The organism is Gardnerella leopoldii (assembly GCF_003293675.1).
GTDB lineage: Bacteria > Actinomycetota > Actinomycetes > Actinomycetales > Bifidobacteriaceae > Bifidobacterium > Bifidobacterium leopoldii.
The window spans coordinates 1,153,429-1,268,771 of sequence record NZ_CP029984.1; the positions used below are offsets into that span (position 1 = coordinate 1,153,429).

Annotated in this window: 83 protein-coding genes, 1 tRNA gene, 3 rRNA genes, 1 other RNA gene and 1 riboswitch (1 of these 89 running past the window's edge); of the genes, 16 read left to right on the top strand and 72 right to left on the bottom strand. The window is 44.0% G+C overall.

Going from position 1 to position 115,343, the window contains the following annotated elements:
• Positions 1–75 precede the first annotated feature (75 nt).
• The 9 genes from nusG to DOD25_RS04660 form a co-directional block, all read right to left on the bottom strand.
• Complete coding sequence (nusG, locus tag DOD25_RS04620; protein WP_112928809.1) at positions 76–963, bottom strand: transcription termination/antitermination protein NusG; 888 nt, start codon at positions 961–963, stop codon at positions 76–78.
• A 41-nt stretch (positions 964–1,004) separates the two neighbouring features.
• Complete coding sequence (gene secE / locus DOD25_RS04625) at positions 1,005–1,232, bottom strand: preprotein translocase subunit SecE (protein ID WP_004106254.1); 228 nt, start codon at positions 1,230–1,232, stop codon at positions 1,005–1,007.
• 36 nt (positions 1,233–1,268) lie between these two features.
• A tRNA-Trp gene (locus tag DOD25_RS04630) sits at positions 1,269–1,344 on the bottom strand.
• A gap of 157 nt (positions 1,345–1,501) precedes the next feature.
• The gene (locus DOD25_RS04635) at positions 1,502–2,740 is read right to left on the bottom strand and encodes a pyridoxal phosphate-dependent aminotransferase (RefSeq protein ID WP_112928810.1); all 1,239 of its coding nucleotides are present in this window, start codon (positions 2,738–2,740) and stop codon (positions 1,502–1,504) included.
• A gap of 319 nt (positions 2,741–3,059) precedes the next feature.
• The gene (proB, locus tag DOD25_RS04640; RefSeq protein WP_004106251.1) at positions 3,060–4,205 is read right to left on the bottom strand and encodes a glutamate 5-kinase; all 1,146 of its coding nucleotides are present in this window, start codon (positions 4,203–4,205) and stop codon (positions 3,060–3,062) included.
• 25 nt (positions 4,206–4,230) lie between these two features.
• Positions 4,231–5,913: a GTPase ObgE gene (gene obgE, locus DOD25_RS04645; protein ID WP_112928811.1), complete on the bottom strand. Its 1,683-nt coding sequence runs from the start codon at positions 5,911–5,913 to the stop codon at positions 4,231–4,233.
• 147 nt (positions 5,914–6,060) lie between these two features.
• The gene (gene rpmA, locus DOD25_RS04650) at positions 6,061–6,312 is read right to left on the bottom strand and encodes a 50S ribosomal protein L27 (protein ID WP_004106248.1); all 252 of its coding nucleotides are present in this window, start codon (positions 6,310–6,312) and stop codon (positions 6,061–6,063) included.
• Positions 6,313–6,345: 33 nt separating this feature from the next.
• Complete coding sequence (rplU, locus tag DOD25_RS04655) at positions 6,346–6,654, bottom strand: 50S ribosomal protein L21 (RefSeq protein ID WP_004111933.1); 309 nt, start codon at positions 6,652–6,654, stop codon at positions 6,346–6,348.
• A gap of 174 nt (positions 6,655–6,828) precedes the next feature.
• Positions 6,829–10,113 (bottom strand): Rne/Rng family ribonuclease, encoded by a 3,285-nt coding sequence (locus tag DOD25_RS04660; RefSeq protein ID WP_112928812.1) that lies wholly within the window; start codon positions 10,111–10,113, stop codon positions 6,829–6,831.
• A 394-nt stretch (positions 10,114–10,507) separates the two neighbouring features.
• On the opposite strand from DOD25_RS04660, the gene DOD25_RS04665 reads away from it, so the two are divergent.
• Positions 10,508–11,449, top strand: a complete 942-nt coding sequence (locus DOD25_RS04665) for an AEC family transporter (RefSeq protein WP_004106240.1) — start codon at positions 10,508–10,510, stop codon at positions 11,447–11,449.
• Positions 11,450–11,670: 221 nt separating this feature from the next.
• On the opposite strand, the gene DOD25_RS04670 is transcribed toward DOD25_RS04665, so the two are convergent.
• From DOD25_RS04670 to DOD25_RS04735, 14 genes are all read right to left on the bottom strand, one after another.
• The gene (locus tag DOD25_RS04670; protein WP_112928813.1) at positions 11,671–13,110 is read right to left on the bottom strand and encodes a Maf family nucleotide pyrophosphatase; all 1,440 of its coding nucleotides are present in this window, start codon (positions 13,108–13,110) and stop codon (positions 11,671–11,673) included.
• A gap of 33 nt (positions 13,111–13,143) precedes the next feature.
• Positions 13,144–14,220, bottom strand: coding sequence for a homoserine kinase (thrB, locus tag DOD25_RS04675; RefSeq protein WP_032842465.1), 1,077 nt, complete (start codon positions 14,218–14,220; stop codon positions 13,144–13,146).
• Between the two features lie 18 nt (positions 14,221–14,238).
• The gene (locus DOD25_RS04680; protein WP_004106232.1) at positions 14,239–15,612 is read right to left on the bottom strand and encodes a homoserine dehydrogenase; all 1,374 of its coding nucleotides are present in this window, start codon (positions 15,610–15,612) and stop codon (positions 14,239–14,241) included.
• 61 nt (positions 15,613–15,673) lie between these two features.
• Entirely contained in the window at positions 15,674–16,666 is a 993-nt protein-coding gene (locus tag DOD25_RS04685) for a CPBP family intramembrane glutamic endopeptidase (RefSeq protein ID WP_004118563.1), read from the bottom strand.
• A 101-nt stretch (positions 16,667–16,767) separates the two neighbouring features.
• A complete protein-coding gene (locus DOD25_RS04690) occupies positions 16,768–17,910 on the bottom strand; it encodes a D-alanine--D-alanine ligase family protein (RefSeq protein WP_004106228.1) in 1,143 nt (380 codons plus the stop codon).
• 72 nt (positions 17,911–17,982) lie between these two features.
• A complete protein-coding gene (locus tag DOD25_RS04695) occupies positions 17,983–18,978 on the bottom strand; it encodes an NAD(P)H-dependent glycerol-3-phosphate dehydrogenase (RefSeq protein ID WP_004106227.1) in 996 nt (331 codons plus the stop codon).
• A 141-nt stretch (positions 18,979–19,119) separates the two neighbouring features.
• Positions 19,120–20,004, bottom strand: a complete 885-nt coding sequence (locus DOD25_RS04700) for a lysophospholipid acyltransferase family protein (RefSeq protein ID WP_004106219.1) — start codon at positions 20,002–20,004, stop codon at positions 19,120–19,122.
• A gap of 20 nt (positions 20,005–20,024) precedes the next feature.
• Entirely contained in the window at positions 20,025–20,888 is an 864-nt protein-coding gene (locus DOD25_RS04705) for an anchored repeat-type ABC transporter permease subunit (protein ID WP_064340515.1), read from the bottom strand.
• On the bottom strand, positions 20,888–21,676 hold the full coding sequence (locus tag DOD25_RS04710) for an anchored repeat-type ABC transporter ATP-binding subunit (RefSeq protein ID WP_162720539.1): 789 nt from the start codon (positions 21,674–21,676) through the stop codon (positions 20,888–20,890). The genes DOD25_RS04705 and DOD25_RS04710 overlap by 1 nt, the downstream gene beginning before the upstream one ends.
• A gap of 20 nt (positions 21,677–21,696) precedes the next feature.
• On the bottom strand, positions 21,697–23,442 hold the full coding sequence (locus DOD25_RS04715; RefSeq protein ID WP_217428718.1) for an anchored repeat ABC transporter, substrate-binding protein: 1,746 nt from the start codon (positions 23,440–23,442) through the stop codon (positions 21,697–21,699).
• Positions 23,443–23,493: 51 nt separating this feature from the next.
• Positions 23,494–25,689, bottom strand: a complete 2,196-nt coding sequence (locus DOD25_RS04720; protein ID WP_112928816.1) for a choice-of-anchor M domain-containing protein — start codon at positions 25,687–25,689, stop codon at positions 23,494–23,496.
• A gap of 13 nt (positions 25,690–25,702) precedes the next feature.
• The gene (locus DOD25_RS04725; protein ID WP_112928886.1) at positions 25,703–26,905 is read right to left on the bottom strand and encodes a choice-of-anchor M domain-containing protein; all 1,203 of its coding nucleotides are present in this window, start codon (positions 26,903–26,905) and stop codon (positions 25,703–25,705) included.
• Positions 26,906–26,939: 34 nt separating this feature from the next.
• On the bottom strand, positions 26,940–29,258 hold the full coding sequence (locus tag DOD25_RS04730) for a choice-of-anchor M domain-containing protein (RefSeq protein WP_112928817.1): 2,319 nt from the start codon (positions 29,256–29,258) through the stop codon (positions 26,940–26,942).
• Between the two features lie 228 nt (positions 29,259–29,486).
• The gene (locus DOD25_RS04735; protein ID WP_004106205.1) at positions 29,487–30,041 is read right to left on the bottom strand and encodes a cysteine hydrolase family protein; all 555 of its coding nucleotides are present in this window, start codon (positions 30,039–30,041) and stop codon (positions 29,487–29,489) included.
• A 347-nt stretch (positions 30,042–30,388) separates the two neighbouring features.
• On the opposite strand from DOD25_RS04735, the gene DOD25_RS04740 reads away from it, so the two are divergent.
• A complete protein-coding gene (locus DOD25_RS04740; protein ID WP_112928818.1) occupies positions 30,389–30,949 on the top strand; it encodes a hypothetical protein in 561 nt (186 codons plus the stop codon).
• A 113-nt stretch (positions 30,950–31,062) separates the two neighbouring features.
• Here DOD25_RS04740 and DOD25_RS04745 read toward each other — a convergent pair whose 3' ends face one another.
• The 14 genes from DOD25_RS04745 to DOD25_RS04810 all read right to left on the bottom strand — a co-directional run bounded on the left by DOD25_RS04745 (position 31,063) and on the right by DOD25_RS04810 (position 52,887).
• Positions 31,063–32,313: a DUF6591 domain-containing protein gene (locus tag DOD25_RS04745; protein WP_112928819.1), complete on the bottom strand. Its 1,251-nt coding sequence runs from the start codon at positions 32,311–32,313 to the stop codon at positions 31,063–31,065.
• 434 nt (positions 32,314–32,747) lie between these two features.
• Positions 32,748–32,864: ribosomal RNA gene (gene rrf, locus DOD25_RS04750) — 5S ribosomal RNA — on the bottom strand.
• 179 nt (positions 32,865–33,043) lie between these two features.
• Positions 33,044–36,104 (bottom strand): 23S ribosomal RNA (locus DOD25_RS04755).
• 374 nt (positions 36,105–36,478) lie between these two features.
• Positions 36,479–38,006, bottom strand: a 16S ribosomal RNA gene (locus DOD25_RS04760).
• Together the 16S, 23S and 5S rRNA genes form the textbook arrangement of a ribosomal RNA operon.
• A 192-nt stretch (positions 38,007–38,198) precedes the next feature.
• On the bottom strand, positions 38,199–38,345 hold the full coding sequence (locus DOD25_RS06390) for a hypothetical protein (RefSeq protein WP_162720529.1): 147 nt from the start codon (positions 38,343–38,345) through the stop codon (positions 38,199–38,201).
• A 144-nt stretch (positions 38,346–38,489) separates the two neighbouring features.
• Positions 38,490–39,305 carry an HD domain-containing protein gene (locus DOD25_RS04770; RefSeq protein ID WP_004104700.1) on the bottom strand — a complete coding sequence of 272 codons (816 nt, stop codon included), beginning with the start codon at positions 39,303–39,305 and terminating at the stop codon, positions 38,490–38,492.
• Positions 39,306–39,328: 23 nt separating this feature from the next.
• Positions 39,329–41,962 (bottom strand): KUP/HAK/KT family potassium transporter, encoded by a 2,634-nt coding sequence (locus DOD25_RS04775; RefSeq protein WP_012914496.1) that lies wholly within the window; start codon positions 41,960–41,962, stop codon positions 39,329–39,331.
• A gap of 164 nt (positions 41,963–42,126) precedes the next feature.
• Complete coding sequence (locus DOD25_RS04780) at positions 42,127–43,107, bottom strand: TatD family hydrolase (RefSeq protein WP_004104703.1); 981 nt, start codon at positions 43,105–43,107, stop codon at positions 42,127–42,129.
• A 54-nt stretch (positions 43,108–43,161) separates the two neighbouring features.
• Positions 43,162–44,958: an ABC transporter ATP-binding protein gene (locus DOD25_RS04785; RefSeq protein WP_101892200.1), complete on the bottom strand. Its 1,797-nt coding sequence runs from the start codon at positions 44,956–44,958 to the stop codon at positions 43,162–43,164.
• A 2-nt stretch (positions 44,959–44,960) separates the two neighbouring features.
• Positions 44,961–46,775, bottom strand: coding sequence for an ABC transporter ATP-binding protein (locus DOD25_RS04790; RefSeq protein WP_064340402.1), 1,815 nt, complete (start codon positions 46,773–46,775; stop codon positions 44,961–44,963).
• A 179-nt stretch (positions 46,776–46,954) separates the two neighbouring features.
• Positions 46,955–48,697, bottom strand: coding sequence for an ABC transporter family substrate-binding protein (locus tag DOD25_RS04795; RefSeq protein WP_162720540.1), 1,743 nt, complete (start codon positions 48,695–48,697; stop codon positions 46,955–46,957).
• A gap of 323 nt (positions 48,698–49,020) precedes the next feature.
• Positions 49,021–50,910, bottom strand: coding sequence for an ABC transporter ATP-binding protein (locus tag DOD25_RS04800; RefSeq protein WP_004104711.1), 1,890 nt, complete (start codon positions 50,908–50,910; stop codon positions 49,021–49,023).
• 21 nt (positions 50,911–50,931) lie between these two features.
• Positions 50,932–51,879 (bottom strand): ABC transporter permease, encoded by a 948-nt coding sequence (locus tag DOD25_RS04805; protein WP_004104713.1) that lies wholly within the window; start codon positions 51,877–51,879, stop codon positions 50,932–50,934.
• 24 nt (positions 51,880–51,903) lie between these two features.
• Entirely contained in the window at positions 51,904–52,887 is a 984-nt protein-coding gene (locus tag DOD25_RS04810) for an ABC transporter permease (protein ID WP_012914500.1), read from the bottom strand.
• Between the two features lie 562 nt (positions 52,888–53,449).
• On the opposite strand from DOD25_RS04810, the gene DOD25_RS04815 reads away from it, so the two are divergent.
• Positions 53,450–54,889 carry a C1 family peptidase gene (locus tag DOD25_RS04815; RefSeq protein ID WP_064340619.1) on the top strand — a complete coding sequence of 480 codons (1,440 nt, stop codon included), beginning with the start codon at positions 53,450–53,452 and terminating at the stop codon, positions 54,887–54,889.
• Between the two features lie 341 nt (positions 54,890–55,230).
• Here DOD25_RS04815 and metG read toward each other — a convergent pair whose 3' ends face one another.
• Positions 55,231–57,102, bottom strand: a complete 1,872-nt coding sequence (metG, locus tag DOD25_RS04820; RefSeq protein WP_004118486.1) for a methionine--tRNA ligase — start codon at positions 57,100–57,102, stop codon at positions 55,231–55,233.
• 304 nt (positions 57,103–57,406) lie between these two features.
• On the opposite strand from metG, the gene DOD25_RS04825 reads away from it, so the two are divergent.
• On the top strand, positions 57,407–58,033 hold the full coding sequence (locus tag DOD25_RS04825; RefSeq protein WP_064340685.1) for a hypothetical protein: 627 nt from the start codon (positions 57,407–57,409) through the stop codon (positions 58,031–58,033).
• A complete protein-coding gene (locus tag DOD25_RS04830) occupies positions 58,024–58,287 on the top strand; it encodes a variant leucine-rich repeat-containing protein (RefSeq protein WP_004118480.1) in 264 nt (87 codons plus the stop codon). Before DOD25_RS04825 ends, DOD25_RS04830 begins: the two co-directional genes overlap by 10 nt.
• Positions 58,288–58,322: 35 nt before the next feature.
• On the opposite strand, the gene rsmI is transcribed toward DOD25_RS04830, so the two are convergent.
• Entirely contained in the window at positions 58,323–59,225 is a 903-nt protein-coding gene (gene rsmI, locus DOD25_RS04835; RefSeq protein WP_064340684.1) for a 16S rRNA (cytidine(1402)-2'-O)-methyltransferase, read from the bottom strand.
• A 129-nt stretch (positions 59,226–59,354) separates the two neighbouring features.
• Here rsmI and DOD25_RS04840 point away from each other — a divergent pair, with 129 nt between their 5' ends.
• The gene (locus DOD25_RS04840; protein WP_064340683.1) at positions 59,355–60,197 is read left to right on the top strand and encodes an alpha/beta hydrolase; all 843 of its coding nucleotides are present in this window, start codon (positions 59,355–59,357) and stop codon (positions 60,195–60,197) included.
• 215 nt (positions 60,198–60,412) lie between these two features.
• Here DOD25_RS04840 and DOD25_RS04845 read toward each other — a convergent pair whose 3' ends face one another.
• The 7 genes from DOD25_RS04845 to ptsP form a co-directional block, all read right to left on the bottom strand.
• Entirely contained in the window at positions 60,413–61,930 is a 1,518-nt protein-coding gene (locus DOD25_RS04845; RefSeq protein WP_162720549.1) for a formate--tetrahydrofolate ligase, read from the bottom strand.
• 228 nt (positions 61,931–62,158) lie between these two features.
• Positions 62,159–63,766, bottom strand: a complete 1,608-nt coding sequence (locus tag DOD25_RS04850) for a C69 family dipeptidase (protein ID WP_064340312.1) — start codon at positions 63,764–63,766, stop codon at positions 62,159–62,161.
• 111 nt (positions 63,767–63,877) lie between these two features.
• Positions 63,878–64,429: a YbhB/YbcL family Raf kinase inhibitor-like protein gene (locus tag DOD25_RS04855; RefSeq protein WP_004104740.1), complete on the bottom strand. Its 552-nt coding sequence runs from the start codon at positions 64,427–64,429 to the stop codon at positions 63,878–63,880.
• A gap of 223 nt (positions 64,430–64,652) precedes the next feature.
• Positions 64,653–66,185 (bottom strand): PTS ascorbate transporter subunit IIC, encoded by a 1,533-nt coding sequence (locus tag DOD25_RS04860; RefSeq protein ID WP_004104741.1) that lies wholly within the window; start codon positions 66,183–66,185, stop codon positions 64,653–64,655.
• A 116-nt stretch (positions 66,186–66,301) separates the two neighbouring features.
• Positions 66,302–66,571, bottom strand: a complete 270-nt coding sequence (locus DOD25_RS04865) for a PTS sugar transporter subunit IIB (RefSeq protein WP_004104746.1) — start codon at positions 66,569–66,571, stop codon at positions 66,302–66,304.
• A gap of 63 nt (positions 66,572–66,634) precedes the next feature.
• Positions 66,635–67,084 carry a PTS sugar transporter subunit IIA gene (locus DOD25_RS04870; RefSeq protein ID WP_004104748.1) on the bottom strand — a complete coding sequence of 150 codons (450 nt, stop codon included), beginning with the start codon at positions 67,082–67,084 and terminating at the stop codon, positions 66,635–66,637.
• A 104-nt stretch (positions 67,085–67,188) separates the two neighbouring features.
• Positions 67,189–68,847, bottom strand: coding sequence for a phosphoenolpyruvate--protein phosphotransferase (ptsP, locus tag DOD25_RS04875; protein ID WP_064340721.1), 1,659 nt, complete (start codon positions 68,845–68,847; stop codon positions 67,189–67,191).
• A gap of 276 nt (positions 68,848–69,123) precedes the next feature.
• Here ptsP and DOD25_RS04880 point away from each other — a divergent pair, with 276 nt between their 5' ends.
• Positions 69,124–69,390: an HPr family phosphocarrier protein gene (locus DOD25_RS04880; protein WP_004104751.1), complete on the top strand. Its 267-nt coding sequence runs from the start codon at positions 69,124–69,126 to the stop codon at positions 69,388–69,390.
• 99 nt (positions 69,391–69,489) lie between these two features.
• Complete coding sequence (locus DOD25_RS04885) at positions 69,490–70,569, top strand: LacI family DNA-binding transcriptional regulator (RefSeq protein ID WP_004104752.1); 1,080 nt, start codon at positions 69,490–69,492, stop codon at positions 70,567–70,569.
• Positions 70,570–70,581: 12 nt separating this feature from the next.
• Here DOD25_RS04885 and DOD25_RS04890 read toward each other — a convergent pair whose 3' ends face one another.
• From DOD25_RS04890 to DOD25_RS04915, 6 genes are all read right to left on the bottom strand, one after another.
• Entirely contained in the window at positions 70,582–71,760 is a 1,179-nt protein-coding gene (locus DOD25_RS04890) for a DNA polymerase III subunit delta' (protein WP_064340641.1), read from the bottom strand.
• A 54-nt stretch (positions 71,761–71,814) separates the two neighbouring features.
• Positions 71,815–72,519: a dTMP kinase gene (gene tmk / locus DOD25_RS04895; RefSeq protein ID WP_064340640.1), complete on the bottom strand. Its 705-nt coding sequence runs from the start codon at positions 72,517–72,519 to the stop codon at positions 71,815–71,817.
• Positions 72,520–72,567: 48 nt separating this feature from the next.
• On the bottom strand, positions 72,568–75,423 hold the full coding sequence (gene topA, locus DOD25_RS04900) for a type I DNA topoisomerase (RefSeq protein ID WP_064340639.1): 2,856 nt from the start codon (positions 75,421–75,423) through the stop codon (positions 72,568–72,570).
• A gap of 131 nt (positions 75,424–75,554) precedes the next feature.
• Positions 75,555–76,871, bottom strand: coding sequence for a phosphatase PAP2 family protein (locus DOD25_RS04905; RefSeq protein ID WP_064340638.1), 1,317 nt, complete (start codon positions 76,869–76,871; stop codon positions 75,555–75,557).
• Positions 76,872–76,916: 45 nt separating this feature from the next.
• An RNA gene (gene ffs / locus DOD25_RS04910) (signal recognition particle sRNA small type) lies at positions 76,917–77,013 on the bottom strand.
• A gap of 41 nt (positions 77,014–77,054) precedes the next feature.
• Positions 77,055–78,197, bottom strand: coding sequence for an inositol-3-phosphate synthase (locus tag DOD25_RS04915; protein ID WP_004118456.1), 1,143 nt, complete (start codon positions 78,195–78,197; stop codon positions 77,055–77,057).
• 172 nt (positions 78,198–78,369) lie between these two features.
• On the opposite strand from DOD25_RS04915, the gene DOD25_RS04920 reads away from it, so the two are divergent.
• On the top strand, positions 78,370–80,694 hold the full coding sequence (locus tag DOD25_RS04920; RefSeq protein WP_064340637.1) for a transglycosylase domain-containing protein: 2,325 nt from the start codon (positions 78,370–78,372) through the stop codon (positions 80,692–80,694).
• A gap of 116 nt (positions 80,695–80,810) precedes the next feature.
• Here the strand turns inward: DOD25_RS04920 and DOD25_RS04925 are convergent, their stop codons facing one another.
• The 13 genes from DOD25_RS04925 to DOD25_RS04990 form a co-directional block, all read right to left on the bottom strand.
• The gene (locus tag DOD25_RS04925; RefSeq protein WP_064340636.1) at positions 80,811–81,554 is read right to left on the bottom strand and encodes an HAD family hydrolase; all 744 of its coding nucleotides are present in this window, start codon (positions 81,552–81,554) and stop codon (positions 80,811–80,813) included.
• A gap of 150 nt (positions 81,555–81,704) precedes the next feature.
• On the bottom strand, positions 81,705–82,301 hold the full coding sequence (locus DOD25_RS04930; RefSeq protein ID WP_004104765.1) for a heat shock protein transcriptional repressor HspR: 597 nt from the start codon (positions 82,299–82,301) through the stop codon (positions 81,705–81,707).
• An 87-nt stretch (positions 82,302–82,388) separates the two neighbouring features.
• Entirely contained in the window at positions 82,389–83,441 is a 1,053-nt protein-coding gene (locus DOD25_RS04935) for a DnaJ C-terminal domain-containing protein (protein ID WP_004118453.1), read from the bottom strand.
• A gap of 126 nt (positions 83,442–83,567) precedes the next feature.
• On the bottom strand, positions 83,568–84,251 hold the full coding sequence (gene grpE / locus DOD25_RS04940) for a nucleotide exchange factor GrpE (RefSeq protein ID WP_004118452.1): 684 nt from the start codon (positions 84,249–84,251) through the stop codon (positions 83,568–83,570).
• Positions 84,251–86,134, bottom strand: a complete 1,884-nt coding sequence (gene dnaK / locus DOD25_RS04945) for a molecular chaperone DnaK (protein ID WP_004104772.1) — start codon at positions 86,132–86,134, stop codon at positions 84,251–84,253. Before dnaK ends, grpE begins: the two co-directional genes overlap by 1 nt.
• A gap of 267 nt (positions 86,135–86,401) precedes the next feature.
• Positions 86,402–87,133, bottom strand: coding sequence for a HesA/MoeB/ThiF family protein (locus DOD25_RS04950; RefSeq protein ID WP_004118451.1), 732 nt, complete (start codon positions 87,131–87,133; stop codon positions 86,402–86,404).
• 36 nt (positions 87,134–87,169) lie between these two features.
• The gene (locus tag DOD25_RS04955) at positions 87,170–87,982 is read right to left on the bottom strand and encodes a thiazole synthase (RefSeq protein ID WP_004104776.1); all 813 of its coding nucleotides are present in this window, start codon (positions 87,980–87,982) and stop codon (positions 87,170–87,172) included.
• 89 nt (positions 87,983–88,071) lie between these two features.
• Positions 88,072–88,278 (bottom strand): sulfur carrier protein ThiS, encoded by a 207-nt coding sequence (gene thiS, locus DOD25_RS04960; protein ID WP_004104778.1) that lies wholly within the window; start codon positions 88,276–88,278, stop codon positions 88,072–88,074.
• Positions 88,279–88,401: 123 nt separating this feature from the next.
• The gene (gene thiO / locus DOD25_RS04965; RefSeq protein ID WP_004104781.1) at positions 88,402–89,472 is read right to left on the bottom strand and encodes a glycine oxidase ThiO; all 1,071 of its coding nucleotides are present in this window, start codon (positions 89,470–89,472) and stop codon (positions 88,402–88,404) included.
• Positions 89,465–89,568: riboswitch (TPP riboswitch) on the bottom strand. (Overlaps the previous gene by 8 nt.)
• 378 nt (positions 89,569–89,946) lie before the next feature.
• On the bottom strand, positions 89,947–92,694 hold the full coding sequence (locus DOD25_RS04975) for a glycoside hydrolase family 31 protein (protein ID WP_231880159.1): 2,748 nt from the start codon (positions 92,692–92,694) through the stop codon (positions 89,947–89,949).
• A 126-nt stretch (positions 92,695–92,820) separates the two neighbouring features.
• Positions 92,821–93,627, bottom strand: coding sequence for a carbohydrate ABC transporter permease (locus DOD25_RS04980; RefSeq protein WP_032835185.1), 807 nt, complete (start codon positions 93,625–93,627; stop codon positions 92,821–92,823).
• Between the two features lie 101 nt (positions 93,628–93,728).
• On the bottom strand, positions 93,729–94,664 hold the full coding sequence (locus tag DOD25_RS04985) for a carbohydrate ABC transporter permease (protein ID WP_004118448.1): 936 nt from the start codon (positions 94,662–94,664) through the stop codon (positions 93,729–93,731).
• A 47-nt stretch (positions 94,665–94,711) separates the two neighbouring features.
• Positions 94,712–96,097 carry an extracellular solute-binding protein gene (locus DOD25_RS04990; RefSeq protein ID WP_004118447.1) on the bottom strand — a complete coding sequence of 462 codons (1,386 nt, stop codon included), beginning with the start codon at positions 96,095–96,097 and terminating at the stop codon, positions 94,712–94,714.
• 273 nt (positions 96,098–96,370) lie between these two features.
• Here DOD25_RS04990 and DOD25_RS04995 point away from each other — a divergent pair, with 273 nt between their 5' ends.
• Positions 96,371–97,396, top strand: coding sequence for a LacI family DNA-binding transcriptional regulator (locus DOD25_RS04995; protein WP_004118431.1), 1,026 nt, complete (start codon positions 96,371–96,373; stop codon positions 97,394–97,396).
• 148 nt (positions 97,397–97,544) lie between these two features.
• Here the strand turns inward: DOD25_RS04995 and DOD25_RS05000 are convergent, their stop codons facing one another.
• Positions 97,545–98,381 carry a TraX family protein gene (locus DOD25_RS05000; protein ID WP_004119097.1) on the bottom strand — a complete coding sequence of 279 codons (837 nt, stop codon included), beginning with the start codon at positions 98,379–98,381 and terminating at the stop codon, positions 97,545–97,547.
• A 77-nt stretch (positions 98,382–98,458) separates the two neighbouring features.
• On the bottom strand, positions 98,459–100,159 hold the full coding sequence (locus DOD25_RS05005) for an alpha-amylase family glycosyl hydrolase (protein ID WP_064340170.1): 1,701 nt from the start codon (positions 100,157–100,159) through the stop codon (positions 98,459–98,461).
• A 258-nt stretch (positions 100,160–100,417) separates the two neighbouring features.
• On the opposite strand from DOD25_RS05005, the gene DOD25_RS05010 reads away from it, so the two are divergent.
• The 5 genes from DOD25_RS05010 (at position 100,418) to malQ (ending at position 108,981) form a co-directional block, all read left to right on the top strand.
• A complete protein-coding gene (locus tag DOD25_RS05010) occupies positions 100,418–101,647 on the top strand; it encodes an extracellular solute-binding protein (RefSeq protein ID WP_064340169.1) in 1,230 nt (409 codons plus the stop codon).
• A 159-nt stretch (positions 101,648–101,806) separates the two neighbouring features.
• Positions 101,807–103,213, top strand: coding sequence for a carbohydrate ABC transporter permease (locus tag DOD25_RS05015; protein WP_004104794.1), 1,407 nt, complete (start codon positions 101,807–101,809; stop codon positions 103,211–103,213).
• Positions 103,210–104,133 (top strand): sugar ABC transporter permease, encoded by a 924-nt coding sequence (locus DOD25_RS05020; RefSeq protein ID WP_004104797.1) that lies wholly within the window; start codon positions 103,210–103,212, stop codon positions 104,131–104,133. Before DOD25_RS05015 ends, DOD25_RS05020 begins: the two co-directional genes overlap by 4 nt.
• Positions 104,134–104,444: 311 nt before the next feature.
• Complete coding sequence (pulA, locus tag DOD25_RS05025) at positions 104,445–106,454, top strand: type I pullulanase (RefSeq protein ID WP_064340167.1); 2,010 nt, start codon at positions 104,445–104,447, stop codon at positions 106,452–106,454.
• A 277-nt stretch (positions 106,455–106,731) separates the two neighbouring features.
• Positions 106,732–108,981 carry a 4-alpha-glucanotransferase gene (gene malQ, locus DOD25_RS05030; protein WP_064340166.1) on the top strand — a complete coding sequence of 750 codons (2,250 nt, stop codon included), beginning with the start codon at positions 106,732–106,734 and terminating at the stop codon, positions 108,979–108,981.
• A gap of 183 nt (positions 108,982–109,164) precedes the next feature.
• On the opposite strand, the gene DOD25_RS05035 is transcribed toward malQ, so the two are convergent.
• From DOD25_RS05035 to DOD25_RS05045, 3 genes are all read right to left on the bottom strand, one after another.
• Positions 109,165–109,776 (bottom strand): DUF624 domain-containing protein, encoded by a 612-nt coding sequence (locus DOD25_RS05035; protein WP_004104802.1) that lies wholly within the window; start codon positions 109,774–109,776, stop codon positions 109,165–109,167.
• A 191-nt stretch (positions 109,777–109,967) separates the two neighbouring features.
• Positions 109,968–110,801, bottom strand: a complete 834-nt coding sequence (locus DOD25_RS05040) for a carbohydrate ABC transporter permease (RefSeq protein WP_004104804.1) — start codon at positions 110,799–110,801, stop codon at positions 109,968–109,970.
• Positions 110,798–111,649: a carbohydrate ABC transporter permease gene (locus tag DOD25_RS05045; protein WP_004118392.1), complete on the bottom strand. Its 852-nt coding sequence runs from the start codon at positions 111,647–111,649 to the stop codon at positions 110,798–110,800. The genes DOD25_RS05040 and DOD25_RS05045 overlap by 4 nt, the downstream gene beginning before the upstream one ends.
• A 301-nt stretch (positions 111,650–111,950) precedes the next feature.
• Here DOD25_RS05045 and DOD25_RS05050 point away from each other — a divergent pair, with 301 nt between their 5' ends.
• The gene (locus DOD25_RS05050; RefSeq protein WP_004118390.1) at positions 111,951–112,964 is read left to right on the top strand and encodes a LacI family DNA-binding transcriptional regulator; all 1,014 of its coding nucleotides are present in this window, start codon (positions 111,951–111,953) and stop codon (positions 112,962–112,964) included.
• Positions 112,965–113,126: 162 nt separating this feature from the next.
• On the opposite strand, the gene DOD25_RS05055 is transcribed toward DOD25_RS05050, so the two are convergent.
• Together DOD25_RS05055 and DOD25_RS05060 are read right to left on the bottom strand one after the other, a co-directional pair.
• Positions 113,127–114,470 (bottom strand): ABC transporter substrate-binding protein, encoded by a 1,344-nt coding sequence (locus DOD25_RS05055; RefSeq protein ID WP_064340165.1) that lies wholly within the window; start codon positions 114,468–114,470, stop codon positions 113,127–113,129.
• A gap of 358 nt (positions 114,471–114,828) precedes the next feature.
• Positions 114,829–115,343 carry the 3' portion of a histidine phosphatase family protein gene (locus DOD25_RS05060; RefSeq protein ID WP_064340164.1) on the bottom strand. It continues 196 nt past the right edge of the window, so only the last 515 of its 711 coding nucleotides appear in the window; its start codon lies beyond the right edge, outside the window — the gene reads right to left on this strand; the stop codon is at positions 114,829–114,831.

Here is a 115,343-nt window from a genome sequence, read left to right on the forward strand (position 1 = left end):
CGCGAATTAACACACCCCGGTTTGTAAAAGTTATAAAATTTATAAAATCTAGCTACAAAAGCTTAGGCTTTCATCTCAAACAATCGGCTCCACTTGGTTGAATCCAAGCTCCACAGGAGTTTCACGTCCAAAGATGGAAACCAACACTGTAAGCTTCTGAGTTGTAGGCTCCACGTCCGAAACCACAGCTGCCATCGTTGAGAATGGACCGTCAGTCACAGTCACCTGATCGCCAACCTTGTAAGCAACCTCAACCTTACGCTTGCGCGCTGCAGCCGGCTTATCGCCAGCATTCTTCAAAGCTTCGGAAGCAATCATCGGAGCCATCATTGACACAACTTCCTTGCGGCTCAATGGTGCAGGCTCTCTAGAAGGACCAACAAAACCAGTCACGCCCTCAGTCTCGCGCACAATGCGACGAGCGTTCTCATCCGGCCACATGCGAATCAACACATATCCTGGCACACGCACACGGGTAATAACCTTCTTACCCTTTTCTGTATGCTTCTCGACTTCTTCCATAGGAACTTCAATCTGGAAAATCTTATCTTCCAAACCAAAGTTCTGCACGCGGGATTCAACGTTAGTTTTCACGCGCTTTTCGTAACCAGAATACGTGTGAAGAACGTACCACTTGCCTTCCAAAGTGCGAAGTTTCTTAGAAAATTCTGCTACAGCGATTGCGCCGGCATCAGTTGGGTCGGCTTCGTTCACATCATCAGCATCAGTAGTTTCGCCAGCATCGCCAGTTTCGTTAGAAGCATCAGCAACACTGTCAGCAGCAGCGCCATCAGCTACATCAGCTTCAACATCAGCAGATTCCTCATCCACATCAGCTTCAACAGACTCGCTAGAAGCAACAGCTTCATTATTCACAGCTGATTCGTTTGCTTCGTCAGCATCATGAGAAGCAAAAGCCTCATCAGCTTCACTTGCTTCTTCGAGATTGAATTCATCAGTCATCTTGCATACACCTTCAAAATTTCAACTCAGCCAATTTCAACTCAGCCGAACAGCCACATTACGGACTTACCCAAACCGAAGTCCATGCAGGTGACGAAAGCCATCAAAAATACAACAAATATGAAAACTGCAGACGACCAAGCAAACAACTCTTTGCCATGAGGTGCAATAACCTTGCGTGTCTCGTCAATAGTTTGCTTAACGAACATGCCAATACGCACGAACAAGTTATGCTTTACTGCTTTCTTAGTACTGCGTGCCTGCGCCATGCTTGAATCCTTCGTGTAAAAACTTGAACAAAAAACTGGCAGGGACGGCGGGACTCGAACCCACAACCTACGGTTTTGGAGACCGTTGCGCTACCAATTGCGCCACATCCCTAAGGTGAACTTGCTCATCATACCCCAAAAGGGACGAAATAGCAAACCGCCAGATAGACATACTATCTCATGGGCATGATTTCGTTATATCATCGCACAAAAGCGAGTGTCGCATTTTGCAATGGTAAGCAAGTTCTTATTTTGCAATAAATACTTGCTTAAGCTTCAACCCACTTCTTCATGCGACGCATGCCCTCAGCAAGCTGGTCGTCAGCAAGAGCGCAAGAGAATCGCAAATAGCCAGGAGCACCAAAAGCCTCTCCTGGAACCGCAGCAACATGCGCTTCGTCAAGCAACATTTCAGCAAATCGAGAAGAAGTATGCGGCACTTCGCAATGCTCGCCAAGCGGACGCTCAAGCAGCGCCTCAACGTTAGCAAACGCGTAAAAAGCGCCATGAGGAAGAGGGCAAGTAACGCCGTCAATATTGTTCAACGCTTCCACAATCGCTTTGCGTCGAGCGTCAAAAGCCTCACGCATAGTGGCAACCACGTCCAGCGAACCGCCGACTGCAGCAATTGCTGCACGCTGTGAAATATTAGAAACATTAGAAGTCATATGGCTTTGAAGCTTAATTGCAGCTTTAGCAACATCTTCCGGAGCCACCATCCATCCAACACGCCAACCAGGCATAGCATAAGTTTTAGCAACACCATTCAAAATCAGCAGCTGCTCGCGAATTTCCGGCACCTCGACGCCAATATACGAAGTCGAAATGCCGTCGTAATGCAAGTGCTCGTAAATCTCATCAGAAATAACCCAAATATGGTGTTTTACAGCCCACTCGCCGATTGCGCGAATAGTTTGCGCGCTCCAAATAGCGCCTGTAGGATTCGAAGGCGAAGTTACGATAATTGCGCGCGTGCGTGAAGTGCGAGCGGACTCAATTGCCTCAATATCTGGCTCAAAACCGCAATCTGCACCTGCCAAAACTGGCACAGGCACGCCGCCTGCAAGCTTCACAGCCTCCGGATAACTCGTCCAATATGGAGCTGGAATAATAACTTCGTCGCCATCATTTAAGAGAATTTGGCAAGCCTCATACACAGCTTGCTTTCCGCCGTTTGTAACTACGACTTGTTTTGGGGAAACTTCGTAGCCGGAATCTCGCTGCACTTTGCTCGCAATCGCCTCCCTAAGCTCCGGTAAACCTGCCGTAGCAGTATAACGATAGTTGCGCGGGTCTTTACACGCTTGTGTTGCAGCATCAACAATATAAGAGGGAGTAGGAAAATCTGGCTCGCCTGCGCCAAAGCTTACAACGTCAATGCCGTCAGCTTTCATAGCTTTTGCCTTGCCGTCTACTGCCAAAGTTGCACTCGGAGCGACCCGGTTAATACGCTCGCTTAATACGCGCCAATTTTCTGAGGATGAAGTTTCTGCAATATTCTCTGCCATGATTTACAGTGTAACCTTAAGCCGCGAAACGGCAAATCTGCCGGAAATTTATAAACGAAGCGCGACTACAAACGCTCTAGTTCCAAAATCGTATTTATCTGCGCTTCTTAAGATACTAGCGACATTTTCTACACACGGATGTAAAGTTTCTGCCGGTTTTTGGTGAGATTCCGACATTTTCTACACACGCTTGTAAAATTTCTGCCGGTTTTTGGTGAAATTCCGACATTTTCTACACACGCTTGTAAAGTTTTTGTCGCTTTCGTAGTTTTTGGAAACATTTGTCGTGTGATTTTCCGGCAAATATAGCCGCATCTAACTACACAAGCACGAGATTGTCGCGGTGCACAACCGGATGCGCATACTGACGGCCGAGTGATTCTTCAAGCTCATCGCTCGTACGCCCCATAATCTCCGGAATTTCCTCCGCGTCAAAAGCAACCAAACCCTTAGCCAAATGGTTACCCTGCTCATCGTCAATCCACACAGGATCCGTCGCCGAAAACTCGCCACGCACGCCAACAATACCAGCCGCAAGCAAGCTCGCGCGACCTCCGCGAACCGCCTTCGCAGCACCATTATCAACCACCAAAACTCCGTGCGGATGCGAAGCAAAACCAATCCAAAGTCGCCTTGAAGAATCGCGCGTATGCACCGGCGCAAACACAGTACCAACAGCATCTCCAGCCAGTGCCGGACCGGCATTTCCAGCGCAAGTTAGCACAGTTGGAATTCCCGAAACTGCAGCAACATGCGCAGCTTCCATCTTCGTCACCATACCACCGGTACCTACGCCCGAAACACTTGCGCCAACTTTCACTTCTTCAATCGCGCGCGTCACATCTGGCACAAAACTCACACGCTTAGCACCCGGTTCACTAGGCGGCGCAGTATAGAGAGAATCCACATCCGTAAGCAACACAAGAGCTTCCGCTCGCACAATATTTGCTACAAGAGCTGCAAGACGGTCGTTGTCACCAAATCGAATTTCGTTGCTAGAAAGTGCATCATTTTCGTTTACTATTGGGATTACGCCAAGCTCAAGCAAACGTAGCATTGTGCGTTGCGCATTTCGGTAGCGCGACGGCGAAATAGTAACGTCCGCCGTAAGAAGCATTTGCCCGACTCTGAAACCAAATTGCGAAAATGCTGCTTCGTATTGAGCCATAAGCAATCCTTGACCAACTGAAGCCGTTGCCTGCTGAGTTGGCACATCTTTAGGACGCTCATTAAAGCCGAGCAAACCAAATCCAGCTGCAATTGCGCCAGAAGACACAAGCACAATGCGAGCGCCTTGCATTTGCGCGTGACTTATTGCAGTCACAAGAGCGCGCAACTTTTGCACATCCAGCTGACCGGACGCGCTCGTAAGTGAGCTTGAGCCAACTTTTACGACGATTGTGCGCGCCTCACGAATTGAACACCGAACCCCATCTTCGGTAAGCTCAATTTCTGGATTATTCATAAGATTCCCCTTGACCTTGATTTTTCTAGTTTTTCTGCTCTTCTCCACGACCAAACAAGCTATTTTCATCATGGCGATCGTCATCCACAGAAGGATCTGCCCAGTGACCCGACTTTCGCTCAGCCATCATCGCGTCTCGAACTGCGCTCTTTGCATCCATCATGCTGTGATAATCTCGTCTACGCTCAGCATTCGTACGCCTTGCTCCGCGAGGATCGTTCGCTTCGATTCGCAAATCCTTACCACGCGCACCCAAGTTAGCGCCGTCCAATCCTTCTGCACCGGCAGCAATATTTGGATCCCAATCGAAACAAACCATATGATTCCCAGTGCCAATACGAATTTCGTCTCCTGGACGCGCGCCCTTCTTGCGCAATTCATCCTCAACACCAAGCTTTGCTAAGCGATCCGCCAAATAACCAACGGCTTCGTCGTTGTCAAAATTCGTTTGTACAACCCAGCGCTCAGGTTTTGCGCCAGTAACAGTGAACCAAAAATCACCATTCCTATCTTCTTCGCGCTTAATTTCAAAGTCTGCGCTATTTCCACGTCCATCATCGCGGCGACGACGCAAAGCTGAAGTCTGCTGCTCAAGCGGCTGGATGACAACACGCTCTTCTTCTCGTGCTGCTTCCTCGGCAGCGAGCTTCTCGCGCATCTTTTCAACCAATCGTCCAAGCGCAAAACCAAGCTCTTTCAAGCCCTCGTGAGACGCGGTAGAAATCTCAAATACAGTCAATCCCATTTTCTCAAATTCACCGCGTACAAAATCAGCCAATTCTTTAGCTTCAGGCACATCGACTTTATTTAGCACAATAATGCGCGGACGCTCTGGAATTGGAATCGCACCCAACGGAAGCTCAAGTTTATCAGCGTATTGCGCAAGCTCATGCTCAAGAGCGTGGTAATCGCTAATTGGATCGCGATTTGGCTCCAGCGTTGCGCAATCAATTACATGCGCAATAATCTCTGTGCGCTCAATATGACGCAAAAACTCAAGACCTAAGCCTTTTCCTTCGGAAGCTCCTGGAATTAAGCCTGGAACGTCTGCAATTGTGTAGCGATAGTTGCCGAAGCTTACAACGCCTAGGTTTGGCACCAAAGTAGTAAACGGGTAATCAGCAATTTTCGGCTTAGCTGCACTAATTGAGGCAACTAAGCTTGATTTTCCTGCAGAAGGGAATCCAACTAAAGCTACGTCTGCGATAGACTTGAGTTCCAAAATTACGTCGCGTTCTTCGCCAGGCTCGCCTAAAAGCGCGAATCCTGGGGCACGACGAGTTTTGTTTGCGAGTGCTGCGTTGCCAAGACCGCCGGCACCCCCCTGCGCCACAACGAATTTGTCTCCAACATGTTGCAAATCCGCCAAAACTTCGCCAGGTCGCTTTTGAGAGCCTGCGGCACCGCGTGCTGTAAAAACAACAGTTCCAACAGGCACTGGAAGCACTAAGTCTGCACCTTTTGAACCGTCTTTAGTGTCACCTAAGCCCATCGTACCGTTTTCTGCAGTGCGGTGAGGCATGAAGCGGTAGTCAAGTAAGCTGTTTGCGTTGCGATCAGCTACAAAAATAACGGAACCGCCGTCACCGCCATTACCGCCATTTGGGCCTGCTAATGGTTTGTACTTTTCGCGACGAACTCCGGCAGATCCGTTTCCACCATCTCCGCCTTTTACATGCACTGTTACGCGGTCTACAAAATCACTCATACTGCTACCTTACTCGAAGCTAAACACCTAAATTCTCGGGAACATGCGAGAACAAAAAAGCCGCACCGAACTGGGTGCGGCTTAAACGTTTTATCGCCGAGTTATTATCGTCGACTTATTGTTGAAGCACTTTGGCTTAGCTAAAATTCAGGCGGTAACAACGTCAACAACCTTGCGGTCGCGACGGATACCGAACTTCACATTGCCGTCCACCAAAGCGTACAGCGTGTGATCCTTGCCCAAAGCAACATTCTGACCTGCGTGGAACTTAGTGCCGCGCTGACGAACGATAATGTTGCCAGCCACTACAGCTTCACCGCCAAACTTCTTAACACCAAGATATTGCGCTTGTGAGTCGCGACCGTTGCGCGAGCTAGACGCACCCTTCTTATGTGCCATCTCACTGTCCTTTCAGGTTTATACCACCGTCAATCAGGCGATGGCCGTGATCTTGACGAGAGTCAACTTCTGACGATGACCCTTGCGACGAGCCACACCAGTCTTGTTCTTATACTTCATAATGCTAATCTTTGGACCTTTGGCTTCGTCATTCAAGACTTCTGCCTTCACCGTGATCTTAGCAAGATCCTTGGCGCTTAAGGTCACCTTAGCACCGTCAACAACGAGCGCGACCGGGAATTCCACGGTATCGCCCTTCTTTGCATCGAGACGGTTCACGAGAATGGCGTCGCCAACCTCGACCTTCTCTTGATGGCCACCGGCCTTCACAATCGCGTACATAATTCGTTCCTTAGCTCAATTGAAAGCTTACTTTTGCCTTGCGCACAGCAAAACGCGCGCGGCAAGACACCGACTATCAAAAATACACCTACCCATGTACTAACGTCAAGTCGCTAGATTCATGAGTCAATGCAGACAATATTCAATATTGTACTCAAGGCATATACTTAGTCACTATTCAGAGGCGCAATCATCATTTTCTGTAGTTTCTTGCGTAGTTTCCTGCGTAGCATCTTGCATAGGTTCTTGCGTAGTATCTTGCGCAGGTTGCTCCGAAGTATACCCAGCAATCTCTTGCGTAGTATCCTCTAAATTATTTTCAATTAATTCTTCAGAAGTTTTATTCGCTTCACTAGTTTCCGCAACTTCACTAGTTTCAGCAGTTTCGCCAGCATCCGCAGTTTCGCCAGTTTCATCCGCCTTAGAAGATACAGACTCTTTGTCAGAATTCAAAAAATTGCTATACTGCGTTTCTTCTTCAGATTTATGAGCTGCGTCAGTAATTACAGATGCGGCAGCTATACGCGCTAACTTAGCTCTCACTTCCGCACTAGAACCCTGCTGCTTAACAGGCGCAGGCTGTTCCGTTGCGCTTCCGTGACCATACTTGTTTGTTTTAACAAAAGGATCTCCGCCCTTAAGCGCATAAGGATCTGCATATTCCGAAGAAACAGTAGGCTCATCGTGCAAAATAAATCCACGTCCCTTGCACGTTGGACACTCTTCAGAGAACGCTTCAACTAAGCCTTGGCCAACGCGTTTACGCGTCATTTGCACAAGACCAAGAGACGTAACTTCAGCAACCTGATGCTTCGTGCGATCCCTAGCCAAGCATTCCAAAAGCCTACGCAAAACCAAATCGCGGTTCGCTGGCATAACCATATCGACATAATCGATCATGACCATGCCACCAATATCGCGCAAACGAAGCTGGCGTGCAATCTCTTCAGAAGCCTCCAAATTACAACGAGTAACCGTTTCTTCCAAAGACTTACCACGCCCAATAAATCGTCCAGTATTCACATCGATCGTAGTCATTGCTTCCGTACGATCAATCACGATAGAGCCGCCAGCTGGCAAATAAACCTGACGCTCCATGCCCTTACGAAGCTGACTATCAATCTGCCACTTATCGAAAACGTCTTTGCCTTCATGCTCAGCAGGATCCCAATATTCAACCTTGCTGCGCAAATCTGGAGCCATCATCTCAAGATATTCATCAATTCGCTGACGCACTCCCTCGCCTTCCACAATAAGCTTTTGGAAGTCATCGTTGAAAATATCGCGCACAACACGAATTGCCACATCAGGCTCACCCTGTAACAACTTAGGACGCTTTCCATGCAAGTATTCTTCGCGCTTAGCTTCAATGCGCTCCCACTGCTTAACGAGCGAATCTAAATCTTTTTCAATCGACTCCTCGCTTGCACCGTCAGCAGCAGTACGAATAATAACACCCATATCTTTTGGCGCAATCTTCGACACAATAGCGCGCAAACGCGAGCGCTCTCGATCTGAAAGCTTGCGGCTTACACCTGTCATACCGCCAGATGGCACAAGCACTAAGAAACGCCCTGCAAGAGTTACTTGCGAAGTCAATCGAGCACCCTTATGTCCAATTGGATCCTTAGTAACCTGCACAAGCACAGGATCGCCAGACTTAAACGCAAGCTCAATCCTACGAGGCTGACCTTCAAGACGAGCCATATCCCAATTAACTTCGCCTGCATAAAGCACGCCATTTCGAGCCTGACCAATATCCACAAACGCAGCTTCCATGCTTGGAAGCACGTTTTGAATGCGCCCAAGATAAATATTTCCAACAGTAGCAACTTCTTGAATATCAGAAACATAATGTTCTACAAGAATATTGTCTTCAATAACGGAAATTTGCGTATGACGATCGCGCTCACGAACAACCATTAATCGTTCAACATTTTCACGACGAGCAAGGAAATCTTGCTCCATAAGAAGGTTTTGACGGCTACGCTCACGCCTATTATCTCTACGGCGTTGGCGCTTTGCTTCAAGTCGCGTAGAGCCTTCAATATCCGTAATTTCGTCTATATACTGCTGCTTGCGCGAGCGGCGAGAAGTCAAGTCGTCTTCGTTTGCATTAGTGTAGTCGGATGACTCTTCCTGAGAAGGTGCGGAATTCGTGTCATCGGAGGATTTAGAACGGCGGCGGCGACGGCGGCGCGTATAAAGAGTTTCTTCCTCATCTTGCTCACGAAGTTCTTCTGGATCTGGAATTAAATCGCGATCTTCTTGAGAGACTTCATCTAGACTTGTGCGTTTTGTGCGAGAATTCACGTCATCGTCAAGATCATTTGAAATATCAATGTCTAAATCGCGACTTCCGTTGCGGCTTTCATTTCGATCAGTGCGAGAGCTACGACGGCGACGACGGCGACGCGTAATCATTATTTCATCGTCATCGTTGCCATTATTCGCATTATAATCGTCGTTTGTACCTCTGTTATCGCCTTCGTCACTGCTATTGCGGCTATCTCTGCTATTGCTACCGCCTCTGCTGTCTACTGCACCGTTTTCATTTCGAGCGTCATCATCATTAGAGATGTTATTCGACATATTGCGACGATTAGAACGCCTATTCGAAGTATTTTCTGCAGATAAAATATCGCTAACATCAAGAGTTTCATCGATGCGCGTATCAATGGGAGCATAAACAATATTGTCGTATGCAAGATCCTCTTCAATTTGCTCAACTTCAGCTGCAGCACGTCGCTCAACAGCATTCAATCTGCGAGAACGGCGAGAACGCTGGCTTTTGCGAGTTTTTTCGTCGCGATCATCTTGCGAATCCTGAAAATTCTTAGCGTACTCAGAATCTTGAGAATACATAGAATGACTTGTTTCACGCGATGTTTCACGACTATTCCCTCTGCCACTATCACGCTTTATTTCGCTTGAATTCTCGCGTCTTTCAGAACGAGACTTGCGTTCGCTACTATCACGACTATCACGAGAATCACGGCTATTGCGTCCACCGCGCCTTCCGCGAGAAATATCACGTAAATCATCGCGCAAATCATCATTCAAGCCATCACGCGAGTTGTCACGCAAGTCATTACGCGAACTGCTGCTTTCCTCGCTACGATCGTTCACTACCTTAGGAAGAACTGGCTCCTGGAATAGGAGCGAAGTTATTGGGCGCGATTTAACAACATGCGGCTCAGAATTCTTCGCACTAGAATCCTCAACTTTTAGTTCCATTGCTTCTCCAGCCGCACCGGCACCACGAGTAACTCGTCGACCGCGACGGCGACGCGTAACGCCAGAGCTTTGCTGCAAAGTATCACCGGCAGCCATATTACTTTCCGCAAAATCTGTAGATTGCATTATTCCGGACATTTCCGCAGAAGTAGCGGTTTTAGACACAGTTCTACTATTTTCAGCTTCAGATTCATTGAAGCGTTCTCTTATTATTCTGGGCACTATGCTCCTCACGAGACGCTGCATCGCCTCGCATCCCTGGCTTTAAGTTAAGCACGCACGTGCGCGAGCCACCCCAAAGCTCTCTACAAAGTCTAGCTGCGCGACAGCGGACGCCAGCCTCGGAAAACGCTCACGAGGGGATCGACGCCATCGATTGCCTGGCGGCTTGCAGTGCCACCGCTCTCTAGTATGCCATATTGCCGAGTCAAATATATGACTCGTTGAATATTAAAATTTGCATCGCTGTTTTTAAGCCAATTAGCAGTTACTAAAAATTCCAATAATTTCAAACTTATCCATAGCGCACATAAAAGTTGCGTATCTCTCCTATAGTTACAGCATAGGTTCGCACGCATGCAATTTGCGTGCGATTAACGAATTTTGGAGGCAAGAAATGGGCTTAATCAGCGCAATGCAAGGCTTTTGCGTAATTGGCATTGTTATTGCTGCAGGCTACGTTACTGCTCGCATGCGCGTTGGCGGTTCACAGGCTCAAATGGTCCTAAATCGCGTAAGTTTTTTCGTTTCCAGCCCTTGCTTAATGTTTGCAATACTTTCTAAAGAGCCTATTTTTGAGATTTTTCACTCTTCGATTTTTGTTGCATTCTTTTCTGCGATGATTGTTGGAGTTGCGTTCGTTCTGCTTAATCGCTTTTGCTTCCATCTTCCTGCAGCTGACTGCACTATAGGTGCTCTCAATTCTCTTTATTTAAATTCCAACAATATTGGCTTGCCGGTTGCGACTTATATTTTGGGAAATCCTGCGCTTGTTGCTCCGATTTTAGTTATGCAACAGGCTGTATTTACTCCTGTTGGTTTGACTGTTCTCGACATTACAACTACTGGAAAATGTTCTCTCAAGCGCATTGCACAGCAGCCTTTAAAACAACCACTTTTAATTGGTTCGCTTGGGGGAATTATTATTTCTGCAATTTCCGCAAAAGTTGGCTACTTCCCTGTTCCTAATTTTCTTTACGATCCAATTAAGATGATTGGCGATTCTGCAGTTCCAATGATTTTAATGGCTTTTGGAATGTCGCTTTACGGCAGCAAGCCTTTGCAAAAAGATTCTAATCGAGCTGCTATTGCCACGGTTGCTGTGTTAAAAAATCTTATTATGCCTGCAATTGCGTTTTTGCTAGCTTATTTTGTGATGGGTTTCCGCGGGGCGACTTTGTATGCGTGCGTTGTGTTAGCTGCTCTTCCAACTGGTCAAAACGTTTACAATTATGCTGCGCGCTACAACGTCGGCTTAAGTTTTGCGCGCGACGGCATACTGTTTTCTACTGTCACTAGCCCAATTTGCATAGCCGTAATTGCCGCAATTTTGGGATGATTTCGTGCGCAGTTTATGCCGCCTACGCGCGCAATGCTGCGCTCAGGCAGGTCGGAGCGCACACAAAACACAACCCAGTTTCTAAAACCCAACCACACAAACCTGCCCTGCCTTCGTCAATCGAGACGAAGGCAGACCTCGCTTGCGTTGAAAGCACACCGCGCTTTCAACCCTAAGCAAGCTCGGCGCTCCGAGTTGCTTTCGCGCGCGCTGTGCTGCGCTCAAGCATGTCGGAGCGCTAACTCATCAAGGCGCGCACGGAAAGACGGCCAATCCGTGCGCATTGCCGTAAGCAACTTCAGCTTAGGCACGTCGTCAATTGGCACCCACTTAATTTCCATACTCTCGTCGTCGTGCGCGCAAGGATCCACACTATGCCCCGGCTTTTCAAACGCAAAAACCGTTGTATAACACCAGTTTCCGTGATCCTCGCGGTAAGCTCCAACAACTTCAATATCTCCCGAAGTAATATTTGCTTCCTCGAAAGACTCACGCAATGCGCCCTCAATCGCGCTTTCTCCATCGGAAATTGCGCCACCAGGGATGCCCCAAGTGCCACCTTCAGCGCTCCAAAGCGCGCGATGTTGCATCACAACGTGCGTCACGCGACCAGTTTCGGCATCTCGCCTAGCAAGCAGAACTCCAGCAGCACCGTTATGACCCCAATGCCTGCGACCACAATCGCAATGCACCCAGCCATCTCCCGGCTGATGCACATTTTCTTTAGGCACTTCCGTGGAAGTCGGATCATTCTTTTCGCCAGTTTCTTCCAAGCTTTCCTTATTCCACAAATCCGGCCAAGCATATCCAAGCTCTGAAACCATTTGTCTCAGCAGCGGCAAGCTGATTCCAAGAACACCGTGAGGATCTCCATTAATGCTTTCAATAAAAGCTCCGCCAAAACCTTCTAGTGTAAAGGATCCTGCAACTTCTAGAGGTTCACCAGTTGCTACATACGCGCGAATTTCCGCGTCACTCATTTGCGCAAAAGTTACGCTTGCATGACTTGTTTTGCAAATAGTTTTGCCGGTTTTTGCGTCGATTAAGCAGTGGCCAGTCCACAATTGTCCTGTTTTTCCGCTCATCTGCTTGATTCTCTCAAATGCCACTTCAGGAGTATGCGGCTTTCCGTAGCACTCACCATCGAGTAAGAACATGGAATCGCAGCCAACAATCAGCACACCGCTACAATCATGAGAAGATTTATTTGTATATGCAAAATCGTGAATATCGAAAGTTTTTGTAGGAACAGTAACGCCTGAAAAATCGCGAGTTTGCGCCGTATCTACGTTATGCGTTACGTCTGATTGCGAATCGCTTGCTAAAGCATTACCAGCAGATTTCGCAGTTTCTGCAAGTTCAGAAGATTCAGTTTCAGCTTCCAGCGGATACCCCACAACTAAATCGCCACTAGCCGAAGCAGCCGTATCCGCCACACGTTTCCACGCATGGTACACAGCTTGAGCTTTTGCGCGAGCCAAAATAGAAACTCGCTGCTCAGCACTCAACTGCTCAACGCTTGCACCTCGCTCACTAGCGGCATCACGCAAAGCCGCCGGCTCATCCACTTCGCTTACGTGAATTACCGGAATCACGCCAGCCGCCGCCAAAACCGCTCTACGCGAAGGAGACTGCGAGGCTAAAATCAACGAAACTGTCATACCTTACCCTTCCCTTTTACAACTTCACACAACTTATTCGCGAGTTATTGCAACGCCAGTAGAATCAACAGGCACGTGCAAAACGCGCCAGCCCGTACGCGAAAGCCACGGCTCGGCAATTGCGTCGATTTTTTGAGCTGCACTCTTGTTATACTCGGCATCTCCTGCATAAAATACAGCAACGCACGATCCTGCTCCCGAAATCGCTGCCGCAAAACCATGCTCGCGCAACGTCTCCACCAGCTTCCACGAATCTTTCATAAGATTTGCACGATACGTTTGATGAAGAGCATCTTGAGTTGCTGCAAAAAGTAGCGCATTTCGCGAAATATCAGATTTTACTGTGCCTAATTTATTTTCAGAATCGCTATTTAACTCACCAAAAGCAACCGGAAGCATTGCAGCTCGCGACACATTAAATATTGCGTCACCATACGGCACTTTTGCTGGAAGCGCGCGTCTAGCAAGCTCTGTAGAAAGCTCGAAATCAGGAACGAATACCGACACAGAAATATCTTGCGAAACTTTGTATCGCACAGTATGAAAACCGGTAGAAAGCGGAGCTTCGCAATCTCCAGCCACGCGCACAGAACCTTTGCCTTCCCCAGCATCAAGCTTCCAACTCATCGTCAAACCGCCAAAAACTGCAGGAGCAACATTGTCTGGATGACCTTCAATTGCGGCCGCAATTTCGAAAATTGCTTCGCGATTAAGATCACCTTCGTGAGCAAAAGCCCAAGCAGCAGCAACTGCAGCAACAATCGCTTCTGCAGAAGAGCCCATACCGCGCGCTTGCGGAATCCGATTATGCGCTTCTAACGTAAATCGCAAGTTTGGCAGACCAAATATTTTGCAAGCTTTGCGAAAAGTCGCTACAACTAGATGCGTTTCATCTTTTGGAAGCGTATCCTCGCCTTCGCCGTGAATAATTACGCGCACGTTTCCAGCATAATCGAGCGAATCAAGCGAATTTTTAGAACGATTATCATCCAGAGTAAAAACTAAAGAATCCGCATAATCAAGCGCAATACCGGCTGCATCAAACCCAGAACCAAGATTTGCGCTAGTTGCTGGCACGCGCACGGAAACACTGTTACATACTGGCTTCATACGATCACCTGCAGCTTTTCACTTTATAACGCGCAAAACTAGCGGCTTTCCGCACACAACGTCCAACTTCTGCAAATCCTCGCAAATAGCTTGAACCGCAGCTTCCGAACATTCGCTCACAAGCACGCGCACACTGCCAGGTCCACCAAGACCGCACTGTGGGCAATCCGAATCACCTTCAGTTTGAGAATACTTAGCTTGACACGCCGAAGCCAAACGCTCATACACAACGCCATGATCTGCAAAAACATCCATAACTTCGCTGCACAAAGCCAAAGAAGTATCTTCCATATTGCAACGAATCACAAAATCTGCTCTGGTCTGCTCGCTAGAGGCCGGCACATACTTGTTGTACATTGGCACGCCAAAACCTGCGCATCCACGCACAAGATTTCGAGCAGCACTAACAACATCTCCAACAACAGCACTTGCAGTTGGAGCGCCGCCGGCACCGCGTCCGTAGAACATCAAATCATCTGCAGCCTGCGCCTTCACAAATACAGCATTAAAACTGCCATGAACCGACGCCAAAGGGTGCTCCGCGCCAACAAGCGCCGGATACACACTAACGCTTACTCCGCCATCTGAGTTTGATTCGCCGTCGCAATGCCTTTCAACTGCTGCAAGTAGCTTAATTACACGCTTTTCCGCGCTCGCTGCAGCAATATCTTCAGAGTCAATCGCGCTAATTCCTTCAACAGAAACATCGTCAATACTTACCGGCATTTGGAATGCGAGAGTTGCAAGAATCGCAGCTTTATTTGCAGCATCGAAACCTTCAACATCTCCGGTCGGATCCGCCTCAGCATAACCCTTTTCTTGAGCTGCGCGTAAAGCCGAGTCAAAATCAAGTCCGCGCACAGTCATTTCGTCAAGAATATAGTTGGTAGTTCCGTTTACAATCCCGAAAATTTGCGTAATTTCGTCGCCAATAAGTGACTCTCGAAGCGGTCGAACAATAGGAATCGCTCCTGCTACAGCCGCCTCAAAGTACAAGTCAACTCCGTGACTTTCTGCACACTCGTATAATTCCGGACCAAACTTTGCAAGCAACGCTTTATTTGCAGTAACAACAGATTTTCCATGGCATAGCGCACTTTTTACAAAAGTATGAGCCGGCTCAAGTCCGCCAATAAGCTCGATTACAATATCAACGTCTTCGCGGGTGCACAAAGAGGCAGTGTCTGTAGTTAGCAAATCACGCTTAATCCAAGGAGCGTCAACTTCTTCCGGATGCAAGCACGCAACTCCTGCAAGCTCAATATTTGCACCAATTCTAGCCGCAAGTTCATCACTCTGCTCAACTATAAGTCGCGCTGTTTGCGAACCGACTGTTCCGGCACCAAGCAATCCAACGCGAATAGTTTTATTGGCTAATTTTTTGCTTAACATATAACTCGCCTCCTTAAGTCATGAATTTTGAATTTTTGTTTTTCGTTACGAAAAATAGCAGTTACGAAAAAAGCATCATCACATTAAGAATCACAGAAATAATCAAAAATGCAATTACACCTACGGTTCCATAAAGTGATTTCAAATTATTTTCCTTAGGCAATTCCAAAGGCGCATCAAAGAAAACTAAATATCGGCGACTACGAGCAAGTAACACTATTCCAACTACAAGCACTGCAAACACAAATATGCTATATAATCCAGCTAGCACAAATCCAGAAGGCAAATCCATTAACTCTTTATTCGATAATTTGTCAATTTCTATAACATTCCCGTTTGCATCTGTCATCTGTTTTAGTAACCATAAAGCAACAACGCTTCCTTGGAAGTTCACAATCATGTGAAGAAATATGCTGTAACGCAATTTAGAAGTGCGTACGTACATGTACCCGAGAATAAGCCCAAGCCCGAAAGCGTAGAAAAATTGGAATATATTCATGTGGAATAATGCAAAAGCTAAAGCAGAGAACACAATTGCTTTCTTTTCGCCATACACACGCAATCGAGAAAGTATTTGCTTTCTAAAAAACCATTCTTCCATAATAGGAGCAAGAATCACTACGAACACAAACGTTTCCCACATATTTCCAGACACAATAGTCTCTGAAATGCGATTTTCTGCTTTACCGTCTGTAATAATTGAAGCTAATGTTGTACCAATTAAGTTTCCTCCATACATAACTGGCACACTAACTGCGTAGAATCCCAAAAATTGACGCAAAGACATAGAAAATTCACGCGACGCAAGAGTTGGTACTGCTCGCATAATCAGCATTGCAATAGGAAGCGCTATTAAATATTGCGCAATGTCAGACACTAATATTGTTGCAATAGATTTTTCTAAAAATTCTTTAGGCAAAAAATACGGAAAACACATACCTAATGCATATGCAGCAGCAATCCACACAACCATGAACATGCATAATGACATTCCAATAGTTCCCTGCCGCTTTCGCGCCAACAAATATGTGTCGTCATGTTGTATCTCTTGCATACTCATTCCTTTTGTTATTCTTTACGCTTTATCGTGATTTTTCGCTTTTTATTTGACGTGTGCTACGTTTGCGCTGCTTGCGCTACTCGCACTATTCACACTTACTTAAGCACACCCTCAATAAGCTTCGTAATTAAATCGCCATAGCTTATTCCGGTTGCTTCCCAAGCTTTTGGATACATGGAGATTGGCGTAAACCCAGGCATTGTATTGATTTCGTTGATCATCACATGACCTTCAGGAGTCACGAACGAATCAACACGGCTTAATCCTCTACCGTCTGCTGCTTTGAATGCTGCGAGCGCTGTTTTACGCACGAGCTCCAAAGTTTCCGCAGGAAGATCTGCTGGAACTTCCACGTGCGAAGCCGCGGAATCCATGTATTTGCTATCAAAATCGTAGAACTGATCTTCGCCAGCCTGACGCTTGTCTAACACAATTTCACCTGGCAAACTTACTTTCGGCTCCTCGCCATCGCGAGCTGCAAGAACCGCACACTCGATCTCGCGCGCGTTAATTCCTTGCTCTACTAGCACTCGCCAATCGTGCTTCGAAGCTTCAAAAACGGCTTGTGCTAAAGCCTTAGCATCATGCGATTCCACTTTTGTTACGCCAAAACTAGATCCTGCACGGCTTGGTTTTACAAAAAGCGGATACTCGAGTTTTGCTGCCTCAACTTGCGCAAGCATTTCGTTTGCGTACGCAGCAAAGCGATTCGTCGAGTCACTTGCAAATTTTCTAGCATCCAACGCAATTCCTGGAGCGACATCAATTCCGGCAGCCTTAAACAGTTGCTTTGCGTAGTATTTATCCATGCATGCAGCCGAAGCCAACACTCCGCAACCGACGTACGGCACTTGCATCATTTCTAGCAAACCTTGCAAAGTGCCATCTTCACCGTTTGGACCATGAAGAACTGGGAAAACAGCGTCGATATGACCTAAACTTTCAAGCGTGTCGTCCGCTTTTCGCACCAAGAATCCGTCTGCACCCTTTGCAGGGTCAAGCACAACATCGCGCGTTCCAGCGGTTTTTGTGATTACTGGCAACTCGCCTTCTTCCATGCGGAAGTTACGAGGATCTTCACCACCAACAATCCATTCGCCTTGTTTTGTGATTGCGATCCGCACAATGTCAAAACGATTTTCGTCTACAGCACTGAGCACTCCAGCAGCAGATATGCAAGAAATCGAATGTTCGTCTGCCTTACCGCCATACAAGAACACTACACGCTTTTTCGTCATTTTTTTCCTTTATATATTTTTGAATTATTCTAATTATTTTGGATTAGTTTTGATTATTTTCGCAAACGCTACTTACTCTTCGCAAACGTCGTCGTCGAAAAGCATTGCGAGCATTTCTTGGCAGGAAATTCCTTCTTCAAGCACGCGAGCCATTGCACTTGCAAGCGGAGTTGCAACACCCAAACGCTTGCCCATTGCAACTACTGCACTTGTGGTTGGCACGCCTTCTGCAACACCATTGCTCACGGCAGTTGCTTCTTCAACGCTCATGCCTTTTCCAAGATTTGCACCGAAAGTATAGTTGCGGCTTAGAGGAGATCCACAAGTTGCAACTAAATCACCAAAGCCAGCAAGACCTGCAAAAGTGCGCGAATCTGCGCCTTCTGCTACGCCCAATGCCGTCAATTCTGCCAAACCGCGCGTTTCAATCATAGCCGCCGTGTTTTCGCCATATCCTGCGCCTCGGGCCATACCAACTGCGAGCGCAACCACGTTTTTAAGCGAGCCACACATTTCTACGCCGATTACGTCTGTTGACACAAATGCTTTAAAGTAGCTGTTTGAGCATGCTTTTGCAACTACTTCTGCCTGAGATTTTTCTGCGCAAGCAACTACTGCTGCAGCCGGGTGGCGAGATGCAACTTCCTTGCTCAAGTTTGGTCCGGAAAGTGCAGCAAAACGGTTACGCGGTAAGTTCAAAGCTTCGCACACAACTTCATCCATACGTTTGCCGGTTGTGCGCTCAATGCCTTTCATAAGCGAAACAACGATCGCATTTTGTGGAATCAAACCCACAAAACCTTCCAACGCAACGCGAGCAAACTGTGCCGCAATCGCCACGACTACAATATCCGCATTCGCAACAGCCTCTGCTCGATCCCCAGTTGCAGTCATGTTTTCTGGAAGTTTTTCTACGCTAGGCAGGCGCACGCCATTATGATGATGATCGCGAATTCCTTCAACAATTTCCGGCTCTATTGCCCACATTGTCACTTGATTTCCTGCATCCGCAAGTACTTGTCCAAACGCAGTTCCCCAAGCACCAGCACCCAACACCGTAACGTTCATGTTTTACGTCCTGCCTTTCGGTTGTGAGTTTTATAAGCTACTGTATAGCTATTTATTTGTAATCACACTATTACATAATTCTACACATGCCGCTTTACGGGATTTTTAAAAGATACTTTATTTTATTCTTCTGTATATTTTTTATTCTTCCGTAACGCGTTTCATCTGCCTGTAATCGAAGTATCCTGCAGGAGATTTTTCTCCACGAATTTCTTCCATAATCTGCGTCATACGCACACGCACGCGACGAGCCAACTCTTCAGCAGATTCAAGAGGAGGTAGCTCTCCCCAATTTTCACTCCCCTTTAGCAAGTCAGCATAATCGAGTTGGGTATCGTAGCACATTACAACATTTTTCTTTGGCCACGGCCACCAATGGTTAATGCTTGCCGCACCCCATGTAACCGCGCAAAATAGCGGAATCTGATGTCCGAGTCTGCGCGATGCTTCGAGAGCAATTATACCAATTCCGGGCTTCATGCTCATAGGCCATTTTTTAGGATCGCGCGTAACTGTTCCTTCAGGCCATACACTTAAAGGTCTGCCATTGGTGAGGATTTTAATAGATTCTTCTTCTATTTCTCGCGCTCTTCCGCTTCTGCGCGGGACCGGCTGCATGCCTACAAGCTGGAACCATTTGCCTAAGATTGGCCAGTGAGCGAGTTCCGCTTTTGCCATGTAGCGCGGACGACGACCTTGGTGAAATAGTGCAGTCATAGGTATGAAAACGTCAAACATCGTCACGTGTGTGCAAGCTGTAATAAACACGCCTTCTTCTGGCACGTTTTCCAATCCCCACGCCTTTACTTTGCAGCGCGAACGCAATACGCGCGACGTTCCTTCGAGCAGTCTTTCGGCGGCTTTAGGATTTTGCGCGTCAATTTCTACCTGATTTGGCTTGCGTTTTCCTGTCGGATAGTAATATGTTGGGTCAACTAAATTGTGTTTACTTGCTAAAAGCTTTACTTGCTCATCACTGAGTGGTCTTACTGCGCTTCTTGGCGAAGGTTTTCCTTTTGATACCATGCTTTCTATTGTGCAGCATGCTATAAACCTACGCTGCGACCTACTTTTGCAATCAACCCATGTTTAGGAGAGCACGCCCAAGCGAGCACAAAGAGAGCGGTTGCTACGAGCACAATTGTTCCGCCCGTTGCTGTATCAAAGCTCCACGAAATATACATTCCAACAATCGAAGAAACGCAACCAATAACAGGAGCTAAAACCATCATCCTAGATAGCCGATCAGTAAGCAGTCGCGCAGTTGCAGCAGGAGTCACAAGCAGAGCAAGCACAAGCACGTTTCCAATAATTTGCACGGAAACAACTACAGCGATAGCCACTAACACGTACAACATTCCATCTAGCCATGCAACCGGCAATCCCATTGCGCGCGAAGTTTCTCGATCCATCGATACGCAAACAAGCTCTTTGTGGAACATGCATAATATAGCCAAAATAATCAAACCAGTAATAGCAACAACAGCAATATCTGAATCAGGAATACCTGTAATCGAGCCAAACAAGAAGGATTCTAAGGATCCAGCGTAGCCAGATGCTTTAGAAATAATCACAATTCCAAGAGCAAAAGCAGATACGAAAAATACGCCAATAAATGAGTCTTCGCGAAGCCTACGGTTTTGGCTAAAAATAGATACGATTAGCGCGGTTGCAACTCCTGCGAGTGCTCCTCCAAATAGCAGATTTCCTTGCAATACGAAGGCTATAGCAAGTCCTGGGAATACTGAGTGAGCTACAGCATCTCCAATAAACGCCATTCCTCTAAGCACTACATAGCATCCAACTACACCGCAAATTACGCTAGAAAGGCACGCTACAATAAGCGCTTTTAGCAAAAACCAAAGGTCAGGATTTGTTAAATCTTGTATAAATTCTATTGGAGATAACATTACTCTTTTACCACACTTTCCTTACCAATTACGCGCTCAACTGCTTTAATAAGCGGATTTTGCGGAGCTACGTGGAAGGTTCGTACCCACTGTTCTGTTTGCAAATGTTGCGGATCGTCGTCACCCACAATAGTGCCATCAAATAGCATTATTCTCGAGCATGAGTTAATTGAGCCAATAATATCGTGCGAACTCATGAGAATTGCTTCACCAGAAGCAGACAATTTTAAGAACAAATCGGTAAGCAGCTCCTGAGTAGGCATATCGAGTCCAGTAAACGGTTCGTCTAGCAAAAGCAAACGCGGCTCTCCAGCCAATGCTCTCGCAACAAGCACGCGTTGCCGCTGGCCTCCAGAAAGTTCTCCAATCGTGCGATCTTGGAAATCAGCCATTCCTGTGCGCTCAAGCGAGTTTAATGCAATCTCGTAATCTTCTTTTTTAGCGCGGCGAACGTAACCAATATGACGAATCCTACCCATCATCACTACATCTAAAACAGAAAGTGGGAAATCCCACGCAATATCGTGACGTTGTGGCACATACCCAACGTAAGATACGCGAGAATTAAGTTTTGCACCTTCCATATGAGGAGCACGCACTTCGAGTTTTCCAGTATGTGGAATCAAACCCATAATTGCACGAAATAGCGTTGTTTTACCGGCACCGTTTGCGCCAAGTAATCCCACAAATTCGCCACTATTAATGGTAAAAGAAACGTCTTTTACAACAGTGCGATTCCCGTACGAAATATTCAAGTTTTTTGCGCAAATTACTGCATTTTCTTCCATATTTACTACCTTTAACACTTTCACTTCAAACATTTCGCTAAAGAATCCGCGTTAGCTCGCATCATATCCGCGTAAGTTCGCACATTTGCGTCGAAAGCGTCACCATAAATTGGGCAAACTTTCACATGCGCTTCAGACGCAAGCTCTTTAAGCACAGACGAGCGAGAAATTAAATTCGGCTCTAAAAACACTGCAGGGATTTCCAAGTCGCGCAAAATTTGCGAAAGTCTGCGCCTATCTTGCACGCTTGGCTCGCTTGAAGGGTTGATTGTTACAAATCCCGCAATATTTACGCCATAAGCTTTACCTAAGTATGCAAAAGCGTCATGCGTTGTAACCAAGTTGCGACGCTCTTTTGGAATTGACGCCACTTTTTGCCTCATATACGCGTCTACATCTAATAGCTTGTTAATGTATCGGTCCGCATTTGCGCGATATTTGCGAGCATTTTTAGGATCGACTTCACACAAGCGGTCAGCTATTGTGCGCACATAAGCAATTCCGTTTTTCACTGACTGCCATAAATGCGGATCAATATCTCCGTGAACATGTTTTCCAAGAACAGCTTGTGGAAGTTGATAGATTTTCTGCCGTGCAAATCCAAGGAATCTATAGCCTTGTTCAGCTGGAATTTCTTTTAAAGCATTAGTCGGCACTTCTACTACTACATCTCGCGGCTCATAATACACGCGCTTTGGCGCAACCGACCGCTTTTCTTGCAAAGTGTCAACTCTGTACAAAAATCCGCGTTTAGCTAAATCGTAAGCCAAATCTGCATGGCCTTGATTCAAAACTACACTAGCTCCACGCTTTTTCGCTAATTTCTGCGCGTTAATGCCAACAGCAAAACGCATAGTTGCGTTTCCTAAACTTGCAACCCTCTCGTTTTGAGCATTGAGCATATCTGCGTGAAAACCGAGAGTGTATTCTCCTGGCTTACTAAAAGCCCAACTTAAATGCGTGTGCGCGTCCGCAGGCAAATCCACATGATCTTCATCGTTAATTCCGTTTGCTGAATTAACGTAAGTTTCTACACTTCCAAAAGTGCCAGTAAGGTAAGCGAAAAGCGAACCAGGACCAGTTACTTTAGTTGCAGTTAAGCGGATCCTGTCCGAACGCTTCATGTTGTATGCTTTTGGCTTTATTACAGTAGCGCGTCCTTCTTTCGTTACAGTTGAAGGCGCGTTTGATTGCGAAGACTGAGAAACTTGAGAAGACTGCGAAGATTGCGAAGACTGCAACTTATCAGATTTCTTTTGAGATTTCTCTTCAGATTTTTGCTGCTCTTTAGCATCTTTAGCTTCTTCAACCAGCTGCGAAGTTTGGCGTTCTGTAGCAAGACCAAGCCAAATAGTGTCCAACGACACATCTTCGACCATTGGAATAATATCCGCCGCATGTTTCACGCTTTCTTCAGCAAGTTGCACATTCGGCACGCCTTTTCGCAAATTCGCATCTAAAGCAGTAATAACACCATGCTCCTCAAGCATCATGTAATTACTAAAAGCCACGTCCGCATACACAACATCTCTGATTGAACGCAATCGCGGCTCGTAAGAGTGCGGATCTGCATTATCAGGTACGATTGAACTCACATTTGCAGCATCCCCTGCTACATTCGCCACCATATCACGCAAAACGCCTGTAGTTGTAACTACATTAATGCGACCATCGCGATGTCCTGCACGATTCCCATTAGCACTACCACAAGCAGAAAGCGGCAAAATAAGCGCGACGACTGCAATTGCACCAATCGAAGAAAACAAAGTTTGCTTTACTCTTCTGGGCCTATGAATCACCCTTACACACTCCTACTACTAATAGCGCAACAGCCAGTTGAAGTTAATAAGTCCGCGATTGTAGAGATACCAAATCCCTGCACCCAAAACGCCAAGCACAGCAATAATTCCACCAGCAAGAAGCGAATAAGCAAGTAAAGGATTTCGCTTAAATAATCCTGTTACACCTTTTGCTTCAGACTTCACAACATCGTCATTATCGTTCAACTTCTGTCGGTACAAACTTTTAGCAAGCCTCTTGTTACTAATTTTTGAAACAAGACCTTTATGCTTTTTAGCTTTTCTTGGCAATTGTTTTCCAGAGTGTGAATTATTTGATCCAAAACCACGACCACCAACAAAAGAATTTCCGCCACCGACAAAACCGATTCCACGGCTGCCATGATTGCCGCCAGAATGAGGCAAATTAGCAGGTTTTGCTGGATTATGAGGTGCAGAAGGTCCACCTTTTTTGCTTTTGGTGTCCTTTTCTTCATTGTTTTCAACACCGCCAGCAGAGCCCATTGGCGTTTCTTGTGGATCTACACCAACAGCAACGTGAATATTGCGAGTTACTGTAGAATTTCCGTCAGAAGCTTGGAATTGCAATGTGTAATATCCAGGTTTGTCGAAATCCCAATTCGCATGAGCATGCGTATTTGCAGGTATTGTATAATCTGTTGCTCCTTGAGTGGAGAAAATCTCTTGATCTCCGCCGCCCAAACCTCCAAACATCCAAACGCGTACGTTTCCAGGACCTTCAACTCCTGTTAGGCTCAATTGAGTTGGCTTATGAGGATTCATAGACTGATTATTCCAACCCATCCATGGCACACCATCAATTTGTGTTTGCGGTATACGATACACGCCGTTAGTTTTACCAGCATCACCAACTGCGAATACAACTGTATCCGGGTCTCTAAAGACGTGGCTTCCTGTCACATCTTCTTGCACAGCCATATCAACTTTATTTGAATCGCCAGTATATACAGCAATATCAACATGACCGTGGTCTATAACGAGTTTGTCACCCTTGATGTCTTTGAACTTTGTCGAAGTAGATTGCTGACTTTGAGAATCTTGCTTTCCGCTTTTCGCGTTATGTTCCCCATGAATAAGACCACCGTTATTACTTCCAAAAAGTCCTCTATTACTTCCAAGAAGTCCTTGTTGTTGCATTTTTGCTCCAGGCCATGGAGTCACATACACAGTGTTGTTGTTACCGTTAATGAAGAAAGATCCGTTACTTTGTTGCACATTAATACTGTGATCCTCACTTTGAGAATCGTCATTATCATCTGAATCTTCTTCGTCATCTTCACCATCTTCATCACCATCAAAAGATGCGCCATCATAATCAGCAAAATCCCCAGCTGTTACATCATGATTAGTGACGTGGAATGTATAGACTTGCTCAGAACTTTGCTCCTCGTCACCAACGGTAGTAGTAGCCTTCATTTTTAACTTGTACACACCAGGACGGTTAAAAGACCAATACATGTGAGAATGCTTGCCACCAGTCTCAGTGATGTCAACATCTTTCGGCCATCCGTCAACAGAACCAAGCATTTTCTCATAATCGTCACCGCTGCGAGTATACATAAAAACTTCGCCGTTGTGGGGTGCTTCGATACCAGTTAATGACAGTTTGACTGTTGGGTTAACTTTTGTAGAACCAGCTCCCTCATATAACGGTCTAGTATCTAAACCAGGCCATAATGCACCAGTATTTCCAGCTCCAGATTGATCAAAGAACCAGACTACACCTTCGCGAGTTGTTGCGTAGATTTCTTTTATTATCGGATCATTCTCATCTTTGGAAAGCTGCATGATATTTTTAGAACCAACTTCAAAAATAAGTCGATTCGTATCGTAACGAGTGCCATCATGATCTTCACTTTCAAACGCATCTCCCAAGGTGCCTAATACTATGCGCTTGCTTGCACTATCAAAGAAAGTTGCAAAAACATCAGCATGACCTTTATACGCGTGACACATTACAGCTTTACTATCAGCCGCAGGTTGTGAAGCAGTTTTATCTAAGCGAGCAGCCGTACACGCTTTAAAATTAGCTTGCTTTATTGCGTCAAAATCTTTAGAAGATTTCTTTCCGCTTACAACAGTTGCGTCACTGCCATTGTCAGCAAAAGCTGCGGGAGTTCCCATCATCATGCCACACAAGCACACGCCCACCAACAAAGCGCGAGATAGTTTCTTTATACTATTACGAACCATTTTCGTCACACCATTATTTCCACTGGGTACCATCAGATTGCATATTGTCTGATTGAGAATATTGAGAATTATTAATTGGTGACATCACTGTCGTTTCTTGATCACGCACTAGATTTGACAAAGTACTGTCGCCATTTGCATTATTCACAAAATTTGCATTATTTGCATACTGTTGATTAGCTTGTGCAGAAACTTGCTTAGCAAGCGCAAGATTTCGTGCTTTCTTGCTTTTAGCTACAACTATTAGCACAAAAATCACAATAATTACGGCAATAATAGCCACAAAAATACCTACAATTTGAAGAACTAAAGCTGTATCATCACTTTTTTCAGATACTTTGTGAGAATGCTTATGCTGGTTGCGAAGGAGTTTGTGATGATTGTTAGTTTCATCTTTTGTGGATTCATCGTTGTCTTCTTCATCTTGATCCTCTTCGTCGCCTTCGCTGCCACTTGCTCCAGCAGCAGCGCCCGCACCTAAAGCAGCATTAGGATCGGTATTATCTCCAACTGCAAAATTAAGAACACGCGTATCGCTTACAGCGCGTCCGTTTTTAAGCTTTCCTGAAAAAGTAAGCTTCACATGATAAATTCCAGGCTTAGAAAACACCCAATTCACGTGAGTATGAGCGTTAGTTTCAATCCAGCTGTTTTGCGGATAACCTTTAGTACTATCCCAAAGCTGCTGTGGATTGTTATTGCCATTTTCTAAGTAAACATGCAATTTGCCTGGACCACTTACTCCTTCAAGCGAAAGGTTTGCACCACGATCGAGCTCGTTAAGCACGCCACCTTCCTGCGTATTCCAACCAAGCCACGGCACATCAGGATTCTGAGTTTGTGGAATAACATACAGCTTCGTTCCAGGCTTTTCGCCAATAAAACTGTAGGCAGCGTCATCAGGCATAGGAATTATTGAATTGCCACCTAATTTAAATACCACATTTTCTGGGTCTCGCCACACTGGTTCATCACCAGTATCATCGCGAATCTTCAATTTCCATTTGCCGTCGATTAGCGTTGGTCCAAAATCAGCATGACCTGCTTGAATCATAACTGGCTGATTGCCTTCAGTGGCATAAGCAGTTTCTTGCATTGGATTTGGTGCACATAAAGATGCAACCAAAGTTACTAAAGAAAATATGAGCGCAAGCAACGCAGTAGAATATGCATGCTTTCGTTTTACTTGCAATGTTTCATTTTGTTTGTAATTCATCATTTAAACTTTCTAGTAATAATACGAATACTATTTACAACAATTTCAATCTAGGACGTACCAAAGCACCGCATGCACCAGTTATTGTGCATAAGCCGACGCTCGCACCTGAAGCTGCAACCGCAACCCACTTAGTCGAGGAACTATCACCTTTTGTATCATCTGAATCATCTTCATACGCTTCATCAGATTCTTCGTTGTATTGCCTTGCACCTTGCAAAGCATGGTGTTCAGTATTCTTAACAAAATCAGAGTTATTGACAGAACTATTTTTGGACTTATTACCAGAATTATTATCTGTTCTTACGAAATTACGAATAGTCTGTCCACTTTTCTTAGAACTCTTGTTCTTAGTATGAGTTCCGCCAGAAGTTCGTCGCGATGAATTATGTAACGATGTTCCGCTTGAATTTTCTGTTCTTGTAAAAGAACTAGAACCAGAACTAGCACCACTTTGCGTATTATTTTTAGAATTATTCTTACGATTAGTGCGGTTAGTCTTATTGCGATTCTTCTTTGTGCGCTTGAATTTTCTGTTGGATTTCTTAAAGAAATTAGATTCGAATTGGAATCCACCATTAGAGCTAGATCCGAATAGTCCAGAATTTGCAGCACCGCCGAATACGCCTTTCAAAAAGTTCTTTCCACCAGCGAAATGCTTAGTCTTATTTTTGCGCTTATTATGACGCTTCTCATGGTGCTTTTTCCCGTGAGGGTTCTCATCATCTTCAGAATCAGAACCACTTTGATCATCATCGCCATCATGGTTATGAGAGTGAGGAACACCTTTCATCTCAATAACATAATCGCAAAACTCATCAAACATTTTATTACGGTAAAGTTCACCGTTCTTTAAAACTAAGGAAGGACGAATCGTTGCACCTTGCATTGACGCATCAAGTTTTAGCTCCAACTTGCTGCTTGCAGCACCCGGAATGCGCTTAAATTCGCTTTCTCCTTCCTTTTTCATCAACCAAACATAATCTTTGACAATGGAAGTTACTGGACTTGTCGGATCGTCAATTGGCGCACCGGTAACACCGTCGGTTGCAACATGAGGGTTAAGCAATACTGTTTTCGCGTGTAAAGTATCCCCTGGTTTGAAACGCTTATAAGGAGCAATTGCTTTTACTACAGGATGTCCGTCGGCACCGTGATCTTCAACGGCGATGGTTGCAGACGCAGTATCTTTGCCAACTTGCGTTTCACCTTCAGTTGCGTGAGCATACACTTTCATCTTGTTCATTGCAGGCTCAGCCGGAAGCTGCAATCTCTCAGCAAAAAGAGTGGTTCCATACGCGTCAGGACCTTCGTCAGCACGCACATATCTCCACTCAATACGAGCACCCTTTGGTTTGTTAACTACTTTTAAGTCTAAACCACCATAACCTTCGTATGAATGATAATGCGGATGAGGCCCGGAATCACGAATATTGCCGATGCGCATATCGCCGCCATCGTCTTTATCTGTGTCTTTATGATCTTTGGAAGCTTCGTGCGCTTCTTCATCATCGTCAGGATTAATAAAATCACCGCGACGGTGCAAATCAAGCGTTTCCGTAATGCCAGAAGCAGGTACTTCGCCTGAATATGTATCTTCTACTTCAAAAGTGTATTCTGCAGGTTCGGTTGTGATCTGCTTCTTAGTGTTCTTATTTGTAATAGTTGCTGCTACTTTTAGCTTGTAAACGCCAGGCTGCGTAAATCCCCAGTTTGCATGCACGTGGCCAGCAGTATGTTGGTGAATTACGCCAGGTAGCATAAATCGACTGCCATCAGTATCAGGTTCGTCGTCTAAATCATTCTCTTCAAATGATAATTTCTTCGAATTTTTTCCAATGCCATCGGTAGTCCAAAGCAGAATGCGCCCGTTCATTGGTCCAGTAACTTGCTGAATTGCAATATCTGCTGTTGCATCATCTGCGTGAGATGCGCCAACTAAAGATGCAGCATAACCTGTGTCCCAACCCGGGAAAAGAGGGTTCCCTTTTTGATTTCCGGAACTATCGAGATAGTAGTATTCAGTAGCGAGAGCAGGAAGTTGCGATTTTGTAGTGTACGTGCTTTTAGCTACGCGCAAAGTAGTGTTTTCAGGCTTTAAGAAAGTAGCAGCGTCTTTTTCGACGGCCATAATGAATTTACCATTGTATTGAATTGGGTAAAACACGTCTGTATGGCCGTGATTTAGCACTTCCTTTTTTGTAGGATCGTATTTTTCAGCAGGATTACCATTTTCTAATGCAACTGCCGGTAAAGCTGCACTAAATCCTGATGCGAGCACGGCAATGGCAAGTATTGCAACACTTGCCATTGCAAAAGCACGTTTCACAATATTCCTAATGACCTGAGTCATAATTACTATTTCGCTCTCTACACTTCATCTTCTTATCGTTATATGCGCTCTTCTTTTCGCAAATAATTATGGAAGATTTTTAACAACGTCTATTAATAATAATAATGATTCTCATTAATAGCAAGTCGACACTCCGAATAAACAAAAACGCTGGCAGCTTAAAGCAACCAGCGCCTATTATTCTCAATAACTATTGAATAATTATTTAAATATTTTTAGCTAAAATTCTCAGCCTTCTACAATATCCGCATTAAGGCAAGTCTTAAAGTGGCGCAAAGCCCATTCGTGACCTGCAGGATCAAAGCTTGCAACGGCATCCTTGTGAACCACAATCTTGAATCCAAGATTATACGCATCGACAGCAGTGTGAAGCACGCAAATATCCGTGCAAACTCCCACCAAATGCAGCTCTTCAATGTGACGTTCGCGAAGCTTAATCAGCAAATCCGTGCCATTAAACGACGAGTAACGAGTCTTATGAATATAATAAACATTGCTTTTATCTTTATTTGCTTCGTAAAAATCACCAAGCGCGCCATATAACTTCTGGCCGTGAGTTCCTGCGATATTGTGAGGTGGGAAAAGCTTAGTTTCAGGATGATACGGATCGTTCAAATGGTGCGTATCAATCGCAAAAACCACGAACTCACCGGCGTCAAGAAATTCCTGCGAAATCTCAGTAATACGCTTCTCGAGCTTTTGCGCAGGCTCGCCCACAGTAAGAGAGCCATCGCTTGCCACAAAATCATTCGTATAATCAATGTTAATAAGGGCTTTATTCATACCTACTCCTTGTATGAAATTTACAGAATAATCGCAAATAGCATTACTGCTAACAGCATTATTGCAAATAGCTCTACTGCAATAGCATAATCGCTTTAGTTACAATATTCCGCATTCTTAATTGCTTGATTTTATTTCAATTGATAGCCCAATTATCAACTCAATTGCTGGCCCAATTGCGATCGGCGCAATACCTCAATATTCAAAGAATACTCAAAGCTCACTTGCTTCTGCACCGACTATCATCATTTAATCACTACCTTGCGGCAAATTTTAAATCTTACTGATAAAATATTGAAACAAAAAAACAAATTAACAACTCTAAATAGTCTTATAGGTAGGAAAATATGAAAAAAATAAAAATTCACCAGATTGTTAATCTTATTTTTAGCGGCATTGCTTTAATTGGATTGCTTCTGCCATATTCTTCATCGTACGGAGAATACAGGAATTTTTTGACATCAAATCCAGACATCTTGTTTGCAAAAGAAATAGGTTTTAAAAATATTGACGCTGTCGATTTATCGATGTTAGAAAATCTTAGGTTATATTTCTGCCTTGCTAATAATTCTCATGGAAATGACTGGCTCAAGAATGAAGCAATAATAAATGTTGTTCTCATAATTGCACTAATCGCATCTATACTTCTTATACTATTGTTTACGCTTTTAAATAAGCCTGTTGCAAATATTGTATTTGCACTCATCTTGGCAGCTGCATCACTTCTTATGAATTATGACGCAGTAAGCCGTCATGCACTTCCTTCAGATAATTATACTTTTGGCTTTACATATTACCTTTATACGCCGTTAGCAGTGGTTATAATAGTTTGCTCAATAGTTGGAATTGTCATAAAAAAGAAAGAAAAGAAAGCTGCAAGACTTTCAAATTTTGCACATGCAAAATAAAAGTAAACAAAATTATGAATTATAAGCAGTTTACAAAATAATAGTAGGGGTCAGTATTTTAGAATATTGACCCCTACTATTATCGCTACATTTGCAAGCAAATATAGTTAATACTATTTAGACACAGCTATAAGTTTCTTAGAAACTCTCGCTTGAACATCAACATAATAATTAAGCTCATCAGAGTTCAAATCTTTGCTATGCCAATTGTTGAACTTTTTTACTGCATCATTATATTTATCTAAATACGCAGAGTACTCATTAAGAATAGTCTTATCAGTTGGATTTTTCTTATACTTTTTCATGAACGCAACATATTCGTCCATAACTGTTTCATAGCTATCCATTGCCGCTTTGAAATCACTACGCAATCCATTAACAAGCTTCGTGTTAGTTTTAGGTTTTTCTTCAGCTTTTGGAGCAGATTGTTTTGGAGTGCTCTTTGCAGCATCTTTCTTCGCATCAGACTTATTGGAATCACCACTATCTTTAGGATTGTTGGCTGGAGCACTGATGCCAATGCTCATAATATTATTGCCTTCGTATTTTAATGACAAATGCCAGCCTGAATTATTGTACGCATAGTACCAATCATCTCCCTTACTATAATTAACTGTAAAACCTTTATCAGAGCAAGCTTTCACATATTTCTCATAATCTTCCATACTGGTGTTGCCAATATAAACTACGAAGCTATCCTCATTTTCGTAGGAGAACTTTCCGAATATAGATTTTGGTACAGGCAATTGATTAGCTGCTTCACTCGATGGCCAAGTAATTGGAGACATTTCCATCGGCGCATTCAGCGCGATATTTAGCTTATTATTGCTTTCATAACGAAGCAATTTTAATTTATAGCCTTCACTGTTATAAGAAGAATATTCTGTAGAATCAGTTTTTGAATCTACAGTAAATCCTTTATCCTTGCAAGCTTTAATATAATCATTAAACTGTTTGGCAGAAATATTGTTTATATCAACATTCATTTCTTCAGAAGAGTTTTCAATGATTTTACCCATGTTAGATGGAGGATTTGGCAATTCTGAGCCTAAAACCATCTCATTCCAATTAATAACAACGCCGTTATCTAATTTTTTAATATTCAAGAATCCGCATATTGTAACAACAATTATTATTATGCTGACTAAATAAAACCAAAATCTTTTATAAATTGGCTTTTTCTTTTTGGCATGCATGCTGCCATAACCTGTAGCTGCTGGAACAGTGAGATTCTGTTGCGGCGGCGGAACAGGAATATTTTGCTCAAAAGTCGAAGCTGCTGTTGATTGTTCGACCTTTAATTTTGATCCGCAGTATGGGCAGAAGTCATTCCAAGACTCCATTCCGCAACTTGTACATTTCATACATCATCTCCTAACAATATTGATACGAACATATCATGAAAATGCATCTCATGCTTTGCTATAAATAATATCAAATAAATTGTTGGACTTTTAAGTATTAATGTTGTATGAGTTTTTGAGGGTTTAACGTCAACATCTGCTCCAATTATGATGTGAGTCTCTCACGTTTGGAGGGTTAACCCTCGCTCTACGCTCCATTTGCGAGACGACACTCGCACTATACGTGCTCGCTACGAAACTCGCGTTGGAAGTCCACTGGACTTCCAACTTAAGCGAGTTTCCGCTCCGAATTGCCTTCGCGCGCTAAATCGCAGCGCTCAGACAGGTCGTCGCGCCCACGTTTGAAGAATTACAGATAACAGTATACGAAAACGAAAGAACAGTATGCGAATATGAAAAAAGCGGGGAGTAAAAAACTCCCCGCTAGAAAAATAATGCGGCAGCGTGCTAGTCTCCCACACCCTATCGAGTGCAGTACCCTCGCCGTGTCAGGCCTTAGCTTCCGGGTTCGGAATGGGACCGGGCGTCTCACCTGAGCCATGACCACCGCAAAACTAGATTATACACTCAAAACCATTGAGTGGCAACACGTGGCGGTTAGGGAACCGGACATGAACGCGCGTAAAAACTCTTTTACCAACTGATCGTTAAGCAAAACATTCAGTACTCATTAACGCTAGAAGAATAATACTCATAAGGAACTCACCCTCCCCACTAGTAAAAGTGAGGAAGAATGTCACCATCGCCCGTTAGTACTAGTCAGCTCCACCCCTTACAGGGCTTCCACATCTAGCCTATCAACCACGTGTTCTACATGGGGGCTCACACACTAAAGTGCAAGGAATGCTTATCTTGGAGCAGGCTTCCCGCTTAGATGCTTTCAGCGGTTATCCCTTCCGAACGTAGCTAACCGGCAGCGCCACTGGCGTGACGACCGGCATACCAGAGGTTCGTCCACCCAGGTCCTCTCGTACTATGGGCAGGTCTCCTCAACATTCCAACGAGCGCAGAGGATAGAGACCAAACTGTCTCACGACGTTCTGAACCCAGCTCGCGTGCCGCTTTAATCGGCGAACAGCCGAACCCTTGGGACCTGCTCCAGCCCCAGGATGCGACGAGCCGACATCGAGGTGCCAAACCATCCCGTCGATATGGACTCTTGGGAATGATCAGCCTGTTATCCCCGGGGTACCTTTTATCCGTTGAGCGATGCCACGTCCGTACGCCGGCACCGGATCACTATCTCCGACTTTCGTCCCTGCTCGACCCGTCAGTCTCACAGTCAAGCCCGCTTGTGCGATTACACTCAACACCCGATTGCCAACCGGGCTGAGCGGACCATTGAGCGCCTCCGTTACTCTTTAGGAGGCAACCGCCCCAGTTAAACTACCCGCCAGGCACTGTCCCTGACACGGATAACGCGTCGAGGTTAGACGCCAGATATGGAAAGAGCGGTATTTCACCTGTCGACTCCACGCAAGCTAGCGCCCACGCTTCACAGCCTCCCGCCTATGCTACACGATCCACACCTAACGACAATACCAAGGTATAGTAAAGGTCCCGGGGTCTTTTCGTCCTTCTGCGCTTAACGAGCATCTTTACTCGTACTGCAATTTCGCCGGGCTCCTGGCCGAGACAGTGGGGAAGTCGTTACGCCATTCGTGCAGGTCGGAACTTACCCGACAAGGAATTTCGCTACCTTAGGATGGTTATAGTTACCACCGCCGTTTACCGGGGCTTAAATTCACCGCTTCACCGAAGCTAACGGATCCTCTTAACCTTCCGGCACCGGGCAGGCGTCAGAGCGTATACAGCGGCTTACGCCTTCGCACGCTCCTGTGTTTTTGGTAAACAGTCGCTACCCCCTAGCTTGTGCCACCCCCAACAGCTCAACAATGTAAAACCATATCACCATCAGGGGTCTCCCTTATGCCGAAGGCACGGGAGTAATTTGCCGAGTTCCTTGGCCAGGATTCGCCCGATCGCTTCGGTATACTCTACCAGACCACCAGTGTCGGTTTAGGGTACGAGCGGAATCACACCTCACGTTGAAGCTTTTCTTGGCAAGCAGGATCACCGGAATCAGCCTTACAGCCTACCCATCACGCCTCAGCTTAACATCCCCCGGATTTACCTAGGAGACAGCCCACACGCTTAGCCACGGAAAACCACCTCCGCAGCCGGCTACCTACCCGCGTCACTCCCACGCTAACCTACTACCGATACAGTCCCAACACAAACCCATCAACAACCCCGAAAGGCAATCAACAAGAAAATGAAGGTTAGTACTCTCAGATTCAGTTCGAACGGTGTAACACCGGTACGGGAATATCAACCCGTTCATCCATTCGACTACGCCTGTCGGCCTCGCCTTAGGACTCGACTCACCCGGGGACGACGAACGTGGCCCCGGAACCCTTAGTCATTCAGCGGACGGGATTCACACCCGTCTCTCGCTACTCATGTCTGCATTCTCACTCCTGTAAAGTCCACGACAAGTTCACACTGCCGCTTCACCCCATACAGGACGCTCTCCTACCCCGCATGAAACAAATCATGCAGCCGCGTCTTCGGTGGCGTGCTTAAGCCCCGCTACATTGTCGGCGCGGAACCACTAGACCAGTGAGCTGTTACGCACTCTTTCAAGGATGGCTGCTTCTGAGCCAACCTCCTGGCTGTCTATGCGACTCCACATCCTTTCCCACTTAGCACGCGCTTCGGGACCTTAGACGACGATCAGGGCTGTTTCCCTTTTGACGACGGAGCTTATCCCCCGCCGACTCACTGCCGTGATAAACCTAACAGGTATTCGGAGTTTGGCTGCTATTGGTACCCGGTATGGGCCCGCAAGCATCCAGTAGCTCTACCCCCTGTAAGCAATAACACGACGCTGCACCTAAATGCATTTCGGAGAGAACCAGCTATCACGGAATTTGATTGGCCTTTCACCCCTAACCCCAAGTCATCCCCCCAGTTTTCAACCTAGGTGGGTTCGGTCCTCCACACGGTCTTACCCGCGCTTCAACCTGCTCAGGGCTAGATCATCCCGCTTCGGGTCCAGGACATGCGACTCAAACGCCTTTTAAAACTCGCTTTCGCTACGGCTCCCCCACCCGGGTTAGCCTCGCCACATACCACTGACTCGCAGACTCATTTTTCGATAGGCACGCCGTCACCCCACAAAGAAGGCTCCGACGGATTGTAAGCGCACGGTTTCAGGAACTATTTCACTCCCCTCCCGGGGTGCTTTTCACCTTTCCCTCACGGTACTAGTACACTATCGGTCAGACAGGAATACTTAGGCTTACCCAACGGTCTGGGCAGATTCACGCGGGATTCCACGAGTCCCGCGCTACTTGGGAATAAACATAAAGAGACATCGCACGACAAGCTACGGGGCCATCACCCTCTACGGCTGGGAATTCAATCCCATTCACCTAGCACGACATTTTATCACTCTCCTCAACCCCGTCAGAGGCTGAACAGTCCATCCCACGACCCCGAATGCGCAACACCTGACGGCTATCACACGCACCCGGTTTAGCCTGATCCGCTTTCGCTCGCCACTACTCACGGAGTATCCTTTCCTGCAGGTACTGAGATGTTTCACTTCCCTGCGTACCCCCCACAAAAACTGTGGTGACCACTCATAACAGTGGCCGGGTCTCCCCATTCGGAAATCCTCGGATCAAAGCCCACTCGGCAGCTCCCCGAGGCATATCGCAGCCCGTCACGTCCTTCATCGGTCCTGTCTACCAAGGCATCCACCATACGCCCTTACCAGTGACAAACACTAAAGTAAGAACCCATCAGCAAAATTCTCTAGACAAAAAATCATCACACTAAACGATCACAAAACGATCAAGCGACTCCAACAAAAGGAGCCGGTTGAAATTGATAAAAGCAAAAAAATCGAAACCAAAAAAGTCTCGCATTTTACTCGCGTCCACTATCCAGTTCTCAAACCACCACAACACCACAAAACCAGCATCAACACTCAAAAAGCATCAACCTGAAATCCTGTGAGTCAAGGACCGCAACCCCAAAACAAGGGGGGTGGCAATCCGGGAACCCAAAAGCATGCCCAACAAACTCATATAAACGTTAACCACTGTTTTCCACACCAGTAACCACACTCAACCGAGCGTGCACAAAAACTCCGTAGAAAGGAGGTGATCCAGCCGCACCTTCCGGTACGGCTACCTTGTTACGACTTAGTCCCAATCACGAGCCTCACCTTAGACGGCTCCATCCCAAAAGGGTTAGGCCACCGGCTTCGGGTGCTGCCCACTTTCATGACTTGACGGGCGGTGTGTACAAGGCCCGGGAACGCATTCACCGCGACGTTGCTGATTCGCGATTACTAGCGACTCCGCCTTCACGTAGTCGAGTTGCAGACTACGATCCGAACTGAGACCGGTTTTAAGGGATCCGCTCCATGTCACCATGTCGCATCCCGTTGTACCGGCCATTGTAGCATGCGTGAAGCCCTGGACGTAAGGGGCATGATGATCTGACGTCATCCCCACCTTCCTCCGAGTTAACCCCGGCGGTCCCCCGTGAGTTCCCGGCATAACCCGCTGGCAACACAGGGCGAGGGTTGCGCTCGTTGCGGGACTTAACCCAACATCTCACGACACGAGCTGACGACGACCATGCACCACCTGTGAACCTGCCCCGAAGGGAAACCACATCTCTGCAGTCGACAGGCACATGTCAAGCCCAGGTAAGGTTCTTCGCGTTGCATCGAATTAATCCGCATGCTCCGCCGCTTGTGCGGGCCCCCGTCAATTTCTTTGAGTTTTAGCCTTGCGGCCGTACTCCCCAGGCGGGACGCTTAACGCGTTAGCTCCGACACGGAACCCGTGGAATGGGCCCCACATCCAGCGTCCACCGTTTACGGCGTGGACTACCAGGGTATCTAATCCTGTTCGCTCCCCACGCTTTCGCTTCTCAGCGTCAGTAACAGCCCAGAGACCTGCCTTCGCCATTGGTGTTCTTCCCGATATCTACACATTCCACCGTTACACCGGGAATTCCAGTCTCCCCTACTGCACTCTAGCCCGCCCGTACCCGGCGCAGACCCACCGTTAAGCGATGGGCTTTCACACCAGACGCGACGAACCGCCTACAAGCTCTTTACGCCCAATAATTCCGGATAACGCTTGCGCCCTACGTATTACCGCGGCTGCTGGCACGTAGTTAGCCGGCGCTTATTCGAAAGGTACACTCACCCAAAAGGCTTGCTCCCAATCAAAAGCGGTTTACAACCCGAAGGCCTTCATCCCGCACGCGGCGTCGCTGCGTCAGGGTTTCCCCCATTGCGCAATATTCCCCACTGCTGCCTCCCGTAGGAGTCTGGGCCGTATCTCAGTCCCAATGTGGCCGTCCGCCCTCTCAGGCCGGCTACCCGTCGAAGCCTAGGTGGGCCATTACCCCGCCTACAAGCTGATAGGACGCGACCCCATCCCATGCCACTAAACACTTTCCCAACAAGACATGCGTCAAGTTGGAGCATCCAGCATTACCACCCGTTTCCAAGAGCTATTCTGGAGCATGGGGCAGGTTGGTCACGCATTACTCACCCGTTCGCCACTCTCACCAGTCAGCAAGCTGACTAGATCCCGTTCGACTTGCATGTGTTAAGCACGCCGCCAGCGTTCATCCTGAGCCAGAATCGAACCCTCCACGAAAAACTTCAATGAAGAGCCAACAAAAGGCTCCAATATTAAAAAGAAAAAGACGAGACATTCTTTAAGGAAAGAACATCCCAACAAAAAACCTCACCACCATTTAACCATCTCTCAGGCACCCTGCAATCTGCAAGGCAGGCAATGAACTGGCAATAATTAACTAATAAGTAGTACAGACACGCTCTTGAGTTCTCAAACCACCACCACACCAGCCGGCCCATCAACCTCAACCGAGGAGAACCAGCCGCGCTGAGCAGCAAGAGATAAACTTACACCAACCCACGCTAAAACGCAAACCCACCAAAAACAAACACCCCAAAACCATTGAAAACAAGCCAAAACACCGGCGTGTCGAAAACCACGCAAAAAACACCAAAAAACATGCTATCTGATATTGAATCTATAAAAAACTTTTTAAAAAATAATAGATTTCTTAAAAAATACACAAAAATAGGATAAAAATACGCAAAAAATCAATAGCGCTCACGCATCAACACGCATATTAAAGATTTCTGCCAGGCCTGCAATATCTGGCTCACCATATTTCGTAACTAATTGCATCCACCGATTAGCATTGTCTTCACCAAATCGCGCAGCCTTGCGACGATAAGAATCAACTGTCAAAAAACGAGGAGGTATCGATTTGCTGTTATATTTATCCGCAACCATAACAATTTCTTGCTCAACTGTTTGCGGAATATAGTCTTCAGCAGGAAGAGGCAAATTTTGCGCAACAACTTGCTCTCGAGTTAAGCCAACTCCAGTATGGTTGCGCGCAAATTGCGCAGCATCCTCACTAAAACCATTATCAATTAAATATTTATATCCGCGCAAACCATGCAAAATATAATTCGGTCCATCAAAGCGTAATATGCCACCAGCGTTGCTACTGCCATCACTTTCAAGCACAAAATACGTGCCAATATCGTGCAACAATCCACCTATTAAAGCTGCGTATTCATCAATATACTGTTTTGGAGCTAAGCCATCACTAACCGCAGGTAATATTGCATAACTATCTCCGACAAGCTCCTGAAGGCAATTTTTTGCTATTTCAGCACGCTTACGTAAAGTTCCACTCATTTGAGCAGCACGATTTTCAGCGGACAAAAGCATATTGCAATGATGAGCAATTTGCCAAGCAATTGTTGAGATTACAACACAATGACCGTGAATAAGCTCATAAGCAGCAGAAGATGGTGCAGTTGCACTATGCAATTTCTCTACTTCACCAAAATCAGGTAGATTAGCGAGTTTTATCGAGTTGCAATTAAGTATGCTTTCTGCACCATTTTCCATTTTAAGGCTCTTCCTTAAGATTCTTACTTAAGATTATTTTTTGCACTCTTTTCAGTTGCTGCACTCTTTTCAGATTTCACACTATTCGCATCATTGGCACGAGCAGCATCCTCCACAGCCTGCACAACAGCATGCGTTACATTCGCTGCATCGATATTTGCCCCATCTTTATTAGGCTTCTCCACGCTAACTTTTTTTGTCTCTTTAATTGGAACTGGGCTAATTTTCCCAGTATTGGCAAGTTTTTCGTTAGCAAACATCACATTAGCAGCAGCAATATCTCGTGCGTTCATAACAGCAGTCTGCTCAGCATCAGTAGGTCTGATATCTTTCACAACGTGAATATTAGTTTCAAGCGCTGAGGCACCTTGCAAAGATTGAACTGCTCGCTGAGAACAGTCTTCACGCTTCAAACGCGGAGGTCTGCGAGTAGAAACAAACAACGGCTGCACTTCAACAACCGGATTGTAAGGAGCCAAACCAAACCATTTAACAGGCGTACCAGCAACATGTCTAATTGCATATTTCATCTTTAAAGATAACGCTCCACGCACAGAAATATTAGATTCCGGCATCAACGCTTTGTGCAACAGAACATAGCGAATTGGTCCAATATCTGGATCTGCATCAACCTTTGGATACACGGATTTTTGCTGAGGAAGTTCGCCCGTGTGCGATAAGTCATGCATAATTTGGTGAAGATACGCTGGTATAGAAGGCGACACTTTAAATCCGAGTTTAATTTTTACGCGGAATAAGTAGTCCGTACCGAAATTCTCTACACAATACTCACGAGTAAACGGAGCGTCATCTGTTTCTACAGAAACAGCCCACCAAGCTCTAGCACGCTTTGGATGGTCGGCAAAAATAGAGAAGAAGATTCCAGTATCGAGACGCTTCATTTCACGATCGGAAGTCAAATACACAATATTGTCAGCGAAATACGGAATACGGAAATCTCCGTGCAACTTATCTAGCACAGGTAGGAAATCTTTCGGTTTCATGTGCAAACGTTGCGAACGCTCAATTTTAGTTCCATCTTTCCAAGTGACCATAATGATCAAAATTGAAACACCGAGCAGCATAGTAAACCAGCCACCGTGCATGAATTTCGCCATGGAAGCCACAAAGAACATCATCTCAATCATGAGGAATACGATTGCAAATATGAAGGCACCAAATCGCTTCTTTTGATACCACATGTGCACTGTGAGCAAAATAGTCGTAGCAAGCATAGTTAGAGTTAAAGCTAAACCGTATGCGCCAGAGATATGTTCAGAATCGCGGAATACTGCAAGAACCGTAATAGTGGCAACACACAGCACAACATTCACAACTGGAATATACAGCTGTCCACGAGTTCTAGCAGGATATCGCACTTGCAAATGTGGCATCCAATTTAGGCTTGTTGCCTCAGAAACCATTGTGTATGCGCCTGTAATCAACGCTTGAGAAGCAATAATGCCAGCAGTAACCGAAAGAATAACGGCAACATATCGCACATTCGGTTCAAGCATTTGGAAGAATGGGTTCAAACCTTCTATCGACCATAATGCTTTATCGTTTTGATTTTTCAACATCCAAGCGCCTTGCCCAAAGTAATTCAGCAGCAAAGCAACTTTAATAAACGGCCAGGTTGCGTACACATTGCCTCTACCAACATGACCCATATCAGAATATAACGCTTCAGCACCGGTAGTAGAAAGGAAGATCACACCCATAACCGCTAATCCCTGCACATTATGCGTGCTAAACAGGAATTTTATGCCATGAATCGGGTTAAGTGCTTCAAAAATAGTCCAATCTTGGCCAATGTTCATGACACCAACCAGCGCAAGGAAAGCAAACCAAAGCATCACAACAATGCCAAATACTTTGCCAATTCGCTCAGTTCCGCGTTGCTGTACAGAGAAAAGTATGACGATTATAATAACCGTAATCATCATCGACAAATTCTCATTTTCTAAGAATATTGGCTTAAACACTGCAATAGTGCGCAAACCTTCAACTGCTGAAGAGATGGAAACTGCAGGAGTCAGCACAGAATCTGCCAAAAACGCGGCTCCACCAATCATTGCCGGTATCGCAAGCCATGCGCCTTTTTTACGTAGAAGCGAATATAAAGCAAAAATGCCGCCTTCGCCTTTGTTGTCTGTTCTCATTGCAACAAATACGTATTTTACGGTTGTAATTAATGTGATTGACCAGAACAGTAGCGAAAGCATTCCGTAGATAGTCGCGCGATTTATGTTTTGTAAGCCGCCTTGACCTGCTAAAAATGTTTGCGCAGTATAAAGCGGAGAAGTACCAATATCGCCATAAACAACGCCAAGAGCAACAATTGCCATTCCCAATGTAAAACGATCGGAACTGGTTTGCAATTTTGCCCACCATCTACCTAATGGACCTCGTACGGCACTAGCAACAAGCTTTTCCGCTTCTTTTACCTCTTGCGCTTGCTGCTGAGCTATTACTTTGCGCTCTTCGCGTGTTGTCGTTTTTTTTGACACCTGAGGAGCCTTAGTAAACGAGGCAGCTCGCAATATAGCATCCTTAGTACCTTTTAAGGATTTAGTGCTTTTCTCGGAATCTTTCGCGCCGTTGCGAGGATCCTTTGTACTATCGTTTGACGGTACAGCAGTGCGTGACTTAGTCATGCTTAATTGTTCCTCCATATATGAGGCTTCTTCTTGATGCCAACAAGAAGTCGCATAAACCTCACACCTCACAGTTTTATTTCCGTACTTGGATATTGTATACAACAATAGTGCATCGCGCAAAAAATATTAAAAAATCCTTGAAAATTAAGGATTTTATATTCCTAAAATTCGTAAATTTTTCGCGTATTTTCGCGTGTAACTTTCGCTGCTTGCAATAACGATATATTTAGAACTTCAGAAAGTGTTTCTAGCGTATAAGGAACCATATAAGGCGCGTTTGGCCGTCCACGATACGGCATTGGCGTTAAATAAGGCGCATCCGTTTCAACAGTTATATGGTCTTTGCCAATAATTCGCGCAGATTCGCGTAATTCATCATTGCCTTTGTAACTTATAGTTCCAGAAAAACTTGCGTACCAACCGTGCTCTTTCAATATTTCGGCTAAATCCACAGCACCAGCATAACTGTGAAATACTGTTCGCTCAGGAGCGCCATCTTTTAGTAAGACTTTCACTACGTCTTCATGCGCATCACGATCGTGAATTTGTAAAGGTAAATTCAGCTCTTTTGCGAGCGCAATATGGTCGCGGAAAGCCTCTATTTGTGCTTCTCGCGCAGGCTCTCCCGTACGAAAGTAGTCTAAACCGGTTTCACCTATTGCCACTACTTCTTTTGGATGAGCAATTACTAGCGAGCGCAAATGTTGCATAGCTTCGTCAAATGGAATATCGTGATACGGCTTGTAAACTATCGGTAGTCCGTCAGGTCCTTGAGCGCCTTTGTGACCATGTAATACTGCTTCGTTTGGATGTATTGCTATTGCTGCACGAACTGAATTTTCATGCGTTTGAGCAAACTTAATCGTCGGCTCCCAATCTGGATATTCACATCCGACTTCTAGCATGTGTGAAACGCCTGATGATTTTGCTTGAGCAACTAAATCGTCTGCAGTAGGTTCCGCTATTAAATCGCGACCTTTTTCTGCTAATTCTTGATTCAAATTATGTGCAAAATCCACAACGCTAAGCATGTGCGTGTGATCGTCTGCAATTGTTATGCCTTCTTGTAGCAGATTTTCCCATACTGCAGATTGCGCTGCTAAAGCCGGCGCCCAATTATGTTCGCGATGATGTTTACTCATATTTTTAAGTCTACTCGCAAACTCAACTGTCAATTTTTATTGAATGATAAGTATTTATAAAACTGCTTTGCGAATTGCATCATATTGCGATTTTACAAGACGATAATACGCTCCTCTTGCCTCCATAAGCTCGTTATGAGTGCCTTTTTCAACAATTTCTCCATGATCGATTACACAAATCAAATCCGCATTCTCAATCGTCGAAAGCCTATGCGCTATTACAAAAGATGTGCGATTTTTAAGTAATTGAGCTAATCCTGCCTGTAATGCTTCTTCTGTACGAGTATCAATATTACTTGTTGCCTCATCTAGAATAAGAATTCGCGGATTCGCAAGCAATACTCGCGCAAACGATATAAGCTGACGCTGACCTGCAGAAAGAGTGGCTCCGCGCTCTTCAATTTCAGTATCGTATCCGTTCGGTAATCCTTCAATAAATTCGTGAGCATGAACTGCGCGCGCTGCATTCTCAATTTCTTCATCAGTGGCATCGAGCTTCCCATAACGGATGTTCTCGCGTACGGTTCCACTGAAAATAAAGCTATCTTGTAGCATTACTCCCATTTGTTTTCTAAGAGATGCGAGCGTTACTGAACGTACATCGTACCCGTCTATAGTAATCGAGCCTTCTGAAACGTCGTAGAATCTAGAAAGAAGACTTACAAGAGTTGTTTTTCCTGCGCCAGTAGGCCCCACAAGAGCTACAGTAGTACCAGGATTAACATGCAAATCAACCAAGTTCAATATTGGCCTTCCGTCTTCTTCGTAACGGAACACAACATCGTTTACATCAATTTTGCCGCTAATTTGCGGCAATTCTTGAGCCTCCGGCTTGTCTACAATATTTGGCTTAATTCTTAGAGTTTCAAAAATTCGCTCCAAATATACTGAGCATGTTACGAGCTGCGTGTAAAAATTACCAATATTTACTACTGGATCCCAGAAAGTAGTCGAGTACCAAACGAATGCTATAAGCGTTCCCGTGCTCACGTTCATTGCACCTAAGTTTGCTATGCCAGCGTAATACAAAAGCGCTATTGCTGCAGTCTCAATAATTGAAGCACCAGGCCAAAGTAACATTTGCACTCTAACGTTTCGCATCCAAGCACTTCTTACTTCTGCTTGTTGCTCTTGAAAAGTAGTGTATGCCATAGCTTCTCGCGCAAAAGTTTGCGTTGTTTTTACTCCTGCGATTGATTCGTGCAAATACGCATTTAAATTACTTTGTTTATTTGATAACTTTTTAGACGCTTTTCTTTGCAAAATTTGTAAAGTTCGCGTCCAAATTATAAATATTGGGAATAGCGCCAAGCTCCACAAAGCCATTCGCCAATCTATAACAAACATTGTTATTAATGTAATAATAAGCACAAAAACGTCAGAAAATACGTTAATTAAACCGGATGAAAGCGTGTCAGAAAGCGTATTGATGTAGTTTACAATGCGAATCAGAATTTTCCCATGCGGACGCGAATCAAAATAATCAAAAGACAGTGATTGCACATGCGTAAAAATATCGCGACGCATGTCTTTGATTATCATCTGGCCGATGCGTGTAATCGCTAAAGTTCTGTATGCTAAACCGAGTTCATACAATATAATGAGCACTGCAAATACTGCAATAATTGTATATAAATAATTGACGTTTTTCTGAGGCAATACAACGTCGATTAGCGTTTTTGTAATCATTGGCATCGCTGTCATAATTATGCTGCCGCTAATAACTACCATAATTACGAATAGAAGTTTAGTAGCATACGGCTTCATATATTTTCTAACGCGCATAAGCTCGTGCACATTTATGTGTTCTTCTTGAGCTTCGTCTTCACGATAAGTATTACGTTGTGCCATTTCTACTCCCCCTTCGTTTCGAATCCTGCAGACCTGCCAGTTTTAAAGCCAAGTTGCTTTCTATAGATCTCCCAATACCTCCCGTGCGCCGCAACAAGCTGAGCATGCGTGCCACGTTCAACAATTTTCCCGTGATCTAGCACAACAATCATGTCTGCATCTTTAACGGATGAAATTCTGTGCGCAATAGTGATTATTGTGCGCGTGCCATCAAGCTTTTTCAGCTCCTGCTGAATATGCTCTTCCGTTTCCATATCTACAGCAGAAGTTGTATCGTCCATAATCAAGATTGCAGGATTATTTGCCAACGCTCTAGCTAAGCTCAAACGCTGCTTTTGCCCACCAGAAAGACCTACCCCGCGCTCGCCTACTACTGTTTCATAACCTTCTGGCATATCCATAATAAAATCGTCTGCTGCAGCAATTGTTGCCATCGTGCGAATGGTATTATCTAATTCCTTACAATTTTCTTTAGTTTGAGGTAATCCAAAACTAATATTTCCTGCAATAGTGTCCGAAAATAGGAATGTTTCCTGCGCAACTATGCTAACTTGGTTACGAACAGTTTCTAACGGCCATTCGCGCACGTCTTTTCCGTCAATTAAAACACGACCACGCGTAGGATCATAGAATCTTGCTATAAGACTTACGAGAGTTGATTTGCCGGAACCAGTTTCACCAAGAATACCCAGTTTGCTTCCAGCAGGAATGTCTAAATCAATATCTTTTAAGATTGGAGAGTCTTGATCGTCTGGGAATGAAAAATCAACATGCTCAAAAGTAATTTTACCTCTAATTTTAACGGTTTCGTCCGATTCTTTTGGATGTCTAATATGCGATTCTTGCGTAAGAAGTTTGCGAATATTCACGCATCCTGCGTTAAAACGCTGCCAATCATTAATAAGCCAGCCCACCATTCGTACAGGCATGTGTAGCATCCAAAGGAAGCTGTTAAAAGTGACGAATGTACCTAAAGTCATGTTGCCATTCAAAACAAGCCATCCGCCGAAACCAACTGTTATAAGCTCAAGCACAAAACCCATGCCATCAAGCCAAGGCATGTATTTTTGAGTATTTTTTGCAAGCGTAATATTGCGATTAAAGTAGTCTTCGTTGCACTTATCGAATTTCTTAGTTTCGTAATCCTCACGCACAAAAGCTTTTACTACGCGATTCCCTTCGATATTTTCTTCCACCATTGAATTCATGCGCGCAAAGGATTCACGAATTGCAAGGAATTTCGGTCTAGCTTTTTTGCCCATAATTTTTGCGAGCAGAAACAAAAATGGCGTAATTGACATAAGCGCTAAAGCGAGCTTCCACTGAATTGAAAACATTATAACCAGCGCTAACACGAACATTACTACACAATCTAACGCCATATACGAAACCCAACTTAAAATATGGCGAATCGCGTCAGTATCCGATGTCATACGACTCATAATGTCGCCTGTGCGAGTGTGATTAAAGTACGTAAAATCGAGAGAATGAAGTTTTTCGTACTCGTCGCTCACCAGGCGATACACGGCATTTTGACCAAACTTTTCCATTAAAAGCTGGTAAATATACCTTGAGCCAACGCGAACAATCATCATTGCTACCATCAAAACGCATACGCTTATAAGCAAATTATGCTGTTTGCCAATAATGATTTTGTCTACAATAAAGCCCGAAAGCAACGGCATTGCCATTGCCATCGTGTCATTGATAATAAATAGAAAAATAGCAAGCCAAACTTTCCACATATCCGGCTTACAGTATTGCAATACCCAGCGCACGTTACTCGCATCTTTGCATTTATTTGGATTCACATACATGCGCCAGCTTCTCCTTTGTTTCCGATTTTGCTTTTTGAGACTTAATTTTAAATTAATACTATTTTCTCACATTAGCATACACAAAAAGATGTGGCGTGTAGCCAAAAGACTACACGCCACATGCTATAAGTTAAGCAATCAGCTTAGTAAACTTGCGCGAATTATCGCTACAAATTTACTTACTTCTGCCAGCCCATATCCTCTGGGTAGGTGGTTGCGTAACCAGCAGGGCCGTTGTTAGCAAAGCCCTTCTTGAACACCTGGTAAATAGGAGGAGCAGAAACTGGAAGAGTTCCGTAGAGTGCGAGAGCTGCAGACTCTGCCTTGTTTGCATAATCAGTCTGTTCTTTGTAATCGTAGGTCTTGCCAATCTTGTTGAGCATAGCATCAATCTTCTTATTGCCAACGAGACCGAGGTTGGAATCGCTATCAGACTTGTAAACCTGGCTTGCTGCAGACAAGAAGCTCAATGGAGATTGGGACTGCCATGCCAATGGAAGCACCTGGTACTCGTGCGAAGCAACAACCTCGGAGAACTTAGCAACAGCATGGTTCACAGTCTTGCACTTAATTCCAGCCTTCTTCATCATGGCCTGGAATGCGTTAGCAAGAGCTGCCTGAGTAGAATCATCGCCGAAGAAGGTGAAGGAAATTTCAAGAGTCTTTCCGCCCTTCTCATAGTAACCATCCTTGCCCATCTTGTAGCCAGCAGCTTCAAGGGTCTTCTTAGCGTTTTCGGTGTTGTACTTGCCGTCAGCAGGAAGATTGTTCTTGTAGCCAGCCTGGAACATGGAGAGAAGCTCAGAACCTGGCTGCTCGCTCTTCCAGTTCATGCCCTGGAACTGAATCTTGTTGTAGGTAGCAACGTCGAATGCCTGAACAACAGCCTTACGAACTGCAAGCTCGTTAAGTGGCTTGGACTTAGCGTTGAAGTTAAGCACGCGAACCTTGGTGCTGTAGCCGTAACGCAGCTGAGCGCCCTTAACGCTACGAGCAGACTTGATTGCGTCCTTAGCAGAAATGCTATCGGTTACAGCATCGATTTCACCGTTCTGGAAAGCGTTCAAAGCTGCAGTATCTTCCATACGCTTTACAACAACCTTATCGAGCTTTGCCTTCTTACCCCACCACTTTGGATTGCGGGTGAAAACAACCTGATTTTCGGTTGCGGACTCAATCTGGAATGGACCTGCACCCCACTCATTGTGAGGATTGTTCACCCAACCCTGGTTGAAGGTCTTAACGTCACCGGCCTTTGGATGAACCAGTGGAGCGAAAAGCACTTCCCATGTTGCGCATGGCTTCTCATAAGTCACTACAACCTGCTTTGGAGTGGAACCTTGTTCAACACTCTTGATGCAGTCATAGCCTTCAGTACTTGGGACGGAGTATTCCTTATTCTTGCCGCTCAAAGCCTGCCAAGTAGCCTTAAATGCGGTGTAATCAATATCAGTGCCGTCGTTCCACTTGGCCTTTGGGTTCAAGTTGTACTGAACAACAAGTGGCTTATCGCTAACCTTCTTAACGGAAGTGATGTAGTCAGGGTTGTACTTAAGCTTCTCACCCTTAACGGTGTCATAAGCCATAAGATTTGGCTGGTAGAAGCCCCACAAAGTAGCCATGTAACCAGAGTTACCGTCGTTAGAAGCGTAATTCCAGTTTGGGCCGAGAACAGGAAGAGCAACGGTGTAAGTGCCGCCGTCCTTAACGTTGTCACGTGACTGTGGATTATCGTAACGCTTGTTGACATCTGGCATTGGAAGTTCGCCAGTGTAAGAAGTGTCAACACCAGCAGCTGGCTCTTCAGTCATACCTGCTTTACCAGCATTGTTAGTAGCACCGCCGCAAGCGCCGAGCAGCATTGCAACAGAAAGTGCAGCTGCGGCAAATACAGTCAGTTTACCTGCATTTGTATTTTTCATGATTCCTCTCATTCCCCGGATGATGTCCGTCTTCCGGTATGTTGTATGAGTATATACAACTCTATGACATTCGACAAATCGTTTTCACAAAATATTGATTTTTTTCTTTTCAACTTTATGAAAATTAGTCAAAAAAGAATAATTTATTATCTATAATGAGCAAAACAGAAAATTTTTTAGTTTATTTTGGATAAAAAACAAAATATATTACGTTTTTTAAATTTATGTTACACAATAAAAAGTCGCGCATGTTGTAATAAACATGCGCGACTAAGTAATTTATTCAGGTTGATGAAGATTAACTAAAATCAACAAGTCATGAATTACCTAACATCGTCAAAATTATCTTCTTCAGAAAGAATAATACGCTTACGGTTCTTCTCAATTGTAGGATCCGGAATTGGCACAGCGCTAATCAAAGCCTGAGTGTAAGGGTGCTTTGGATTATCAAACACCTCATCCGTTTCACCAGATTCAACAATTCGACCGTGATACATAACAGCAATTCGGCTAGAAATATGTCGAACAACAGCCATGTTATGCGCCACGAACAAGTAAGCAACACCCAACTTGTCTTGCAAATCTTCAAGCAAGTTAATAATTCCAGCCTGAATAGAAACATCCAAAGCCGAAACTGGCTCATCAAGAAGCAAAAGCTTAGGATTCACAGCCAAAGCGCGAGCAATAGCGATACGCTGACGCTGGCCGCCGGAGAACTGCGTTGGGAAGCGATCAACTTGATCAGGATTCAACTCAACCAATTGCATAAGCTCAGCAATACGCTGGCGAATTTCTTCCTTCGACTTCTTTTGCACAAGCAAAGGCTCGGCCAAAATATCGTAAACAAGCATACGAGGATCAAGAGAACTCATTGGATCCTGGAACACGTACTGAATCTTAGAACGAAGTTCGCGACGCTGCTCACGAGTCAACTTATCGTTCAACTCAGTACCAAAAACTGTAATAGAACCAGACTCAGGCTTCTTCAAGCCCATAATCTCCATCAAAGTCGTGGACTTACCAGAACCAGACTCGCCAACCAAAGCCACAGTTTCGCCTTCACGAACCTCAATACTCACACCATCAACCGCGCGAACTTCGCCAACCTTACGTCGCAAGAAGCCGCCGCTAGTAATTGGGAATGTTTTAACCAAGTTCTTAACATCCAAAACAACTTTTCGTTGCTCACGAGGAATGCCTTCAAACATTGGCTTAATTGGCTTTTCGGTTTCCGCATGAAGCAGCGAGCGAACAGTTTCGCTTTCCGCTTCAAGACCAATCATAGTGCTGTCGTCGCCGCTCTCTTCTTCAGCCATAAGCATATCCATAGTCGGCTTAGAAATTGGAGTCAAACGACGAGTGCGCTTTTGATCAACGCGAGGAACAGCGCCCAACAAGCCAATAGTGTACGGCTGAGTTGGGTGAGCAAAAATCTCCTCAACGCTATTATGCTCAACCAAATGGCCCGCGTACATAACAATAACTTCGTCTGCAACGCCAGCAATTACGCCCAAATCGTGAGTAATGAAAATCATTGCAGCGCCGGTTTCGCGCTGAGCTTTCTTCAAAACTTCCAAAACCTGAGCCTGAATAGTCACATCCAAAGCGGTAGTAGGCTCGTCTGCAATAATAATATCCGGATCGTTAGCAATTGCCATAGCAATCATCACGCGCTGGCGCATACCACCAGAAAACTCGTGAGGGAAAGCCTTCAAACGCTCAGCCGGCTTAGTAATACCAACCAAATCAAGCAATTCAATAGAACGCTCGCGAATCTGCTCTTCGCTCATGTCCGGGTTATGAATAACCAAAGCTTCCTTAAGCTGATCACCAATAGAGAAAACTGGAGTTAAAGCAGAAAGAGGATCCTGGAAAACCATGGCAATATTCTTGCCACGAATCTTACTCATCTCAAGATCAGTTTTAGTAAGAAGCTCCTCGCCCTTATACTTAACCGAACCTTTAACACTAGCATTCTTATCGAGTAAGCCCATCACAGCCAAAGAAGTAACCGACTTACCGGAACCGGACTCGCCAACGATACCAATAGTCTTTCCGCGGTACAAATCAAAATTCATTCCGCGCACAGCATGCACAGTACCAGCTTCAGAAGCGAAGCTAACTTGCAAGTCGCGTACTGAAAGCAACGGTTCGTTGTTTTGATCTTCCATCGTGGTTTCTTCCTTAATAGCGTTATTTGCAATATCAGTCATGTTTATCACTCCAAACGCTCGTTAGTCGGCCTTACCAACAGACCTAGAATATGGATCAATGGCATCACGCAAACCGTCACCAATAAGCTGCACGGAGAAGGTTAGCAAAACAAGCACTGCAGACGGCACCAAAAGCACCCACGGAGAAGTCTGCACAACGCTTTGGCCAGCATTAAGCAAAGTACCAAGAGAAGTATCCGGAGCCTTAATACCAAGGCCCAAGAAGCTCAAAGCAGTTTCGCCGTTAATCGCACCAATAACACCAAGAACCGTGTTAATAATCAATACAGAACCCAAGTTTGGAACCAAGTGGCGCACAATAATGCGGAACGAAGAAACGCCCTCGAACTTAGCTGCACGAACATACTCACGTTCGCGCAAGCTCAAAGTCAACGTACGAAGAGTACGAGCGTAACCAATCCAACCAAAAGCTGTTAAGCCAAATGCCAACCACAGCCAATCGCTACCACCACTAGAAGCACTAATGATTAAAGCAATCAGCAGGAAGGAAGGAACAATCAGCAGCATGTCCAAAAGCCACATACCAACCTGCTCAAACCATCCTTCGAAGTAAGAAATGGCAGTACCAACCAAAGCAGCAATAACTGTAATGGTAATAGAACTAACAATACCAATGGAAAGTGAACGGCCAAGTCCGCGCACAACCATTGCGTACATGTCTGAACCGCCTGGCGTAGTGCCAAGCCAATGCTCTGCAGAAGGAGGAGTTGCTAGAGAAGAAAAGTCTGGTTCGTCGTAGCTCCACTTTGAAATCTTTGAGCCAAACAAAGCAAAAAGAATCAAAATTACAAGCATAACCAAGCCCACAACTGCAGACGGGCGACGGAAGAATCGACGCGTATAAAGCGTCATCTTACCAGTGCGTTTAAAGTTGCCCCAGGCACCAGCAGTAGCTTTTCTATCTGCAGCAGACTCTTGAGGTTTTGAAGATACATCTTTTTTATTCATATCAAATTCACCTACACTGTTCTGCTAGTTCAAACGAATACGTGGGTCGAGCCAAGCAGAGAAGATATCTGCAAGCAGAGCACCAACTAAGGTACATACAGCACCAAACGCTGCAATAGCAACAGAACCGTTAATATCGTTCTGCATAATGGTCTGAACGAAGTAGCTACCAAGACCGTTAATAGCAAACACGGTTTCAGTAATCACAGCACCCGTAAACACGCCTGCAATAGAGAAGGCGACGTCAACAGCTGTTGGAATCAAAGAAGTACGCAAAGCGTGGCGGCGAATAGCCAAATTCAAAGGTAAGCCCTTAGCGCGAGCCGTACGAACGTAATCAGCATTCATAGTATCGAGAAGATACGTGCGCTGCGTTAAATGATACCCAACCATGCCAGGAATTGTCATAACAATCGTCGGCAAAATCAAATGCTGAAGGAAGTCAAGAAGGAACATGAACGGGTCAGAACCCTGGTAAGAGTGCAAACCAGTAACGTAGAAAAGTCGCACGCCTGTTGCGCGGTTAATGCTAATAGCAGCAAGCACAACCATCAAACCCAAAACTGCTGCAGGAACAACCAGCAGGAAGGTTGCGGTGGAATTAAGAACTCTATCTTGCCACTTGTACTGACGGATAGCAGTGTAAACACCAACGCTAACACCGAGAACAATGCCAAGAATTGTAGCGCCAGTAACCAGCTGAACAGATGCGCCAATACGAGACATAATTGCCGGACCAACTGGAGCCTGATCTGGGCTCAATCCCCAATCCCACTTAGTAAAAATGTTGTAAATCCAACGGCAATAACGAGTAAACACTGGAGTCTGGTCGTTAATATTTGCCAAATCCAAAGAACGGTTGATTGATGCAATAGGTGGATGCGGATGCCTAGACATGTAGTTCGAACGCGGTCTCATAAAAGCACTTGTCAAGAAATACGTCATGGATACGGCAACAAACAACATCACCACATAATTCAGGCATCGTTTAACGATGTATCGTATCATTGTGACTCTTTTCTACGACTAGCCATTTTTTACCTCCATTCGGCATCCATAAATCTTGTGATTTACAGTATTGCCGATCTAACACTCGACCTTGAAAAAGGCGTGTTTGAATCGACCCTTGTCAATCCGGACACATAATTAGTATATTTTTAGCCAAGCTATGTACAAAGAGACAAACAGAAAATATTTTTGCACAGCACTTTTCTCAATATCCAAGGGAAAAATTTCGTATATATAAGTTATATTATACATATCTAAACATGCAAAAAAGCGCAAAATATCAGTGATTTCTAGCTATATTTTTACACAAAGATATGTATTTTAAAATCAAAAAAGTATTTTTATACATACAAAATACGTTTTATAAGCAAATATAATAAATTCAAAATTTAATTACAAAAACTGAATATTTACCGAAAAAATTGTAGTTTTACTAAAATAATTAATAGTATTCAAGCAAATGCCGAAAATAGGCATAGACAAGAAACACACGCGAGACATTGAGCAGTATACAATATTTTTTATTCGTACTTTCAACTCTAAAAGGAGAATGAATAAGCTCATGGCTGAAAACATCAAAGCCGTAACTCTGGAACATGTAAAAAATTATTCCAAACATTTTAACGAACAGCGCGCAAATCTTCTCGCCGCGAATGCAGCAGTAACAAATGGTGTACTTAAAGCCGCAACAAGCTACCAAGGCAAGCGTGCTCTTCCTCGCGAATTCTCAATAGAATTAAAACAAGGCAGCATTACCAATCAGAAGCGCTCCGGACGCTGCTGGATGTTCGCCTCACTTAATACTTTGCGATACGAAGTAATGCATAAGTGGAATTTAGACGACTTTGAGTTTTCAGAAAGCTACCTATTCTTCTGGGACAAGATTGAAAAAGCAAACGCTTATTTGGAAAATGTGCTTTCAACACTTGATGAAGATGTTAATAGCCGACTTTTTGAGAGCATTAACTATGGTCCAATCGATGACGGCGGCTGGTGGCAAATGTTCGTCAACTTGGTAAACAAGTACGGACTTGTGCCAAAGAGTGCATATCCAGATTCACAGAACTCAGTCGACTCTGATGCATTCGTACAGTACATCAATACCAAGTTGCGCGAGTTTGCATACGAATTGCGTGAAGCTCATAAGAACGGAACTTCTTTGGAAGAATTGCGCGAAATGAAAGTTCGCGATTTGGAAACCGTTTATCGCATGACAACTATTGCCCTGGGTGAACCACCTGCACAGTTTGACTTCTTCGCGCGAACTAAAGATGACGACGATAAGAAGGACGGCGAAAAAGACGAAACCAAGAAAGATAGCGAGAAAACCAGCAAAGCTGACAAGCCAAAAACCGGCAAAGATGAGCGTCCAATGATTTGTGAATATGGAATTACTCCACTTGAGTTCGCAAAGAAGTACGTCCCAGTTGACGTAAACGACTTCGTAACAATATGCAACGCGCCTATGGAACGCACACCATTCAACAAGCTCTACCAATTCAAGTACAGCACCAACGTAGCTGAAACAAAGGAAATGGAATTTGTTAACGTTCCTCTCGATGTATTCAAAAAAGCAGCTGTAGACCAATTAAAAGATGGTCATCCAATCTGGTTTGCATGCGATTGCACACAGTTCTCCTTGCGTGACAGTGGATTCTTCGATCCTGCAGTTGTGCGCGTAGATGAATTGTTTGATGTGAAGTTTACATTCGATAAAGCTCACGGTTTGGAATATATGGATTGCCCAGGAAATCACGCAATGACATTCACTGGCGTAAATCTTAATAAAGATGGCGATCCAGATCGCTGGAAGATCGAGAACAGCTGGGGCAAGGATGCTGGCGAAGACGGCTATTATGTTGGCTCAGCAGAGTGGTTCGATCGTTATGTGAACGAAATAATCATCAACAAAAAGTACCTTGACAAAGAAACTTTAGCTGTATTGGATCAAGAACCAGTAATGCTTGAACCATGGGCGCCACTTTCGAAGCGTTGCCGTTAAATAGTTACCATTAAAATTAAGTTTGGTAACCGTGTGAGCGCAGATTGCTTTTGCAGTCTGCGCTTTTATTGTTGTTTTATTTATTTTTTATTTTTCATAAATTAAAAAGAAGCCCGGCGGGAAGAGAAACCCGCCGGGGCAGAGAGAAAGAGAGAAGAAGGTTTCAATTATGGGGTTCGAAAACGAACCTCGCTAATGGCGAACCATTAACACATGTTAGTATAGCTAAACATTCGTCCAAAGAAAAGAGTTTTTCCTTAAAATTTCCTTAAAATATTTTCTTTTAGAGAACCATTTGCTATGTTTTCTAATTTTATAATTTATTTATTGAAAATTTCAACCTATTTCTCACTATTTTCCAAAGATTTTTTTGCTGCAGCAAGTCTTTCTGCCTCGACACGCTGACGCTCGGACAAGGCAGATGCGAAACGCTCAAGCTCCTCCTCAACTGCTTCTTTTGGAATCTTGGCAAAAATAGGACTTGGCTTAGGCACAGGCGTACCTGCTACCAACTCCTCACTCTCCCAAGGATGAACAGTTTCCCCCAAGCGATAATCGCCCGTAATAATCGGATACTTGAAGTCTGGATTATCCAAATCTTCAACTTCTTCAATATGAGGCAAAGGCGAGAATACGCCAGTGCCACCAAGTGCTTCCCAAACTTTTTGAGCTGCATGAGGCAAGAATGGCGCAAGCAGATGATTAGCATCCGAAACAGCCTGAGCTGCAACATGCAACACAGTACCAAGGCGAGCCTCATCATCTTTAATTTTCCAAGGCTCAGTTGCAGAAATATATTTATTAATATCCGCAACTACTCGCATTGCTTCAGTAAGAGCATTCTTCTGACGATGACGCTCAATCAAACTACCGACCAAAGCAAAAGCATCAGAAGTTTGATCGAGAAGAGCGCGATCCATTGCAGTCATAGAATCTTCGTCAAGAGGAGGGATTACACCAAAGTTCTTATTAATAAGATTTGCCACACGATTGACAAGATTACCCCAGCTTGCAGCAAGCTCTTCGTTATTATGGCGAGCAAACTCAGCCCAAGTAAAATCAGCATCAGAATTTTCTGGACCAGCAATAGAAATGTAGTAACGCACAGCATCTACAGGGTAACGCGCCAAAATATCCTTCACATAAATCACGATTCCGCGCGAAGAGCTGAACTTCTTGCCTTCCATAGTCATGAACTCAGAAGCAACAACCTGTTCAGGCATGTTCAATGGACCATAAACGCCAGCCTCACCACCTTTAGAACCAGCACCGTTGTAGGCAAGCATTTCCGAAGGCCAAATCTGAGAATGGAAAGTAATGTTATCTTTGCCCATGAAGTAGTATCCAGGAGACTTAGGATCACACCACCAATCACGCCAAGCGTCTGGCTTGCCTTGTCGACGAGCCCATTCAATAGATGCAGACAAGTATCCAATAACAGCGTCAAACCACACATACAGACGCTTATTCGGATTATCAATCCATCCTTCAACAGGAACAGGAATACCCCAATCAATATCGCGCGTAATAGCTCGCGGCTTTACTTCATTAAATAATCCAAGCGAGAAATTAATAACATTCGTGCGCCAACCTTCGCGAGAATGAAGCCAATTAACATTCGCCTCAGCCAAAGCAGGCAGGTCTAGGAAATAATGTTCAGTTTCTTCAAAGCGCGGAGTTTCACCATTAATTTTAGAAACTGGATTAATAAGCTCATCCGGATCAAGCTCGTTTCCACAAGCATCACATTGATCGCCACGAGCACCATCTGCGCCACACAATGGGCATGTGCCTTCAATATAACGATCTGGCAAAGTACGACCAGTGGAAGGAGAAATAGCAACCTTCTGAGTGCCCTTGTAAATATAGCCGTTCTTTAAGCACTGACGGAACATTTCTTGCACAACATGCTCGTGATTTGCAGTAGTAGTACGCGTGAACAAATCGTAGCTCAAACCTAAATCGCACAAATCCTTAGTAATCACACGATTATAACGATTAGCAAGCTCTTGTGCAGAAACGCCTTCCTTATCTGCTTCAACCAAAATAGGTGTGCCGTGCTCATCCGTGCCAGACACCATTAATACGTCATTACCTTTCATGCGCTCGTAACGCGCATACACGTCCGACGGAACCCCGAAACCTGCAACGTGACCAATATGACGAGGGCCGTTAGCATACGGCCAAGCAACATTCACCAAAATATGACTCATAGACAATTATTATCTTGTTCAACGCGGACAGTACATAAGAACATTGCAAAAAGAATCCCAAAATATACGAGAAAACACGCTGAATAACAAGCCTCACACGAGTTCATCCACATATCCACAAGTTATAAAACCAGCCTGGAATTGAAGCAAATATAAACATAATCTCAACTTATGCATTACGAAACTTATTCACTACAAAGCATGAATTACAAAATATGCGTTAGAAAAACAACAATATGTGCGATACACATTGTAAATAGTCGCGCTAAAAAATAAATATGCAAAAAGAAAGGATTGAGGAAAATTGAAAAAACAACAAAACATACGCGATTTATTGGATATTTGCGAAGAAACACAAACACAATTCCCGGAATTACTTGACGACAACCATTTACCAGGCCCAATGTGCATGAAAAAACTTTCTCAAATTGGCGTATTCAATAGGCTTGATTTAAATGCAGGATATTCAAATAAAGCAGCTATTTCCACTCAAGGAAGAAGTAATATTGTGAGCAATCTTATACCTACAGAAAGCATAGCCTGCTTATTTACTGCAGCATGGGTTTGGATAGGAGGCAATTTTCCTGAAAATATAGATGTTATTGATTATGGGCATAGAAGAAAAAAGCCGCACGGCCATGCAATCCGAGCATTTCGAAGACACTTAAACAATGAAGAATACGTAATACTTGGAAAAATTAGAATAACAACGCCAGAACGAACAATTTGCGATTTAGCGTACACTCCAAGCGAAAACGAAGAGTACGAACCTTATAGAAAAGATATTGCTCACTTATTGATATCTAAATACAGCATTGACTTGCGAAAATGCAAACGTACTATTGACGGAAACCCATATTTCCCAGGCTCAATACATGCAAGAAATTGGATACGAAACATTGCGAAAGAAGCAAACAAACCATGGAAATAAAGAACTCTTATGCAACTAAAACAAGCAGCCCTCCAAAACCACCTATAATACTCACGCCATATGTTGCTATCGACCCTGCAACAAAAACGGAAGTGCTATGGTATATCGCGCAAAAAATACCAGAACTTCGCAAATGGATTATTGCAAACCCTTCGGCAGACGCACAAATCTTAGAATATATTTCTCAACAAGGCGGTCCTGACGTTCGTTACAGTTTTGAAGTGCTATTTTCTGCGTATGACAGCAATGAATAGAAAGCAAAAAAAAAATAGTAGCAAAAGCAGAAATCTTATTTTTGATCAGGTTTATGCTCAAGACAAGACGCGTAAACTTGCTTACGATTAGCAAAAGATCCGTCAGCAAACGGATGCTCTTTTACTACTTTCGTAATGGCTTCTTTTATGCGCAAGCCTTCGGAATCTGCACATTCAAGCGAAAGCTTTGCAAGAGCATCAATGCTTAAATCTGTGCTTTCAGACTGTACTTCTTCGTCACTTGCACCACCGATAACTAAAACTATTTCGCCTCGAGGAGGATCCGCTAAAACACCATCGTGAATACTTTGCACAGTTCCACGACGAATTTCCTCAAAATCTTTTGTAAGTTCACGGCATAACGCCATTGGACGATTAGAGCCAAGTACTGCCAATATGTCTTCCATTGCTTCTGCAATACGATGTGGAGCCTCATAAAATACTATTGTTCGTCGCTCGGCTTTAAGCGAGCGCAAATGCTGTTGACGCTCACCAGATTTACGAGGCAAAAAGCCTTCATAACAGAAGCGATCAGTTGGCAATCCAGAAAGAGCAAGCGCATCTAAAACTGCACTAGGACCAGGCGCGCAAGTAACAGGCAAATCGCGCTCTATTGCACGTCGAACAACAGCAAGACCCGGGTCGTTAATGGTAGGCATACCTGCGTCTGAAACAACAAGAACAGTGCTGCCCTGCTCAACTTTGTCTAGCAAGCCATCTGCCTTGTTGCGCTCATTATGATCGTGATATGCGATTACGCTACCAGAAACATGTACGCCAAGGCGATTCGCTAAATCATAAAGCCTACGCGTGTCTTCAGCAGCAACAATATCAGCAGTTTCAAGAAGATTAATTAATCGTGCAGAAGCGTCTGCCATATTCCCAATAGGCGTAGCAGCTAAAACAACCTTACCTAAATTATCTTCTTCGTCACACATCTTGAATCTCCTTATAAAACTTCTTAAAACTCTACACGAATTTATAAAAGAACGCACTTACAAAGCGAGGTATTTGATTAGAATTATGCTTAGTGTAATTGCAATATAAACGAAACGAAAAGAGACACTATGAAGATTATAAATCAGAAAATAAAAAGTATAGATGGAAGCAATGCGCAGCTTATTGGATATGTTTTAGACGATAATTTAGATAGCGAAGGTTTGCAAAACCGTCCTGCAATTTTAATCTTGCCAGGCGGAGGTTTCTTGCGCGTCTCGAATCGTGAAGCAGAGCCTGTTGCCATGAAGTTTGCTGCAGAAGGATTCCACACTTTTGTGTTGCGATACTCGCTTACTCCAAGCACATACCCAACTCAGCTTTTAGAAGCCGCAGAAGCGATGAGCTTAATCCGCAAAAACGCAAAAGAATGGCACGTAGATGCGCAAAAAGTTGCAATTATTGGATTCTCCGCTGGAGGGCATGTGGCTGCAAACCTTGCAACTAGTGTTAGCGACGAAGTTGAGGAAGCAAACGGGTATGCTGCTGATGACGTGCGTCCAAATGCACTTATGCTCGCATATCCTGTTATTTCTGCTGGAAAATATGCGCATAAGCCAACTTTCGATCGTCTATTTGGAGAAGTTAGCGACGAAAAGCGAACTGAACTCGTCAATAAACTTTCGCTGGAAAATCACGTGGATCGCAAAACTCCACCTGTATTTGTATGGCAAACTGTTACTGATCAAACAGTTCCAGTAGAAAATTCAATAATGTTTGTGAACGCTTGCGTTGAAGCTGGAGTAAGTGTTGAAGCTCACCTGTTCCCTAAAGGACCGCACGGCTTAGCTTTGGCAGTTAAAGAAACAGCAAAACGCGATGAAAACGGAAATGTGCTTACTGAATTTATTCAGCCAGAAGTTCAGCAGTGGGTTAAGCTTGCTTGCGATTGGTTGCATCGCACTTTTGCGTAATTTAACTTCAACACTCCCGCGTTTGTTCCCTTTTCGACCCATTTGGTAAACAAAACGCGGAAACAAAAAGCGGAAACAACAGACGAAACACAAGGCAAAAACAAAAACGTCGTCTACACGCCATAAGGGGCATGTTGACGACGTTTTGTTACTTGCTATCAATAAGTAATTTTAAGTAATCTCAATATTTAAGAGAAAATTACACTATTAATATTTCACACGATTTTTGGCATTGGAGTTGTTAGTGAAGATGTGAGATTTACCTGCACAACTCCAGCTCCAGCGTGAACTTCCACTTTCTTCAATGTCACAGTGCGCTCTTCAGCAGGCTTATGATCGTCGTCAGTCATAGTTGCAGGAGATTTAACAGCAACTAGTGCAAGACTGTTAAAATCAACGCCAGCATTCGCGCACAAATCCTCAGCTGCAGATAATGAATCTTCAAAACCAGCTTTTTCAATCACACGTTCAGTTGGAACACCGTAAGCTTCTGCACACAGCAAGTTAACGCGATCCAAAAGCGCTTGACCTCTGCGACTTTCTGGAACTTTCGTTTCAACATCATCAGTTATTGCAGACACAAAATCGTCCAGCTGATTTGCCAAACCATCGCCACCATCGCGGAATAAATTGCCAACAATAGGCTTTCTGAATCCTAAAGACTTGGCTTGTTCCAACAATTCAGGCACTTGATCATCCTCGCCTTCCCACAAATTAATCAACGGGAACGTAGGGATATTAAGAGATTCCAAACGAGAAACATGGAATGGGTAACGCCAAGCCAAAGTTTCGTCATCTCGCCAAGTAGTTGCGCGAGTAACTACAACTGCAGCAGCAGGCCACTTTGCACCAAACTCGCGAGCAGCAATATCTAACCACTTTTGAGCACCAGCATCCGTGCCATAACCTGCTTCCACCACTACAACATCATGCTCAGCGCAAGCCATTTCAACGCTTACAAGGCTTGGAATACCAAGCGAAACGTTCGCAAACGGGCCGCAATGGACGTAGATTGGAGAACCATTAATCGTCTCAGTTTTAGCAGGCTTTACAGCGTCGGCAAGAATATTGGTGATTCGCCACAAATCCACAAACTCACCAAACTTAACAGGCTTACCGTCTTTTGTGCCAGCAATCATTGAAGAAACACGATGAGAAATCTCGTCCATACTGCGCGACAACACTACGATTTGCATAAGCTCGCAAGTTGGCGTCAAAACAACGCGCTCAGGAACAGTCCCCTTGCCAAAATCAACAGCAATGCTTCGCAAAGATCGCGAAGGAACTTCACTAACTCGAGGAACTAAAATAGTATCAAGAACACCCTCGTCGACTGCTTTTTCCGCAAACGACACAAGCAAATTCTGCGCGCAAGCAATAGCAGCCATTTCACCACACAGGCCCCAGTCAATCAACTCAGGGTGAGAAAGCGAAGACTTACCGCCACCACTTGCACCACCTTTAGAACCAGCAGCCGTAATGCCCATGCTTGGCTGACGAAGAACTGCAGCTGCGTCCACACCGCGCTCACGCAATGCATCAACTAACGCAATAGTTGTAGTTGTTTTACCTTCTCCACGAGAAGCTTTTAAAGGAGTATCAGCAGTAACAAGCAGAACCTTACCGCGCTTCCTAGACTCCTCTGGATGTTGCTTTAAATAATCCAAGTACCCAAAGGCATCAATTTTTTTAACCAAACCGAATGTTGTAGTGTATGAATCAAGAATGCTCATGTACCCCTCTTTCATAGGCATATTGGCACAACTATGCATGCGGATAATGTTAATTACATGATTCATACTATACGATTGTTTGTTCGTAGCATAGCCACCACACGCAATATCTATACGCGTTATTATCAACGTCTATAGCAAAATAACAAAAGATAACAAAAATGCCTTCCGTGTGAAATAAAAAGTTCATTTCTTAGGAAGGCATTTAATTTTTAATAAAATTTAAATTTAGTGATCAGAACGATTAAAACCATTCTTCATACGCATGCTAGTGATGTACAGCACCGTGTCAAGCAAAGAATCGGTTTCTTTCTTCAGCTTTGCTGCCATATCGTCATTTGCTTCAGCCAAAGCCTCGCGCACTTTGTCGTTGCGAAGCTCGGCAATAATAGCTTCAGGATCGCGAACTAAATCATCGTAATCTTCGCCTTCATCACCTTCACGTTCTGGCTCGTAATCAGCCAAATCAACGCCAAGAAGATCTGCCACGGCAGCATCCGTAGACTTGACCATTGCGTGACCAAGGGAACCGACAACTTCTTGGTAGCGCTCAATCGCGTTTGCAGTGTCGTTAAATGCGGCATCCGCAAGAGCAGCAATAATGCGATTCTCCCAATAGAAGTTTTCGCTTGTTACGCGAGTAGTCGTATCTTCCAAATACTTTGGAGTGCGATTTACGTTTGGATAGAACGGAATCAAAGAATTGAAAGGATTAGAACCGTAAGTAATCCACTGAATTGCACGCATTGCTTCCGGCATGTAAGGGCGGATTTGCATTACAGCAAGCTCGCTTTGGCGATTAATTCCGATTGGACGCAACATATGACGAGTATGCTCATCTCCAAGATTGCCGTAAGGATCATACTCAGTGCCCTGATAGTGAGAGCTTAAAACGTACTTAATATCCTCAACCGTCACTTTACGCTCAGGCTGGCGAGCCCAAGGAATATCGTTGCTGTCCGGACGATGATCAGCGTCTTTACCATCCCACACTTCGTCATACGGATTCAAGAAGCGCTCCATGAACCATGCGCGAGGAGTGTTGTACACGTGGTCAGCATCCGAATGAGAGCCAAAAGCATCACGAGGGTTAAACGGAGAAGCGTTTTCCACCGACAAATCCAAGTGATTTTCTTCAATAAACTCAAGCAAATCAGCCGAGCACATATGCTCTTCTTGAAGATCAAAAGCATCATCTAAATCAAACTCGTCAATTCCGAGCTGGTTTGGCATAACAACATAAGCTTCATCCGGCACACGCTTAGCAATCCAATGATGACCACCGACAGTTTCAAACCACCAAATCTCGTTCACATCCGAAAATGCAACGCCATTCATCTCATAAGTGCCGTACTTTTCAAGCAATGCACCCAAACGCTCAACGCCTTCGCGAGCGCTACGAATATAAGGCAAAACAAGCGTTAAGAAATCTTCTTCGCCAATTCCACCCGGCACTTCCGGCTTGTAGTCAGCATCTCCAACTTTGCCTTGTTCTTTTTGAAGTTCAACCATTGGATCTGCGCCTAACACGCGCTCGTTGGACGTAAGCGTTTCAGTTGCGCTCATTGCAACATTTGCTTCGTTAACGCCAGCTTCTCCCCAAATTCCTTCGCGCAAGTCTGCATTTGGCACGCTTGTGTATTGCATTGGATTATCCGGCAACTCGACTGTTACGTGGCTAAGAACAGACTTATAAACGCGAGGTTGATCTTCCGGCTTTACTACCACTAAACGCTTCGGATTAAACTCGCCATTTGCTGAGTCTTCGTTACGCGCAATAAGCGTGGATCCGTCGTAACTTGCTTTTCTACCAACAAGAATTGTTGTGCATGCCATATTTGCATCCTCTGTTTTTAGATTTTATATTTTATTTTTAGATTTGTTACTGTTTGATTCTAACGCTTAGGCGTTAACTGCTAACCTAATTGGTTGCTCTCGTGCTCGCGTTTAGGCTTTACCAGTAAGGAACATTCCACCAGCATCTACACCTGAAGTTACATTTCTTACTTCGCGTAACAATTCATTCATGTAGAATCCCGGCTTAAGATTTGGCAAAGGCTTTTCTGTGCCAAAAACTTCAAACATGTATTCGTGATCTTTATCAGGAGGCTGAGGGCCGTTGTATCGCATAGTAATTGCTGAATCATTGCAACCAATAAATCTGCTTGCCTGCGAGTTGCGTCCTTGAAGAGCTTCCGGAATCATAGAAGTCATTGTACGAGAAAAATCTTCCGGTATTTGTAAAGCGTGAGAATCATTAAAATCAAACATTAACGCTTCAACAGGCACGTTCGCGGCAGTCCAGTGAATCCATTCAAAACCGCATACCGGTATTGCATCGTCGTCAACAAAACGCCAATGCAAATAATGCACGAAAGATGGCATATTATCAACGTAAAATGGGAAAGAAACTACTGGAACTCCGCTGATCTTATTCTGCTCCGGCGCAGCTTTAGAATAATCATCCGGAATGGTAGTGAAATCTGTAGAAATATTCATAATTTAAGTATCTACCATTACACAACACTAATCAACTGCGCGAGTAACAAATAAACGCAAACGTTAGCGCAATCTAATTGTTCAAGCAGATCGTGGCACTCAAGCAAAAACAACACTAAGAAACAACGCTAACTGCATAATTTGACGGTCAATATAAAACGTGCGCCCAGAAAAATCTAAACTGGGCGCATTAACTAAAATGTAATTTTTTACTGTACTCTATTTATTTTGTAGCAGCCTCCTCATGAGTTTCAGCAGCCTTAGCTGCCACAGCTGCTTTCTTAGCAGCACGCTCTTGCTTCTTAATTCCTTCAATGAACTCAGCATGCTTTACTGCAGGAAGCCAGCCGGTGTTAACAACCTTAACCTGCCATACCCAAGCCAAGGCAAACAGAATAACAGCAACAATAATCAAGCTTATAGCACCAACGCCTGCACCGAGGTGAGCGAAGTTACCAACAACAGTGCCAACCCAACCAAAGTCAGCATCGCCGAAGGTGGAGTTTGCCAAGCCGAAGGAACCCATAACAGTAAGCAATACTGCTGGAAGGAATGTAATAATTAAACCGTTAATAAAACCACCGAGAATAGCACCACGGCGACCACCGGTTGCATTACCAAACACGCCTGCACCACCACCATCGAAGAAGTGAGGCACCATTCCTGGGAGAATCAATGCCAATCCCCAAGCTGGACCCATCCAAATTGCAATAAGTCCGAGAGCTACAAGACCTCCAACGAAGGAAGACAAGAAGCCAATAAGAGAAGCATTAGCACCGTATGGGAATACGATTGGAATATCCAATGCTGGACGAGCGCCTGGAACGACCTTGTTAGCAATGCCCTGGAATGCAGGAACCAATTCACCTAAAATGATACGAACACCATAAAGGATGACACTAACACCAATTCCAAATTGCAAAGCCTGAGCAAAAGCCGCCATGTAGAAGGCACTATAGTCCGTAGGGTGAGACGCGAAAATCTTGAAGAGTTCCTTTACTGGCAACACAACCGAAGCCCACACTGCGAATACCAAATACAGCACAACCATCAACAAAGTCGTGGAGACCATTGAATCACGCAAGAAGCTCAAACCCTTAGGGAAGTTAATATCTTCAGTAGACTTAGACTTCTTACCAACAGCAGCACCAACAGCACCAGAAACAATGTAGCTTAAAGAGTTAAAGTGACCAATCGAGAGCTTATCGCTACCAGTAATACGGTTCATAAAAGGCTGCGCAAAAGCTGGCAGAACAACCATAACCGTTGCCATAATGACAGAGCCGACAATAACAATAAGCAACTGGTTGCCTGCACCAAAACCAACGGAAAGAACTAGAGCCAAAAGCATAGACATAAACACCATGTGGTGACCAGTCAAGAATATGTACTTCAAAGGAGTAAAGCGTGCAGCAAGAAGCATAAGAACGAAGCTGAGCACAATAATGTATGCAGAAGTAGCACCGTACTGACCTGCAGCCTGAGCAGTAATAACCTCATTCGTAGGTACAACACCATGAGCACCAGTAGACTTCAAAACCAAGTCACCAAATGGAGCAAGTGCACCAACAACAACGCCAGCACCTGCACCCAAAATGAGGTAACCCATAGCAGCTTTTAAGCCGCCTGCAATCACTTGTCCTGCACTACGTTTGAGTGCGATAAGACCGATTGCCGCAATAATACCAATCAAATAAGCCGGCACATTCAAAATCTGCTGACTTATGAAATTTAAAACCTGAACTACAATGTTCATCTTATTTCCTTCTTTTTATTTAGAAAAAGCGAATAGCGCATGAAATAACAGTACGACTATGCCAAAGCAGTAAGCACGTAATCAGCATAATCAAACGTTTATTTGTTACACATAATTTATGCGTAACGCTCAAGCACACCCTTCACCTCTTCAACATCCATGAAATTTTCAATTGTTTCTACAGGAGTGGTAGTGCCCTCAAGCTCTGGAGCAAGCTGAGGAGAAGTGAGCACAAGATCATTCATATTCGCAGTACCTTTTGCACTTCCCGCATCGGAAGTAGTAACTGTAACATCAAGACCTAAGTCTGCTGCCGCAGCCTCAACATTGATTTTTAAAAGTACAGACGTGCCAATGCCGTTTCCGCATACACATAGAATATTCATAAATAACCTCTTTCGTTGAGTTGTATTTTTTTAATTTTGCAAAATTAATTAATTCTTTAGTATTTAACTTTTAAGAATTGCGCGAATTTCTTTAGCGTTTTTTGCTTGTGCAAGTTCTCTAGTCTTCACAGGATTAGACAAAGCTGCAGCAACCGCGGACATAACGCCAATATGCTCATTTTCATCGTGACCTGCAAGACCAATTACTAAAGAGACCGGATCGTTGGCAGTGTTACCAAATTTAACAGGCGTACTTAAGCGAATCCAGCTCAAACCACTTTTTAACACTGCTTCCGACGGGCGCGAATGTGCCAAAGCCAAGCCTGGGGCAATAACAATATACGGGCCCATTTTCTCAACTGTTTCAATCATCTGATTCGTATATTCATCAGTAGTAAAGCCAGACTCCTTCAAAGCATTGCCTGCAAGACAAATAGCATCACGCCAATCCTTCGCTGCAATATCAAGGTTTACTGCAGAATCCGGGAGAAGCTCATCAATATCAGTACTCATATTTTCTCTTTTCTAAGCATGTTAATTATTCTTGATTATTTCTGATTGGTAATCGAATTTTTAATGTTTTTCGTAACGATCATATTTTGAATTACTCCCTTAGCTTATTCTTGCATGATTGAGTGGTAGAACTTTCCAGCTAAAGCATCATGAGCTTTAGCCTTAGCTTCATCAAATGTAGTTTGAGCAAGTTCTGCTCGAACATCGTCCAAAGCAACCGGCGTCATAGAAAGCGAGTTAATACCGAGACCTGTAAGAACAACCGCTAAGTCTGGGTCTGCTGCAGCTTCTCCACACACTCCGACTGGCATAGCATGTGCGTTACCAGCGTCTGCAATCATTTTGATCGCGCGCAACACTGCAGGGTGCCAAGCAGTTTGATAATTAGAAACAGACCCAAGGGTTCTATCTGCTGCAAGAGTGTATTGCGTCAAATCATTCGTTCCGATAGATACAAAATCAGCGACTTGAGCAACCTCCTCGGCAACAAGGGCGATAGAAGGCACCTCGGCCATAATGCCAACCTTTTTAAGACCTTTAGATTTACCAAGTTTTACAAAATATGCTGCTTCATGTTCGTCTGAAACCATTGGAGCCATCACCCATAAGTCAGCATTCGTCACAGCATCAGCACGAGATAATGCCTCCAGCTGACCATCTAGAACATCCATATGCTGTCTTAGAGTACGCAAACCTCGAAGTCCGAGGGCAGGATTTGGTTCATCTTCAGGAGTCAAGAATGGTAACGGCTTATCTGCTCCAGCATCAAGCAATCGAATAACAACTTTCTTGCCTTCAAACTGAGATAGTAACTCTGTATAAGATTCTGTTTGTTCTTCTATACTAGGCGGTTGCTCGTTACCAATAAACAGAAATTCCGTTCGGAATAGACCTACTCCTTCTGCTCCATACTCATGAGCAGTTACAGCATCTGAGGGCTTTCCTACATTTGCCAAAAGAGGAATCAAATGACCATCTTTTGTACTTCCAGGCAATCCACGCAATTCACGAGCGCGGCTTAAACGCTCACGAGACTCTTTAACATGCGCGATTTCTTCTTCACTAGGACTGCTTATAACATGACCATTAACGGCATCTACTACAACAATTTGATGATTCTTCAGCTGAGAGGCATCGTGTGCTCCAACAACAGCAACAATTCCACGAGCACGAGCAAGAATAGCAGTGTGACTTGTAGGACCACCATCAAGAGTGACAATTGCCTGAACCTTGCTTAAATCAAGTGAAGCTGTATCAGCAGGTGAAAGATCCTTAGCAACCAGTACAAAAGGCGAATCACTTTCCGGCACTCCAGGAGCTTCAACACCAATCAAAGATGCAATAACACGCTGGCCAACATCATGCAAATCTCCTGCACGCTCAGCCATGTAACCACCAAGATTACGCAACATGTCTTCAAATTGTGCGAACCCTTCCCAAGTGGCACGTTCAGCTGTTTTCCCCTTATCAATACCAGATTCAATTGCACTTATTAATGCTGGATCGATGGCCATCTGTGCAAGAGCTTGCATAATTGGTGCTGCCTTTCGAGTCCCCTCATCCTTTGCTTCAAGAGCCTCACTTGCACGATGGTTTAGGTCTTTATTTACTTCATTTAAAGCATTTTTAACAGCCTTTTTTGCATCCTCAGCCAACACACTAACAGCACGAGGAGAATCCTCTGGCTCATGCAAAGCAGGTGCCATACACAATACTTCACCATATGCCATCGAGCGCCCAATGCCAACACCAGTGATTACCATACTTAAAACCCTCCTTTAGGTTTAGAAACTTTATTACGGCCGCAACGCCGCATAAGCATTTCTTGTAGGTAAACGTTTCTTACTAATGAAACTATACACCATTAAAAATGTTGTTACAACAAGTGAAAACGTTTTCTGTATTTTTCAATTAATTATGCTACACTTAATGTTGAAAATAGCAAACAAAAAAACCTTAAGAAAAAATATGGTTTGCTTTTATATGAAAAATAAAAAAATAAAAGCAGAATTTGTTAATTATTATTCAAAGGAGAAAAAATGGCAATTGCAACTCGTACTGTTACTATTGAAGACCCAGTTGGAATACATGCTCGCCCAGCGTCAGAATTTTCTCAAGCCGCAATGTCCTCAAATTGCATTGTAACGATTGCGAAAGGCGAAGGTGCCCCTGTAAGTGCGAATAGCATTCTTTCAATTATGGGATTGGGCATTACTAAAGGAGATTCAATCACAATTACCGTTGATGGTGAAGACGCTGAAAATGTAGCTAACAATCTTGTCGACGTAGTCACGAAAGGCGAATAATATAAATAAATAAGTGTACATAAACTGACAAATAAATAATATTCAATTTGCGGTGCTGTTTACCAATAATTACAGCACCGCACTTATTCGGGGGCAGATATGACAAATCAAACTAATCAAAACGCCTCCATAACTCATGTAGCAGCTCTTGCAAAAGTTTCAATTGCAACAGTATCTCGTGTACTTTCTGGTAGACGAGCCAAAGATGACGATATCGCAAAACGCGTAAGAAAAGCTGCAGAGCAGCTTAATTATTCAGTAAATTATGCAGCAAGCGCATTAAGAAGTGACACAACTAATACAATCGGCGTAGTAATGGGCACAAGCAACGTAGATGATTCATTCAGCGTAAATATGCTTTCTGCATTGGATGAAGCAGCTCATGAAATAGATAAAATACTTCTTGTTGGAACTGGAAAAGACACAGAAGCTCAAGAAGAACGCATAGAAGAGCTTATTGGTCATAATGTTGACAGTCTTATTGTTATGCCATCTAACAATAGTGATTTAACAAAAACACTTGAAAACTACGTTGACAATCTTCCCATTGTGCAAATTGGTGGCACTACTACTTCATTCCACGTGAATTGGGTTGGCATGGATCAAGAATCAATGATGGAAGCCGCTTTGATACATCTTTCGCATCACGATGCCCATAATATTGCTTATTTAAGTGGAAATGTTGACTCCACACAAAGTGCAAACTTATTTGCCAATTTTCAGACTGCTGCAAGCCGATTAAGTTTACTTTCTGAGCCAGATTGGACAACTTTTGGAGAACTTACTTATCAACGTGGATTCAAAGATACAATGCGGCTTTTTTCTGATTCTACCGCTAAACAATCTCGCAAACCAGACGCTGTTATTTGCGCAAATGACGCTGTCGCACTTGGAGCACTTCTAGCTTTAGATGAGCTTTCTTTGCAAGTTCCGCAGGACGTTCTCGTAATAGGTTACGGAGATAGCAGACAGGCAGAAATATCTGAGCCAAAGCTTTCTTCAATCCGTCCTCCGTATCAGCAAATTGCGCGCGAAGCAATCCGCCTAACCGCTGTTAACAAATCAGAGCAACATTGGTTACCTGCACATATGGAGTTTAGACCGGAAATCATGCGACGCGAATCAACAAATTCACCAAGAATAGGCACAAGCGATATGTCACTTCCGTGGAGGATATGATACTTTTGTATTTTATTGACTTTGCAAAAGTGAGCAAAATAGTGCTTCAAAAACAAGAGTTGTGTTACCATTTCTCGAAAGCCGACGACGAGTAGTAGCAATGCTGTCAACACAATCCAATGCACTACTTGCTGTCATGCTTTGTGCCAACTGGACAATTCTAGACTTGTATTCCTGATTTATAATCGGCGAAGACTTTTGCGCTTCGTTAATAACAACTAAAACATCTCTATACACGCTATCGATTGCGTCAAGAGAACGGCATAACACGTCGCGGCTTACACGAGTTACTTTACGTTTTATATCATCCTTTTTCCCAATTGCATTGTAGCTTGCGCGCAATTTGGGCGGAATGCGATCCTCATCGCCTAATCCGTTAATTCTACGAAATTCTTTTTGTTGAGCCTCAACATTTCGCTGAACCTCATCTTCTGCTTGTGATTTTGCATCGTCAATAAGCATTGCAGCAAGCATAATTGCGTCGGCAGCATCATGCATACGGAGCAATCCTGCAATAAGCTCATCTCGCCTACTTAAAGCACGCTCATCGCTTGCGTAGATAAAAGCAGTTGCTATATTTCCTTGAGAAAGCCTGGCTGCACGATTTGCTAGCTTATTATCCGCATCCGTTTTTTTAGTAAGATATTCTGCTATAGACTGCTCGTTTGGAGTAGCTAATTGCACAAGTTGCGTACGCGAACGAATTGTTGGAAGCACATCCATAACACTTGAAGCGCATAAAAGCCAAATCGTATGCTCGCTTGGCTCTTCAATCTCTTTAAGAAGAACGTTTGTGCTACGTTCCAACATTCTGTCAACATCTTCAATAATTATGATTCGCCAAGGAGCAGTGCTAGGCATCTGCTCAGAAATCCCAATTGCCTCGCGTACATCGTCAATACTAAGAGTTACGCCTTTTGTTGCAAGCGTATGCACATCAGGATGCGATCCTGCTAAAACTTCTTTGGCAGTTTTACTAAGCTCATTTTCGCCGCTAATTCCATCACTGCCTTCTCCATGATCCGGACTTTCGAGAGCTGCAGCGAAAGCGCGCGCAACTTGCGCACTACCGAAGCCAGCAGCTCCGCAAATCAGCCAAGATTGCGCTATTTTGCTAGCATCCGCACAAGCAATTTTTCGCAATCGCGAAACTACCTGTTCTTGCCCAATAACGCTATCCCACACACTCATCGCTTCACCCCCTGCATAGCTTCTTTACTTCTTCACTTTATAAAATTCGCCACTTTATTTAGTTTCAATTTCTTCAATTAAGTTATGTACGTCTTGCACAATAAGTTCAGATAATGATTTCGCTGAGAACGTTGCATCTAATACGCGATAACGATCTGCAGATTCCTGCGCTAAATCTAAAAATGCTTCTCTAGTGCGACGTGCGAAATCTATTCCAGCTGATTCCATGCGATCTTGCTCACGATGCAAACGCTTAAAAGCATCTTCCGGCTGCATATCTAGCAAATAAGTGCGATTAGGCCACAGCGAATCCGTTGCCCACTCACTTAAAGTTCGCACATCATCCATAGTCAATTCGCGACCGCCTGCTTGGTAAGCAAGCGAAGAATCAATATAACGATCCGTTATTACTACTGCACCACGGCTAAGTGCAGGGCGAATTACTTGCGCAACATGCTGTGCACGATCCGCAGCAAAAAGCAAAGCTTCTGTTCTGGCAGATACACTCGTGCCATGCAAGAGTATTTCGCGCAAAGTTTTACCCAACTGCGTACCGCCAGGCTCACGCGTCACTACAACTTCTCGCCCCGAAGATTGCAAATAATCCTTAAGAGCCTCAACTTGCGTAGTTTTGCCAACGCCATCAATGCCCTCAAAAGAAATAAATAAGCCTTTATTTGCATAAGATTGCTCACTTCTGCAGCCGCAGTTTCCTCCGCAAGCGCAGCCATCAGAGAAATCGTCATTCTTAGATGCCATATTTTTTGACTCCATATGCAAGGTTTATTTAATCTTTAGATTTCATTCCTATGCTTTTTTAGCGGTAGATTTCTTTGAAGTAGTCTTCTTTGTAGAAGTTTTCCTTGCGGTAGATTTTTTCGCAGTAGACTTCTTTTCAGAAGATTTTGCAGTGCTCTTAGTCGCGCGCTTTTTGCGTTTTACGGGACCTGCGGCACGCTTTTGCGCCAAAAGTGCAAATGCATCCTGCGGATCAATCGATTCAGGCGTATACTGCTTTGGCAAAGTGCGATTCGTTTCGCCATCAGTAATATAAGCTCCGTAGAAACCATCCTTAATCACTACTGGCTTCCCAGTTTCAGGATCTGCACCAAGCTCACGAAGAGGCGGCTTGGCGGCACCACGAGTACGCTTACCGTACTTTGGTTGCGCAAATAAATCTTTCGCTTCTTGCAAAGTAACAGTAAAAATAGTATCTTCACTAGAAAGAGATCGCGTATCCGGCTTAGATTCCACAGTTTCTCCAGCAGAAGTATCTACAGCAGAATATGTTTTAGTTAAATATGGACCGTAACGACCATTATTTGCTTCTATACGAGCTAGTTTTACAACGCCTTCGGCATCAACTTCTTCATACTCACCAACCAAACGTGGCAAATTCAAAAGTTGCAACGCTTCTTGCAAAGTCAAAGTCGCTGGATCCATGGTTTTAAACAAAGAAGCCATTTTTGGACGAGCCTTAGAAGACTTAGAAGCCTTAGAAGATTTAGAATCTTCCGCATTATTCTGCTCTTCTACCAGTGCCACGTACGGCCCAAAACGACCGTTGCGCACTTCTACGTTCCCACCCGTTTCTGGATCTACTCCAAGCACACGTGGACCTTCAGCATTATTCTCAAGCAATTCTCGAGCAGCATCAACAGTTAACTCATCTGGAGCTAAAGTTTCTGGCAAAGAAGCGTGACGAGGGTTGCCTTCAGCATCAAGATTCTTAATGTCTTCCAAGTAAGGACCATAGCGTCCAATACGCACATGCAAACCATCGCCAATGTCTATGGTATTTATTTCACGCGCATCAATTTCACCAAGCTCTGCAACCTGCTGTTGCAAACCAATATGAGCTTCATCAGCGGAATTAGCGGCACCTTCACCAGAACCGAAATAGAACCTAGTTAACCAATCGCGACCGGTTTCTTCACCGTGCGCAATTCTGTCCAAACCATTTTCCATATCAGCAGTAAACGCGTAATCAACATACTTCGGGAAATTCGCTTCCAAAAGCTTAATTACAGCAAAAGCAAGCCAAGAAGGAATCAATGCACGTCCACGCTCATAGACGTATCCGCGATCAATAATTGTGGAAATAATCGTTGCGTAAGTAGAAGGGCGGCCTATTTCCTTAGCTTCCAAAGTTTTAACTAAAGAAGCTTCAGTATATCTTGCAGGAGGCTGAGTTTCGTGAGAATCCGCACTAACACTTTTAGCTTCAAGAATATCCCCAGCTTGCATTTGAGGAAGCGCCTTATCGCTTTCACCTTCAGATGCATGTGCATTGCCAAAAACCTTCATAAAACCAGCAAAAGTAATTACTGTTCCAGAAGCTTGGAACAAAGCTTCTCCATATTCTCCAGCAGAAGCATTTAACTTAACAGTTGCTGTAAAACCTGTAGCATCAGCCATTTGTGACGCAAGGGTTCGTTGCCAAATAAGCGTATACAATTTCAGCTGATCCGCAGGTAATTTATCTGCAAGCTCGTCCGGGCTTAAGAAACGCGCTCCAGCAGGGCGAATACATTCATGAGCTTCCTGCGCTCCTGCAGACGTAGTTGCATACTGCTTAGGAGATTGCGAAACATACTCGTCGCCAAACGCTGCACGAGCGGCACTACGCGCAGCTTCGATAGCTTCTTTGGAAAGCGTTACGGAATCCGTACGCATGTAAGTGATATAGCCGTTTTCGTATAAAGATTGCGCAGCTCGCATAGTTTGGCGAGAGCTCATTGAAAGTCGGTTTCCAGCAGTTTGCTGCAAAGTTGATGTAGTAAAAGGTGGCAAAGGACGACGACGATACGGCTTCGTTTCCATAGAGTCAACTACAAAATCTGAATTTTCAAGAGCTTTAGAAAGCTTAGATGCAAAATCAGCGTCAACATGCAAAGCTTTTTGTGATTCATCTTTTGTAGAAACCAACTCACCTTTTGAATTGAAATCTTTAGAACCAGCCAGACGGCGACCAGAAAGCTCGCTCATGCGCGCTTCAAAATCAACACTTTCACCATCTGAGCCTTTAGAACTTAAAATCGCGCTAATATCCCAGTAAGACGCCTTAGTAAACGCCATACGCTCGCGTTCACGCTCAACAATCAACCTAGTAGCAACAGACTGCACGCGTCCAGCAGAAAGACCAGGACCAACTTTTCTCCACAAAACAGGAGAAAGCTCATATCCATACAAACGGTCTAACACACGACGAGTTTCTTGCGCGTCAACCATATTGTCGTCAACATTTCGAGTATTACTAAGCGAGGCTTGAATTGCATCCTTAGTAATCTCATGAAACACCATGCGCTTTACTGGCACAGTTGGCTTCAATGCTTCTACCAAATGCCACGCAATAGCTTCACCTTCGCGATCCTCATCAGTTGCCAGATATAATTCGTCAGCTTTTGCGAGCGCAGACTTTAAATCGGAAACAGTTTTCTTTTTATCTGAGCCAACTACGTAATATGGTGCAAAACCATGATCGACATCTACACCAAACTTACCAAACGCCGCTTTGCGTGAGGCTGGAACTTGGCTTGGCTGAGCGAGATCGCGAATATGCCCAACTGAAGCCATGACGGTATATCCATTTCCTAAATACCCGCCAATTTTTCGCGCTTTCGTGGGAGACTCCACAATGACTAGCTTATTCTGTGCTGCCATATTCGCTCCTTTCCTAACACAATCGAACATATAATTCCGAACTATATGTTTCACGCTAACTGTATCGCAACTTAAGTTATACGTCTATTACATTCCACCTCGGTGGATAAAAGCAGATAGAGTAGACAATATTACTTAGAAGCAGATGGAGGCGTCGGCGGAGCGCCTACTAATCCAAGCCTACTCAACGGCGAAGCTGTAGAGTGACGCATTACCATAATTACGCCAAAAACAAGCAAAGACACGCCTATAATCAGCCAATAAGTTGCTACATAAGATACGCTTGCAGCCCATTGAGCAAAAATATCAACACCAGGAAGAATTTGCCATATTAAATAAAGTGCATACAAACACGCCAACACACCAATCGTAATCATAGAGCTTCCTACAATTTGAACGCTAATTGAGGAACGTCGATAAGCTGGCATATCCATTCCACTACTGCGAGTGCATGCGAGCATAATAAGCGTTACAGCACCAACGATAAGTAATGACATAAGAACGTCAGAAACTCTATGCCAATGTGCTGCAATCAAAGAAAGTTCCACAAGAACGCTTATAAAAGCTGCAACTACTGACGCCCATGCGCGCCAAACACGCGAAACTACACAAATAAGCAACGCACATGATGCAGTAATAAGTAGGGTATGACCTGAAGGTGCTGAATTTGCAGACAAATATTCAATACTTATAAGCATTGGGCGCGGAAGAATTTTTTTCAATGGTTCAGCAGCAGCCGAAAGAATAATAATTCCAGCACATTGACCAAGAAGCCACCAACGTTTACGAATACAAACTACTATGAGTGAAACAAGAGCAATTATTATGCCAGTAATTATAACAACCATAGAAACGCTTATAGGTCGCAAGCAAAATGCAAGCCAAGACGGCATACCATGAGAGCCAAATCCGTCAATTACCATTTCTTCATAGCTTTGACCAAGTACTGTTTGCACACTAATAAACCATATGAACGCAGCAGAAGCCAGGAAAACAATTGCAATAGCAACACACCACAATATGGTAGATATTCGAGGACGCTTTACGAGCGGATCAAGCTGATCAATATCATCTGCATCCGATGAAGAATCTTCAGAAGATAACTGATTAGTTGAATACGACAAATCAGACAAATCAGACAAATCAGACAAATCAGATTGACGTTTAGTTTGTTTCACAAACTGTTTTACAGACTGTTTAGAAGATTTCTCTTCAGTATTTTCTGGAAATAAAGGCGATATTTTTTCGTCATTATCCTCAGATGAGATTGGAGAAAATGGCGTAATCGTATTAATCGAATCCAAAGGATGCGAATAGTCACTACCTTCACTGTTGCGATTAACATCTTGCGAAGTTCCACCTACCGGCAGCGCATCATTTTTCTCAGCAGAATCATCATGCTGATTGTCAATGCTATTGGATTGAATTCCTGCAAATTCTTCACTCATACTTTAGACTTTACGACAGTATTTACGACCGCGCTAGTTTTACGCATAATAAAACCTCCGCGCACCCACCAGAGGCCACTTACCCTTGCTGCATTTCTGCCCTGGGGGGATTGGGTGACTTAGTGCCACACGGAGGCTTTATCTATATTACACGATTTTCGCTACATGTCGAGTAGTAATAAATTATGCGCGCCACACACTCTTGCCATGTTCTTTTGCAAATTCAGTATCTTCATCAAGCTGAGACTCGTTAGCTTCAACATCACCAGCAATATAGCGTTCAACTAATTGGCGAGCTTCACTATCTTCATGCTGAACTGCAGGAGACTTCATAAAGTATGAACTTGGAGCCAAAACCGGACCAGAAAGCTTGCGATCCAAAGCAATTTTTGCGGCTCGAACAGCATCGATAACAATTCCGGCAGAATTTGGAGAATCCCAAACCTCAAGCTTGTACTCCAAATTCAAAGGAACATCACCAAAAGTAGTACCTTCCAAACGCACGAAAGCAAACTTGCGATCATCCAACCAAGCTACGTAGTCTGAAGGCCCAATATGAACATTATGCTCATCCATTTCATGAGGCACGATTGAAGTTACTGCACGAGTCTTAGAAATCTTTTTAGACTCAAGTCTTGAACGCTGAAGCATGTTCATAAAGTCCATATTTCCGCCAACATTCAGCTGATACGTGCGATCCAAACGCACACCGCGATCCTCAAAAAGTCGAGCCATAACGCGGTGAGTAATAGTTGCACCTACCTGACTTTTAATGTCATCGCCAATAATAGGAACTCCTGCATCACGGAATTTTTGTGCCCACTCAGGATCAGAAGCAATGAAGACTGGCAGGCAGTTTACAAATGCACAGCCAGCTTCCATCGCAGCAGTCGCATAAGCTTTATCGGCTTGCTCAGATCCTACTGGAAGATAAGAAACAAGCACATCCACATGCTTATCTCGCAAAACTTGAGCAACGTCAACAGGTTCAGCCTCGGACTCATCAATCATTTCACGGTAGTAATCACCAAGACCGTCATAAGTTGGACCACGCAATACTTCTACACCCAAATTTGGTACATCAGCAAAACGAATTGTGTTATTTTGTGAAGCGCCAATTGCTTCACTTAAATCATGCCCAACCTTTAGAGAATCAACATCAAACGCCGCAACAAACTCAATATCGCGCACACGATACTGACCAAATACAGCGTGCATCAACCCTGGAATTTTCTCACCGTCATCAGCGTTTTTGTAATATTCAACGCCCTGAACCAGCGACGAAGCACAATTGCCGACACCGGCAATGGCAACGCGGATGCTCATATAGACTCCTTGCCCTGCAAAATAAGCGACATTACATTATGCCGCACCATACACATTTCATAATACTATTGCTTTAACAAATATGTACTAATATTCAATATTTTTAATCTTTTCTAAACAAAAACATGCTGTTTTGTAGAAAAATTCAACACCGGACGCTACGGTGGAATGTATGGTTGCACGTAAAGATGGAAGACGAGCGTCTACTTCGCATGAGAAAGCTACTCGAAGCATATCGTCACAATCACAAAAAAATACGAATATGCCTTCATCTGTCCCACCAAGCGGACAAGACTCATACCGTCCACATTCGTATTCTTTTGAATCAAACAAAAGCAGCCGTAATTCGAGATTCGAACGTTCTCGCGCAGCAACACGCAGAAGGCGTCGTAGAGCTTGGCGAGGCAGACATCCTATTATTTTTTGGGCACTTATCGTTATTTTTGTACCAATTTTGCTAGGCACAATTGTTTTTGCTTATCTGTACGCAACTACAGATATACCTGCACCAGACAAAGTTGCTATGGCAGATAAGACGAAAGTGTACTATTCAGATGGCAAAACTGAATTAGGCTCTTTTGCTGAGCAAAATCGCGAAATTATCAATTGTTCAGTACTACCTAAATATGTTGGTAAAGCAATAGTTGCTTCAGAAAATCGTTCCTTCTACCACGATGGCGGAATAGATTTTAAAGGAATTGGACGCGCATTACTTCATAACGTTACAAAGCACGGGCGTTGGGGCGGCTCAACTATTACGCAACAATATGCGGAAAGATATTATCTCGGTGAAACAAAAACTTATTTTGGAAAACTAAAAGAAGCTATTTTAGCTTTGAAAATTGCGCAAACCCAAGATAAAGATACAGTACTTTGCAATTATATGAATACTATTTACTTGGGTAGAGGAGCATACGGAATTCAAGCTGCAGCTAAAGCATATTTCGGTATAGAAGCAAAAGATTTGTCACTTTCGCAAGCTGCACTTTTAGCAGGTATTATTCCAGCACCAAGTAGCTGGGATCCTGCAATTGGTCCAAAAGAAGCAGGCATTCGTTTTAAGCGCGTGTTACGCATTATGAAAGAAGATGGCTACATTACAGCTTCTCAAGCAGCGCAAGCAAAAATGCCTAAAACTATTACTCAGACGACTCAAAACATTTACGCAGGTCAACAAGGTTACTTATTGCATATGGTTCGCGATGAGTTAACTAGGAACGGTGCTTTTACGCAGGAAGATCTTGACAGTGGCGGATATCGCATTATTACTACTATCGATAAAGCTAAGCAAGATTTAATGTTCAAAGTTGCAAGTCCTTCTCAAGATGGACGAGGAATTGTGCCAGAAGGACTGCAAGTTGGCGGAATTTCAATAAACGCAAAAGATGGTTCAATCATTTCCGTTTACGCAGGAGACGATTATCTAAAGAAACAGCTTAATAACGCCACACAAGCGCTTTATGAGCCAGGTTCTACTATGAAGCCTTTTGCGCTTATGGGAGCAATTCAGGCTGGCACTAGCTTGGATACGATGTTCAATGGCAATTCTCCACGCAAGTTTGATGGGATCGATAAACCTGTTGGAAACTTTGCAAACATGAGCTACGGCACCATTAACTTATACAGTGCAACTGCAAATTCTGTGAACACAGTGTATATGGATTTGCAAAGTAAACTTGGTGCTAAGAAAGTTGCTCATACTGCAGTTATGGCAGGTTTAAGCCCTGAACGAGTCAATGGTAAGAATCCGTTTACTGTGCTCGGAAACGATTCTGTGCATGTAAGCGAAATTGCGCGCGCATATGCAACATTTGCAAACCAAGGAAGACGCCCAGATTTGCATATTGTTGCCAGCGTAAAAAATCCTGACGGTAAGGAGTTCTACCGTGCACCAACAGCCGGAAAGCAAGTATTCTCACCAGCCGATGCCGCTCTAGCTACAAAAGCAATGATTGGCGTAGTGCAACATGGTACAGCAACTGAAGCTCGCGCTGTAGGTAGAGAAATTGCAGGAAAGTCTGGAACAGCAAACGATGAAACTGCTGGTAGCTTTGTAGGATTTACGCCAAATATTGTTACCGCATTTGCCATATGGAATCCAGACGCAAAAGGTAGCCCACAAGTAATTAAACCGTTCCACGGATATCTTGGCGGAAGCGACTACCCTGTGCACTTGTTTACAAGATACATGCGTCAAGCGGTAATAGGAACCCCGAATACTAAATTCCCTGAAGCAAAAGACACAGGCAAAATTGGTGGACCTGATGGAAAATGGGGATTAGGCGAACAACATACATTCACGCATATAAAAACTGAGAATGAGGGTAAGGATAAAAACAAGGACAAAGATAAAGACAAGGACAACGACAACGATTTAGACCTTGATAGTCAGCTGTATGGTCGTGACGATTCATCATCGGGCGGCGTTGGCAGCTACGATAATAATTCTGGCGGTCATGGTTATGACAATAACTATGACACAACTGGAGGAAACTAGTAAATCAACTGTAGCTATTTATAAACAAAACTGTAGCTAATTTACGAACAGATATGCGAATAGCTAGCTAAGTAAATAGCTAAATAGTTTGTTAATTAGTTTCGCTAGTTTATTAATTAGTTTCGGCTCAAAACAATGTTCTCAAGCATTTTAGCAGTAACATTTTCATAACCGTTAAGTTCTGCATGATGCTTGCTTTCAGATATGTTTGCGCGCGAAAAACCTGTTTGCGCAATTACAGTTGCTCCGGAATTAACTGCGGCAGTAAGACCAGATAGAGAATCTTCTATGGCAATGCAATTAGCCATCTGCTTTGCAACTTCCTCATCCGTGCCCTCAATGCCAACCATTTTTCCTGCAGCAAGATAAGGCTCAGCACTAGGCTTCGGTTTAAATCCATCGTCTCCGCACACATACCCAGCGAAAGCACCTTCTGGAGCGTGATTCACAATATTTTCAACCAAACAACGCGGCGAATTGCTCACCAAAATCGAAGTAATGCCGGCATCCGTAAGACTTTTAAGTACATCTAAAACTCCTGGAACCCACGGCACGGATTCAGCCTCACGAGCAGCAACGTAATCAACCATGCCTTTGCCAATTTCTTCTACTGTAAGTTTTGTACCAGAAGGAATCATCTTATTGGCAACAGTTTCAAGGGATCCACCGGAACATTCCCAAGCTAAATCTTCATCCCAGTATCCACCGTATTTTTTTACTAAATAAAATTCCGACTCATGCCAATACGGCTCGGAATCTATAAGAGTACCATCCATATCCCAGAAAACTGCACGCAACACATGTTTTTCTTCACTAGAGTTAAGAGTATTTGCACACATATTCGTCGTCTGTTCAGCCATTCACAATCCTTTATATTGCATATATTTGCTTTAGCTTTTGTAGCACATCATTTTCGCACTAATTCTGCATTACTTTTCGCACTATTAATTCTTCTCGTTAATTCTCACTAATTTCTCACTTAAGCACAATAAGTAGCCATACCTACGTTACTATATGCTCCACGCTCTCCACAACACCACAGATTTTTCATCCGAAGACTTTCGATTTTTATAATTACTGTTATAGCTTTCCGAAGAATACGACGAAGGTAACGCTCGCCTCTCTGTAAGAATATCCCGCCTCCAGCGACGCGCATTGCGAGAACGCTGCATTTCCACAATGTCACCATCTGCATTTGCAGCAAAAATATTGCGTTCTGAAGACTCTGCAGAATCAAGCAAATGCCTTACTTGTCTTTTAAGCTGTCGATTTTCTTCTTGCAAATCAAGTATTTGCATGATGCCAGCAAGATTGATACCTTCATTTTGGCTTAAATGCTGAGTTTGCACAATCCTGTCTATATCTCGCAAAGAATAGCGACGAGCGCCACCTTCAGTTCTATTCGGCATTATTAAATGAAGCCTATCATACTGTCGTAAAGTTTGCGGGTGCGTATTGGTTAGGCGTGCCACATGGCTTACGGTAAATATTGGCAAATCAAGAACAAATCCTACTTCATCTGCCCCGTCAAGCGTTGCGGTACCACGCACTAAAGCAACTGCACACATTTCATACAGTGCTTTAGTTTCACGCGTTATTGGTGTCATAGCACGCCTTCCTTTGCTCTTTTTAGTATGTTTAAAGCACTGTTACAAGCAATTCAACAGTGTTTAACCTACTAAATTATTGTTAACTTAGTTTTGTCTTAATTTTTTAATTTCTTCAGCATAAGTTTCGCCAGCAGTTTTATCAAATTCTTTTGCAACGCGTCTAAGAGACATGCTCGAACGCTTTGGCAAACGAATCTGCACAACACCAACAAAATCGCCATTCTTTCCGGGCACTCCAGCACCTTCTATACGAACTTCATCACCGCTTGAAACACAAGCTGGAACTTTGAAAGTAACAGGATTGCCGTCTAGGTCGTTTATACTAACTTTTGCACCATGCACTGCTTCACTTAACGTTAGCGGCAATGTAGAAATCAAATCGTCGCCTCGCAAAGTAAATTTATCTGATGCTTCTACTTGAACATGCAAGTACAAGTCACCTGCAGCACCACCGAACTTGCCTGGCTTGCCTTTTCCTTTCAAACGAATTTTCTGTCCGGTTTTTACACCAGCTGGAATATGCGTTTTAAAAGTTTCACCAGCCGCACGCAACGATACTGTAGCGCCTTTAAAAGCTTGCTTAAATGTGAGCTTTATATCGGTTGTTATATCTTCGCCAACTTCAGGCACGTCAGCTTCCTGCGGTTGAGAATACCTCTCACCGCCAAAGCCACTCGTACCTTGGAATCCTGCTGAATCTTGAGAGCGCTGACCTCCACCAAACATGGAGAAAATGTCGCTCATATTTGGTCCAGCACCGTTGGATGTAAAGCGAATGCGCGAACCGTTTCCGCCCATACCACCCATGCCAGAGCCGCCGTTGAACATGGAGAAAATATCCGAGAAACTCGACGCATCGAAACCGCCAGCACCACCTGCTCCTCCAGCGAAACGAGCACCACCAGCACCAAATTGGCGGATAGCATCGTAACGTTGACGAGTTTGACTATCTTTTAATACGTCATAAGCTTCAGAAACATCCTTAAATTTTTCTTCAGCTTCTTTTGTTTTGTTTAAATCAGGGTGATATTTACGAGCAAGTTTGCGATACGCTTTGGTAATCGTTGCCTCATCTGCGTCTTTGGAGACACCGAGAACCTTATAAAAATCCTTAGCTAACCATTCATTTTCAGCCATTTGTGCCTCCTTTCTTCACAAGCACATTGGCTATTTCGCTTTTGACCAAATATAGGCTGCTCGTGCCAACTCTTATGAGTCAGCACGAGCAAGTTATGCAATAAAGTCACGAAAGAGTTTCGTTAGTCATTGCTGTGGTGAAGAAACGACCACACGAGCGGCGCGAATAACGCGATCTCCTATTCGATATCCTGCTTCAACTACAGCATCAACAGTTTCTTTTGTAGCGTCTGGATCTGGTCTGTGCAAAATTGCATCATGCTTGGTCGGGTCAAAATCTTCGCCCTTTTCACCAAACTTTTCCACACCAAACTTTTCAAAAGCCTTATCTATCTTAGTTGCAACAGCCTTGAACGAATCATCCATTTCGCTATGCTCGCGAATGCGGTCAATATCATCCAATGCTGGAAGCAATGCTGTCAGCACGTCAATAATTCCATGCTGTCTGAAACGATCCTGCTCTTTGGCAGAACGATTTCTGAAGTTTATAAACTCAGCACGCTCTCGCTGTAACGCTTCCAAGTACTCTGCAGCTTCTTTCTTAGCTTTACCTAAGGGAGTTAAACTGCCGCTATCTGCGTCTTGGCTGTCTTTCGATTCTGAAGATTCAGTGGAATTCGCCGTATCCTCAGAATTTGCGGAATTCGCAGAAACGTTAGCATCAGCTTTCGTTTCTGCAGGATTTGCACCTTCAGCAGCTTTCGATGAAGATTGCGCAGACGATTTCGCAGAATCACCTGTAGCTTTTACATCCAGCGAGTCAGCATCTTCCATATCTTGCAAATATTCGTTGGCGTTAAAGTCGGACATTACTTGTTGTCCTTATCATCCTTGTCGTCGTCCACCACTTCGGCGTCAACTACATCATCATCCTTAGCTGCAGAGCCAGCCTGAGCACCAGCAGCAGACTGAGCACCAGCTTCGGCACCAGCAGCACCCTGCTGAGCGTAAAGCTGCTGACCGATCTTCTGAGCAGAAGTCATCAACTCGCTTTGAGCAGACTTAATCTTCTCAACGTCGTCACCCTTCAAAGCTTCCTTCAAAGCATTAACCTTGTCGGTAACTTCCTTAGAGATTTCATCGGAAAGCTTGTCTTTATTGTCGTTCACGAGCTTTTCAGTCTGGTAAGCAAAGGCTTCTGCTTGGTTGCGAACTTCAGCTTCTTCCTTACGCTTCTTATCTTCAGCTTCGTGAGCTTCAGCTTCCTTCACCATGCGGTCAATTTCGTCCTTTGGCAAACCAGAACCACCGGTAATAGTCATGGACTGTTCCTTACCAGTGCCCTTATCCTTAGCGGAAACGTGCACAATGCCGTTAGCATCAATATCGAAAGTAACTTCAATCTGCGGAACGCCACGAGGAGCTGGAGCAATTCCAGTCAACTCAAAAGTACCAAGAGGCTTGTTATCGCGAGCAAACTCACGTTCGCCCTGGTAAACCTGAATCAACACGGATGGCTGATTGTCTTCAGCAGTAGAGAATACTTCCGAGCGCTTCGTAGGAATAGCAGTATTGCGATCGATAAGCTTTGTCATAATTCCACCCTTGGTTTCAATACCCAAGGAAAGTGGAGTTACATCAATAAGCAGAACGTCTTTGCGATCTCCCTTAATAACGCCCGACTGAACGGCTGCACCAACTGCAACAACCTCATCTGGGTTCACGGACTGGTTAGCTTCCTTACCGCCTGTAAGTTCCTTCACCAAATCCTTCACAGCTGGCATACGAGTTGAACCACCAACAAGAACCACGTGATCGATCTGGCTTACTGAAATACCAGCGTCAGAAAGAACGTTGTTAAATGGAGTACGGCAGCGGCCAAGCAAGTCGGAAGTCATTTCCTCAAAGTGAGCACGAGTCAAAGTCTCATCCAAATGCACTGGAGTGCCGTCAGGAGTCATTGCCAAGTACTGCATAGAAATTGAGGTAGAAGTAGAAGAGCTAAGTTCCTTCTTTGCCTGCTCAGCAGCTTCCTTCAAGCGCTGCAAAGCAATCTTATCCTTGCTCAAATCAACGCCATACTTGTTCTTAACTTCGCCAACGAGCCAGTCGATAATCTTCTGATCCCAGTCGTCGCCACCCAAATGGTTATCGCCGTTAGTTGCTTGCACCTGAATTGTGGAGAATCCGTCGTCATCCTTACCAATTTCAAGCAAGGACACATCGAAAGTACCGCCACCCAAGTCGAATACCAAAATGCGCTCGTCTTCCTTGCCTTTTTCAAGGCCGTAAGCCAAAGCTGCAGCAGTTGGTTCGTTAATAATACGAAGCACGTTCAAGCCTGCAATCTTACCTGCATCCTTAGTTGCCTGACGCTGAGCATCGTTGAAGTATGCTGGGCATGTAATAACGGCATCGGTTACCGGCTCACCCAAGTAAGCTTCAGCATCGCGCTTCAACTTCATCAGAACCTGTGCAGAAATCTCTTGTGGAGTCCACTTCTTGCCGTCGATATCAACAGTCCAATCAGTGCCCATGTGGCGCTTTACTGAGCTAATCGTGCGATCAACGTTTGTTACAGCCTGACGCTTAGCAACTTCACCAACCAAGATTTCGCCAGACTTGCTGAATGCCACAACAGATGGCGTGGTACGTGCGCCTTCAGCGTTTACAATAACTGTTGGGCTGCCACCTTCAAGAGTAGCAATGCAAGAGTTGGTTGTTCCCAAATCAATACCTACTGCGCGTCCCATAATTTCTCCTTAACTAGGTATTGCACCTTTTGTGCAATTACGCTTTCCTTCAAGTTTTGTAGTTACGTAAGCTGAACCTTATTTAGATTCCTTGTTGGAAACTATGTAAAGCATCAGCTTTTTTACTTTCCAAAACTTGAGTCTATTACACTCAACTTATAAAAGTCAACTTTTATTCCCAAAAATTACAAAAAACTTTATACAACTAGACTCAAGTTTTGCAATTTAAGCAAAATTAATGGGAAATTCTGAAAAATTCAATAGGATTCACGCGCTGAACTTAAAGCGACGCAAAGAATTATCCAGAGCGTTATAACGCGCTAAAACGCCAATAAGCGGCGTGCCAATACCGGTTATGAGTTTAATTGCTTCAGTTGCCATCATTGCGCCAACAATAGCTGCAGTTGCACCCAACACAGCCGATTTTGGCACTTTTTCTTTAGGCGGAGGGCACGCATACAAATCACGCAAACCAGGACCTTTTCCTGGCACGAAAACGCTTACTTGACCTTCATAATAAAGCACCGAACCGTAAACTTCCGGCGTACCAGCACTCCAAGCAGCATCCGCAATCAAAAAGCGCGTATCAAAATTATCACAACCGTCGATAACAATATCGTGACTTTCTACAAGCTGCTTTGCGTTGTCTTCATTAAATCTATTTACAAGGTTGATTTTTAAACCTGGAGATAACGCTTGCAGACGATTAGCTGCAAGTTGCGCTTTAGATTTGCCGCACTGATCGACAGTATATAAAGTCTGTCTTTGCAAATTAGAAAGCTCAACAACGTCGTCGTCACAAATTGTGATTTCTCCAACTCCTGCAGCAGCAAGCGAAAGCAAGCACGGCGAACCAAGTCCACCTGCACCGACCATGCAGATTTTCGCATCGCGAAGTAACTGCTGATGTTCATTAGTAAAGCCCGGCAGGAGCAAGTGACGGCTAGTGCGTTCCGCCTCAAGCTCCTGCAGGTTGTCGTAAATTTTATTAATCGTCATGTTGAATAATATGCCGAAAAATTACAGTACAGAAATTTACAGTACAGAATCAGCCCAAGCGCGACCTTCAACAGGCGAAGAAGCGAGTGCATGTTCACGCTTAGGAATACGGCCAGCATCGTGAGCAAGCTTTCCAGCAGTTACAGCAGCAGCCATTGCGCGGCCCATCTTTACAGGATCTGGGCAGCGAGTTACAGCACTTGCAAGAAGCACACCAGAGCAGCCAATTTCGAAAGCTTTAACAACATCGGAAGCAGTTCCAACACCAGCATCCAAAATTACAGGAACGCCAGCTTCCTTGCATTCTTGAACAATCAGCTCAATGTTTCGAGGATTCAAAATGCCAAGACCAGTTCCAATTGGAGCACCACCAGGCATAACAGCCTTCACGCCAAGCGAAACCAAGCGACGAGCCACAATCGGGTCGTCATTCGTGTAGCAAAGCACGCTAAATCCTTCTTCAATAAGCTTTTCTGCAGCAAGCAATACTTCACGAGTATCTGGGAGCAAAGTATCGTCGTCTGCAATTACTTCGAGCTTAATCCAGTCAGTTCCAAGCGATTCACGAGCCATTTTTGCTGTAAGAACAGCATCATGCGCAGTTTTGCAACCAGCAGTATTTGGCAAAACGTTAATATTGTGGCGCTGCAACATGCCGTAAATATCCACGCCAGTTTTTGCGTGACGACGCATGGCAACTGTTGCCACTTCCGCACCCGAAGCAACAAGCGACTTTTCCATAATATCAATGCTCGTCATGCCGCCTGTACCAAGCAAAAGCCTTGAGTGTAAAGTCTTACCGCAAAGCTGCCAAGTATCGGCACTTTCTTCTGTATTATTTTCTGTCATTTTAAGCCTTTTATTTAATATTTAATATTTAAACTTAATTAAAATTAAATAATTAAGCGCACTAATTTCACGCTTAATTTTGTGGTGTTTCAGCCGCCTTGAACTGCGCTAAGAATTTCGACTTGATTCCCATCACATATGACTGCTGATTCCCATTGCGCGCGAGAAAGCACATCGTCGCCAATTGCGACCGCTATACCAGGTCCTGCATCCGAACCATAACGTTGCGCAATAAGCTGAGCAACAGTCAATCCGTCTTGCACTTCAACAGTTTCACCATTGACTACGATTTGCATAATCTAACCTTTACTAACTAAAAGCTGAATTACTAAAAGTACTTTCTGCATCACACTTACGTCTATATTGGAACACTTCACACAATTCGCGGCGAAATCTAGCGAATTCACTGAAATTAGCGATTAGAAGCGTGCAGGATTGCAGCTCTCCAAGAAGCCCTTTTCCTTCTCAGTTAACTCTTGCTCAAGCACAAGCTTTGTAGTCAAAGAAGAGCCCAAAGCTGTGAGCAAAATGCCGTGACGGAAGTAACCGGTGGAAATCGTGGTGTGCGTCTTAGGATCAATGCCAATGAATGGCAAATCATCTGGAGTTCCAGGACGACCGCCAGCAGTAACCTCAGTAATCGAGCATTCCTGAATGCCAGGAAGCACACTTGCGGCATCGCGAAGCAAGTCAAGCACGCCACCGACCTTTGGAATATCGCGATCGTCTTCACGAGAAGTAGCGCCGAGCACAAGCTCGCCTGTTTCTTTAGCGCGAGGCACCAAATAAACTGGACGGTCATGCACAAATCCACGAACCACAGAGCTCAAAATTGGACGCAAAGGCTCTGGAATAGTCATACGAATCATATCGCCCCACACAGCGCGAAGCTTAAGCTGAGGAAGCATATCCTTAGCACCCAAGCCGGATGCCAAAACTGTGTCTGGACCCAAATCGTCTGGAGTGCTTGCGCGACGCTCAATAACAACACCGCGCTTTTCAAGTGCATCAATCATTGCTGCAGTGAAAAGACGAGGGTTGATTTGATGGTCGTCCGGCACGCTTACAGCGCCTGCAATCGTCGGCGAAAGCGCAGGCTCAATTTCACGAAGCTTACTCACAGAAATATGCTCAGCTCTACGTCCATAACGGTGCTGCAAGTTTAGCAACTCGTTCACGTGCTCGTTATCTGCAGCGTCACCACCGATTACGTAAGAGCCGCACTCTAAGTAGCCAGTTGGCTTATCGGTGTACTTTGCAACCGAATCAACCAATTCCTTATACATAGTTGCAGACTCAAACATAAGAGGATACAACGCTTCTTGCTGATATTGCATTTCTGCGGTAGGAGCTAGCATGCCGGCGGCATGGTGAGAAGCGCCGGAGACTGGATCTGGATCAATTATGCTAACTTTTACGCCAGCTTCCGTAAGTCTCCACGCTGTTGCTAAACCAATAATACCTGCACCAATAATACGAATATTTCGCATATATACTCCTTCCCTACGGCGGCATTACCCGCATCAGGTTTACGGTCGGCTTTCGCCCTCTCAGCCTGTGTAGAACAGGCTCCCGCGGTGTAACCTTGACTTTCAAGAATTACAAATGCAGAACGTTTCAATATTGCTAACTTAGCAATATGCAAATGCTGCAGGTAGATGTAACAAAATTATGTGAATTTCATCACACTACCGTGCAGCATTTTAACACTTCTACAGAAAATCTGTTAATTTATCCGGTATGTCAAGCTGTGAAACTAAGCAATTTTTGTTACCGACGCAGTCAGCGCTCGCGCGGATTACGCGCTCGCTTACGAAACTCGCGTTGGAAGTCCACTGGACTCCCAACTTAAGCGAGTTTCCGCTCCGAGTTGCCTTCGCGCGCTAAATCGCATCGCTCAGGCAGGTCGTCGCGTTGCGCAGGCAATGTATAACTCCGTTTTTTCGTTACTAACGCAGATTAAATCACTCAACCGAGCGCAGCAAAATCTCCTCAAGCGCGTGCTTCACAGAAACAGGCAGAGTGCAACGCCATTGCGCCCACTTCACTACGGAAGGCTGATCAGTTGCGTAAGCGTTAAGCATATCAACATTGTTGCGATACTTTTCTGCTTCCGATTCGTTTTCGTATTCAAGAGTTGAGATTGCAGCAATAGCGCCTGCACTTCCGCCAGCCTCGCTCACTGCATCAAAAGCCATTTCCTTACCGCGGTACGGCACTTGCGCTTGAAGCAGGAATCGGTAAGCGTCACCAACTTTAGGATCGGCAGCAACTTGCAATCCGCCGTCAACAATTACGCGAACTTCCGAACGAGCCGGCACGTCTTTTACAGAAACCGACAAACTCAAAGCCGACTCTTCACCTTCGTAAGAAATCGCAAACTCGCTTGCGTTAAGCTCTTGGCTCCCCACAAACACGCGCACGTGAGCAAAATCTGTGCAAGCAACTCCTCTAAATACAACATTCCAGTTGCGTTTTTGCGGCACAGATTTTACGGCAGTATCTTCCCCGGCAATGCCTGAAATAATGAATTGCGAAGAACCATTGCCGTCTCGCCACACAAAATTCATACACGTGTTGGCAGTATTCCCAGCAGACGCTGCAGCAAAGTCACCGTTATCTTCTCGCATTACGAACTCGCCGTCAGCTCCAGGGAAAGCGAGCACGCGCAAACTACGAGGATTTTCAATACTATTAACAGATTCAGCAGCATCAGCACTACGCTCGCAATCTGCAACTTCCGGCAAAACTTGCAGAGGCACAATTGCTCCAGCACACGCAAAAGCAGGCACGCGATCAAGCGAGCGCCATGCTTCAAATCTGCGACCATTCAAGCCGCGAGACACATACCTGCGCCCGTCAAATAAATCGTACCAATCACCTTCCGGCAACCAAACTCCAGCACATCCGCGCAAAGCAGCCGCATCATTAGGCGAAACAATCGGCGCTACTATAAGCTCACTTCCAAAACGGTATTCGTTAGGAATTTCGTAAGCCATGCCAACTTCCGGCGACTGCCAGTACATTGGCTCAACAATCGGTCTGCCCTCAAAAGCTGCGCGATAATTCATCGTATAAACGTATGGCAAAAGTTCCGCGCGCAAACGAAGCATTTTCACCATTGCTTCGCGAGTTTCCGGAGGGAAATTCCACGGCTCTTTTCCAGCAAACGGCGAACAAGTCGAGTGCAAACGATTAATAGGACTAAACGCGCCGAAAGCGTACCATCGCGCTTCCAGCTCGTTATTTCTAACGCCAAGCATGTGTCCGCCAATATCGTGGCTCCACCATCCGTAGCCAATATTGGAAGCTGTAGCAGTAAAGTAAGTTTGGAAAGCAAGCGAATCCCAAGTAGTAACGGTATCTCCCGAGAATCCAACTGGGTAGCGATGCGAACCAGGCCCAGCATAACGAGAGAATGTAAGCGGCCAGCGTCCGTCGCGCGCAGCATCCTCATAATGCATGTGATTTAGCATCCAAAGAGGATCCAAACCAGGCTCGCGCGTCACGCCTCCCTGCTGCCAGTCAATCCACCAAAATCGCACGCCTTCATCTTCCATACGATGATGCATATTGAAGTAAGCTTCAACAAATTGCGGATTTGTTAAATCAAATTCCACAGCTTCACCGCTTGCAGGATCAATTCCCATCTCTCGCGCAACTTGCGGATAATCTTTTTCAAACGCACGCACGCCGTCGCGCGGATGCAAGTTCAAAGTTGGAGCCAAGCCAGCAGCGTTAAGTTTACGCAAAAAAGCGCGATGATCCGGGAAAAGTTCCTCATTCCACGTGTAACCAGTCCAACCGGAACCATATTTTGCATCAACATCCGTAACATGCCAATCCATGTCAATAACAGCTGCACTGAAAGGTATGCCTTCGCGCTTAAAACGATTATGCAATTGCAAATATTCGTCTTGATAGTAGCGATAGTATCTGCTCCACCAATTGCTTAGCGCAAAACGTGGAAGCAGCGGCTGAGCACCTGTGAGCTTATAAAAGTCTTGAATTGCTTGAATGTAGTGGTGTCCGTAGCCGAAGAAATACAAGTCTTTATATCTTCCAGCTTGCTCACTAACCTTGTGCGCACGCGACTTAACCCAAGCCCCATACGGGTTTGATTTGCCATTTATTTCCTCAGCCGGAGCAATTTCGCAAGTTGCAGAATCATCTAAAATAGACCATCCATCGCGCGAAAGTATGCCTTTATCGAGCTTTACTGGGCCGTTCGCCTGATCCAAAGTTCTAAAAGTTCCAAGAAGATTTCCCGGGCAATCGTCGCCATAATGCCACGTATTAAACTGCGTACATGGCACTCCGCGCACAACAATACTTAAGCCTTCTTTGCTAAAAGCTTCGCAGCTATAAGTAAGGTGAAGCTTTTCAGTTTCTACTTCCAGCCATCCATTTTCGTTTTTATGCGCACTAAATTGTGGCTGAGCATACGCGCTCTTCTGAGCAAAATTGCGACAAATCACAGTTTGCGTAGGATTGTCAACAAACTCTCCATCGTCACTCCACTCAAGACGCAACAGCGAATCTGTAATAACTGTAATTCGCCACTTTTCGCCCTTAATTACCTGACTATCCTGCGCCTTTGCATACTGCGAATTTGCAAGGTCAGCAAAAATTTGAGATTGCGAATCCGAATACGTCACAGCTTCACCGATAATTTGTGATTTATCTTGATTGCTTATATTTATCACACTCATAGCAGCACCTTTACTCAGTACGCAATGCCACACTGCAACATTTGTCACACAACATTTGTCATACAACACTTGTTGCACCACGCTTTCGCGCACAACACTTACGTATCTTCTCTTCACTTATGCGGGTTACTTACCGCTACCAGTGGAAATACCTGCAATAAACTGCTTTTGGAAAATTACGTACACTATAATAACTGGCACAATCGCCAAAGAAGTCGCTGCAAACAAGCCACCATAATCAGTGCCATATCGCCCAGTAAACACCTTCAAGCCCACTGCGAGCAGCTGCTTCTTTTCGTCCGAAATCATCAAGAACGGCCACAGATAGTCCTCCCAGTTCCACAAGAAAGTAAAGATGGCGAGCGCCGCAATCGTGTTATGGCTCATAGGAAGAATAATACTGTGGAAAATACGAAAATCAGATGCTCCGTCCAGTTTCGCAGCTTCAATGAGTTCGTCAGAAATACCTGTTATTGACTGACGGAAGAGGAAAATGCCGAAAGCGCTAATTAATCCCGGGACAATTAAGGCTCGGTACGTATCTTGCCAACCGAAACTTGTCATCATATCGTACTGCGGAATAATAGTTACAGCCCACGGAACCATCATGGTGCTCATCACTATACCAAAAAGCAAATTACGGCAACGGAAACGCATTTTTGCAAATACATATCCCAACACTGCGCTGGTATAAATGGCAATTACCGTTTTTGCTACAGCAACAAACAACGAGTTGCAGAATAATCTCAAGAAATCAAATTTTTCCTGAATACCAACGTAGTTATCAAACGTACTAGGCATAGGAAATAGTCCACCATCGACACGCACAATATCACTATTTGGCGCAAATGAAGAAATGAACATCCACACAAATGGAATAATTGTTAGCGCAGAAAGCAGAAAAAGAAAAATAGTAAGCGACCAACTCAACACAGCATGACGAGTGCTGCTTCTTGCACAGTTACGTAATTTTTTCACAATACCCCCCTTAGCCGGCACCGTAACAACAGCTCCAGTCGTTTCCGTTTTATTGCTCACACCAACTCACCGTCCTCAGAAGCTTTGAACATGATTATCGTGAGTACGCCAGTAAAGATAAAAAGCACTACGCTCATGGCTGACGCAATACCAAAGTTATACTTTTGGAAGGCTTGATCAAAGATCAAGTAGCTAATAGTGTAAGTTGCTGTTCCTGGGCCACCGTTAGTCATAACTAAAATCTGCACGTAGGCTTGCAGGTAAGCAATCATTGACGTGATCACAATGAATAACGTTGTAGGTTTGAGTAGAGGCAAAGTAATGCGGAAGAATTTTTGCACACTGTTAGCACCATCAATATCGGCTGCTTCATACACATCTTTGGGAAGGTTCATTAAGCCTGCTAAATATAGCACGGTTGCGTAGCCAAAATCTTTCCAAATGGTCATGATAATAATTGCCGGCATGGCCCAAGTAGAACTGTGCAGCCAATTAATATTCAATCCCGTAACTTTATCAATCATGCCAAACTGCGGATCAAACATCCACATCCACACGAAGCTTACTGCGACAAGTGGTGTAATCGTTGGCATATAAAATAGGCCACGCAGCGAATCTTTGCAATGCACGAGCTTGGAGCTGAGCAACATTGCCAAACCCAAACCGAGAATAATGCGGAAAATTACGGATATTGTCATGAAAATAGCTGTATTACCGATTGACTTCCAAAATAGGCCGTCGGTTAAAATCTGTTTGAAATTATCGAGCCCAACCCAGTTGTACGTTCCAACCAACGGATTCCACTCGTGGAAGCTGCCGGCAAACGCTTTATAAATAGGATAGGCAAGGAAAATCGCGAAATAAGCAACCAGAAATGTCACTGCCACATTGCGAAATGAGAAGGTTCGAGACAACGCAGCGGTTACTTTTGCTATACCACCAAATTTTTTCCCTAGAGGAGTTGAATGAGATTTCTGATCTAATTGTTCCATGATTTCCCTTGCCTTACTTGAAAGAACACACTTCAGTTTATGAATCTTTACTTGTGTTCTTTGAAGAATTCATACTTGCTTTCTGCAGACTTAAAGTTGGAATTCTTCATGTCTTTTACCATGGTCGCCTGTGCTTCTTTTACTGCGGAATCAATAGATTGACCATTTTGCATAACGTTTTGGAACGCTGCCTTGCTGCTGGTTTCCACCGTAGAAGGAGTGATGCCTGGCCAAATCAACCTATTCACGCGAGGCTGAATAGCCGCCATTACCGGGGCCTTAAGAATCTCTGGATCGTTCTGTAGCGATTTCTTCGCTGGGAACGAGTTCAGATGTTTCACTGCAGAGCGAATAAAAGCGTCGTTAGCGAGAATGAACTTGATAAAGTCTTGTGCCACGGCCTGCTGTTCTTTACTTTGGTGAGCGTTGATTCCTGGAGTAGATTCGCCATTGTAGCGATCATAAGCGAATGGCGTTTCTTTCGTGAATGTTGGAGTTGGGAAAATACCGTATTCTACGTTCGGATATTTTTCTTTCAGTAGGCCTTCAAGCCAACCCCAAGCGTATACCATTCCGGATTGTCCGTTGCCAAAACTTTGCGTGTAATCAGTACCGAAGTCTGTTGCAATAACTTTGTCTTTGTCGTACAAATTCTTTAGGAATTGCATGTTTTCGCGCGTAATTTTGTTGTCAAAATTAGGCTTTTTGCCACTTTTATCGAACGCAAGTTCGCCACGTTGATAGTTCAAGCCTTGGTTGATTGCAGCGTATGCATCACCATTAACATTGAAACCGGCTTGTACCATTTTGGAACCGTTCCACTTGGTAAGTTTCTTTGCCACCTCGCGCAACTCGTCCCAAGTCGTAGGAATATCTGCTTCTGTTAAACCGGCTTCTTTCCAAAGCTTTTTATTGTAGTAAATATTGCCAGTATTGATGACCGAGTCAATATACTTTACTTTTCCGTTGGAATCTTCGTGTGCGACAGAAGAGCTGTAGTCAGCTTCCATTGCTGCCTTGTCAACGTTGTAGTCGGCAGCGTATGGGCGTATAAGCTCATCCTTGGAATTGTGAATATTGAACAGAGCTGGGCCGCTTTTGCCTTTGAGTGCTAACGGTAGTTTTGTCCAATAATCGTCCCAAGCAACGTTCTTCGTTTTGAACGTTACGTTAGGGTAGATTTTCGTATACTGCTTGATCATATCGTAGATTGGGTCGGTACTACTGTCTCCCCAGCTCCAATATTCCAAAGCAATTGGCTTGCCTTGATTAACAAGATGGTTAGGGTTATATTTCAATGCTTCACCCATTACCGGCAAACCTTTATCTTTTTTTGTGTCGGTTACACCGGCAGAATTGCTGCCACACGCGCTAACACTAGCAAGCATGCCTAAAACAGCGACACATGAAATACATATTTTTCTAATGTTCATTGTTACTCCACTTCTTCGTGAAATTAATGGGTAAAATCTATAATATTGCGAAAAGTTTTCACTGGTCAAACAGAAAAAATGTGAATGTAAAGGTTTTCATTTCGAATCCGTTAAACTGCACCATTTTTGCGAAAATAAATACTTTTTTACCCGCGTGTCTAAAAATGTAAACCTTTACATTTATTGTATTTACATAACACTTATATGTTCTTTTTGAAGGGTATATATAACACTCTTCATATTTGAGCAAAAACAAAGAACAGAAGAAATAAAATGTCAAAAAACAGTATTAGCGATGTAGCTACGCTAGCAGGGGTTTCCATAGCCACTGTCTCTAGAACTTTCGCTCACCCAGACAAAGTAGCGCCAGCAACACGAGCAAAAGTTACGCAAGCAGCAGAACAACTCGACTTTACTGTATCAAGAACCGCAGGAGTACTGAAATCAGGCAAATCATACCGCATAGCACTACTTATTGGTAGCAGTCGCATAGAATGGTTTAGTGCTTCTATTATTGAAGGATTAAACGCTACGTTGCACGCAGCCGGATATGATCTAGTAATTTATTCAGTAGATGGTATCGAACAGCGTAAAACTTTCTTCAAAGAACTACCTTTACGCGGTAATACTGATGCCGTAATCGTATCTTCTTTCGATATCAGCAACAATGAGGCAGAGCAACTTCAACGCATAAAGGTACCTATTGTGGGCATTAATTGTGTAGCGTCTAAAATTCTTTCTGCAGCAATCAGCATTGACGATACTGCAGGAATTAAACTTGCAGTGCGCCATCTCACTACTTTAGGCCACAAAAAACTACTGTATGTTTACGAACATTTTAATTCACCACTTCGCTTCAGTTCTTCGAGACGAATTACCAGTTTTGAAACGATATGCAACGATACACCAGGAGTTCAAGGGAAAATCTTACCAATTGACTTTGGAGACAATCCCTTAGATGCCACTATTTCAGAACTATTTTCAAGCAGCAACCCTCCTACTGCACTGTGCTTTCACCAAGATTCCACAGCTATACCGTTCCTGTTTCGTTTACAAAAACTAGGCATACGAGTGCCAGAAGATTTGTCTATTATTGGTTTTGACAATAGTACTTTTGCAGAAGCATTAGGCTTAACTACTATTCGACAAAATCCATGTCTGATGGCTCAGCAAGCCGCAAATATTGCTTTAGCACTTATTAACGAGCAGCCAATTACAAGACGCCATATTACAGCTCCGCTTCAGCTTCTAATCCGAAACTCAACTGGTCCTGCCCCAGACATTACATCTGCAAACTGATTAGCGAATCAGATTAGAAAACTAGGTTTAAACGCTATGCAAGGCGTAGTACCAAACTCGCTTTATAGCAAACCCTGATTTGCTATAAACCCTGATTTGCGGTAAAACTCGCCTTACAAACAAATCCAAAAACTGCTACGAAATGTTTTCAACGCAAGAATACTGCAAACACTGACGCAATGATCAACATCAGCGGATACCACACATACATAACACAACGGAATGTCGTCGAGTTTTTAGGACCATCACCATAAGCGCTACGATAATGCAACACAGCCACACCAATACCAGGTGCAAGCATCGACATAGCACCGAACATTCCTGCAGTCATCTCCATAGTAATTTCGCGCTTTTTTAATAATTCAAAAAGAAGTACGAAAATAAGCAAAGTTACACCGCCGAAGAAAATTCCATGCTGCACAAAAACTTTTCCTATCAAATTCCAAAGAAGACCCGCAATGATAAGCACAGTAATAGCAAAACCTTTACTAAATCCGCTTAAACGCTCCCTAATTGTATCTATACTCGAAAGTACAAATAGTGCGATAACCATTGCAAATACAGGATTTTGCGAACGCATGTCGAACAAACATTTTGAATTCACCAAATCGTATGGAACTTCGCAGACCACTGCTAAAATCAACAATCTTAACATGTAAAGATTCAAATTATGAGTATTGTGATATCCGCGTACTAATATCCACGCATACCATGGCACTGCAGTCCAGCTTATAAATTCGCAAACTAATATGACTGTCAATGCGAACATATTATTGGTTACTGTTCCGCCGAACATTCGTGCAATTACTGTGTTACTAAATGCACCTAGCATAAGCATAAAAGCGCCGAGCATTTTAAGTTTATTGAGCGTGATTCCAGTTTTTATGTTACGGTCAGCACGAATTGGTTTGCCGTTTGCGTCAAGCATTTCCTTATTCGCGTTACCGCTATCACGCATTATTGCTTTACCACTATTAATACCCATTGCACGTCCTTGTTTATTTGCGCATACCTAGTTTATATAAACTTTATCTGTAGTTACGTATCTAACTAACCTGTAATTTACATTCCAAACACTGCAAAACTTTGAGCGCCGAGTGTTAAGCAATCACCATTAACTGATATTTCTCCAATTTTAAGTAATGGATTGTAAGCAGATTCTTGCGTAAGATTCGCTAATGCTTCTAATGAAACTGTTTCGCTATTTACACCTGGGTTCATAACCACAATGCTTCGTTCCACAGCTGATTCTCCTACGTCACCTTTTGCGCAACGCTCGTAAGCAAAGCCGCGGCCGTCAACCGGAGCATACAAAACTCTCCAAGACGCGTCAGCTTGCAAAGATTTGCGACTATGGCGAAGCGCAATAAGCGAGCGCACCCACGAAAGGAAGGAATCTTCGCAATTAATTTGCGCAGAAACAGTTGGAATTTCACCACTTTCCACTGCTTGTTTTCGAGAATTTGCGCAAGTTCTTCCGTCTGCTCGCGCTTCAACAGGCAAGTATAATTTAGATTTTGCAGCCATCGAGAAGCCAAAATTCTTTGCATCGTCCCATTGCATTGGCGTACGAGTGCCCGTACGAGCGTAGCCGCCTTCTTTTGTTGGAATATCGCGATATTTCATGCCAATTTCGTCGCCATAATACACGAATGGCACGCCTGGCATAGTGAGTATCATGCCGAAAGCCACGCGACGCTCACGATCGCCAAGACGCGGAGCAAGACGCGGCGTATCGTGATTGCACGTGATGAAACTAAAGTAACCTTGCGAATAGGTTGACTCATATTGTGGGCAATAATCGTCTAAAAATGGGCAAATACTGCCGCCGCCGTGCGCATTAAAGTAGCTGTGATCATGCTCAGGATTGCCGTCTAAAGCATTATCAACATCACGAGCTAAACGTGCGTAACCGTTAGGGTTTCCATCCCAGCGCCAATTCAAATAGAAGTCCATGTCGAATCCTGCAGTAAGAGCCTGACGTGGCCTGCCCCATTCGGACACAAAAGCAGCCTGCGGATACTCTTCTTTCACAGTGCCAAGCATTTCCTGCCATGCGCGAATTGTATTGTCTTTGCCAAGGCTTCCTTCGCCATTATTGTCATCGTTTTTTACAAGCGAATCAGCCATATCAACTCGGAATCCATCCGCACCAAGCGAAAGCCAAAATCGCATAATATCAACCATTGCAGCGCGAGTTTCTGCCGCTTCTTTGGAATCTGGAGCGGATTGCCAAGCTCGATCCCTATGTGCAAAACCGTAGTTTAATGCAGGCTGACATTTGAAGAAGTTTAGAATATAAGTGGCGTCACGTTCAGTTTCACCGCCAATAAACGGCATAGAATAGCCGCTAAACGCACTGTCTGTCCAAATATATCGCTTGCTAAATTCGTTTTCTTCAGCTTTCGAACTTTCCTTAAACCACTCGTGTTCTTCACTCGTATGACCCGGCACTAAGTCAAGCAATATGCGGATTCCTCGGTTGTGAGCTTCACTAAAAAGCTGCTTTAAATCTTCGTTCGTTCCGTAACGCGCAGCTACTTTTTTGTAGTCGCGCACGTCATAGCCCGCATCTTTAAAAGGCGAGTCATAGCAGGGATTAAGCCAAATTGCGTTGCAACCAAGCGATTTTACATAGTCTAACTTTTCGATAATTCCTTGAATATCGCCTATGCCATCGCCATTGGAATCACAAAAACTTTGCGGATAGATTTCGTAAAAAACCGCGTCTTTAAGCCACTGAGCATGATCGTATAATGCCATTATTTCACCCTTCTAGCGTTGTGCTACTTAGTTTACACACAACCACTTGAAAAAATTTATAGGGCAAAATATACAGACTAACCCGCCACTCATTTGCAAACGACACGATATCCGTGTATACTACACAGTGCTTACGAACGGATTTGTGAGACTTGTGACGCTGCTCTACGCAGCAATCGCGATGTTGCGCCACAACGGAGTCCGTTACTACGCCACCAAATGATATGCCGGTTTTTGGCATGATATAGGAGGTCAAGGATGACGAATATTAAGAAGATGCTGGGTGCAGGTCTTGCAGTTGCTACTTTGTTTGGATTTGCAGCTTGCGGTTCAAGCACTAACAATAGCGATAAGAAGGCTGCTGATTCAGCACCTGTTCAGCTCACCGTTTGGGGTTCTGCTGACGATCAGAAAGATGGCGGCTGGATTAAGACTGTTGAAGCAGAATTCAAGAAGGAAAATCCAAACGTTACTTTCAAGAACGCTGTTGTTGAGCCACCAGACGCTGCTAAGGCTGTTAAGCAGGATGCTAAGGCTGCTGCTGATGTGTTCCTCTTCCCTAACGATCAGCTCGGCGACTTGGTAAAGGCTGGAGCAATCGGCGAATTAAGCGATGACGCCACAAAGCAAGTTAAGGAACAGAACGAAGATACTTTGATCAAGTCTGTTACCGCTCAGGACGGTAAGCTTTACGGCGTTCCTTACACCGGCAACACTTGGTTCATGTACTACAACAAGTCCAAGTTCTCCGCTGATGACGTTAAGTCCCTCGACAAGATGCTTGAAAAAGGCAAGGTTTCATTCGATCTTGCTAATGCTTGGTATCTCCCAGGCTTCTACCTCGATGGCAATATGACTCTCTTCGGCGAAAGTGGAAACGATGCTAAGGCTGGCATGAAGCTCAGTGATAAGGCTGCTGAAGTTACCAAGTACATTGCAACAAAGCTCGTTGGAAACGAAAAGCACTTCGTACTTGATGGAAATGGTCGCGGCTTGGCTGGCTTGAAGGACGGCTCCGTTGATGCAATATTCTCCGGTTCTTGGGATGCAGCCAAGGTTAAGGACGCCTTGAAGGATAACTATGCTGCAGCTGCTCTTCCAACCTTCAAGACTGAGTCTGGCGAGCACCAGATGAAGTCCTTCGCTGGTTCTAAGGCTGTTGCTTACAACACCAACACCAAGTCTCCAGAGATGGCTGCTAAGTTCGCTGCATTCTTGGGCTCCAAGAAGTCCCAGCAGATTGCTTTCGAAAAGGAAGGTGCAATTCCTTCTGACAAGTCCCTTGCTGACAGCGTAAAGGCAGAGCCAGCTGCTGTTGCTCAGATGGAAACCATTGCTAAGACTTCTGTCTTGCAGCCAGCAATTCCTGAAATGGGTAAGTTCTGGGATCCAGTTCAAGCATTCGGCACTTCTATCTCCACCGGTAAGATTACTGGCGATAATGCTGCCGCGCAGACCGCAGAATTTGCTAAGGGCCTAGAGAAGTAAGTAAACAAAACTTACTCTAGCCAACAAATCTAAATAGATGCATAAGCAGTGTTTTATGCACTTTGAGTAAAACAATGCGCCCCAGCCCCCGCTCCGGCAAGGGGTGGGGCGCATTGTTTATCTTCTACAAAATAATTTTGTTTACATGAAAGGCATGTCATGACTGGCACGACATCCACAAAGCGAGAAAGACGCCAGAAGAAGACGTCAACTGCAGAACGCTTTGCTCCTTCACCTTATTCACTGAAAGAGGCTGCAAAACATGCGGACATTCTTTCATGGATTTCTGTTGTTATATTTGGCTTTGGCAATTTTGTCCGCAAGCAATACATCAAAGGCGTTATATTCTTAGCGTGTGAAGCAGCTTTATTCGGATTCTTATTTACAATTGGATTGGATTATCTTCCAAAAATTAACACTCTTGGCACAGTAGAACAGGGCAGAGTTAAAGTCAACGGATTCTGGCGATACAGTGCGGGCGATAATTCTGTAGAAATTTTACTGTATGGAGTTATGTCGATATTAGCGATTGTATTGCTTGTATATCTGGCAACTCTCGCTCTTCGCAGCGCGTACAAAGCGCAATCTGTAATGGCAGACGGCAAGAAGCCACTTAATTTCATTGATGATGCTAAGACTCTTCTTGACGAAAAAGCACACGTCGGTTTTATGACTCTTCCAACTGCTGGCATTGTGTTATTCACAATTTTGCCATTGTTCTTCATGATTTCTATGGCTTTCACAAGCTATGATGAGAATCATCAACAAAAATTCAGCTGGATTGGGTTAGACGTTTTTTCTCAATTCTTAACCGGAAAAAGTGATTTAATTAAAGCTGACGTATTCTTTGACGTATTAATCTGGACTCTTGTTTGGGCATTCCTTGCAACCTTCCTGAACTTCTTCCTCGGCATGTTCATTGCAATGATAATCAATAGAAAGTCCACTCGTCTTAAGGGATTGTGGCGAACTTGCTTCTCACTTACAATTGCAGTTCCACAGTTTGTTTCATTGCTTATTATGAACAATATGCTTAGCCAGAACGGTGTTATTAACATTGTCTTTAAGCAAAACGGTTGGATACATCAAGAGCTTCCTTTCCTTACGGATGTAACTTGGGCTCGAGTGACGGTAATTCTTATCAATCTTTGGGTTGGTATCCCATTCACCATCATGCAGATTACAGGTATCTTGCAGAACGTTCCTGCAGAACTTTACGAAGCTGCAGAGCTCGATGGCGCAGGTTGGTGGCAACGTTTCATGAACGTCACAATGCCATACATCATCTTTGTTATGACTCCATATTTGATTACTACCTTTACTGGCAACATCAATAACTTCAACGTTATTTACCTCTTAACAAAAGGTGGTCCAGCAAGTAGCAAAGTCAACAGTGCAGGCGGCACCGACTTGCTTATCACATGGCTCTACAAGTTGACTGTTGACCAGCAAAACTACAACGCAGGTGCAGTAATTGGTATTTTGACATTCATGGTACTTGCCGTCGTAGCACTGATTACGTATCGCAACTCTGGATCTTACAAGAATGAGGAGGGATTCCGGTGAGTGATAAAACTACAACTAAGAACGAAGAAGCTGTTGTAAAGAGCACTCGTAGTGTTTCTTTCCTTAAAGATCAACATGTCAGAAGAGTAATTGGAGATACTTTCTCGCATCTGTTCTTGCTGGTGTTGTCAGTTATTTGGTTGATTCCAATCTTGTGGGTTTTGTTAGAAAGCTTCAACAAGAACACTGGTTCCTATCAGAAAACCTTCTTCCCAACTGAATACTCACTAAATAACTATATAAAGTTATTTACCGATACCGATGACATTAATTTCCCACGAATGTTCCTCAACACTTTGATCGTGTCAATTTTCGTGTGCATTATTTCTTTGGTGTTTGTGTTAGCAGTGTCCTTCTGCATGTCTCGTCTCCGTTTCAAAGGACGTAAGACATTCATGAATCTTGCTCTGATTCTTGGTATGTTCCCAGGTATCATGGCTGTTATTGCTATCTACTTCATTTTGAAGGCTCTTGGCTTAACAAAAGGTTCGATTGTATTAATCGCACTTATTATCGTTTATTCTGCAGGTAGCGGTGCTGGCTTCTACATTATGAAGGGCTACATGGATACTATTCCAAAGTCTTTGGATGAAGCTGCATACTTGGATGGATGCACAAAGTGGCAAGTATTCTGGAAGATTATTGTTCCAATCTGCAAGCCTATGATTGTGTTCCAAGCAATTACTGGATTCTTGGGACCATGGTTAGACTTCGTTATGGTGAAGACAGTAGTGAGAGACAATAAGGAAAACTACACAGTTGCTTACGGATTAATGGAGATGCTTACCAAAAAGTATCTACCTGATTGGTACGCTGCATTCGCAGCAGGTGCTGTGTGCATTTCCATACCAATCGTAATCCTGTTCATTATTATGCAGCGCTTCTACGAAGAGTCCATGTCTGGCTCCGTTAAAGGCTGATAATTTACAGGATATAAATTTACTGAAGGCTGAGACGCTTTCGAGCGTTTCAGCCTTCTCTTTCGCTAGACAACACGAACACATAAAAATAAAAAATAACTTAACACACTCGCCGTTTGACTTAATACGATAATGGCTATCGCATAAACCCTACCGTGTTTAGCCAAATAGTGCCGCAAAACATAAAAAACTTGATAACAGAACAATAAGTAAATAATAAAATTTAAAAAACTGTATAATGACTAATACGATTAGATAATTTAGAAAATTTAGACAATTCGCAAAATAGCGAAAGAAGAAGGATACCCTATATGACGACTCCATCTTCGGCAACATGGCCTGTATACGAAGGACCTCTTGGATTTACTTTAAATGCTAAATCTACAACATTTACCGTATGGGCACCAACTGCACAGAATGTGACGTTAAGACTTTTTGAAACTGGAAACAACAGTGAGCCAATTCAAACACACGAATTGAAACCGTTGCATGACGGAGCTTGGCGGATTAATTTCCGTAAGCGTTTAGACGGCATATACTACGATTATCTTGTTACTTTCCAAGATGGCACAGTAAATCGAACTAGTGACCCTTGGAGTGTAGCAAGCGGTGTAAATGGTGAGCGCAGCCTTGTCATAGACGATGAGCGAGTGTCTCCTGCCAATTGGCATAAAGATAAGTCTCCTAAGTTTGTGCGCCATGCAATGGTTGTGTGGGAAACGCATGTTGCAGATTTCAGCAGCAATCCTAATGGCGGCTTTAAGTCAGAGCATAGAGGCCAATATCTCGCTTTTACTGATGAACATACATCTTTGCAAAATCCAAATTCTTCTGAATACAACTTCCCTACTGGCTTGGATTATTTAAAGCAGCTTGGCATTACTCATGTGCAACTCGAACCTATTTACGATTTTGCAACAGTTGACGAATCCACAATCGACAATGCGCGCAAAAATGGTGCTTCAGCAGAAGAATTAGATTCTCTATACAACTGGGGCTATGATCCTCACGCTTACAACGTTCCTGAAGGTGCTTATTCTAGCAATCCTTACGATGGCACTGCGCGAATTCGCGAATGCAAGGCAATGATTGCGGCATTACATGCTAATGGTCAACGCGTAATTATGGATGTTGTTTATAATCACATGTACAAGTCCGCAGAAAACGCTTTCGAATGCATGGCTCCTGGGTATTTCTGCAGGCGAGACTCTGACGGATCTTTTGCTAACGGCTCTGGCTGTGGAAATGAAATGGCTTCTGAACATCCTATGTTCCGCAGGTTTATTATTGAATCTTTGCTGCATTGGGCACGCTGCTATCACATTGATGGCTTCCGTTTCGATCTTATGGGATTGACTGATACTGAAACCTTAAATCAGGCACGAACTGCATTAGACAAGCTTCCTGGCGGTAAAGATATTGTTATGTATGGAGAACCGTGGGGTGCTTCGGATCCTGCTGTTGATGAGAAAGTTCCGATGGGAGATAAAGACGGCAGAGGCACTCTTAACGAGCGCATAGGCTGGTTTAGCGACGAGTCTCGCGATTCCCTCAAAGGCAATGTTATGAACCATCGCGACCGTGGATATGTTAATGGCAATGAGTTCTGGTGCTCAGATGCGGCTCGCCAAACTCTTAATGCATGGCGTGATACTCCTTCTGCAGGTAAAGAAGTTGGACAGATTGTTCAATATACTTCTGCTCACGACGATTTGACTTTGTGGGATAAGCTTTGTATCTCTATGCGCGAGAATGCTAGCGATTTTGAGTTTGACGCTCAAGATGTACAACAAGTTGCGGATATTTTGAACGCTAATATGTTTGCAGCTGGAATTGTTTTGTGCTCTGCAGGCACGCCGTTTATGCTAAGCGGAGAAGAGTTTGGACGCACTAAGCACGGTTGCGATAATTCTTATAATCGCGGTGTACTAATGAACCAGCTTGACTGGGCGCGCACTGAACGTTTCAATCCGCTTGTTCAATGGTATCGTGCACTTATAAAGCTTCGCGCTGAATATAGCTCATTGTATGACGGCAAACGCAAACAACTTGAAACGTCTAACCATACTGTTTTGGCTACGCGCATTGGCAATAATCTAATTGTTTGCGCAAATCCTATGTATCATGAAGATGCAACTATTCAACTACCTGCAATTCATAGTGCAAAATCTCAAGAGTGGCATTGCGTACTTAATTCAAGTGATTATTTTGCTAAGTGGACTGGAAAACAGCCTGACACCAAGGTAAATATTACAACTGAAAAAAGCGCTGCTACCCTACACTTGCCTATCAGAACTTTTGTTGTGCTTAGCAACAAGTAATTGCGTTTTAGTAAGTAAAAAAAATAATAAACTATCAGACGATCGCAACTAAACATGAGTAATCACGACACTTGTGTTTAGTTGCAATTACTTATAAAAACTAGCAAATATGTCGCAACGCTAATTTGCAAACGATGTCAGGTATTTATATAATTGACAGGCAGGGTGTATTTCAATCCAGAGATGTATTGATTTACGCACTATCGCCATAGTTGCACATTTGGCACACTTACGACGATGTTAGGAATGTGCCAAATCATAAAGTAGAAGGAGCACCATGACAACAACAGCTACTGGCAAAGCTGATGCTGATAAGCCTATGGAAGAAAGCGCAGAACGTCTTGCACGTCCACTTATTAAGCTTGCTAAGGCGTGCGGCGTTGCCACTTTTTATATTGATCAGCAAGGAAGCTACACCGAAATTACAGATGAAGCATTAGTTGGAGTACTTGATGCATTAGGCATGCCTGCCGACACTCAAGACAATATTGCAATTTCATACGAGAAGGTTCAGCGCAAACGCTCTAGCGAATTATTGCCACCAACTGTCGTTTCGTTTAATGGCGCAAAAACTTGCGTACCAATTCACGCAGGAGATGCCAAAAAAGAGCAAATTCATATTTCTCTTACACTCGAAGATGGAACAGATTATGAAGGCTCGTTAGGCGATATTCAATCCGAAGACAATGGAGATTTGTTCATTGAGCTTCCGGATGATTTGCCAATGGGCTACCACACTTTGCATGCTAAAGTAATCAACACGAATGGCGAGACAGCTCAACACGCTGATGTTACATTGATTGCTGCACCTGCGCGTATTCCGTTGCCTGAAAGCGTTAAGCAAAAGCATCGTTGGGGATTCATGACGCAAATGTATTCTGTGCGTTCAAAAGATTCTTGGGGAATTGGCGATTACGGCGATTTGCGTCGCTTACTTAAGGATGCTGGAGAAATCGGCAAGGCTGATTTTATGCTGATTAATCCAATCCATGCGTGCGCTCCAGTAACACCTCTTGAGCCTTCACCGTACTTGCCTGAGTCTCGTAGGTTCTTGAATGTCACTTATATTCGTCCGCAAGATATTCCGGAATATGCTGAATTAAGCGGAGAGGATCTTGCCAAAGTGGAGCAATTGCATGAGTCTATTGCTCCTCAAAACAATAATCCAAATCCTATAGATATCAACGCTGCATGGGATGCCAAGCTTCCTGCGTTGCGTATTATTTTCAAGCAACCTCGTTCTACCGAACGCGAGCGCGAGTTTAGTGAGTTTAAGCATCGTTCTGGTGAAGATCTTGACGCTTTTGCAACTTGGTGTGTTGCGTTTGAAGTTTGGGGTGCTCCTTGGGGCGAGAATTTGTGGTTTGACACTACAGGCAAAGGCACTCCGCAAATTGAGCGACTTAAGCGCGAACACGCTGATTTGTTTGAGTTCCATCGTTGGCTTCAGTGGATTGCTGATGAGCAAGTTGCTGCAGCTCACGCTGAAGCTAAAGCTGCTGGTATGGCAATTGGTCTTATGCAAGACATGGCAGTTGGCGTACACGGCTACGGTGCTGACGTTTGGTGGAGTCCGGAACGATTTGCTAATGGCGTAAGCGTTGGTGCTCCTCCTGATTTCTACAACCAGCAAGGTCAGGATTGGGGTCAACCTCCATTCGATCCAAATTATTTGGATGAAACTGGCTATATTGCTTACCGAGACATGGTTCATAACGTGTTCTTGCACGCAGGAGCTGCTCGTATTGATCACGTTCTTGGATTGTTCCGCTTGTGGTGGATTCCACAAGGACAAGGTGCTAGAAACGGCGCATATGTGTACTACAACGTAGATGCAATGCTCGCAGTTCTTACTGTTGAAGCAACTCGCGCAGGCGGCGTTGTTATTGGCGAAGATTTGGGCACTGTTCCGAAGTATGTTTCTAAGGTTCTTGCATCTCATGGCGTGCTTGGCACTGTTGTTGAATGGTTCACTCACGACGACGAAGCTGAAGCTGCTACTAAGAAGGCTGGAAAGAAGCAAATTATTTTCGCTAATCCGTCTACATATCGAGAGTATGCTCTTGCTTCCGTTACTACGCACGATATGCCACCTACAGCTGGTTATCTTGCCTTTGAGCATGTCAAGCTTCGCGAGCAACTTCATCTGCTTACAGACTCCGTAGAAACGTTCCAGGAGGCTGCTCAAGCTGAACGCGATGCAATGATGAAGATGCTTCTTGAGAACGGCTGGATTAGCAAAGATGCTGCTGAGGATGTTGAAGGCCATGTACAAGAGATTGTGGAAGCTATGCATGCGATTATGCTCACTTCCCCATCTTTGCTTTTGCAAGTTGCTTTGGTTGACGCTGTCGGCGAGAAGCGTTCACAGAATCAGCCTGGAACTAGTACAGAGTATCCAAACTGGCGTATTCCACTTGCTGATGCTGATGGTCGTGTAGTTCACACCGATGAAGTATTTAAGTCACCACGAGTGCTATCTATGACGGCAGTTATGCGCGGCGAAAATACACGGAAGCATGTATAATCTAATAGTTGGTTTACTGATGAACTGACTCTATTCCCCCTCGTAAGGAATATGATTTGCATAGTAGCAAATCAAAATATTTCTTACATGATGTCCTATGTGAGGCGAGCATCTATAATAGTGCTCGCCTCATTAATTTTTTGCCGATTACCCCAATTTTTTAATTATTCATATAACTGTCAACTACTCTTGCTTAATATACTTTGCAAATACCCGCTCTAAAATCGGAGTATGCAGCATAATAAGCGATCCCCAACCAATGAATACCAACAAAGGCAAACCCTGCGGCAAATATACGATTGATGCAAATATTAACACAATAAACACTATATCTAGCAGTGTCATTATAAGAGTTTCTTTCCAATACGAAATACCAAAAATAAGAGAATTAACCACTGTTTTATCAATTGAATTTTTAAAACGCGCTTGTAGTGCAAACACCCATTCGGCAACAATAACCCACAATATGCTCAGAATAAATTTAATAATTAAAAGTGGAGTAGACCACACGCAAAGCCATAGCCAAATAATAGCAAGCAAAACTGGCCCCATTACAGCCCAAATAATAGTAGATTCCAAAAAATTGCTAGCAAACGCGCGAAAATAAGCTGCAGTAATATGTCCTTCACCTTGCTCTGTACGTCTTGCAGCATCATGACCGGCACAAAGAGAAGCACCGATAGTAATTAAAGGAATGCTTGTTAAAATCATCAATATTGTAAGCCACACGGCATCAGCAAATGTTTCCATGCTTTGCGCAAACTTTGAATCTGGGCTTCCAAACGAGAAAATCATTCTATACTATCTCCTGGTTTTATGACGCAATTCCTATGCTCTACTATCTATAGATACCTTTAACAACGAACTCTACCACCTAATTACAAACTAGCGTAACTATTAAAAAAAATAATGACGGTGTGCACAAACGTAATAGTATGTGCACACCGCCGCTTTTACTGCCACTTGAATTTTGGAGGAGAATTAATTTATCCCTTTACTGCACCAGACATAACACCTTTGATAATGTACTTCTGGCAGATGAGATAGAAGATTATGATTGGAACAATTGCCATAACCAAGCAACCCATCATGGCACCCATCTCAACAGATCCATAACCACCCTTCAAATACTGAACAGCTATAGAAATCGTCTTATACTTGTTGAGATCGAGCGTCAAGAATGGAAGCAGGAAGTCATTCCAAATCCACATTGCCTGCAAGATTGAAACCGAAATAATAGCAGGTCGCATAATCGGCACAATAATCTGGAAGAATATACGTGGTACAGAAGCACCATCAATCATTGCAGACTCTTCGAGTTCTTGCGGAATACCCTTAATCACACCAGTGAAAATAAACACTGCAAGTCCTGCACCAAAGCCTAAGTAAATAATCCACAATCCCCATGGAGTATTCAACTTTAAAGTGTTCGTAATGTAAGCAAGGGTGTACATAACCATCTGGAACGGCACAATCATGTTAAACAGGAACAAAACGTATAGAAGTTTTGCTGCCCAATTGTTCACACGAACAATCCACCATGCACACATTGACGTGCACAGAAGAATGAGGATTACAGAACCAACAGTTACAACAATAGTCCAGAGGAAACTCATTGGAAAATCAGTACGATTTGAACCTAATACGTAGTTAGACATTCCAACAAACGATTTTGAACTAAAAGTAAAAGGATTGCTTGCAATATCAACCTTAGACTTGAAAGAATTCAGTACCACTAAAGCTATAGGGAAAATCCATAACAAGCTTATAAGAGTGAACAGCACAGTCCATAACGCAGGATGCTTTGTTTTCTCGTTCATGCCGCTACCTCCTTTGACCTAGTGAGCATATTCTGAACCATAGCAATAACAGCCACGACAATGAAGAACATGACTGCCTGAGCCTGACCAACGCCTTCACATCTTGGAGTAGTGAAAGTTCTATAAATATTGAGAGCTAACATCTCTGTTTTCCTTGACGGACCACCGTTAGTTAATGCGAAGTTCTGATCGAAAAGCTTGAAGCCGTTGGTAATTGTTAAGAATGTGCAAACAGTAATAGAAGGCATCATCAATGGAATAGTAATCTTGAATAAAGTCTGCCTTGGGCTTGCACCATCGACAGCAGCTGCTTCCATAACATCTCCTGGAAGAGCCTGCATTCCTGCGATATAAATAATCATCATATAGCCAATTTGCTGCCAGCAAACAACAATCACAAGGCCCCAGAAACCGAATACTTCAGAGAACGTAATCGTACGATTGAAGTAGCCGAGTATACCATTTAACAAGAGCTGCCAAATATAGCTTAAAACGATACCGCCAATAAGATTTGGCATAAAGAACACGGCTCTGAATATCGTCGTGCCCTTGAACTTCTTAGTAAGCATGTACGCAATTGCAAAAGCAATAACATTAATAATTATTGTTGTAATAACTGCAAAAAGCGTTGTGAACAAAAACGAATAAACAAGATGCGGATCTTTTAAAGCTCTATAGTAGTTACGAAAACCCACAAACTTACCATCAGTCACAGTAGTGAATTTTCTAAAGCTCAAGTACACACCCATAATAAATGGCACTAAGAAGCCAACAACAAACGCAGCAAACGTTGGCAGCGCAAATAACCACCACCATTTACGTATTGCTTTTCCGCTCATACTAATCATGACTCGTCACTTTCTCCTCCTTGAGAGCGACATCCACGTAGACATCGCTGTCCCGAACCAATAACTTCATTCTACTACATGAATTAGCTATGTCAAACGTTGTCATTTTCGATATGTCACTTCAAACAAATATCAGAATTTAATTTTAAAAAATTGCTTATTATCGTTGGCATTCCAGCAAAATTTGCTAGAATAGAAATGTCTGCAAACGTTTGTTTGTTTCGAACTATAAAAGTTCGCACTAAACAATTAAACACAAGGCTGTGCTACACGTTTGTTATACGCGAATAAAGGAGTTCACATGTCGGCAAATATTCAAGATGTAGCGAATAAAGCTCATGTGTCAGTTTCTACTGTGTCGCGCTCATTTACACGACCAAACTTAGTATCTGCATCCACTCGCAATAAAGTATTGGCCATTGCCGAACAATTGAATTTTTCTATTTCGAAATCTGCAGCAGCACTAAAATCTGGTAAAACCTTGCGCATCGCTTTATTGATTAGCGATCAAATTCGCCTATGGTTTTCTGCATCTATTATTCAAGGATTGAATCAAGTATTCCACACAGCTGGATACGATTTGTCAATTTTTCAGATTTCCAGCAGCAAAGAGCGTAGCGAATTTTTCACAATGCTCCCAACTAGACGTAATGCTGACGCTGTTGTTGTGTGTTCCTTTGACGTAAATACCAACGAAATCGCACAACTTAAATCAACAGGCGTGCCAATTGTTGGCATAAACTGCTTATATCCACAAAAATGCGATTTTGACGCGACTATCAATATTGACGATGACCAAGGTGCAAGACTTATGGCACGCCACTTAATCGGTTTAGGGCATCACAATATTGCATATGTGCGCACAACTCGTGACGTTTCACTACATTTCAGCGTATTGCAGCGTTACCATTCTTTTATTGATGAATGCCAAAATAGCGGAATCACACCTACAGAAATTGTGGCACCTGCTAATTCTGATCGCATAAGTGCCATAGTTTCTATGCTTCTTGGAAGTTCAATTATGCCAACAGCAATTGCATGCCAAGAAGATGGGATTGCAATACCACTTATGTTTCAGCTTGCCCGCAGCGGGTATTCTACTCCAAAAGATGTGTCAATTATTGGTTTTGACGATAGTTTTTATGCGCATGAAACTGGCTTAACTACTATTAGACAGGATCCGGTTGATATTGCTTCTACTGCGGCAAATATCACGCTTGCGCTTATAAACGCAGAGAAAGTTGAAGATCAGTATCGCATCGTTCCAGCGCAACTTATTGTGCGTTCAAGCACAGCTGCATTATTAAAAGAATAGACCTTTTGTAGTTTTCTAGAAAATATCGAAATAACAAAATATCGAAATAACAAAATCCGCTAGGACTTAGCACTATGATGTGCCAGTATCCTAGCGGATTTGCTTACGTCACCTTTGCTTGCTTACGTCAGCAGGTGCAACGTCTATTTGTTTATTAATGGATCAGTCGTCATCTTCATGAGCCTGAGAATATTCCTTGGCCCAACCATCCACGAATGCTGTCTTAACCTTATCCCACTTGCCGGTGCCCTGAGCATACTCAAGCAAAGCGGAGCCGAGGTCGTTCTTCCAGTTATCAGATGGCATTACGGTGAAGTTCCAGCTTACTGGAGTCTTACCAGACTTAGCATCTTCAACAGCTGCCTGAGTCAATGGGTTGTCGGACTTGATATCTGCGAAGCTCTTGAATGGAGTGGTGAAGCCCATCTTCTTAGAAATAGCTTCCTTACCAGCATCGGAAGTAAGCAGCCACTTCAAGAAGTCCTTAGTTGCCTTCTTGTTAGCGTCAGACGTCTTCTCATTTATGCACCAGTAGTTCTCAGAACCAGTTGCCAAACCTTGCTTCTCTTCGCCCTTAGCACCAATATAAATTGGAAGCATACCAAGGTCTTCAGCCTTCATACCAGCCTTGGAAAGGTCGCCCCAAGCCCAAGTACCATTCTGATAGAACACAGCTTTACCCTGTGAGAATTCAGCATTAGCATCTTCACCAGTCTTGGAACCAATCTTTGTTGCTGGTGTAGTGGAATCAGTAATGTAAAGATCGAAAATCTTCTTATAACCGTCAAGGAAGCTACCCTTTACCTTTGCAGGCTGCTTGGTAACATGATCTTCCTTGAACTCGTAGTACAGAGGAAGATTTGCAAGATGGGTCTTAAAGCGCCAGTCAGAGCTGGAATCAAAACCTGCAGAAGTGAAGGCACCATCAACACCAAGATCAGCCTTATGCTTCTGAATGTCGTCTGCAACAGCCTTCAACTTATCGAAGGAGTTGATTTCTTCAGCAGACTTTACCTTAGCATCCTTGAGCTCGGTGTACTTCTTAAGCAAAGCCTTGTTATAAATCAAGCCGTAGGTTTCCATTGCATATGGAATTCCAACAACCTTATCTCCATCCTTCAAAGCAATATCCTTGTTCTGAAGCTGGTTATAAAGCTCAGTATCCTTTAAATCAGCAGTGTAATCCTTCCAGCTTGCGTAGCCAACTGGGCCATTGATCTGGAAGAGTGTAGGAGCTTCATCACCCTTACTGATTTCACTCTTCAAAGACTGCTCATAAGTTCCGGAAGCAGCAGTTTGAACCTTAACTTCAACACCTGTTTTCTTGGTGTATGCCTTAGCTACTTCCTTCCACTGATCTGCAGCTTCTGGCTTAAAGTTCAAGAAGTAAACCTTACCTTTAGCAGAGCTGTCACTTGAGGAGGATCCGCAAGCTGCAAGCGCGCCAAAAGCCATTGCCGAGCAAGCTACCAGTGCAATTGTTGATTTAATTGTACGATTCATCATCGAACCTTTCTCCTATGCCGACAATCCCGTCATTGGACTGCCACACCTCTAGGTGTCCTTATCGACAATATTTATTATGCCTCAACTGCTGCAATATTGCAAACGATAGCATAACTAAATTAACGCGTGTCGCCACAAAAACGGCACATAATAATATCTTTAATAAAATTAGCACGTATTTTTGGAAATAATTAAAGGGATTACGCAACAATTTGGCAAACGATTGCGCAATCCCTTAAGGATCATAGTTTAAAACAAATTATTCAATTAAGTTAACTCTGCCCATGAGCAATCTTATATTCCTTAGCCCAGCCGTCAACAAATGCGGATTTAAGAGTAGACCATGCCTTTCCGTATTTCAGCAATTCCAATGCACAATTACATTATCGCCTTTGTACGCGCCCAACACAGAATAATGCGCGGTATCCATACGAAGAAGTCGTGCAAAATCTGGGCTTACTCCAAGCCAGCGCGCAGTAAGAATACGCAACACATGAGCATGCGCAACAATAAGCACGTCCTTACCTAATTTCAATTTAGGCATTGCCATATCAATAATCTTTTGAGTACGATCCGAAACCTCTTGCAAGCTTTCTCCAGAAGTTCTGTGCACATCCACTGCTTCTCCACTAGGAAGCACCTCTTTAGCGTCACTAACCATGTGAGAAGGAAGAACTTTAGGACCATGCTTCCACACATCCCAAGCCTCAACGCCACTTAGTTTAGAAATATCAGCGCGCGTGCGACCCTCAGCAGCACCATAATCCCACTCCAGCGCACTATCGCAAATTGTATACGAATCAAAACCAGCAAACTGAGCTGTTTGCTGCGCGCGACGAAGTGGACTTACAAGCACACAATCCTTATCAAAAC

Coding starts and splice junctions, on each gene's coding strand:
- nusG (WP_112928809.1), bottom strand. CDS start 963: ATGACTGATGAATTCAATCTCGAAGAAGCAAGTGAAGCTGATGAGGCT.
- secE (WP_004106254.1), bottom strand. CDS start 1,232: ATGGCGCAGGCACGCAGTACTAAGAAAGCAGTAAAGCATAACTTGTTC.
- DOD25_RS04635 (WP_112928810.1), bottom strand. CDS start 2,740: ATGGCAGAGAATATTGCAGAAACTTCATCCTCAGAAAATTGGCGCGTA.
- proB (WP_004106251.1), bottom strand. CDS start 4,205: ATGAATAATCCAGAAATTGAGCTTACCGAAGATGGGGTTCGGTGTTCA.
- obgE (WP_112928811.1), bottom strand. CDS start 5,913: ATGAGTGATTTTGTAGACCGCGTAACAGTGCATGTAAAAGGCGGAGAT.
- rpmA (WP_004106248.1), bottom strand. CDS start 6,312: ATGGCACATAAGAAGGGTGCGTCTAGCTCGCGCAACGGTCGCGACTCA.
- rplU (WP_004111933.1), bottom strand. CDS start 6,654: ATGTACGCGATTGTGAAGGCCGGTGGCCATCAAGAGAAGGTCGAGGTT.
- DOD25_RS04665 (WP_004106240.1), top strand. CDS start 10,508: ATGGGCTTAATCAGCGCAATGCAAGGCTTTTGCGTAATTGGCATTGTT.
- DOD25_RS04670 (WP_112928813.1), bottom strand. CDS start 13,110: ATGACAGTTTCGTTGATTTTAGCCTCGCAGTCTCCTTCGCGTAGAGCG.
- thrB (WP_032842465.1), bottom strand. CDS start 14,220: ATGAAGCCAGTATGTAACAGTGTTTCCGTGCGCGTGCCAGCAACTAGC.
- DOD25_RS04680 (WP_004106232.1), bottom strand. CDS start 15,612: ATGTTAAGCAAAAAATTAGCCAATAAAACTATTCGCGTTGGATTGCTT.
- DOD25_RS04685 (WP_004118563.1), bottom strand. CDS start 16,666: ATGCAAGAGATACAACATGACGACACATATTTGTTGGCGCGAAAGCGG.
- DOD25_RS04690 (WP_004106228.1), bottom strand. CDS start 17,910: ATGACGAAAAAGCGTGTAGTGTTCTTGTATGGCGGTAAGGCAGACGAA.
- DOD25_RS04695 (WP_004106227.1), bottom strand. CDS start 18,978: ATGAACGTTACGGTGTTGGGTGCTGGTGCTTGGGGAACTGCGTTTGGA.
- DOD25_RS04700 (WP_004106219.1), bottom strand. CDS start 20,004: ATGGTATCAAAAGGAAAACCTTCGCCAAGAAGCGCAGTAAGACCACTC.
- DOD25_RS04705 (WP_064340515.1), bottom strand. CDS start 20,888: ATGTTATCTCCAATAGAATTTATACAAGATTTAACAAATCCTGACCTT.
- DOD25_RS04710 (WP_162720539.1), bottom strand. CDS start 21,676: ATGGAAGAAAATGCAGTAATTTGCGCAAAAAACTTGAATATTTCGTAC.
- DOD25_RS04720 (WP_112928816.1), bottom strand. CDS start 25,689: ATGGTTCGTAATAGTATAAAGAAACTATCTCGCGCTTTGTTGGTGGGC.
- DOD25_RS04725 (WP_112928886.1), bottom strand. CDS start 26,905: ATGAATTACAAACAAAATGAAACATTGCAAGTAAAACGAAAGCATGCA.
- DOD25_RS04730 (WP_112928817.1), bottom strand. CDS start 29,258: ATGACTCAGGTCATTAGGAATATTGTGAAACGTGCTTTTGCAATGGCA.
- DOD25_RS04735 (WP_004106205.1), bottom strand. CDS start 30,041: ATGAATAAAGCCCTTATTAACATTGATTATACGAATGATTTTGTGGCA.
- DOD25_RS04740 (WP_112928818.1), top strand. CDS start 30,389: ATGAAAAAAATAAAAATTCACCAGATTGTTAATCTTATTTTTAGCGGC.
- DOD25_RS04745 (WP_112928819.1), bottom strand. CDS start 32,313: ATGAAATGTACAAGTTGCGGAATGGAGTCTTGGAATGACTTCTGCCCA.
- DOD25_RS04770 (WP_004104700.1), bottom strand. CDS start 39,305: ATGGAAAATGGTGCAGAAAGCATACTTAATTGCAACTCGATAAAACTC.
- DOD25_RS04775 (WP_012914496.1), bottom strand. CDS start 41,962: ATGACTAAGTCACGCACTGCTGTACCGTCAAACGATAGTACAAAGGAT.
- DOD25_RS04780 (WP_004104703.1), bottom strand. CDS start 43,107: ATGAGTAAACATCATCGCGAACATAATTGGGCGCCGGCTTTAGCAGCG.
- DOD25_RS04785 (WP_101892200.1), bottom strand. CDS start 44,958: ATGGCACAACGTAATACTTATCGTGAAGACGAAGCTCAAGAAGAACAC.
- DOD25_RS04790 (WP_064340402.1), bottom strand. CDS start 46,775: ATGTATGTGAATCCAAATAAATGCAAAGATGCGAGTAACGTGCGCTGG.
- DOD25_RS04795 (WP_162720540.1), bottom strand. CDS start 48,697: ATGAAAAATACAAATGCAGGTAAACTGACTGTATTTGCCGCAGCTGCA.
- DOD25_RS04800 (WP_004104711.1), bottom strand. CDS start 50,910: ATGACTGATATTGCAAATAACGCTATTAAGGAAGAAACCACGATGGAA.
- DOD25_RS04805 (WP_004104713.1), bottom strand. CDS start 51,879: ATGAATAAAAAAGATGTATCTTCAAAACCTCAAGAGTCTGCTGCAGAT.
- DOD25_RS04810 (WP_012914500.1), bottom strand. CDS start 52,887: ATGATACGATACATCGTTAAACGATGCCTGAATTATGTGGTGATGTTG.
- DOD25_RS04815 (WP_064340619.1), top strand. CDS start 53,450: ATGGCTGAAAACATCAAAGCCGTAACTCTGGAACATGTAAAAAATTAT.
- metG (WP_004118486.1), bottom strand. CDS start 57,102: ATGAGTCATATTTTGGTGAATGTTGCTTGGCCGTATGCTAACGGCCCT.
- DOD25_RS04830 (WP_004118480.1), top strand. CDS start 58,024: ATGGAAATAAAGAACTCTTATGCAACTAAAACAAGCAGCCCTCCAAAA.
- rsmI (WP_064340684.1), bottom strand. CDS start 59,225: ATGTGTGACGAAGAAGATAATTTAGGTAAGGTTGTTTTAGCTGCTACG.
- DOD25_RS04840 (WP_064340683.1), top strand. CDS start 59,355: ATGAAGATTATAAATCAGAAAATAAAAAGTATAGATGGAAGCAATGCG.
- DOD25_RS04845 (WP_162720549.1), bottom strand. CDS start 61,930: ATGAGCATTCTTGATTCATACACTACAACATTCGGTTTGGTTAAAAAA.
- DOD25_RS04850 (WP_064340312.1), bottom strand. CDS start 63,766: ATGGCATGCACAACAATTCTTGTTGGTAGAAAAGCAAGTTACGACGGA.
- DOD25_RS04855 (WP_004104740.1), bottom strand. CDS start 64,429: ATGAATATTTCTACAGATTTCACTACCATTCCGGATGATTATTCTAAA.
- DOD25_RS04860 (WP_004104741.1), bottom strand. CDS start 66,185: ATGAACATTGTAGTTCAGGTTTTAAATTTCATAAGTCAGCAGATTTTG.
- DOD25_RS04865 (WP_004104746.1), bottom strand. CDS start 66,571: ATGAATATTCTATGTGTATGCGGAAACGGCATTGGCACGTCTGTACTT.
- DOD25_RS04870 (WP_004104748.1), bottom strand. CDS start 67,084: ATGAGTACTGATATTGATGAGCTTCTCCCGGATTCTGCAGTAAACCTT.
- ptsP (WP_064340721.1), bottom strand. CDS start 68,847: ATGGTAATCACTGGTGTTGGCATTGGGCGCTCGATGGCATATGGTGAA.
- DOD25_RS04880 (WP_004104751.1), top strand. CDS start 69,124: ATGGCAATTGCAACTCGTACTGTTACTATTGAAGACCCAGTTGGAATA.
- DOD25_RS04885 (WP_004104752.1), top strand. CDS start 69,490: ATGACAAATCAAACTAATCAAAACGCCTCCATAACTCATGTAGCAGCT.
- DOD25_RS04890 (WP_064340641.1), bottom strand. CDS start 71,760: ATGAGTGTGTGGGATAGCGTTATTGGGCAAGAACAGGTAGTTTCGCGA.
- tmk (WP_064340640.1), bottom strand. CDS start 72,519: ATGGCATCTAAGAATGACGATTTCTCTGATGGCTGCGCTTGCGGAGGA.
- topA (WP_064340639.1), bottom strand. CDS start 75,423: ATGGCAGCACAGAATAAGCTAGTCATTGTGGAGTCTCCCACGAAAGCG.
- DOD25_RS04905 (WP_064340638.1), bottom strand. CDS start 76,871: ATGAGTGAAGAATTTGCAGGAATTCAATCCAATAGCATTGACAATCAG.
- DOD25_RS04915 (WP_004118456.1), bottom strand. CDS start 78,197: ATGAGCATCCGCGTTGCCATTGCCGGTGTCGGCAATTGTGCTTCGTCG.
- DOD25_RS04920 (WP_064340637.1), top strand. CDS start 78,370: ATGGTTGCACGTAAAGATGGAAGACGAGCGTCTACTTCGCATGAGAAA.
- DOD25_RS04925 (WP_064340636.1), bottom strand. CDS start 81,554: ATGGCTGAACAGACGACGAATATGTGTGCAAATACTCTTAACTCTAGT.
- DOD25_RS04930 (WP_004104765.1), bottom strand. CDS start 82,301: ATGACACCAATAACGCGTGAAACTAAAGCACTGTATGAAATGTGTGCA.
- DOD25_RS04935 (WP_004118453.1), bottom strand. CDS start 83,441: ATGGCTGAAAATGAATGGTTAGCTAAGGATTTTTATAAGGTTCTCGGT.
- grpE (WP_004118452.1), bottom strand. CDS start 84,251: ATGTCCGACTTTAACGCCAACGAATATTTGCAAGATATGGAAGATGCT.
- dnaK (WP_004104772.1), bottom strand. CDS start 86,134: ATGGGACGCGCAGTAGGTATTGATTTGGGAACAACCAACTCTTGCATT.
- DOD25_RS04950 (WP_004118451.1), bottom strand. CDS start 87,133: ATGACGATTAATAAAATTTACGACAACCTGCAGGAGCTTGAGGCGGAA.
- DOD25_RS04955 (WP_004104776.1), bottom strand. CDS start 87,982: ATGACAGAAAATAATACAGAAGAAAGTGCCGATACTTGGCAGCTTTGC.
- thiS (WP_004104778.1), bottom strand. CDS start 88,278: ATGCAAATCGTAGTCAATGGTGAAACTGTTGAAGTGCAAGACGGATTG.
- thiO (WP_004104781.1), bottom strand. CDS start 89,472: ATGCGAAATATTCGTATTATTGGTGCAGGTATTATTGGTTTAGCAACA.
- DOD25_RS04975 (WP_231880159.1), bottom strand. CDS start 92,694: ATGAGTGTGATAAATATAAGCAATCAAGATAAATCACAAATTATCGGT.
- DOD25_RS04985 (WP_004118448.1), bottom strand. CDS start 94,664: ATGGAACAATTAGATCAGAAATCTCATTCAACTCCTCTAGGGAAAAAA.
- DOD25_RS04990 (WP_004118447.1), bottom strand. CDS start 96,097: ATGAACATTAGAAAAATATGTATTTCATGTGTCGCTGTTTTAGGCATG.
- DOD25_RS04995 (WP_004118431.1), top strand. CDS start 96,371: ATGTCAAAAAACAGTATTAGCGATGTAGCTACGCTAGCAGGGGTTTCC.
- DOD25_RS05000 (WP_004119097.1), bottom strand. CDS start 98,381: ATGGGTATTAATAGTGGTAAAGCAATAATGCGTGATAGCGGTAACGCG.
- DOD25_RS05005 (WP_064340170.1), bottom strand. CDS start 100,159: ATGGCATTATACGATCATGCTCAGTGGCTTAAAGACGCGGTTTTTTAC.
- DOD25_RS05010 (WP_064340169.1), top strand. CDS start 100,418: ATGACGAATATTAAGAAGATGCTGGGTGCAGGTCTTGCAGTTGCTACT.
- DOD25_RS05015 (WP_004104794.1), top strand. CDS start 101,807: ATGACTGGCACGACATCCACAAAGCGAGAAAGACGCCAGAAGAAGACG.
- pulA (WP_064340167.1), top strand. CDS start 104,445: ATGACGACTCCATCTTCGGCAACATGGCCTGTATACGAAGGACCTCTT.
- malQ (WP_064340166.1), top strand. CDS start 106,732: ATGACAACAACAGCTACTGGCAAAGCTGATGCTGATAAGCCTATGGAA.
- DOD25_RS05035 (WP_004104802.1), bottom strand. CDS start 109,776: ATGATTTTCTCGTTTGGAAGCCCAGATTCAAAGTTTGCGCAAAGCATG.
- DOD25_RS05040 (WP_004104804.1), bottom strand. CDS start 110,801: ATGAACGAGAAAACAAAGCATCCTGCGTTATGGACTGTGCTGTTCACT.
- DOD25_RS05045 (WP_004118392.1), bottom strand. CDS start 111,649: ATGATTAGTATGAGCGGAAAAGCAATACGTAAATGGTGGTGGTTATTT.
- DOD25_RS05050 (WP_004118390.1), top strand. CDS start 111,951: ATGTCGGCAAATATTCAAGATGTAGCGAATAAAGCTCATGTGTCAGTT.
- DOD25_RS05055 (WP_064340165.1), bottom strand. CDS start 114,470: ATGATGAATCGTACAATTAAATCAACAATTGCACTGGTAGCTTGCTCG.